The sequence below is a fragment of the Psychroserpens sp. SPM9 genome, from assembly GCF_025153525.1.
GTDB lineage: Bacteria > Bacteroidota > Bacteroidia > Flavobacteriales > Flavobacteriaceae > Psychroserpens.
The window spans coordinates 173,015-288,357 of the sequence record NZ_JANZNR010000006.1 but is presented as its reverse complement, the minus strand read 5'-3'; the positions used below and the strand labels follow the sequence as shown (position 1 = coordinate 288,357).

The 115,343-nt window shown below is 34.7% G+C and carries 111 protein-coding genes and 1 tRNA gene (2 of these 112 running past the window's edge); 47 read left to right on the top strand and 65 right to left on the bottom strand.

Annotation, left to right across the window (positions count from 1 at the left end):
• The 4 genes from N4270_RS13620 to N4270_RS13605 all read right to left on the bottom strand — a co-directional run.
• Nucleotides 1-142, bottom strand: partial view of a sulfite exporter TauE/SafE family protein gene (locus N4270_RS13620; RefSeq protein ID WP_260097888.1) — the beginning only. 665 nt of this gene lie to the left of the window's left edge; 142 of the gene's 807 nt are visible here — the first part of the coding sequence; its start codon is at nt 140-142; its stop codon lies beyond the left edge, outside the window.
• Entirely contained in the window at nt 143-550 is a 408-nt protein-coding gene (locus N4270_RS13615) for a YeeE/YedE family protein (protein ID WP_260097917.1), read from the bottom strand.
• A 4-nt stretch (nt 551-554) separates the two neighbouring features.
• Nucleotides 555-1,115: a YeeE/YedE family protein gene (locus tag N4270_RS13610; RefSeq protein WP_260097887.1), complete on the bottom strand. Its 561-nt coding sequence runs from the start codon at nt 1,113-1,115 to the stop codon at nt 555-557.
• 61 nt (nt 1,116-1,176) lie between these two features.
• Complete coding sequence (locus N4270_RS13605; RefSeq protein WP_260097886.1) at nt 1,177-1,812, bottom strand: Crp/Fnr family transcriptional regulator; 636 nt, start codon at nt 1,810-1,812, stop codon at nt 1,177-1,179.
• An 85-nt stretch (nt 1,813-1,897) separates the two neighbouring features.
• On the opposite strand from N4270_RS13605, the gene N4270_RS13600 reads away from it, so the two are divergent.
• Nucleotides 1,898-1,971: transfer RNA gene (locus tag N4270_RS13600), tRNA-Arg, on the top strand.
• Nucleotides 1,972-2,262: 291 nt separating this feature from the next.
• Here N4270_RS13600 and N4270_RS13595 read toward each other — a convergent pair.
• Nucleotides 2,263-2,415, bottom strand: a complete 153-nt coding sequence (locus N4270_RS13595) for an SsrA-binding protein (RefSeq protein ID WP_260097885.1) — start codon at nt 2,413-2,415, stop codon at nt 2,263-2,265.
• Nucleotides 2,416-3,028: 613 nt separating this feature from the next.
• On the opposite strand from N4270_RS13595, the gene N4270_RS13590 reads away from it, so the two are divergent.
• Nucleotides 3,029-5,044, top strand: coding sequence for an endonuclease (locus tag N4270_RS13590; protein ID WP_260097884.1), 2,016 nt, complete (start codon nt 3,029-3,031; stop codon nt 5,042-5,044).
• A gap of 74 nt (nt 5,045-5,118) precedes the next feature.
• On the opposite strand, the gene N4270_RS13585 is transcribed toward N4270_RS13590, so the two are convergent.
• Entirely contained in the window at nt 5,119-7,308 is a 2,190-nt protein-coding gene (locus N4270_RS13585) for a M56 family metallopeptidase (RefSeq protein ID WP_260097883.1), read from the bottom strand.
• A gap of 2 nt (nt 7,309-7,310) precedes the next feature.
• Entirely contained in the window at nt 7,311-7,670 is a 360-nt protein-coding gene (locus N4270_RS13580) for a BlaI/MecI/CopY family transcriptional regulator (RefSeq protein WP_260097882.1), read from the bottom strand.
• Between the two features lie 172 nt (nt 7,671-7,842).
• On the opposite strand from N4270_RS13580, the gene N4270_RS13575 reads away from it, so the two are divergent.
• On the top strand, nt 7,843-8,790 hold the full coding sequence (locus tag N4270_RS13575; protein WP_260097881.1) for a calcium/sodium antiporter: 948 nt from the start codon (nt 7,843-7,845) through the stop codon (nt 8,788-8,790).
• Nucleotides 8,791-8,846: 56 nt separating this feature from the next.
• On the opposite strand, the gene N4270_RS13570 is transcribed toward N4270_RS13575, so the two are convergent.
• A complete protein-coding gene (locus N4270_RS13570; protein WP_260097880.1) occupies nt 8,847-9,866 on the bottom strand; it encodes a glutamine synthetase beta-grasp domain-containing protein in 1,020 nt (339 codons plus the stop codon).
• A gap of 183 nt (nt 9,867-10,049) precedes the next feature.
• On the opposite strand from N4270_RS13570, the gene N4270_RS13565 reads away from it, so the two are divergent.
• The 9 genes from N4270_RS13565 to N4270_RS13525 all read left to right on the top strand — a co-directional run bounded on the left by N4270_RS13565 (nt 10,050) and on the right by N4270_RS13525 (nt 19,830).
• Nucleotides 10,050-12,236 (top strand): glutamine synthetase III, encoded by a 2,187-nt coding sequence (locus tag N4270_RS13565; RefSeq protein ID WP_260097879.1) that lies wholly within the window; start codon nt 10,050-10,052, stop codon nt 12,234-12,236.
• A 240-nt stretch (nt 12,237-12,476) separates the two neighbouring features.
• On the top strand, nt 12,477-13,166 hold the full coding sequence (locus N4270_RS13560; protein WP_260097878.1) for a hypothetical protein: 690 nt from the start codon (nt 12,477-12,479) through the stop codon (nt 13,164-13,166).
• Nucleotides 13,167-13,390: 224 nt separating this feature from the next.
• Entirely contained in the window at nt 13,391-13,531 is a 141-nt protein-coding gene (locus N4270_RS13555) for a hypothetical protein (RefSeq protein WP_260097877.1), read from the top strand.
• A gap of 247 nt (nt 13,532-13,778) precedes the next feature.
• Nucleotides 13,779-14,459, top strand: a complete 681-nt coding sequence (locus N4270_RS13550; protein ID WP_260097876.1) for a Curli production assembly/transport component CsgG — start codon at nt 13,779-13,781, stop codon at nt 14,457-14,459.
• Nucleotides 14,460-14,495: 36 nt separating this feature from the next.
• Nucleotides 14,496-15,674 carry an AIR synthase related protein gene (locus N4270_RS13545; RefSeq protein WP_260097875.1) on the top strand — a complete coding sequence of 393 codons (1,179 nt, stop codon included), beginning with the start codon at nt 14,496-14,498 and terminating at the stop codon, nt 15,672-15,674.
• 13 nt (nt 15,675-15,687) lie between these two features.
• Entirely contained in the window at nt 15,688-16,632 is a 945-nt protein-coding gene (locus N4270_RS13540; protein WP_260097874.1) for a DUF3078 domain-containing protein, read from the top strand.
• Nucleotides 16,633-17,029: 397 nt separating this feature from the next.
• Nucleotides 17,030-18,106, top strand: coding sequence for a peptide chain release factor 1 (gene prfA / locus N4270_RS13535; protein ID WP_260097873.1), 1,077 nt, complete (start codon nt 17,030-17,032; stop codon nt 18,104-18,106).
• A gap of 86 nt (nt 18,107-18,192) precedes the next feature.
• A complete protein-coding gene (gene pyrF / locus N4270_RS13530; protein WP_260097916.1) occupies nt 18,193-19,008 on the top strand; it encodes an orotidine-5'-phosphate decarboxylase in 816 nt (271 codons plus the stop codon).
• A 33-nt stretch (nt 19,009-19,041) separates the two neighbouring features.
• Nucleotides 19,042-19,830 (top strand): ABC transporter substrate-binding protein, encoded by a 789-nt coding sequence (locus N4270_RS13525; protein WP_260097872.1) that lies wholly within the window; start codon nt 19,042-19,044, stop codon nt 19,828-19,830.
• Here the strand turns inward: N4270_RS13525 and N4270_RS13520 are convergent.
• Together N4270_RS13520 and N4270_RS13515 are read right to left on the bottom strand one after the other, a co-directional pair.
• Complete coding sequence (locus tag N4270_RS13520; RefSeq protein ID WP_260097871.1) at nt 19,799-20,026, bottom strand: Lacal_2735 family protein; 228 nt, start codon at nt 20,024-20,026, stop codon at nt 19,799-19,801. The genes N4270_RS13525 and N4270_RS13520 overlap by 32 nt on opposite strands.
• Before the next feature lie 76 nt (nt 20,027-20,102).
• Nucleotides 20,103-20,303: a Lacal_2735 family protein gene (locus tag N4270_RS13515; RefSeq protein WP_260097870.1), complete on the bottom strand. Its 201-nt coding sequence runs from the start codon at nt 20,301-20,303 to the stop codon at nt 20,103-20,105.
• Between the two features lie 265 nt (nt 20,304-20,568).
• Here N4270_RS13515 and N4270_RS13510 point away from each other — a divergent pair, with 265 nt between their 5' ends.
• Entirely contained in the window at nt 20,569-21,075 is a 507-nt protein-coding gene (locus N4270_RS13510) for a hypothetical protein (RefSeq protein WP_260097869.1), read from the top strand.
• On the opposite strand, the gene N4270_RS13505 is transcribed toward N4270_RS13510, so the two are convergent.
• Nucleotides 21,072-21,782 (bottom strand): DUF4197 domain-containing protein, encoded by a 711-nt coding sequence (locus N4270_RS13505; protein WP_260097868.1) that lies wholly within the window; start codon nt 21,780-21,782, stop codon nt 21,072-21,074. The two genes, N4270_RS13510 and N4270_RS13505, sit on opposite strands and share 4 nt — an antisense overlap.
• 269 nt (nt 21,783-22,051) lie before the next feature.
• Here N4270_RS13505 and N4270_RS13500 point away from each other — a divergent pair, with 269 nt between their 5' ends.
• Nucleotides 22,052-23,164, top strand: coding sequence for a TlpA disulfide reductase family protein (locus N4270_RS13500; RefSeq protein WP_260097867.1), 1,113 nt, complete (start codon nt 22,052-22,054; stop codon nt 23,162-23,164).
• Between the two features lie 42 nt (nt 23,165-23,206).
• On the opposite strand, the gene N4270_RS13495 is transcribed toward N4270_RS13500, so the two are convergent.
• On the bottom strand, nt 23,207-24,307 hold the full coding sequence (locus tag N4270_RS13495) for an OmpA family protein (protein ID WP_260097866.1): 1,101 nt from the start codon (nt 24,305-24,307) through the stop codon (nt 23,207-23,209).
• A 289-nt stretch (nt 24,308-24,596) separates the two neighbouring features.
• The gene (purU, locus tag N4270_RS13490; RefSeq protein WP_260097865.1) at nt 24,597-25,445 is read right to left on the bottom strand and encodes a formyltetrahydrofolate deformylase; all 849 of its coding nucleotides are present in this window, start codon (nt 25,443-25,445) and stop codon (nt 24,597-24,599) included.
• 146 nt (nt 25,446-25,591) lie between these two features.
• Here purU and N4270_RS13485 point away from each other — a divergent pair, with 146 nt between their 5' ends.
• Complete coding sequence (locus N4270_RS13485; protein WP_260097864.1) at nt 25,592-29,008, top strand: methylmalonyl-CoA mutase family protein; 3,417 nt, start codon at nt 25,592-25,594, stop codon at nt 29,006-29,008.
• A 277-nt stretch (nt 29,009-29,285) separates the two neighbouring features.
• Here N4270_RS13485 and N4270_RS13480 read toward each other — a convergent pair whose 3' ends face one another.
• Together N4270_RS13480 and N4270_RS13475 are read right to left on the bottom strand one after the other, a co-directional pair.
• A complete protein-coding gene (locus N4270_RS13480; protein WP_260097863.1) occupies nt 29,286-29,573 on the bottom strand; it encodes a type II toxin-antitoxin system RelE/ParE family toxin in 288 nt (95 codons plus the stop codon).
• Nucleotides 29,566-29,805, bottom strand: coding sequence for a type II toxin-antitoxin system ParD family antitoxin (locus N4270_RS13475; RefSeq protein ID WP_260097860.1), 240 nt, complete (start codon nt 29,803-29,805; stop codon nt 29,566-29,568). Before N4270_RS13475 ends, N4270_RS13480 begins: the two co-directional genes overlap by 8 nt.
• A gap of 379 nt (nt 29,806-30,184) precedes the next feature.
• Here N4270_RS13475 and N4270_RS13470 point away from each other — a divergent pair, with 379 nt between their 5' ends.
• Nucleotides 30,185-30,733, top strand: coding sequence for a sigma-70 family RNA polymerase sigma factor (locus N4270_RS13470; protein WP_260097858.1), 549 nt, complete (start codon nt 30,185-30,187; stop codon nt 30,731-30,733).
• Here the strand turns inward: N4270_RS13470 and N4270_RS13465 are convergent.
• Complete coding sequence (locus tag N4270_RS13465; protein ID WP_204345578.1) at nt 30,730-31,125, bottom strand: hypothetical protein; 396 nt, start codon at nt 31,123-31,125, stop codon at nt 30,730-30,732. The genes N4270_RS13470 and N4270_RS13465 overlap by 4 nt on opposite strands.
• A 116-nt stretch (nt 31,126-31,241) precedes the next feature.
• Between N4270_RS13465 and N4270_RS13460 the strand changes: the two genes are divergently transcribed.
• Nucleotides 31,242-31,688 carry an Lrp/AsnC family transcriptional regulator gene (locus N4270_RS13460; protein ID WP_204345579.1) on the top strand — a complete coding sequence of 149 codons (447 nt, stop codon included), beginning with the start codon at nt 31,242-31,244 and terminating at the stop codon, nt 31,686-31,688.
• 49 nt (nt 31,689-31,737) lie between these two features.
• On the opposite strand, the gene N4270_RS13455 is transcribed toward N4270_RS13460, so the two are convergent.
• From N4270_RS13455 to N4270_RS13425, 7 genes are all read right to left on the bottom strand, one after another.
• The gene (locus N4270_RS13455; RefSeq protein ID WP_260097855.1) at nt 31,738-32,496 is read right to left on the bottom strand and encodes a DJ-1/PfpI family protein; all 759 of its coding nucleotides are present in this window, start codon (nt 32,494-32,496) and stop codon (nt 31,738-31,740) included.
• 5 nt (nt 32,497-32,501) lie between these two features.
• A complete protein-coding gene (locus N4270_RS13450; protein WP_260097854.1) occupies nt 32,502-32,885 on the bottom strand; it encodes a VOC family protein in 384 nt (127 codons plus the stop codon).
• Nucleotides 32,882-34,093: an MFS transporter gene (locus tag N4270_RS13445; protein WP_260097853.1), complete on the bottom strand. Its 1,212-nt coding sequence runs from the start codon at nt 34,091-34,093 to the stop codon at nt 32,882-32,884. The genes N4270_RS13450 and N4270_RS13445 overlap by 4 nt, the downstream gene beginning before the upstream one ends.
• Nucleotides 34,094-34,374: 281 nt before the next feature.
• On the bottom strand, nt 34,375-34,905 hold the full coding sequence (locus N4270_RS13440) for a hypothetical protein (protein ID WP_260097852.1): 531 nt from the start codon (nt 34,903-34,905) through the stop codon (nt 34,375-34,377).
• 64 nt (nt 34,906-34,969) lie between these two features.
• Nucleotides 34,970-36,034: an ACR3 family arsenite efflux transporter gene (gene arsB, locus N4270_RS13435; protein ID WP_260097851.1), complete on the bottom strand. Its 1,065-nt coding sequence runs from the start codon at nt 36,032-36,034 to the stop codon at nt 34,970-34,972.
• 9 nt (nt 36,035-36,043) lie between these two features.
• Nucleotides 36,044-36,376 carry a helix-turn-helix transcriptional regulator gene (locus tag N4270_RS13430; RefSeq protein ID WP_260097850.1) on the bottom strand — a complete coding sequence of 111 codons (333 nt, stop codon included), beginning with the start codon at nt 36,374-36,376 and terminating at the stop codon, nt 36,044-36,046.
• A gap of 132 nt (nt 36,377-36,508) precedes the next feature.
• Nucleotides 36,509-37,072: a helix-turn-helix domain-containing protein gene (locus N4270_RS13425; protein WP_260097849.1), complete on the bottom strand. Its 564-nt coding sequence runs from the start codon at nt 37,070-37,072 to the stop codon at nt 36,509-36,511.
• A 379-nt stretch (nt 37,073-37,451) separates the two neighbouring features.
• Here N4270_RS13425 and N4270_RS13420 point away from each other — a divergent pair, with 379 nt between their 5' ends.
• Nucleotides 37,452-38,054 carry a DUF1684 domain-containing protein gene (locus N4270_RS13420; RefSeq protein WP_260097848.1) on the top strand — a complete coding sequence of 201 codons (603 nt, stop codon included), beginning with the start codon at nt 37,452-37,454 and terminating at the stop codon, nt 38,052-38,054.
• On the opposite strand, the gene crcB is transcribed toward N4270_RS13420, so the two are convergent.
• Together crcB and N4270_RS13410 are read right to left on the bottom strand one after the other, a co-directional pair.
• On the bottom strand, nt 38,051-38,419 hold the full coding sequence (gene crcB / locus N4270_RS13415; protein WP_260097847.1) for a fluoride efflux transporter CrcB: 369 nt from the start codon (nt 38,417-38,419) through the stop codon (nt 38,051-38,053). The two genes, N4270_RS13420 and crcB, sit on opposite strands and share 4 nt — an antisense overlap.
• A gap of 16 nt (nt 38,420-38,435) precedes the next feature.
• Nucleotides 38,436-39,455: an SRPBCC family protein gene (locus tag N4270_RS13410; RefSeq protein ID WP_260097846.1), complete on the bottom strand. Its 1,020-nt coding sequence runs from the start codon at nt 39,453-39,455 to the stop codon at nt 38,436-38,438.
• 103 nt (nt 39,456-39,558) lie between these two features.
• Between N4270_RS13410 and N4270_RS13405 the strand changes: the two genes are divergently transcribed.
• Nucleotides 39,559-41,604 (top strand): dipeptidyl peptidase 3, encoded by a 2,046-nt coding sequence (locus N4270_RS13405; RefSeq protein ID WP_260097845.1) that lies wholly within the window; start codon nt 39,559-39,561, stop codon nt 41,602-41,604.
• A gap of 65 nt (nt 41,605-41,669) precedes the next feature.
• On the opposite strand, the gene N4270_RS13400 is transcribed toward N4270_RS13405, so the two are convergent.
• From N4270_RS13400 to N4270_RS13375, 6 genes are all read right to left on the bottom strand, one after another.
• The gene (locus tag N4270_RS13400; RefSeq protein WP_260097844.1) at nt 41,670-42,464 is read right to left on the bottom strand and encodes a hypothetical protein; all 795 of its coding nucleotides are present in this window, start codon (nt 42,462-42,464) and stop codon (nt 41,670-41,672) included.
• A gap of 74 nt (nt 42,465-42,538) precedes the next feature.
• Nucleotides 42,539-43,321: a prolipoprotein diacylglyceryl transferase gene (locus tag N4270_RS13395; protein WP_260097843.1), complete on the bottom strand. Its 783-nt coding sequence runs from the start codon at nt 43,319-43,321 to the stop codon at nt 42,539-42,541.
• A 224-nt stretch (nt 43,322-43,545) separates the two neighbouring features.
• A complete protein-coding gene (locus N4270_RS13390) occupies nt 43,546-43,953 on the bottom strand; it encodes a response regulator transcription factor (RefSeq protein ID WP_260097841.1) in 408 nt (135 codons plus the stop codon).
• A gap of 215 nt (nt 43,954-44,168) precedes the next feature.
• On the bottom strand, nt 44,169-44,792 hold the full coding sequence (locus N4270_RS13385) for a response regulator transcription factor (protein ID WP_260097840.1): 624 nt from the start codon (nt 44,790-44,792) through the stop codon (nt 44,169-44,171).
• Nucleotides 44,789-46,654 carry a sensor histidine kinase gene (locus tag N4270_RS13380; protein ID WP_260097838.1) on the bottom strand — a complete coding sequence of 622 codons (1,866 nt, stop codon included), beginning with the start codon at nt 46,652-46,654 and terminating at the stop codon, nt 44,789-44,791. Before N4270_RS13380 ends, N4270_RS13385 begins: the two co-directional genes overlap by 4 nt.
• 2 nt (nt 46,655-46,656) lie before the next feature.
• Nucleotides 46,657-47,307 carry a hypothetical protein gene (locus N4270_RS13375; RefSeq protein ID WP_260097836.1) on the bottom strand — a complete coding sequence of 217 codons (651 nt, stop codon included), beginning with the start codon at nt 47,305-47,307 and terminating at the stop codon, nt 46,657-46,659.
• A gap of 363 nt (nt 47,308-47,670) precedes the next feature.
• Between N4270_RS13375 and N4270_RS13365 the strand changes: the two genes are divergently transcribed.
• Nucleotides 47,671-48,057, top strand: a complete 387-nt coding sequence (locus N4270_RS13365) for a nucleoside triphosphate pyrophosphohydrolase family protein (protein WP_260097835.1) — start codon at nt 47,671-47,673, stop codon at nt 48,055-48,057.
• Nucleotides 48,058-48,085: 28 nt separating this feature from the next.
• On the opposite strand, the gene N4270_RS13360 is transcribed toward N4270_RS13365, so the two are convergent.
• Nucleotides 48,086-49,159, bottom strand: a complete 1,074-nt coding sequence (locus N4270_RS13360; protein ID WP_260097834.1) for a branched-chain amino acid aminotransferase — start codon at nt 49,157-49,159, stop codon at nt 48,086-48,088.
• Between the two features lie 116 nt (nt 49,160-49,275).
• Between N4270_RS13360 and N4270_RS13355 the strand changes: the two genes are divergently transcribed.
• The 7 genes from N4270_RS13355 to N4270_RS13325 all read left to right on the top strand — a co-directional run bounded on the left by N4270_RS13355 (nt 49,276) and on the right by N4270_RS13325 (nt 58,790).
• Entirely contained in the window at nt 49,276-49,803 is a 528-nt protein-coding gene (locus N4270_RS13355) for a DUF4920 domain-containing protein (RefSeq protein ID WP_260097832.1), read from the top strand.
• A gap of 1 nt (nt 49,804) precedes the next feature.
• Nucleotides 49,805-50,479: a tRNA (5-methylaminomethyl-2-thiouridine)(34)-methyltransferase MnmD gene (gene mnmD / locus N4270_RS13350; RefSeq protein ID WP_260097825.1), complete on the top strand. Its 675-nt coding sequence runs from the start codon at nt 49,805-49,807 to the stop codon at nt 50,477-50,479.
• 54 nt (nt 50,480-50,533) lie between these two features.
• Nucleotides 50,534-51,442, top strand: a complete 909-nt coding sequence (locus N4270_RS13345; RefSeq protein ID WP_260097824.1) for a TIGR01777 family oxidoreductase — start codon at nt 50,534-50,536, stop codon at nt 51,440-51,442.
• Nucleotides 51,443-51,647: 205 nt separating this feature from the next.
• Complete coding sequence (locus N4270_RS13340) at nt 51,648-55,625, top strand: FG-GAP-like repeat-containing protein (protein ID WP_260097823.1); 3,978 nt, start codon at nt 51,648-51,650, stop codon at nt 55,623-55,625.
• A gap of 5 nt (nt 55,626-55,630) precedes the next feature.
• Nucleotides 55,631-56,230, top strand: coding sequence for a SprT-like domain-containing protein (locus tag N4270_RS13335; protein WP_260097822.1), 600 nt, complete (start codon nt 55,631-55,633; stop codon nt 56,228-56,230).
• Nucleotide 56,231: 1 nt separating this feature from the next.
• Nucleotides 56,232-57,311 (top strand): mannose-1-phosphate guanylyltransferase, encoded by a 1,080-nt coding sequence (locus N4270_RS13330; protein ID WP_260097821.1) that lies wholly within the window; start codon nt 56,232-56,234, stop codon nt 57,309-57,311.
• A 3-nt stretch (nt 57,312-57,314) separates the two neighbouring features.
• Nucleotides 57,315-58,790 (top strand): DUF389 domain-containing protein, encoded by a 1,476-nt coding sequence (locus N4270_RS13325; RefSeq protein ID WP_260097820.1) that lies wholly within the window; start codon nt 57,315-57,317, stop codon nt 58,788-58,790.
• 5 nt (nt 58,791-58,795) lie between these two features.
• Here N4270_RS13325 and N4270_RS13320 read toward each other — a convergent pair whose 3' ends face one another.
• Both N4270_RS13320 and N4270_RS13315 read right to left on the bottom strand, forming a co-directional pair.
• The gene (locus N4270_RS13320) at nt 58,796-59,560 is read right to left on the bottom strand and encodes an ABC transporter ATP-binding protein (protein WP_260097819.1); all 765 of its coding nucleotides are present in this window, start codon (nt 59,558-59,560) and stop codon (nt 58,796-58,798) included.
• Nucleotides 59,560-60,297 carry an ABC transporter permease gene (locus tag N4270_RS13315; RefSeq protein ID WP_260097818.1) on the bottom strand — a complete coding sequence of 246 codons (738 nt, stop codon included), beginning with the start codon at nt 60,295-60,297 and terminating at the stop codon, nt 59,560-59,562. Before N4270_RS13315 ends, N4270_RS13320 begins: the two co-directional genes overlap by 1 nt.
• 108 nt (nt 60,298-60,405) lie before the next feature.
• Here N4270_RS13315 and pafA point away from each other — a divergent pair, with 108 nt between their 5' ends.
• A complete protein-coding gene (pafA, locus tag N4270_RS13310; RefSeq protein ID WP_367399962.1) occupies nt 60,406-62,094 on the top strand; it encodes an alkaline phosphatase PafA in 1,689 nt (562 codons plus the stop codon).
• Between the two features lie 57 nt (nt 62,095-62,151).
• Here the strand turns inward: pafA and N4270_RS13305 are convergent, their stop codons facing one another.
• From N4270_RS13305 to N4270_RS13270, 8 genes are all read right to left on the bottom strand, one after another.
• Nucleotides 62,152-62,364: a hypothetical protein gene (locus tag N4270_RS13305; RefSeq protein WP_260097816.1), complete on the bottom strand. Its 213-nt coding sequence runs from the start codon at nt 62,362-62,364 to the stop codon at nt 62,152-62,154.
• Nucleotides 62,365-62,595: 231 nt separating this feature from the next.
• Nucleotides 62,596-62,817, bottom strand: coding sequence for a hypothetical protein (locus N4270_RS13300; RefSeq protein WP_260097815.1), 222 nt, complete (start codon nt 62,815-62,817; stop codon nt 62,596-62,598).
• Nucleotides 62,818-62,899: 82 nt separating this feature from the next.
• The gene (locus N4270_RS13295) at nt 62,900-64,192 is read right to left on the bottom strand and encodes an HlyD family secretion protein (RefSeq protein ID WP_260097814.1); all 1,293 of its coding nucleotides are present in this window, start codon (nt 64,190-64,192) and stop codon (nt 62,900-62,902) included.
• Nucleotides 64,193-64,283: 91 nt separating this feature from the next.
• Nucleotides 64,284-64,553 (bottom strand): hypothetical protein, encoded by a 270-nt coding sequence (locus tag N4270_RS13290; protein ID WP_260097812.1) that lies wholly within the window; start codon nt 64,551-64,553, stop codon nt 64,284-64,286.
• Nucleotides 64,554-64,636: 83 nt separating this feature from the next.
• Nucleotides 64,637-66,826 carry a peptidase domain-containing ABC transporter gene (locus N4270_RS13285; protein WP_260097811.1) on the bottom strand — a complete coding sequence of 730 codons (2,190 nt, stop codon included), beginning with the start codon at nt 66,824-66,826 and terminating at the stop codon, nt 64,637-64,639.
• Nucleotides 66,827-66,954: 128 nt separating this feature from the next.
• Nucleotides 66,955-68,565 carry a thioredoxin domain-containing protein gene (locus tag N4270_RS13280; protein ID WP_260097810.1) on the bottom strand — a complete coding sequence of 537 codons (1,611 nt, stop codon included), beginning with the start codon at nt 68,563-68,565 and terminating at the stop codon, nt 66,955-66,957.
• Nucleotides 68,566-68,613: 48 nt separating this feature from the next.
• Nucleotides 68,614-71,361, bottom strand: coding sequence for a CHAT domain-containing protein (locus N4270_RS13275; protein ID WP_260097807.1), 2,748 nt, complete (start codon nt 71,359-71,361; stop codon nt 68,614-68,616).
• 68 nt (nt 71,362-71,429) lie between these two features.
• Entirely contained in the window at nt 71,430-72,131 is a 702-nt protein-coding gene (locus N4270_RS13270; RefSeq protein WP_260097806.1) for a hypothetical protein, read from the bottom strand.
• A gap of 88 nt (nt 72,132-72,219) precedes the next feature.
• On the opposite strand from N4270_RS13270, the gene N4270_RS13265 reads away from it, so the two are divergent.
• From N4270_RS13265 to N4270_RS13255, 3 genes are read left to right on the top strand one after another with little or no spacing between them, the layout of a single operon-like run.
• The gene (locus N4270_RS13265; protein WP_260097804.1) at nt 72,220-72,783 is read left to right on the top strand and encodes an RNA polymerase sigma factor; all 564 of its coding nucleotides are present in this window, start codon (nt 72,220-72,222) and stop codon (nt 72,781-72,783) included.
• Nucleotides 72,780-73,583, top strand: coding sequence for a tol-pal system YbgF family protein (locus tag N4270_RS13260; protein ID WP_260097802.1), 804 nt, complete (start codon nt 72,780-72,782; stop codon nt 73,581-73,583). The genes N4270_RS13265 and N4270_RS13260 overlap by 4 nt, the downstream gene beginning before the upstream one ends.
• Nucleotides 73,576-74,385: a DNA/RNA non-specific endonuclease gene (locus N4270_RS13255; RefSeq protein WP_260097800.1), complete on the top strand. Its 810-nt coding sequence runs from the start codon at nt 73,576-73,578 to the stop codon at nt 74,383-74,385. Before N4270_RS13260 ends, N4270_RS13255 begins: the two co-directional genes overlap by 8 nt.
• A 60-nt stretch (nt 74,386-74,445) precedes the next feature.
• Here the strand turns inward: N4270_RS13255 and N4270_RS13250 are convergent, their stop codons facing one another.
• From N4270_RS13250 to gcvP, 4 genes are all read right to left on the bottom strand, one after another.
• Entirely contained in the window at nt 74,446-75,294 is an 849-nt protein-coding gene (locus N4270_RS13250) for a glycosyltransferase family 2 protein (RefSeq protein ID WP_260097798.1), read from the bottom strand.
• 58 nt (nt 75,295-75,352) lie between these two features.
• Complete coding sequence (locus tag N4270_RS13245; RefSeq protein WP_260097797.1) at nt 75,353-75,880, bottom strand: methyltransferase; 528 nt, start codon at nt 75,878-75,880, stop codon at nt 75,353-75,355.
• 2 nt (nt 75,881-75,882) lie between these two features.
• Nucleotides 75,883-76,941, bottom strand: coding sequence for a 3-oxoacyl-ACP synthase III family protein (locus tag N4270_RS13240; RefSeq protein WP_260097795.1), 1,059 nt, complete (start codon nt 76,939-76,941; stop codon nt 75,883-75,885).
• Nucleotides 76,942-77,048: 107 nt separating this feature from the next.
• A complete protein-coding gene (gcvP, locus tag N4270_RS13235) occupies nt 77,049-79,901 on the bottom strand; it encodes an aminomethyl-transferring glycine dehydrogenase (protein WP_260097794.1) in 2,853 nt (950 codons plus the stop codon).
• Between the two features lie 122 nt (nt 79,902-80,023).
• Here gcvP and N4270_RS13230 point away from each other — a divergent pair, with 122 nt between their 5' ends.
• On the top strand, nt 80,024-80,857 hold the full coding sequence (locus tag N4270_RS13230; RefSeq protein WP_260097792.1) for a hypothetical protein: 834 nt from the start codon (nt 80,024-80,026) through the stop codon (nt 80,855-80,857).
• Here the strand turns inward: N4270_RS13230 and N4270_RS13225 are convergent.
• The 12 genes from N4270_RS13225 to N4270_RS13170 all read right to left on the bottom strand — a co-directional run bounded on the left by N4270_RS13225 (nt 80,837) and on the right by N4270_RS13170 (nt 90,329).
• On the bottom strand, nt 80,837-81,091 hold the full coding sequence (locus N4270_RS13225; protein WP_260097791.1) for a glycine dehydrogenase: 255 nt from the start codon (nt 81,089-81,091) through the stop codon (nt 80,837-80,839). The two genes, N4270_RS13230 and N4270_RS13225, sit on opposite strands and share 21 nt — an antisense overlap.
• 3 nt (nt 81,092-81,094) lie before the next feature.
• Nucleotides 81,095-81,646 carry a sigma-70 family RNA polymerase sigma factor gene (locus N4270_RS13220; protein WP_260097789.1) on the bottom strand — a complete coding sequence of 184 codons (552 nt, stop codon included), beginning with the start codon at nt 81,644-81,646 and terminating at the stop codon, nt 81,095-81,097.
• A gap of 58 nt (nt 81,647-81,704) precedes the next feature.
• Nucleotides 81,705-82,403, bottom strand: coding sequence for a YqjF family protein (locus N4270_RS13215; protein ID WP_260097788.1), 699 nt, complete (start codon nt 82,401-82,403; stop codon nt 81,705-81,707).
• A 4-nt stretch (nt 82,404-82,407) separates the two neighbouring features.
• Nucleotides 82,408-83,307 carry a TIGR01777 family oxidoreductase gene (locus tag N4270_RS13210; RefSeq protein WP_260097787.1) on the bottom strand — a complete coding sequence of 300 codons (900 nt, stop codon included), beginning with the start codon at nt 83,305-83,307 and terminating at the stop codon, nt 82,408-82,410.
• Nucleotides 83,308-83,329: 22 nt separating this feature from the next.
• Nucleotides 83,330-84,205, bottom strand: a complete 876-nt coding sequence (locus N4270_RS13205; protein WP_260097786.1) for a methyltransferase domain-containing protein — start codon at nt 84,203-84,205, stop codon at nt 83,330-83,332.
• A 19-nt stretch (nt 84,206-84,224) separates the two neighbouring features.
• Entirely contained in the window at nt 84,225-84,653 is a 429-nt protein-coding gene (locus tag N4270_RS13200; RefSeq protein WP_260097785.1) for a hypothetical protein, read from the bottom strand.
• The gene (locus N4270_RS13195; protein WP_260097784.1) at nt 84,650-84,955 is read right to left on the bottom strand and encodes a hypothetical protein; all 306 of its coding nucleotides are present in this window, start codon (nt 84,953-84,955) and stop codon (nt 84,650-84,652) included. The genes N4270_RS13200 and N4270_RS13195 overlap by 4 nt, the downstream gene beginning before the upstream one ends.
• Before the next feature lie 56 nt (nt 84,956-85,011).
• Nucleotides 85,012-85,515 carry a GbsR/MarR family transcriptional regulator gene (locus tag N4270_RS13190; protein ID WP_260097783.1) on the bottom strand — a complete coding sequence of 168 codons (504 nt, stop codon included), beginning with the start codon at nt 85,513-85,515 and terminating at the stop codon, nt 85,012-85,014.
• A gap of 111 nt (nt 85,516-85,626) precedes the next feature.
• Nucleotides 85,627-87,663 (bottom strand): M3 family metallopeptidase, encoded by a 2,037-nt coding sequence (locus N4270_RS13185; protein WP_260097782.1) that lies wholly within the window; start codon nt 87,661-87,663, stop codon nt 85,627-85,629.
• Nucleotides 87,663-88,499, bottom strand: coding sequence for a hypothetical protein (locus N4270_RS13180; protein ID WP_260097781.1), 837 nt, complete (start codon nt 88,497-88,499; stop codon nt 87,663-87,665). Before N4270_RS13180 ends, N4270_RS13185 begins: the two co-directional genes overlap by 1 nt.
• 193 nt (nt 88,500-88,692) lie before the next feature.
• Entirely contained in the window at nt 88,693-89,172 is a 480-nt protein-coding gene (purE, locus tag N4270_RS13175; protein ID WP_260097780.1) for a 5-(carboxyamino)imidazole ribonucleotide mutase, read from the bottom strand.
• Between the two features lie 2 nt (nt 89,173-89,174).
• The gene (locus N4270_RS13170; RefSeq protein WP_260097779.1) at nt 89,175-90,329 is read right to left on the bottom strand and encodes a 5-(carboxyamino)imidazole ribonucleotide synthase; all 1,155 of its coding nucleotides are present in this window, start codon (nt 90,327-90,329) and stop codon (nt 89,175-89,177) included.
• A gap of 163 nt (nt 90,330-90,492) precedes the next feature.
• Between N4270_RS13170 and N4270_RS13165 the strand changes: the two genes are divergently transcribed.
• The 5 genes from N4270_RS13165 (at nt 90,493) to N4270_RS13145 (ending at nt 94,939) form a co-directional block, all read left to right on the top strand.
• The gene (locus tag N4270_RS13165; RefSeq protein ID WP_260097778.1) at nt 90,493-91,602 is read left to right on the top strand and encodes an adenylate kinase; all 1,110 of its coding nucleotides are present in this window, start codon (nt 90,493-90,495) and stop codon (nt 91,600-91,602) included.
• A 202-nt stretch (nt 91,603-91,804) separates the two neighbouring features.
• Nucleotides 91,805-92,803 carry a GTPase ObgE gene (obgE, locus tag N4270_RS13160; protein ID WP_260097776.1) on the top strand — a complete coding sequence of 333 codons (999 nt, stop codon included), beginning with the start codon at nt 91,805-91,807 and terminating at the stop codon, nt 92,801-92,803.
• Nucleotides 92,804-92,907: 104 nt separating this feature from the next.
• Nucleotides 92,908-93,621: an ion transporter gene (locus tag N4270_RS13155; RefSeq protein WP_260097774.1), complete on the top strand. Its 714-nt coding sequence runs from the start codon at nt 92,908-92,910 to the stop codon at nt 93,619-93,621.
• A gap of 158 nt (nt 93,622-93,779) precedes the next feature.
• Entirely contained in the window at nt 93,780-94,304 is a 525-nt protein-coding gene (locus N4270_RS13150; protein WP_260097772.1) for a DUF4136 domain-containing protein, read from the top strand.
• An 86-nt stretch (nt 94,305-94,390) separates the two neighbouring features.
• On the top strand, nt 94,391-94,939 hold the full coding sequence (locus tag N4270_RS13145; RefSeq protein ID WP_260097771.1) for a DinB family protein: 549 nt from the start codon (nt 94,391-94,393) through the stop codon (nt 94,937-94,939).
• A gap of 139 nt (nt 94,940-95,078) precedes the next feature.
• Here the strand turns inward: N4270_RS13145 and N4270_RS13140 are convergent, their stop codons facing one another.
• Complete coding sequence (locus N4270_RS13140; RefSeq protein ID WP_260097769.1) at nt 95,079-101,189, bottom strand: alpha-2-macroglobulin; 6,111 nt, start codon at nt 101,187-101,189, stop codon at nt 95,079-95,081.
• 191 nt (nt 101,190-101,380) lie between these two features.
• On the opposite strand from N4270_RS13140, the gene N4270_RS13135 reads away from it, so the two are divergent.
• From N4270_RS13135 to N4270_RS13125, 3 genes are all read left to right on the top strand, one after another.
• Nucleotides 101,381-102,334, top strand: coding sequence for a lipopolysaccharide assembly protein LapB (locus tag N4270_RS13135; RefSeq protein ID WP_260097767.1), 954 nt, complete (start codon nt 101,381-101,383; stop codon nt 102,332-102,334).
• 68 nt (nt 102,335-102,402) lie between these two features.
• Nucleotides 102,403-103,755: a UDP-N-acetylmuramate--L-alanine ligase gene (murC, locus tag N4270_RS13130; RefSeq protein ID WP_260097765.1), complete on the top strand. Its 1,353-nt coding sequence runs from the start codon at nt 102,403-102,405 to the stop codon at nt 103,753-103,755.
• A gap of 150 nt (nt 103,756-103,905) precedes the next feature.
• Nucleotides 103,906-104,544 carry a hypothetical protein gene (locus N4270_RS13125; RefSeq protein WP_260097758.1) on the top strand — a complete coding sequence of 213 codons (639 nt, stop codon included), beginning with the start codon at nt 103,906-103,908 and terminating at the stop codon, nt 104,542-104,544.
• Here the strand turns inward: N4270_RS13125 and N4270_RS13120 are convergent.
• The 5 genes from N4270_RS13120 to N4270_RS13100 all read right to left on the bottom strand — a co-directional run bounded on the left by N4270_RS13120 (nt 104,534) and on the right by N4270_RS13100 (nt 107,676).
• Nucleotides 104,534-105,166, bottom strand: a complete 633-nt coding sequence (locus N4270_RS13120; RefSeq protein WP_260097757.1) for a GyrI-like domain-containing protein — start codon at nt 105,164-105,166, stop codon at nt 104,534-104,536. The two genes, N4270_RS13125 and N4270_RS13120, sit on opposite strands and share 11 nt — an antisense overlap.
• A 4-nt stretch (nt 105,167-105,170) precedes the next feature.
• Entirely contained in the window at nt 105,171-105,593 is a 423-nt protein-coding gene (locus tag N4270_RS13115; protein WP_260097755.1) for a hypothetical protein, read from the bottom strand.
• A gap of 71 nt (nt 105,594-105,664) precedes the next feature.
• A complete protein-coding gene (locus N4270_RS13110; RefSeq protein ID WP_260097754.1) occupies nt 105,665-106,552 on the bottom strand; it encodes a dienelactone hydrolase family protein in 888 nt (295 codons plus the stop codon).
• 32 nt (nt 106,553-106,584) lie between these two features.
• On the bottom strand, nt 106,585-107,175 hold the full coding sequence (locus tag N4270_RS13105) for an FMN-binding negative transcriptional regulator (protein ID WP_260097753.1): 591 nt from the start codon (nt 107,173-107,175) through the stop codon (nt 106,585-106,587).
• Between the two features lie 57 nt (nt 107,176-107,232).
• Nucleotides 107,233-107,676 carry a DUF1569 domain-containing protein gene (locus N4270_RS13100; RefSeq protein ID WP_260097752.1) on the bottom strand — a complete coding sequence of 148 codons (444 nt, stop codon included), beginning with the start codon at nt 107,674-107,676 and terminating at the stop codon, nt 107,233-107,235.
• Nucleotides 107,677-107,748: 72 nt separating this feature from the next.
• Here N4270_RS13100 and radC point away from each other — a divergent pair, with 72 nt between their 5' ends.
• From radC to N4270_RS13070, 6 genes are all read left to right on the top strand, one after another.
• Entirely contained in the window at nt 107,749-108,447 is a 699-nt protein-coding gene (gene radC, locus N4270_RS13095; protein ID WP_260097751.1) for a DNA repair protein RadC, read from the top strand.
• Nucleotides 108,448-108,573: 126 nt separating this feature from the next.
• Nucleotides 108,574-109,884: a polysaccharide deacetylase family protein gene (locus N4270_RS13090; protein ID WP_260097750.1), complete on the top strand. Its 1,311-nt coding sequence runs from the start codon at nt 108,574-108,576 to the stop codon at nt 109,882-109,884.
• A complete protein-coding gene (locus tag N4270_RS13085) occupies nt 109,865-110,554 on the top strand; it encodes a YjjG family noncanonical pyrimidine nucleotidase (RefSeq protein ID WP_260097748.1) in 690 nt (229 codons plus the stop codon). The genes N4270_RS13090 and N4270_RS13085 overlap by 20 nt, the downstream gene beginning before the upstream one ends.
• Before the next feature lie 46 nt (nt 110,555-110,600).
• Nucleotides 110,601-111,161 (top strand): hypothetical protein, encoded by a 561-nt coding sequence (locus N4270_RS13080; RefSeq protein WP_260097747.1) that lies wholly within the window; start codon nt 110,601-110,603, stop codon nt 111,159-111,161.
• Nucleotides 111,162-111,235: 74 nt separating this feature from the next.
• Nucleotides 111,236-112,579, top strand: coding sequence for a DUF5723 family protein (locus tag N4270_RS13075; protein ID WP_260097746.1), 1,344 nt, complete (start codon nt 111,236-111,238; stop codon nt 112,577-112,579).
• The gene (locus N4270_RS13070) at nt 112,572-113,390 is read left to right on the top strand and encodes a hypothetical protein (RefSeq protein WP_260097745.1); all 819 of its coding nucleotides are present in this window, start codon (nt 112,572-112,574) and stop codon (nt 113,388-113,390) included. Before N4270_RS13075 ends, N4270_RS13070 begins: the two co-directional genes overlap by 8 nt.
• On the opposite strand, the gene N4270_RS13065 is transcribed toward N4270_RS13070, so the two are convergent.
• A complete protein-coding gene (locus N4270_RS13065; protein ID WP_260097744.1) occupies nt 113,387-114,667 on the bottom strand; it encodes a replication-associated recombination protein A in 1,281 nt (426 codons plus the stop codon). The two genes, N4270_RS13070 and N4270_RS13065, sit on opposite strands and share 4 nt — an antisense overlap.
• A gap of 90 nt (nt 114,668-114,757) precedes the next feature.
• On the opposite strand from N4270_RS13065, the gene N4270_RS13060 reads away from it, so the two are divergent.
• On the top strand, nt 114,758-115,343 hold the 5' portion of the coding sequence (locus tag N4270_RS13060; protein ID WP_260097742.1) for a rhomboid family intramembrane serine protease. It continues 167 nt past the right edge of the window; 586 of the gene's 753 nt are visible here — the first part of the coding sequence; it begins with the start codon at nt 114,758-114,760; the stop codon falls past the right edge of the window.

Below are 115,343 nucleotides of genomic sequence, written 5' to 3'. Positions count from 1 at the left end.
AACCAGTTGCAATAATAGGATTGATACCCAAAATATAAACTAAAATAGGTACTGTTAATATAGAGCCGCCTCCACCAATAAGTCCTAAAATTAAACCAACAAGCAGTGCGCCAATGTATCCTAAGATTTCGATAGTGTTCATTTAATGTGGTAATTTATCTTTTAGAATACCATATACATAGGTTCCTAATAAGGCTGCAGCTATAACGATTAAGACTGAAAACACACCAGTTCCAACTAATATATACATAGGTCCTGGGCAAGCACCAGATAAAGCCCAGCCTAAACCAAAAATAGTACCGCCAATAATATAGCGCTTGAATCCTTTATCTTTTTTTGGGACTGTCATAAGTCCGCCATTGATATTCTTAAAGTTCTTACTTATTAAAAGCAAAATAATTCCGGTTATTACAGCCGTTCCTATGATGCCATACATGTGAAAGGATTCAAATTTGAACATTTCATAAATACGATACCATGATACTGCTTCCGATTTTACGAGGACGATTCCGAAGATCATTCCAACCACTAAAAATTTTAAATACTTTATCATCTTAACCAAAAATTAAAGGGAATAGTAAATGAATCATAATTAAACCACCTAAAAAGAAACCAATCACAGCAATTAGAGATGGTAATTGTAAACTGCTTAAACCAGTAATAGCATGGCCTGAAGTACAGCCTCCAGCATATCGTGTTCCAAAACCGACAAGAAATCCGCCTAGGATTAAGATGGCTAAGCCTTTTAATGTGAAAACATGTTCCCAGCTATATAATTCGGCAGGTAATAAGGTTTGTCCGGCATTTTCAAATCCCAAGGTATTGAGGTTTTGTATAGTTTCGGGATTCAAATCAATATTTGTAGGTACCGATAAATAATGATGCGCTATAAATCCGCCAATAATAGCTCCTAGTACAACAGTGAGGTTCCAACGTTGCGCTTTCCAATCAAAATCAAAAAATTTTACTTTTTTTCCTGCGCCACCAATAGCACAAAGTGTTCTAAGGTTAGAGGACATGCCAAATGTTTTGCCAAAATAGATAAGGAGAAACATAATGATGGCGATAAGCGGACCAGAAACATACCATGGCCAAGGTTGTAAAATGTATTCCATGTGGTAGTAATTTATTGCAAATGTAAACCGACTAAATGAATCTGAATGTGATAATTGTTACTTAAAACTGTAAGACTTCAATTTTATTCCTCATCAGTTTAATTTTATCCTCATTTTCTAATTGCTTTAAAATGCGAGATACCACGACTCTGGAGGTGTTTAAATCTTCTGCAATATTTTGATGCGTTTTACTAATTGTGGTCGAAGCATTTAATTTAACATGATCAATTAAATATTTATAGAGCCGTTCGTCCATTTTCATAAATGCTAAGGTGTCTATAGTGTCGAGCATTTCATCAAAACGAATCTGATAGCTTTGTAGGATGAAATTACGCCAGCTTTCATTACTATTAAACCATTCGACCATTTTATGGTTTGGAATCATTAAAACGGTAGAATCCTTATCGGCAACAGCTCTGATTTTACTTTTTAATTTTGAAATACAACAGGTTAAAGACATTGAGCAGGTATCTCCACTCTCTAGTACATATAATAGTAATTCGCTGTCATCATGATTTAATCTTAAAACTTTAATATTACCTTTTAGCAACAAAGGAACATGCGTAAGTTCTTGTCCGATATCCATAATAATATCGTTAGCTTTAAATGTTTTAAGAACACCATTTTTAGCAATATCATTGATAATAGAATCATCAAATTGAGAATAAAATTGACTGAGCAGTTCTTTGATTATCATGTTTCAAAAATAAACATTTACAATTTTGAATTAAATTGTTTGGTAGTTTTTTAATTAATGTAGTATATTTGCATCCCAATTAAAAGGCCTCGTGGCGCAACTGAATAGCGCACTTGATTACGGCTCAAGAGGTTACAGGTTTGAATCCTGTCGAGGTCACGAATAAATAAAAAAAGCAAGCGAAACATAAAGCTTGCTTTTTTGTTTTGTGTCTTTTTTTATTTTCAAAGCGGAGCTTTAAGGATGCGCAGCAATCCTGAAAGGTGTGATTTGCAGTAAATCCGATCAGTTTATTCTGTGTCTTTTTTTATTTTCAAAGCGGAGCTTTAAGGATGCGTAGCAATCCTGAAATGTGCGATTTGCTCAGAACACTTTAATGTATTGCATCTAGCAATTTTGAGTTTTCTTGTTTGATAAAATAATTGTTTGTTGAATCTTTCAATTCTTATGTTATCCCAAGGCACGTTTTGTTACATATACCCGCCAGCCAATTATAGCTAATTGAAGTTTAGAAGCTTTGCTGAGGTCTAGTTGTTGTTTAGAATAACTAGGTAAGAGGAGTTTATTTAGTTTGGCTAATGCCTTAAAGAAATTTTGTTTCATACACCAAGGGTCTTTAGACTATTACCTTAGTGTAAAATTAAGCATTTTTAACGTTAAATAGCGTTTGCTTAAAAATGAAGTAAAACTTATTCTAGACTAAGTTTTACAATCATGGTTTGGTTTAGCTAATCGAGAAAATGATATCGATTAAAAGTTTTGCAAGTGTCATCATAATGTTTTGGTTTTGGGTTAATATTTAACTCGTTTTGTTGATTGAGTTCTCAATATATAATTTTAGAAATCTTGTTTCCAAATGTTTAATGCAAAATCTATGAAATTGAATATGATATTATAATTAAAAAGATGAAACATGTTTCGATATTTATGTGACTTGCTTCGTTAAAGTTTTAAAGTGTAATTTAAAATGATGTTTTGTGTTTTAATTTGAAATAAATGAAGGGGCTTTTTTGATGTATTTTTTTCAACCAAGGGACTTTTCATCTTAAAATGATAGAATAATGGTTGTTCTGTCTTTTTTCAGATTTTAATTTTTGAAATTTTCATTCGCTACACACATTCAAAAAAACAATGACTTTCTGTTAAAGTTCACGATTTAATAAACTTTTAATTCCGAATAGCTGCATGATATGTTTACATTTGTAAAAAACATAAAATGAAAAGACCGCTATTTTATTTCATGTCCATATGTTTTATGCAATTTACTTTTGGACAAGTTGTAATCAATGAATTAGATTGTGATACGCCAGGAGTAGATAATATGGAATTCCTAGAACTATTAAGTGACACTCCAAATTTTCCTCTTGATGGTTATGTCGTTGTCTTTTTTAACGGCTCAGAATCTGGCATGAATTCCAGTTATTTTACTGTCGATTTAGATGGTTATCAAACCGATGTGAATGGTTTATTACTTATTGGAAGCAATTCCGTGAGTCCGGTACCTCAATTTCTCATTTCTGAAAATGTCATTCAAAATGGCGCCGACGCCGTTGCTATTTATCAGGCCGACGATACCGATTTCCCTGAGGGAACCGTAGCAACCATAGAGAATCTAATTGATGTATTGCTTTATGATACGACTGATGCCGACGATACCGATATGATTGCTATTTTTAGTCAGGATCCGCGTTTTGCAACGATTCAGCAGATAAATGAAGGATCGGGGAATAATACCAATTCCATTCAGCGTTTCGTTGATATAGACGATAACGTAACTTATATGGCTACAACGCCTACGCCGAGACAGCTTAATGATGGTAGTGGCATTGTGCTTAACGGCATAAGCATTGGTGTCGTACAAGCACAATATGATGAAGGCGATAGTTTTGATATTACATTTACTTCGGAAACACCAGTTACAGAAAATCTAGATTTCAATATTTTATTAAACAATTTTGGGTTTGATACTTCCGATTTTACAGGAAATACATCCATCACAATTCCTATAAATCAAACCACAGCTTCTACAACAATATCTCTGGTTGAGGATAGTGATGATGAAGGCGATGAACTTACTAAAATCCGTTTTGAAAGTTTGCCTTCCGAATACCTTGCACTTAATAATAATCTCGAAATACGTATTGTCGATAACGATTTTACAATGGCTAACTTCGGAACGCCCTTAAATCCTACCTTCGGAAACGTTGAAAGTACACAGCCTTCGGGATATTATAATTCGCTTGACGGATTGGCAGATGATGATTTACGTCAGGCTTTGCAAGCCATTATTGCGAATCCTAATGTGGTGAGAGCACAGACTTATTCTGATGTGTTAGATATTCTAGTTGAAGCCGATCAGAATCCTTTAAACAGTAATCAGGTTTGGTTGTTATATACCGAACAAGGTCGTGCAAAATTAGATTTGCAAACAGGATCAGATAATAACGGAAAATGGAATAGAGAGCATACTTATCCAAGATCACGTGGCGGTTTTAATGATATTGAAGCCGATGAAATTGCCGATGGAAGGGATGTGTTCTGGACGACAAAAGCCGACTCTTTACGCCATGGAAATTCTGATGCGCATGCGCTACGTGCTGCTGACGGACCAGAGAATAGCACACGAAATAACAAGCATTACGGAGATCCAGCATCGGGTGGTTATGATGGTTCTATGGCATCTACTGGAGACCCGTTGCGAATGGGAGAAAGTTTTAGAGGTGATGTGGCGCGAAGTGTCTTGTATATGGAAATTAGGTATAATGGCTTAGCGGTTGTAAATGGCTATCCCGAAAATGGTCCAGGAGAATTAGGCGATTTGGAAACCTTACTCGATTGGCACCGAAACGATCCGCCAGATGATTTTGAAATTAACCGAAATAATGTCGTTTATACCTGGCAATTCAACAGAAACCCGTTTATTGATCAACCCGATTTGGTAGAGTATATTTGGGGAACTCATGTTGGTCAGATTTGGGATCAAGAATTAAGTCTTTCCGAATTTGAATCGAATCCTATAGTGATTTATCCTAATCCGACACAACAATCAATCACTATTAAGGGCTTACAAAACGAAGCCGATGTTATTGTGTTTTCTTTAGAAGGAAGAACGGTTAAAACACTTAAGGCTTATCCAGATGCTTATCTCGATTTAAATTTAAGTCAGGGATTATATATGCTTCACATCACTTCGGAAAACAAAACCACAATTAAAAAACTGATTGTTAATTAGCTGAAGTTAACTTTATAAAAAGAAAAGCGTCCTGAGAATTTCTCAGGACGCTTTTTATTAGATTTTGTTGGTTATTAATGACCGATTGCTCTAATGAATAGTTTATCATTTTTAGATTTCCCCATGACGATATCAGGAATGGCCTGCTCTTTTTCTTTCCAGCTGGCGCTAGATTTTCTGCCTTGATTATCGTCTAATGTGATTTTAATACTAGTGATTTCACCCGCTTTATTACGTCTAACTTTGCTGAATTTTGCATCAATGCCTTGCGCTTTTAAGTCGTTTTTTTGCTTGTCTAAAAAAGCATCTGATGCCTCTTTAGTAATTACAAACTCAATGGTGTCAATAGAACCCGAGTCGTCGATAAAATATGCTGAAGATACAGCGGTTTGGATTTTCCAAGGACCATCTTCTTCAACTTCAATGACTCTAGGTTTATTGTGTTTTGAAAATATTGCTCCCGATTTAGAGCGAATAACAATCACGCCATTTTTTCCTTTTTTTCCGTAAGCTTTTACAGCGTTTTCATCTTTTAAAACATCAATGCTCATAATATAGTTAGGATCGAGTGCTCTTATTTGATCTTCGGATGCTTCTTTGCCATTAATGATAAAAAGTGGTTGTTTACCGTCGTTATCTCTAAAACTGAACCTTACATTAGAATCGCTGTCTTCATTAACAAAAAGGTTATTAGAGCCTTTTTTAGTCATAATTACAACGCCATTTTTTCCTTTGTCTCCAAAAGATTCCAAGGCTGTTTTTCCTTTTAACACATTAACCGAGTGAATCTCATCTGAATCAACATCCTCAAACAACGATTTTTTTACCACTTTCCCGTCGATGATGAATAGCGGTTCTTCAGTACTGGTAATAATCACATTTTGATTGCTGTTTTCTGAGGCATTAATACTAATTTTTTCTCCATTTTTATCAGTCCATGTTTTTACACTATGAACTACAGTGGCATTGTGTTCGTCACTTTCGATTTCAACATCCGAATCTTCATCCTTTAAAACATAAACATTGCTTCCGGTAGACTGAACATTTACTTTTTTGCCATCGTTGGTTTCAAAGGTGAATGTGTTTTTTTCGTCAGAAATAGTACCAATACTAAATCTGTCATCGCTGCTTTCAAATTTGAAAGGTTTGATGCCATCATCACTACTAATATTATAATTTGACGAATGATTGGCATTTTTGAAATCGGTTTCTATACTGGTGATTTCGTTTTTACTATTGCGCTTTACATTCTTGTAAGTAAAGGTGATACCCTTACTTTTAAGTTTTTCTTGAAGTACTTTAAGCTCTTCGTCGGTAGTATCTTTTGTGATAACAATTTCAATGTTTTCGGTTTGAGGAACTTCAAGTATAATAGGGTCTATATGTGCTTCGGAAGCACGTTCAACATAAACGTCTTTCGTGTTAAAACTCATCATAAATACTGCTAATAAAGGTAGTACAAAGAGGAGTTTCAACTGATTTAATTTGTTAGATTTTGATTTGTGTAACATAACAATTCGTTTTTTGATTAATGATGTGTAAAAATTATTTGTAAACGCCAGTTGGTGATTCTTGACGCTGGCTTTTAATAATACGGTCTGGTAACTTTTTTCACATGGTGAAACATATTGTGCTTTTTGGTCTGCAATAAATTCTAAATTTTGTTGTAATGCTTTTTTGTACAACCAAACAATTGGATTGAACCAAAATAAAATACAGGCGAGTTGCGCTAGAATGGTATCTATAGAATGAAGTTCTTTGGTGTGGACTTTTTCATGATTTATAACGTGTTCAATTTCTTCATTTTTAAATTGCTTCGGATTGTAAACAATGCGATTAAAGAATGAAAATGGAGCGACATGCTCTGAAGTCTCTAAAATTTTAAAACTTTTAGACTGAACAAGGTTGCTGTTCTTGAAAACCTTCCGAAGTGATAAAAAGTCAATACAGAGTTTTCCGAAGCAGACAAAAATTCCTAAAAAATAAGTCCATAAAATGAGCTGAGAGTAATCAAATGGCTGCGCTTCAATTGTTGTAGATGCTGGCAATGCTATCTCGTTAACGGCAAAAGTATAACCAGAAGGTTCTACAGGTGTGTATTCAATATATATAGGAATCACAACCAATGGTACACTGCAAGCTATAATTAAACCGGAAAGTAAAAACCAGCGATTCGCCTGAAAAAAAGTGTCGCGTTGTAAGAATATCTGATAACAGATATAAAAAATAAGAAGTACTGCCGATGCTTTTAATAGATAGTCCATGATTATTTCTTTTTTTCAATGAGAGCAATAATTTCTTTAAGCTCGTCGACACTAATTTTTTCTTCCTTAGCAAAAAAGGATACTACATTTTTATAAGAGTTATTAAAGTAGTGTTCAATGGCAGTATTCATATAGCGTTTTTTGTAGGCTTCTTTGCTAATAATAGGGAAGTACTGATGTGTTTTTCCAAAGGCATTATAACTCACATAACCTTTTTCTTCTAAATTTCTAATAATGGTAGAAAGTGTGTTGTAATGAGGTTTTTCGTCTTTTATTTCGGCGATTACATCCTTTACAAAAGCTTTTTCGAGCTTCCATAGAATGTGCATGATTTCTTCTTCTTTATTGGTGAGTTTTTGCATGGCAAAGACATTTTAAGGAATTGTATAACCAAATCTATAACTATTTTTATAGTTATACAACTATTTATCTAGTTAATTAACTAAATTTTAAGTTTTGTTAGGGTTTAATTTGGGAGATTTTTGAGTCGTTAACACTACTTAAATTATACTATCTTCGCAAAAAAAATAATAGATGAGTTTAGTTTGGATCATTTTAGGATTGTTATTATTGGTTATAGGAGGTGAGTTTTTGGTACGTTCTTCGGTGGCCTTATCTTTTAAGTTAAACATTTCAAAGATGGTTATTGGGATGACTGTTGTGAGTTTTGCAACATCTGCTCCAGAGTTGTTAGTGAGTTTAAATGCAGCCCTAACAGGTTCGCCAGCTATTGCAATAAATAATGTAATTGGTTCTAATATTGCTAATATTGGATTGGTACTAGGCATTACAGCGTTGGTAAGTTCTATTGCTGTAGATAAATCATTTTATAAGCTCAACTGGCCTATCATGATGCTGTTTTCTATCGCGTTGTACTATTTTCTATATAATGACAACCAATTAATACCTCTGGAAGGAGCAGTTCTGTTTGGGGCATTAATTATCTTTTTAATAGTGCTTATTAAATCGGCTAAAAAAGATAAAGTTGTTGAAGAGGTAGATGAAAGTCTTGCAGTGGTTTCTAATTTTAAAATCTTATTATGGTTACTTATTGGCGCCTTAGCATTGTATTTTGGTTCTGAGTGGTTAGTTGATGGCGCAAAAGAATTAGCAACAGCCTTAGGTGTCAGTGATGCTGTAATTGCGGCAACGGTTATTGCTATTGGGACCAGTGTGCCAGAATTGGCAGCTTCGGTAATTGCTGCTGTGAAAAAAGAAAAAGCGTTGTCACTAGGAAACCTCATTGGTTCGAACATATTTAATATAGGTTCGGTATTAGGTTTAACATCTATTATAAAAACAATACCTGTGACTGATGTTGCAATTTTAAATCGTGATATTTTTTGGATGTTGGCATTTGCAGCTGTGTTAATTCCGTTAATCATTATTCCGAAGCGATTCAATATTTCAAGATATAAGGGATTACTTCTGGTGGTGGCTTATGGTGTATTTATTTTTATGGCTTTTAAGTCTCAAGCATAAAAAAACGCCTTCTAAAAAATAGAAGACGCTCTTTATGAACAAAAATATTTAATTATCTAGCTGATATTTGCAGATTTTACAGTCTTAATAATGCGTCCTGCAATTTTATATGGATCACCATTTGAAGCCGGACGACGATCTTCTAGCCAACCTTTCCAGCCTTTTTCAACTGTAATAATTGGAATACGAATCGAAGCACCTCTATCAGAGATACCATAACTAAAATCGTTAATTGATGCTGTTTCATGTAACCCTGTTAAACGCTGGTCGTTAAACTCACCATATACTTCGATGTGTTCTTTTACAACAGGTCTGAAAGCTTCACATATTTTTTCATAAGTTTCTTTGCTGCCACAAGTTCTTAAAGTCGTATTTGAGAAATTAGCATGCATTCCAGAACCATTCCAGTCCATGTCTTTTCCTAATGGTTTTGGATGGTATTCAATATAGTATCCATATTGCTCAGTCAAACGGTCTAATAAATAACGTGCAACCCAAATTTCATCTCCAGCTTTTTTTGCGCCTTTAGCAAACAATTGGAATTCCCATTGTCCGGAAGCAACTTCTTGATTGATACCTTCAAAATTTAATCCGGCAGCAATACATAAATCGGCATGCTCTTCAACTAAATCTCTACCATGAGTGTTTTTTCCACCAACAGAGCAGTAATACATTCCTTGAGGTGCAGGATAACCACCAATAGGGAACCCTAAAGGTAATTGTGTTTTAGTATCCATGATAAAATACTCTTGCTCAAAACCAAACCAGAAGTCATTGTCTTCATCTTCAATGGTGGCTCTTCCGTTAGATTCGTGAGGCGTTCCGTCTGCATTTAAAACTTCAGTCATAACTAAATAACCATTTTTTCTTGCAGGATCTGGATAAATTGCAACAGGTTTTAATAAGCAGTCAGATGATCCACCTTCTGCCTGTCTTGTTGAACTACCATCGAAAGACCAAATTGGGCAATCTTCTAATTTACCACTAAAGTCATCCTCAACTTTAGTTTTGCTTCTCATGTTTTGCGTTGGTTTGTAACCATCTAACCAAATGTATTCTAACTTTGATTTGCTCATGTTGTGTTTAATTTAAAATTTAAAGCGCAAATATTGTAATTTTTATGCTTTAGTCAAAAAAATGAGGGGTATTTTAAGTTAAATGTTATTAACAATTATTTATACCCTAATTTTTAAGGGGTAAATGTCTTAAATATTTAAAATATCATTAAATTTGCCCCATAAAAATAACAAATTGATATTATGTCGACATTAAGATTTCATGCATTAAAAGAAATATTCAACCATCAACCTATACATATTGAAGAAAACATAAGGCGATCTGAGATTTTTGGCGCTAATGTTTTTAACGAATCTACGATGCGTCAATACTTAACAAAGGAAGCTTTTGAAAGTGTAATGGATGCTGTAAGTAAAGGCTCTAAAATTGATAGAATCGTTGCGGATCATATTTCTACGGGTATGAAAGAGTGGGCTATCTCTAAAGGTGCAACGCATTATACACATTGGTTTCAGCCTTTAACAGGAGCAACTGCTGAAAAGCATGATGCTTTTTTTGAAACCATAGGAAATGGTTTGGCGATTGAAAAATTTGGCGGCGGACAACTCGTTCAGCAAGAGCCAGACGCCTCTAGTTTTCCAAATGGAGGGATTAGAAATACATTTGAAGCTCGTGGTTATACAGCTTGGGATCCAACCTCTCCTGCATTTATTTATGGAACCACTTTATGTATTCCTACAGTTTTTGTGGCTTATACTGGAGAAGCTCTCGATTATAAAACACCATTATTACGTGCACTTCAGGCTGTTGATTCAGCGGCAGTAGCTGTTTGTAAGTATTTTGACAAAAATGTAAAAAAGGTCAATGCGTCTTTAGGTTGGGAACAGGAATACTTTTTGATTGACAATGGCTTAGCTATGTCGCGACCAGATATCGTATTAACTGGTCGTACACTTTTAGGACATTCGCCTGCTAAAGGTCAGCAGTTAGACGACCATTATTTTGGAACCATCCCTAACAGAGCTATGGCGTATATGCGTGATTTGGAAACCGAATGTATGTTATTGGGTATTCCAGTGAAAACAAGACATAATGAAGTGGCGCCTAATCAATTTGAATTGGCTCCAATATTTGAAGAAGCTAATTTGGCTGTGGATCATAATTCCTTATTAATGGATATTATGGATAAAATAGCCGAACGTCATAATTTTAAAGTCCTATTTCATGAAAAGCCCTTTGCTGGAGTGAATGGGTCTGGAAAGCATAATAACTGGAGTTTAAGTACCAATACAGGTGTTAATTTATTAAGCCCTGGAAAAACACCAATGAGCAATCTTCAGTTTTTAACCTTTTTTATTAATACGATAAAAGCGGTTTATGACAATGAGGAATTGTTAAGAGCAGCGATTGCTTCTGCAAGTAATGATCACCGTTTAGGAGCTAACGAGGCGCCTCCAGCTATAATTTCAGTATTTATTGGAGAGCAGTTAACAAAAGTATTAGACGAACTTGAAAATGTTACTAACGGAAAGTTGTCACCTCAGGAGAAAACAGATTTAAAATTGAATGTTGTTGGTAAAATCCCTGATGTACTCCTTGATAATACCGACAGAAACCGTACATCTCCTTTTGCATTTACTGGGAATAAATTTGAATTTAGAGCTGTTGGTTCAACGGCAAATTGTGCCAATCCGATGACTGTTTTAAACACAATAGTAGCCAAGCAGTTGATGGATTTTAGAGAAGAAGTGGAGGCCTTGATTTCTAAAAAGAAAATGAAAAAAGACGATGCTATTTTTAATGTATTACGAGAGTATATTAAAAAGTCAAAGCATATTCTTTTTGAAGGAAATGGCTATGGTGAAGCTTGGGAGAAAGAAGCAAAAAAACGAGGATTAAGCAATAATAAAACGACACCAGAAGCCTTAAGAGCTAAGGTATCTAAATCTGCAATTAAATTATTTGATGATTTAGGTGTGATGAATAAAGTTGAATCTGAAGCGCGTTATGAGATTGAAATGGAAGGCTATGTGCTCAGAATTCAAATTGAAGGCCGTGTTCTTGGTGATATTGCTAGAAACCATGTTGTCCCTACAGCAGTGCGTTATCAAAATATATTAATTGACAATGTAAAGGGGCTTAAAGAAATTTATGGGACCTCATTTAAAAAATTAGCTAAAGAACAGCTTAATCTTATTGAAGATATTTCTAATCATATTGAAGGGATTAATTCCAATGTCACAAAAATGATTGCTGAGCGCAAAAATGCTAATGCTATTGAAAACTTGGAAGAAAAGGCAAGTACCTATTGTCATAAAGTAAAGCCGCTTTTTGATGAAATTAGATACCACTGTGATAAACTAGAATTACTTGTAGATGATGAGCTTTGGCCATTAACCAAATACCGAGAATTGTTATTTACAAAGTAAAACGACACATTTATAAGTGGAAAATAAGCACTTTAACTAGTTTTATAAGCGCGTAATCGAGTTTATAATTCTAAACATTAAATAATTATAGTAATTTGAGCTACAATTGTCAAAGAAATGCAATACCCTCAAGCATTTCTTATCCCAAACAAACAATTGTTTCTTGATTAATAGTCCATTGTATTTATAACCCTAAATTAATGTTTGAATACGTTAGTATTCAGGCGAAACAATGAGATTATGACTAAAACTACTATGATTAAATGTGTATTGTTAACTGCTTTTTTGTGTTGTTCAGTACAATCGTTTGCACAAGTCTTGCTCGAAATTGGAGAGAAGTCTGCTGCAGATTCCTTGTTACTAACAAGCTTGCGTTCAAAAAATGGCATTTCTGTTAGCGCAGGAAGCACTTTACTAAATGGTGATTTTAACACCCCAGATTATGAAAACTTTTTAGAATTGCAACTCAAGCGTTTTGTAACCACTAAAATTGCTATTAGCGGAAATGTCAAAAAGTTTGATATCAAAAATTATGATTTTGAAGATCAGGGATTTTTATCGGGAGATTTAAATGCTGAATGGTATATTCTTTCTAATCATAAATTGACACCTTATGTTTTTGCTGGGCCAGGCATATTGCTATCGAATGATTTTAAAGATCAAAATTATAAAGTACAAGGTGGGGTAGGTTTAGAATACCTGTTAATAGATTGTTTAGCTATTCTTGGGGCGCTAGAAGCAAATTATATTTATGATGAACAAAACGGCTCTATGTTGCTTCAAGAAGCCGATCAACTTTATTATAATGCCAGGATAGGGCTTCTGTTTTATTTTGGTAATCGCAGCTACTCAAAATCGTCTAAGTCAAAGAAGCGATTGTCTAAAAATGAGCCTTCAATTATCAAGTCTAATACCATTGGGTATTATTAACAATTTTTGTTTATATACGTTTGAAAGCCTCACTTGTTGAGGTTTTTTTATTGTTATGTATGTGTTGTAAATGTTAATAACTACGTAGTATTACGTATGAATCGTATAGTGATAATGTATTTCAACGCATAATTATATCAACTAATCGAAAATATAGTTAAAGCTTAATGTACACGCTTGTAATTGGTTAAGTTTGTAGTGCTATTAATCAATTTTTTGTAATAATGAAAAAGTTACTACTAAGTGTGGCAGCACTAATGTTTGCTACCTTGTTGTTTTCTCAGGACGACTCTAACGACGTAAAAGATGACCTTACTCAGGACAACGTTGTTAAAACTGAAGCGAGATTTCAAGCAGAATCGTAAATGGTTTTGATGCTTACAAAAATTAGTTGGCATTGTTGACCATTGCCAAGTAAAAAGACAAATGAATTTTAAAAATTCGTTTGTCTTTTTTTTATATCCAATATGTATTTTTATTTAAAAATATAACTCGTTGATAATTAATTTTTTATATTGGCACCCCTTTAATACTTATCAAGTCGTATTAAACCCCAATCTTTTGAACCTTAATAACTTTGTTATTGGTTAAGTTTAACCAAAACAAGTTTTGATGATAGCACAACAAATTCGTTTCTCTTTAATAACAATCTTTTTTGTTTTAATTGGCAGGCACTCATTTGCACAAGAAACCATAGCAATACCCGAAGAGCCTAACATTGCATTTTATGAATTAAGAGGGACTAACGCATTCGATATAGCCTTAGGAACGTCGGTAATCAATGGCGATCTCGTCGATCCAAAATTTGAGATTTACAGTCATATTGGGTATAAAAGACATTTGTCACCACATCTGGTACTAGACTTCGGATATCATAAATTTAATTTAGCGTATATAGATGTGTATAACGAAGGCTTTATGTCGTTTGATTTAAATGTGGAATTTTTAGTATTACCTCACGCACAATTTTCTCCGTTTATATTTGCAGGAGCAGGTTTTAATGCGTCAAATCATTTTAAAGAAACCGCTTCAAAAATTCAAGGCGGAGCGGGACTAGAATGTGTGGTGTCCAATCAATTTGCTTTAAAACTCTATACCGATTATAATTATGTGTCAAGTGATACTTTAGATGGTTTAGAAGGTGGCGCATCAGATGACACCTATTTCAGAATTGCCTTTGGCGCTAACTTCTATTTTGGAGGTGCTAAAAAGAAAGCTAAAATATTAGAAGACTATTCCACAGAAATTGAATCAAATTCAATAACTGATGATAAAAATAGACCTAAATTGTAATTAACAATTCTTACTTTTGTGGCTCAAAACATTCTCATGAGCCAAGATATAAGCAAACGATATGCACAAAGAGGCGTTTCGGCCTCTAAGGAAGATGTCCACAATGCAATTAAACACATCGATAAAGGATTGTTTCCTAAAGCATTCTGTAAAATTGTTCCAGATTATTTGACCAATGATGATGATTATTGCTTGATCATGCATGCCGATGGTGCTGGAACCAAAAGTTCATTGGCTTATATGTACTGGAAAGAAACTGGTGATCTCTCCGTATGGAAGGGCATTGCACAAGATGCACTTATCATGAATATTGATGATTTACTTTGTGTTGGTGCAACCGATAATATCATGCTGTCTTCTACAATCGGGCGTAATAAAAATTTAATTCCGGGAGCAGTCATTTCAGCAATTATTAACGGCACCGAAGCGCTCATCAAAGATTTAAAGGTCTTTGGAGTTACGATTCATTCTACTGGTGGGGAAACGGCCGATGTTGGGGATTTGGTTAGAACCATAATTGTCGATTCTACCGTAACTGCACGTATGAAGCGTAGTGACATAATCGATAATGCTAATATCAAAGCAGGCGATGTGATTGTTGGTCTTGAAAGTTTTGGTCAAGCTACCTATGAAACAGCCTATAATGGTGGTATGGGAAGTAATGGGTTAACATCAGCACGTCATGATGTATTTCATAAGTATTTAGCTGAAAAATATCCTGAAAGTTTTGATGCGTCTGTTCCAGAAGATTTGGTTTATTCCGGACAAACGAAACTAACCGATGCGGTTGAAAATGCACCAATCGATGCTGGTAAACTAGTGCTATCACCAACGCGAACCTATGCGCCAATTATAAAAGCAATTCTCTCTAAGTTTTCTTCGGAAAAATTACATGGAATGGTACATTGTTCTGGTGGTGCTCAAACTAAAATCCTTCATTTTATAGATAATTTACATATCATAAAAGATAATATGTTTGAAATTCCTCCGTTATTCAAACTTATCCAAGAACAATCAAAAACCGATTGGAAAGAAATGTATCAGGTGTTTAATTGCGGACATAGGATGGAGCTCTACGTGTCACCAGAAATTGCAGACTCAATTATTGAGATATCAAAATCCTTCAATGTCAATGCGCAAATCATAGGACGCGTTGAACCTTCCGAAGAGAAAAAACTCACTATTACTAGTGAATATGGTGTTTTTGAATATTAGATTTTTTATAACTATGAGATTAGCTTTTTTTACAATTGCCCTAGTTTGCTTTCAGTTAACTTATGCCCAGACAGATGCGGTTCAAACCGAAGAATCAGACTATACCTGGTTTCAAACCAATAAAATGGGGATAGATATCAGCGAGGTTACTTTTGTAAACTGGAATGCTGGAGGAAGTAATTCTATTTCAGCTTTATTAAATGTGGTAACAGCATTAAAATATGAGGATAGCTATTTTAAATGGAAAAATTCAGCACTTTTACGTTATGGCATTAATAAACAAGAGGGTCAAAAAATAAGAAAAACAGAAGACCAATTGGAATTGATTTCTACACTTGGTTTTAGACAAGATACGCTGACGAATTGGTATTTTTCTGGACGATTTAATTTTAAAACTCAACTCACAGACGGGTTTAATTATCCAGATAGAACCAATGAGATTTCAAAATTCATGGCGCCAGGTTATTTGTTTTTTGGAGGTGGCGCCGAGTATGGTAAAAACCTTGAAAAGTTTTCTTTATATTTTTCGCCATTAACAGTTAAAGCAACTTTTGTTTTAGATGAAGACTTATCTAATTCAGGATCTTTTGGTGTCGAACCTGCTGTTTTTGATGAAAACGGCGTACTAATTGAACAAGGCGAACGCGTTAGAACAGAAATGGGTATTTTATTAACTAACGCACTGGAAGTCGATATTTATGAAAATATAAGTATGAAAAACCAATTGAGTCTTTATACCGATTATCTGAATAACTTAGGAAATACAGATATCGATTGGGAAATCGTATTTAATTTTACAGTTAATGAATATGTCAAAGCGACCTTAGGCTCGCATGTGAGGTATGATGATGATATTAAAATTTTAGAGCCTACAGAAGTTGAAGGCGAATTTGCTGAGTCTGGTGCACGTGTACAATGGAAACAACTACTGGGAGTAGGTGTGGTGATAGATTTCTAAATAAATCCTTTTATTAATAATAAGAAAGCGCTGGTTAATAAGCTGTCAAACAGAAAGATGACAGCGAAGAATTTAATATTTGAAACACCGCTAATTCTGTAAAACCGTAAACGCTGTCTTACCTTTCGGTCGCTTATCATAAACCACAAAACAAATATTAAAAAGAGCTTTGTTGATAAGGCCAAAATAAGTTCTGGATTAATAATCGTAATCGCCAAAGTGACAATAAACGACCATAATGCCATAGACTTGTAGTAGTTTAGTATAGATCTCACTTGCTTTCGCATGAAGATATAACGTCAAAGAATAGGAGTTTATTTTTTAATCCATAAAGCAATTTTCAAAGGATTTAAATCCATAATTTATCGTATTTTTGAATCACAATTTTAGAAGATAGATGTTAGAGAAATTAGAAATAGTAAAACAGCGTTTTGACGAAGTAAGCGATTTAATTATCCAACCAGATATTATCACAGATCAAAAACGTTATGTTCAACTTAATAAAGAGTACAAAGATTTACGTTTGTTAATGGATAAACGTGAGTTGTATATTGAGCTTACCGATAACTTAAAAGAAGCTGAAGAAATTATTGCCGACGGAAGTGATGCCGAAATGGTTGAAATGGCAAAACTGCAACTTGATGAAGCCAAAGAGGGGATTCCGAAATTAGAAGAAGAAATTCGCTTTTTACTCATTCCGAAAGATCCTGATGATGCTAAGAATGTCGTCGTAGAAGTTAGAGCTGGAACCGGAGGTGATGAAGCGAGTATTTTTGCAGGTGATTTATACCGCATGTACACCAAATACTGTGAGGGTAAAGGCTGGAATGTTAGTGTGGTTGATTTAAATGAAGGAACTGCTGGAGGCTTTAAAGAAATTATTTTTGAAGTAAGTGGTGAAGATGTCTACGGAACCATGAAGTTTGAAGCAGGTGTTCACCGTGTACAACGTGTCCCTCAAACCGAAACACAAGGACGTGTGCATACCAGTGCTGCTACTGTAATGGTGCTTCCTGAAGCAGAAGAATTTGACGTCGAACTGGATATGACCGAAGTGCGAATCGAACGAACAACGTCTACAGGTCCTGGAGGTCAATCGGTAAATACCACGTATTCTGCCATAAAACTGCATCACGAACCTACAGGTATGATCGTAAGTTGCCAGGATCAAAAATCATCACACAAAAACTTAGAAAAAGCTTTAAAGGTATTGCGCTCTCGTTTATATGAAATGGAATTAGCCAAAAAACAGGCGGCCGATTCCGAAAAACGTAAAAGTATGGTGAGTTCTGGTGATCGTAGTGCAAAGATTAGAACTTATAATTATCCGCAAGGTCGTGTGACCGATCATCGAATCGGACTAACACTATATGATTTACAGAATATCATAAATGGCGATATTCAAAAAATTATTGACGAATTAATGCTGGCCGAAAACACAGAGATGTTAAAAGCTAGTGACGAACATATATAAATTTAAAGCCTCTGTTTGGAGGCTTTTTTAATGAGTAAAACACAATGGATCATTCTGTTCTTGAGGCAGAATCTACTAACAACTTAATGACAACACAACAACTTACCGAGCAAATCAAAAAAAAGAAATCCTTTCTATGTATTGGATTGGATGTCGATTTAAATAAAATTCCGAAGCATTTATTAAAAGAAGAAGATCCCATTTTTGCTTTTAATAAAGCAATTATCGATGCGACACATCATTTATGTGTAGCGTACAAACCTAACACGGCATTTTATGAAGCTTACGGCCTTAAAGGTTGGAAAGCTCTTGAAAAAACCATCATGTACCTCAATGTGAAGCATCCGGAAATTTTTACCATTGCCGATGCTAAACGTGGCGATATAGGAAATACAAGTTCGATGTATGCCAAAGCCTTTTTTGAAGATTTAGCTTTCGATAGTGTTACGGTGGCGCCTTATATGGGAAAAGATTCTGTTGAGCCTTTTCTGGCATTTGAAAACAAACATACCATCCTACTGGCATTAACATCTAATGCTGGTGCTTTTGATTTTCAAACGCAAATGGTGAACAAACACGAATTGTACAAACAGGTTTTAGAAACTTCAAAGTCCTGGCACAATTCTGAAAACTTAATGTATGTGGTTGGTGCAACCAAAGCTGAATATCTTGCAGATATAAGACAAATAATTCCAGATAGTTTTTTACTGGTTCCTGGTGTTGGCGCTCAAGGCGGAAATCTCCAAGAGGTCTGTAAATATGGTATGACCAATGCAGTTGGCTTATTGATTAATTCTTCAAGAGGCATTATTTACGCTTCTGAAGACGACTATTTTGCTGAAGCTGCTGCTGAAAAAGCAAGAGATTTACAATCGCAGATGGAAGCGATTTTATCTGAATAAATTGTCATGCTGAACTTGTTTCAGTAACTCATCATGAACTATAAAGACCAGCTCAATAGAACTTTAAAATTTAAAGAAACGCCTAAGCGAATCGTTTCATTAGTGCCGTCTCAAACCGAACTTTTGGTCGATTTAGGTTTAGAGTCTTTTATTGTTGGTATAACTAAATTTTGCGTACATCCAGCTCATTTGAGAGATAAGAAAACGGTTGTTGGAGGAACAAAGCAAGTGCATTACGATAAAATAATAGCCCTAAATCCAGATATCATTCTTTGTAATAAAGAAGAAAACACCAAGGAAATGATTTCAGAATTGGAAACAATTGCACCTGTTCATATTAGTGATATTTTTAATTTGGACGATGCTTTTGAACTTATTCAAATATATGGAGATTTGTTTTCTGTAGAGAAAAATTCAGAAGAACTCATTCAGAATATAGCAAGAGCACAACAAGATTTTAGTAACTATTTGAAAGGACAACCTAAATTAAATGTCGCCTATTTTATTTGGAAAAATCCTTGGATGGTTGCTGCAAAACACACGTTTATTGATGCCTTATTGCAGTTGAATAATTTTGAAAACCACTTTAAAAATTTTGAGCGCTATCCTGAAATCGATATGGAAACGCTTGTCAATGTAGACTTGTTATTGTTGTCTAGTGAGCCGTTTCCTTTTAATGCTTCGCATGTAGAAGGTTTGAAACAAAGGTTTCCTAAAGCTAACGTAATTTTGGTTGATGGCGAATACTTCTCTTGGTATGGCTCGCGGTTAAAAGATGCTTTTGGGTATTTTAAAACGCTGCATCAAAACCTTTTGAGTTAAGTCGCTTTAAGTTTAATATACGTTGTTTTAGTTTTTGAGCTTCATATAGTAAAATATCACTCAAACCCATATCTGTTTGTTCAATATTATAAGCCTCTTCAATAGAGCGTGTGTAACGATCTTCTAAATCTTTTAAATTAGTAGTGGTGTTGATGTTGGGGCTTGTTTTGCCAACTTTACAAAAATGAGTCTTCATATATCATAGGTTTAATAATATATATACGATGAAGAATAAGCCTTAGACGATGAGTAGACGTTAAATAATTGTAAAATTAATTTTGCTGAAGTAACTTGAAATCTCTTATTAAGTATTTCTGTTTGTTGATTTTATGCAACAACTTAATAGCATTAAATTCTGATATATCACTTAAAGCAGAATCTGTTTGCCGAAAGTTATAAGCTTGCTCTACAAGAGTTTTGTAGCGAGCAAGTAGCATGGACTGCTTGTCTAAGATTTTTTTTGTGTTTTTCATCACAAGTTGATTAGCTAATAAATTTATGTAAAATATTGGAATTCAACATCATAAATTTAAAAAATATTCATAAAAAAAATCGATCCTTGAGTAAGACCGATTTTTTCAACTAACTTTTCTAATTCAAAATGAATGAAGGTATGTGTAATTCAACTAACTGGTGCAAAGATAGGGCAGCATCTAATTATTAATGTTAACTTAAGATTAGCGTTATATTAATAATTAAATTTTATATTCAAGAGTCATTATCCAAAATTCAAATATCATGAAAACTGTTCTTTTTATTTTAGTGTTAGTTTGCAATTATAGTATGGCTCAAACCAATAATTGTAATTGTTGTACCGAAAATCATCAAGCGTTTGATTTTTGGATAGGAGACTGGGTGGTTACCAATTCTGATGGTAGTAAAGCAGGTGAAAATTCCATACAAAAAGCTCAGGATAATTGTGTGCTCATTGAACAATGGACAAGCGCTAAAGGAAACTATTCAGGAACAAGTCAGAATTTCTATAATCAAAAAACCAAACAATGGGAACAGCTTTGGATTGATAACCAAGGGGCTTATCTCAAACTTAAAGGGCATAAGAAAGCCAATCAAATGATCATGCGAACCGATGATGAAGTTAATTCGGAAGGAAAGTCCTTTTATCATCGTATTACGTGGACAAACAACGCCGATGGTACAGTGCGTCAACTATGGGAAACAATTACCGAAGGCGAAAACGTTTCCGTGGCATTTGATGGATTGTATAAACGAAAAACCAAGCGTTAATCTTGCATCGCAAATACTTTCTGAAGTAAATCTGTAGTTCTGGAAGATACCTTTGTTCTAATTTCTTTTTCTTCAACAGCAATCATCGTATACACACCTTTAAGTGCTTCACCAGTCACGTAATCGGTTAAATCAGGATTCACATTATTAGTAAAAGGAATCGCATTGTATTTGTTGATGAGGTTAGCCCAAATTTGATCGGCTCCAACTTTTGCAAAGGAATTATTGATGACAGGATGAAATTTTTCATACAAAGCAGTTTGTGTCTTACTAGTTAAATATTGCGTTGCTGCATCGTCATTACCTAATAATATATTTTTTGCATCATTAAATGTGATGTCTTTTACTGCATTTACAAATATAGGAGTTGCTTCGCCTACGGCATCTTCGGCAGCTCTGTTTAAAACTTTTAAACCTTCATCTGCTAAATTATCTAAACCAATATCGCGTAATGCTTTGTCCACTTTTTGTAACTCTTCCGGAAGCAATATTTTTACGAGTTCATTTCCAAAAAAACCATCTTTTTGAGTTAGTTTACTCACTTGTTTGTCGATACCTAAATCCAAAGCCTGGCGTAATCCAGAAGCAATGTCTGCATTACTTAAAACGCCACCACTTCCTTGTGGAATACTATTGACAACATCTTGTAATTCGGCACAAGCAGTAAGGTTAAAAATGATAATAAAAGCTAAAAATTTACGAATCATGATTATGGGTTTTATAATTGAGACAAATATAGATATTTTACTTAGGAAACGGTTTCAATTTTTAGTCTGAATTCTATTATTTTTTCTAATATAAATTGTCAATATTGTAAAATAGAGAAGGTAGGTTTTAGGATTTAATAACAGCCTTTTAGCACTAGTAAAGCGTGTGATTGCTTTGAATTGTAAGTGAGAAAATTCAAATTATTGGTTTAAAATACTATTTTAGCACAATAGTTGTTAATATAAGGGAGCGTTATAAAAACAAACAGATGAATTTAAGTAAGTTTTTCATAGTCTTATGTTGTATAAGCTTTCCGTTTTTTAGTAGTGGTCAAATACGTTTTTCTGAAACGATTCAAACTTCAAAAACCGCAACTAACACAGAAGCGTCACTTTTTTTTATTGATTTTTGGGCCACCTGGTGTGGACCATGTGTTTATGCTTCAGAATATTTAGGTGTACTGCAGAAACAATATCCCGATCGTTTTTATGTGGTGTCACTTTCTGAAGAAAACCCGGAAGTGGTCAAACGCTTTCTAAAAAAGAATCCTACAGATTTGGCCGTAGCTATTGATTATAAAGGAGAGACCTTTAGGGCTAATAATACAAGAACCTTACCTTATGGGCTCTTGCTCAATGCTAACGGAACAGTTTTATGGAAAGGAAGCCCAACCGATTTTAAACAAGCTCATCTCGAGCGCTTTCTGAAGCAAAATACCAAGCAGAAAGATGTGAGTAAAGTATTAAAGATTCAGAAAGTAAAAGAAGAAGTTTTCAAAGCCGATTATATACCATCCAAAACATTTGAAATCAAAGAGCTCAAGCATGAGACTTTTGAAACCTTAGAGAGTGTTTCTAGAGGGGATTATTTAGTATATAAAGGCGATTTAAAAAGCATTATTGCCAAAGAAAAAAGAATATTGAAAAGTCAGATTCAAATCGCTCCAGAACTCAATAAGACCTATGAGGTTTATATCAAAAAGGGGAGTAGTAGCCTATTTATGATTTTGGAAGAATTAAAATTAGACCTTTTTCATTCCGAAATACAAGGCGAGGTATTAATGCTAGACCTTTCTAATATGACGTATTGGGATACTCATCAAATAGATTGGGGAAAAAATACAGCCAACTATTTAGTTGATGATACGCAAATACAAGCTGATAATGTAACTTTTGAAGATGTCATGTATCAATTAGCATCGGTTTTAAATATCCCTATTGTGACAAGTGGAGGAACAGCAGATCAAGAGGTCCACGATTGGCAAATTCATCATCGGTTTTACAATTTAATGCAAACCGATTTAGAAGATACCTATGGCATCGTAGCGCGAAAAGAGCAAGGCAATTATAAGACCTATACCATAAGAAAAAAGACACCTTAAATAAGGTGCCTTTTTTATGATTATCTATTTAGAAATTTAAGTCTAGTTGTTTAAAATTCTAAATTCGGTACGTCTGTTTCTTCTGTGTTGTTCTTCTGAACAATCTGAACCATTAGAACAACGATTTGTTAATCTTGTCTCACCATAACCTTTAGCAGATAAACGGCTTCTAGAAATTCCTTTAGATACTAAGTAGTTAACTACTGAGTTAGCACGTTGTTGTGATAAAGACATATTGTAATCGTCGTTACCTCTAGAATCTGTATGAGCCATGATTTCGATATTTACAGGCTTATCATTTAAGATAGGCAATAAAGTTTCATCAATAGTTCTTTTAGATGCAGGAGTTAAACGTGCACTGGCAGTTTCATAAAAAATTGGAATAACGGTTGGGTTTAATAATTCACACTCAACTTCTTCCCAAGTCGTAATGCCACCTTTTTTATCAAGAATGGTTCTTGTAACGGTTTCTTGACGTGCAGGAATGGTTGTGCTTCTTGTAGATGCAGGAACATCTACTACCTGACGTGTAATCGTTTTATATTCTGCAGGGATATCAATTTTTTCCATACGTGCAGGTGTTTTGATTACTCTTTTCTTGTAAGTTGCACTTCTTTCAGGAACAGGGACGCTAGACGTACTAGCATCTGTAGCTAAAGTTGTAAATGGAACATCTCTCATAGTTGCTGGATATTCAACAAAACAAGCAGCAACACAGTCGTCTTTATTAACTGAAGGACAATCTTCAAGAATCTTGTATTCCCACCCAGAAGTTGCAGGATACGTTTCGAATGTTCTTGAGTCTCTACCAAATGATGCTGGTATAATGTTTAAGTCTGAACGCCCTTCTTTGCTAATATACGATACTTCTACAGTTTCATAAGTTGCAGGCGTATACACGTACTTTTCAGTTGCTTCTTTAACTAAAACAGTTTCTTCTACAGTTTTGTAAGTGGCAGGTACTACTTCTAAAGTTGTATACGCTGGGTAAACTTGCAAAGTTTCTGTAACCTCTTTAAAAGTATCTTTCGTAATACACTTTACATAACATTTTCCTGGTTCAGGATTTGTAGGAAGCCCTTGCGCTTGTACATAACCTACACTGGCAATCAAGCATAGGAATAAAAATAATTTTTGTTTCATAATTAAAATTAGTTAATGGTTATAGATAATTGTTTTAAATCCACACGTTTTGTGTGGCAAATAGTTAGACACCTAAATTTGTGTTACGTCACTTTTTGCTTTTTAGACGTAAAGCAGGTTTTTTCTTAAAATTTTATTATATGTGCAAAATAGTGAAGATAGGGATGTAAATTTAATAAAAAATTAACATAAAATAAAAATAAAGCATAATTTTTTAATATAAAAAATCTTACAAAAATTGTTTTAATTTTTTTGTAAAAGCTTTTAAATATTGTGTTTTTCTGATTTATTAATAAAAAATAACAGTCTTATTATTGTAGACCATCACTTTACGGTTAATGTGATGCTTTATAGCTGTAGCAAGTACAATTTTTTCAAGGTCTCGTCCTTTTGTAATTAAATCCTTTATAGAATAAGTATGAGATACCCTTGCAACATCTTGTTCTATAATCGGACCAGCATCTAATTCTTCAGTGATGTAATGACTTGTGGCTCCAATAATCTTAACACCCCTTTTTAAGGCAGAATGATAGGGTTTTGCACCTACAAATGCAGGTAAAAAAGAATGGTGTATGTTTATAATTTTATTTTGATAACGCTCTATTAAAGTTGGTGAAATAATCTGCATATATCTGGCCAAAACAATAAAGTCTACTTCATATTGTTCTAAGAGTTTTAATTGCGCTGCTTCAGCTTGAACTTTAGTAGTTTTTGATACAGGAATATGATAAAACGGAATATTAAAACTATCAGCAATAGGTTTTAAGTCCATATGATTACTGATAATAAAAGGTATTTTGCAATGTAATTCTCCTGAGCTATAGCGACCAAGGATATCATAAAGACAATGGTCATATTTTGAAACGAAAATAGCCATTTTTGGTTGTTCTTCAGCATCATAAATACGCCATTTCATTTGAAATCTATCTGCCAATTCACGTTTAAAATTTGAAGTGAAATTAGTAATAGATAGCGAATCAAATTCACTCTCAATACGCATAAAAAAGATATTTTGTTCCCTATCAACATGCTGGTCAATATAAACAATGTTTCCACTGTGATCTGCTATAAATTTGGTGACCGATGCAATGATTCCAGATTGATCTTTACAATGAATTTGTAAGGTGATTTTTTTCATTTCAATACTCCAATTTAAGTCAACTAAGTTACTGTAAAATCATTCCTTCCGTTTTGAAAATTTAACTTTTAGATAATTGATTATAAACTCTTGTATTTTTTGAATATTCCGTAAATTTGTGTCTTTAAAACCTCATAATATTACGAATGAAGCAAGTCGCACCTTATAAGCCAAAACATAAAGTTAGAATCGTAACTGCAGCATCACTATTTGATGGGCATGATGCATCGATTAATATCATGCGTCGAATTATTCAAGCCACAGGTGTTGAGGTGATTCATTTAGGCCACGATAGAAGTGTTGAAGAAGTTGTTAATACAGCTATTCAAGAGGATGTCAATGCTATTTGTATGACGTCCTATCAAGGTGGTCATAATGAGTATTTTAAATACATGCACGATCTTTTAAAGGAGAAAGGCGCTGGTCATATCAAAATCTTCGGTGGCGGTGGTGGTGTTATTTTACCTTCGGAAATTAAAGAGCTCATGGACTATGGTATTGACCGAATCTACTCTCCGGATGACGGACGAGAAATGGGACTTCAAGGCATGATTAATGATTTGGTTCAACAATCAGATTTTGCTATTGGAGACGCTTTAAACGGAGAACTCGATACCCTTCCGAAGAAAAACCCGAAAGCCATAGCACGTGTGATTTCTTCTGCTGAAAACTTTCCAGAAGTCGCCAAAGCAACCTTAGATAAAATTCACGTTAAAAATAAAAATTCAAAAACACCGGTTCTCGGAATTACAGGAACTGGTGGCGCAGGAAAATCGAGTTTGGTTGACGAACTGGTGAGACGCTTTTTAATAGATTTCCCTGAAAAAACCATAGGCATCGTTTCTGTAGATCCTTCAAAACGAAAAACAGGTGGCGCACTTTTAGGTGACAGAATTAGAATGAATGCCATTAATTCACCTCGGGTTTATATGCGTAGTTTGGCAACACGTCAATCTAATTTGGCCTTGTCTAAATACGTTAACGAAGCAGTAGAAGTGCTTAAAGCTGCCGAATACGATTTAATTATTTTAGAAACTTCGGGTATTGGTCAAAGTGATACCGAAATTATAGAACATAGCGATGTGTCTTTATATGTGATGACACCAGAATTTGGTGCTGCCACACAACTCGAAAAAATCGATATGCTTGATTTTGCCGATTTAGTTGCCATCAATAAATTTGATAAACGTGGTTCGTTAGATGCCTTACGTGACGTGAAGAAACAATACATGCGCAACAATAATCTTTGGGATATTCCTCAAGATCAATTGCCTGTTTTTGGAACAATCGCCTCTCAATTTAATGACCCAGGAATGAATACACTCTACAAAGCGATTATGGATAAGCTTGTAGAAAAAACAGATACCGATTTACAATCGACCTTTCAAATTTCGGATGAAATGAGTGAAAAGGTGTTTGTAATTCCTCCAGCGAGAACCCGTTATTTATCTGAAATAGCTGAAAACAATCGCGCTTACGATAAAACAGTCAATGATCAAGTGGAAGTAGCACAAAGACTCTACGGCATTTATAAAACCATAGAATCTGTGGCTGAAACTACACCAGAACTAGATAAAGCTGGAATTAATAATGAGATCCTGAAACAAGTTCAGGATGATAACACAGACTTTGCAAGACTTCTTATTGCCGAATTTGATCGCGTAAAATTGAACCTTGATCCTTATAACTGGGAAGTGATTACGGGTTGGGACGACAAAGTTAATAAGTACAAAAATCCGATTTATTCCTTTAAAGTTAGAGACAAGGAAATAAAAATAGAAACGCATACCGAATCCTTATCACACACGCAAATTCCGAAGGTCGCATTACCAAAATATCAGGCTTGGGGAGACATTTTACGATGGACTTTACAAGAAAATGTGCCAGGCGAATTTCCGTATACTTCAGGATTGTATCCGTTTAAACGCACAGGTGAAGATCCAGCGCGTATGTTTGCTGGTGAAGGTGGTCCAGAGCGTACCAACCGTCGTTTTCATTATGTGAGTATGGGACTGCCTGCAAAGCGTTTATCAACGGCTTTTGACAGTGTGACGCTCTACGGAAATGATCCTGATCACAGACCAGATATCTACGGAAAAATTGGTAATGCTGGTGTTTCAATCTGCTGTTTAGACGATGCAAAAAAATTGTATTCTGGTTTTAATTTAGCCGATGTAATGACCTCAGTGAGTATGACGATTAATGGTCCGGCTCCAATGTTATTAGGCTTTTTTATGAATGCAGCCATCGATCAGCAATGCGAAATTTATATCAAAGAAAACGGATTAGAAAAAGAGGTTGAAGCAAAAATAGCTAAACACTATAAAGGTAAAGAACGTCCAACATACAATGGCGAATTACCTGAAGGAAATGATGGTCTAGGTTTGATGTTGCTTGGTGTGACTGGAGATCAAGTATTACCAGCAGATGTTTATAATGATATCAAAACCAAAACCATTGCTCAGGTGAGAGGAACCGTTCAAGCCGATATTTTAAAAGAAGATCAGGCACAAAATACCTGTATTTTTTCTACGGAATTTGCGCTGCGTTTAATGGGTGATGTTCAGGAATATTTTATCGAAAATAACGTACGTAATTTCTATTCGGTGTCCATTTCAGGATACCATATTGCCGAAGCTGGTGCGAATCCAATTTCGCAATTGGCGTTTACTTTGGCTAACGGATTTACCTATGTTGAATATTATCTGTCGCGAGGCATGGACATCAATAAATTTGGTCCAAACCTATCATTCTTTTTCTCCAATGGTATCGATCCAGAATATGCTGTGATTGGTCGTGTTGCACGAAAAATTTGGTCTAAAGCCATGAAGCATAAGTATGGTGCTAATGCCAGAGCGCAAATGTTGAAATATCACATTCAAACGTCTGGACGTAGTTTACATGCTCAGGAAATCGACTTTAATGATATTCGTACAACGCTTCAGGCTTTATATGCAATTTACGATAATTGTAATTCCTTACATACCAATGCATATGATGAAGCGATTACGACGCCTACGGAAGAATCGGTACGTCGTGCCATGGCCATTCAGCTGATAATTAATAAGGAATTAGGATTAGCGAAAAATGAAAACCCAATTCAAGGCTCGTTTATTATTGAAGAATTAACCGACTTGGTAGAAGAAGCAGTGTTGCTGGAATTTGATCGAATTACAGAACGTGGAGGTGTTTTAGGCGCTATGGAAACCATGTATCAACGTAGTAAAATTCAGGAGGAAAGCTTGTACTATGAAACTTTAAAACACAACGGACAATTTCCTATTATTGGAGTCAATACATTCTTGAGTTCTAAAGGGTCTCCAACGGTTATTCCTGCGGAAGTCATTCGAGCGACTGAAGAAGAAAAGCAATTTCAGATTAACACTTTAGAAAACCTTCATAAAGCTAACGATACTAAAACCTTGTTGAAAGACCTTCAGCATAAAGCCATTTCAAATGAAAATATTTTTGAAGCTTTAATGGATGTCTGTAAAGTATGTTCTTTAGGTGAAATTACATCAGCCTTGTTTGAAGTCGGAGGTCAGTATAGACGAAACATGTAAGCAGGAATCCAATTTTGCAAAGCGAAGCGCATGCAAAATTGAGATTATCGCTTATCCCGAACTAGATTCGGGATCTTTTAGCAGTATTAAAAGCAAAGCGAAGCGCATGCAAAATTGAGATTATCGCTTATCCCGAACTGGATTCGGGATCTCTCAGCAGTATTAAAAGCAAAGCGAAGCGCATGCAAAATTGAGATTATCGCTTATCCCGAACTAGATTCGGGATCTCATAGCAGTATTAACGGCAAAGCGAAGCGCATGCAACAGTTTTATTATTTTAAAGAATATGATCTAGATCTTGTCTTCCTATTATTGTCATTATTTCAATAATTTCTCCATTTATTTTGAAAAAAATACTGTCGGACCCACAAACACATCTTCTATATCCCTTTTTTATATAATCGACCGATTCAAAAGAAAATGGCCTTTGAGCAATAATTTTAAAATAATCAAAAAAGGAGTTATAATATTTGTCAGCTTGAGTAATCCCAAACTTATTAACGCCATAATGATGAATTCTTATTAAATCTTCTTTAGCTGTATTGCTTATTCTAAATTCAGCCATTGAGCAAGTCCTTCGATTGTTTTAGAATTTGCGCTTTACTGTCAGAAGTAAATCCGCTATTTTCAGCTCTTTCCAGCTTCGTTCTAATCCAATCAATTTGAACTTGTTGATTTCTTGCTTGTCTAATTAAATCATTGACTAATTCACTCTTACTTGAATATTCTTTATTGTCAACTTGATTTTTCAACCATTCATCATTGGGTTCTGTAAATGATATACTTTGTCTAGCCATAATAATTCTTTTGATGTAAATTTACACCAAATATGAATCTTGTACAAATTTTTATAATTATTGCAGCCAATGTGGTGAAGCAAACGTACATTCTTTAGTGAAAATCATAACTTAAATTCAATGGTCATAAAAAAGTTTCTCAAAAATGCATCTTTTTTAAAACTTTCACGTCTATAGTATGAACCTTAAAAATGAAAAATTATGAATCCTATAGATTGTACTTGTAACTGTGAAGGTTGCAAAGATGGAAATTGTAAAAACTGTACATGTGATAATTGTACTTGTAGCAATTGTAACTGTTAAGTTATATGTAAATATTTAAATCGTAATGTCTGTTTTGGTAACTTTATACTGAAATAGGCATTACTTATTTTGAAGTATGACAACAACTAAAGACATATGGAAACAGTATGCAGAAGCCATTAAATACTTTATTTTTAGTAAGGTTAAAGACGCTTCTGTAGCCGATGATTTACTTCAGGAAACCTTTATTAAAGTACATACGAAGCTAGAAACACTTAAAGACGATGATAAGGTGAAGTCCTGGTTGTTCTCAATCGCTAGATATACGGTTTTAGACTATTTCAGGCAGCGCGATCTTGTATATGAAATGTCAGATGAGGACTTTATTTTTGAAGACCAAAAGTTAGAACATACTAAAGTCGACTGTTTGCGTGGCATCATTAAAAGTTTACCCAAAAAGTATCGTGATCCGTTGTTTTTAAGCGATATAAAAGGACTTAAACAAGCACAAGTTTCTAAGCAATTGCATTTACCATTACCTACTGTAAAATCTCAAATACAACGCGGAAGAAAACTCATTGCTCAAGGTTTCGTTGATTGTTGTGATTTTAAAGTCAATGACGATGGATATTTAGTTGGTGAGTTAAAAGAAAAAGCCGATTGTAAAGTTTGTAACGACCATTAAAGTGTCATCATCCAGCGATGTTGTAATCGCTTAAATTTTCTCAATTCACTTTGTAAAATTGGTAAGTAATCTTTGCCGTTACTATTACAATGCTGTAAACGGTTACAGTTAAGATGTAATCGATGTGTTAAGCGTTCAATAGAAGCTAAATGCTTATGCTTTTTTTCTGAAAAACGCTCAGCCTGTGCTTTTTCTATTTCAGGAGCTAGTGATTCTGATTGTTGAACAATATCTCCAGAAAAATAGATGTCTGTATCTTCACTACCATCAGGACGTAAATACGATAAATCCTGATTGATATAGGTAGAGATGCTTCTTGATAAGACAAGAATATCCATAGCCTTTTGATATATAGGCAGTTCAGATAAGTGAGATGGGATATTATAATTCATTTTTCTTTAGCAAAGTGTAACAAATTTAGTGACAACTAACGACATTGTGCTTTAATATTTAAAGTAAAAGTGTATATTTGGTTTAATTATTAATTTATTTCAAAAAAATACTTTAAATGCATATTGATTCCCTAAACTGGAAAATTTTGAAGTGTTTACAGTTAAATGCAAGACAGTCTAGCGCCGAAATTGGTCGGCAGGTTGGGATTAGTTCGCCTGCGGTTTCTGAACGCATCAAAAAGATGGAAGATGCCGGAATTATTCAAAATTATAATGCCTTAGTGTCGCCTTTTGAAGTCGGTTACCAGCTTAAAGCGTTAATTACCTTGCGTGCTTTTATGGGCATGTTGAAACCTTTTTTAGAAAAGGTGACAACTTATGATGAGGTTGTTAATTGTTATCGAATTACAGGTAATGAAAATTTTGTGATGGAAGTGATTTTAAAAAACCAAAAACATCTTGAATCCTTTATTGACCAATTGATTGTATATGGTGAGACCAAAACACAAATTGTGTTATCTCATGTCGTCAAACACAATGAGGTGAAACCTTTGAAAAAGTAAGGTGTTTTTGTTGCTGTTTCAGAGTATTTCTTATGTATGTAAAATGCTATCAGTTAATGATAAGATGCGGTACTTCCTCCAATTTCCAATCAATTACTAATCCGACAGCCAAGCTTTCAGCAATCGATTTTCCGTAGAGATGTTCACAAAGATAAAGTGCTGCTTCAAAGGATTTTGCGCCTCCCGCTGACGTAATATATTTTCCATCGTGGACAAATAAGACCTCTTTTCTAATATCTAAATCAGGAAAGCGCTCACGCATCGTATCAATATCACTGGGAAATGTTGTTGATACCGAATTATCTAATAAACCTGCTTGAGCCAACACAAAGGCACCATCACAATGTGAGGTTATAAATTGTGCCTCTTTATCGACACGCTTTACAAAGTCTAGCATCACGGTGTCGTCTAAATCAGTATCCAGATGATGCTCAGCACTTGGAACAACCAGAATATCAATTTTTGGCAAATCATCTTTGGTGTAATTGAAATCGGGTAGGATACGCATGCCTTCAAATGTGACAATTGGTGCATCTGTATTTGCAACTGTAAATACATTCATAGGTTTAATACTATCTCTAAAAATCGTATGTTGAAAAATATCAAAAGGCGCGGTTAATTCGGTATTATAAACACCATCCATAATTAAAAAAGCCACATTATAACGGTTCGCTTCTAATTTTGGAAACTGCTTTTCGTCATGCTGAACTTGTTTCAGTATCTCATTATTCTGACGTTCTTTTTTGTCTTCAGACATATTACAGCTAACAAAGCATAGCATACTACATAGTAAAAGGATGTATTTCATTTGTATTAATCTTGAATCCGCCATGGTGGATTTGTTCTGTTGTTTCCTGCTTTATATAAAATAATGGGATTGCCATCTAAATCTTTTAAATGTGCTTCTCGCCATAACCAGTCTTTATCTTCAGGTTCTGAAGTAAATATAATTCCTTTTTGCTGAAGTTGTTCTACTAAATCATCAAGATGCTCATCTTCAAAATAAACTGTTATTCTGTGACCGTCTTTAGGTAATGTATCAACCTTGTGAATAGAAAATGTCGTGGTTCCGTCGGGACATTCGAACCTTACATATCTTGGTAAAGCATCTACAATAAGCTTTAATCCTAAGGTTTTATAAAAAGTCGTTGCTTTTTCAACATCCAACGACGGAATCGTAATTTGATTTAAATTCATTGTATTTCATTATGTCGTTTCATATAATATTTCAAATACACGAGAAGCAGTATACTGATTACTGCTAAAATTGTGATAATCTGCCATGTGGTATCAAAACCTAAATAATTTACGAGTTGCATTCCGGCATTGTGGCCAAAAATATGAGCTACAGAAAATGCCATGACATACATCGCCATATATTCCCCTTGATGACCACGTTTGGCACGTTCGATAGCAAAGGAGTTTGAAAATGGGAATGTAATCATTTCGCCAATGGTCATAAATAGCATCCCAATAACTAAAATGCCAATCCAAGACGTGAATGTTAAAATTATAAAACTAATACCTACGAGCAAGACTCCAAAAAGCATGAGCCCTGTTTTGGTGTAGCGCGTAGTTTCCAGCCATTTTATAAGAGGCATTTCTAATAAAAAGATGACAAAACCGTTTAAGCCCAGAAGAAGCCCAATATCAAACTCGGTAAGCGCATGTACATCTTTATAGTATAATGGCATCGTCGAGAAATACTGTAAAAATATAATTCCGAAGAGCAGCATCACCACAAAAAAGATCCAGAACGATTTGTCTTTATAAGCCGATTTTGGGTTGTCAACTTTAAATTCGTCTAAAGGTTTTGAGACTTTTGGGTTTAATACTTTTATGAGTAAAATGGTAGCTAAAATACAAGTGATACCATCGACCCAGAATAGTCCGCCATAACCAATCGTTGTAATAATTAAGCCACCAACGGCTGGTCCTGCTGAAAACCCTAAATTAATTGCTAATCGGATAAGTGTCACCGAACGTGTTTTGTTTTCAGGTTTACTGTAAGCGCTCATGGCGACAAACATAGCTGGACGAAACGTGTCTGCTACAGCCATAACTAAAAATATGCCGATACATATGGACGCAAAAGTATCTAGAAATTGTAGAGCAATAAATAGTACACCAGTAGACAAAAGGCTTCTAACCATAACTTTATAGTAGCCAATCATATCGGTTAATTTTCCTCCCAGCCAAGTGCCTACTACAGAGCCTAACCCAAATGCAGACATGATCCAGGCAACATCGCTGATTTCAAATTTTAAGTTTTCAGTGAGATAAAGAGACAAAAACGGAATCACCATAGTGCCTGCTCTGTTGATTAGTGTAATTAGTGCAAGCCACCACACCTCTTTAGAGAGGCCTCCAAATGTATCTAGGTAGTTTTTAAATAGCTTTTTCATTTTGGTTGATGTATAAATGTAAAAAGTCCGACGATATCGTCGGACTTTTTATGATTGATTGGTTAAATAATTATATTATCATAGCATATAGGAAGTCCGACTCTTCAAAAAAGAGGTCTGTCTTTTGATATATGTTACGACGCAGTTTTGCATTATTTATCTTTTAGTAGTCATCAAAGCTATAAATTTTTTTTGAATAATCAATATATTAACAAAAAGCTTGTGTGAATAGATTGTTTTGGATGGCTAAACTTTAGATGTATTTAAAGACGATGGGATATTTACTTTATAGAGAAACTTGTTTCAATGATATTAAATCCATTCTGATTTTTTTTAGAATCTTCGGAAGCTTCTTGCTTTATTATAACAAAAGACTGACCGTTTTTGTAAAAGGCATGAATGATACCATTGTGTCTAAGACCTAAAGTACTAAACCTGAAATTTGCAGCACGAGAACTTGTCGTATTAAACTGATTATTCTCGATATTATCATATTTGAAGTTTTTAATAAAACTGTTGTTTTGAAATTCATCAATATTCATGTGAATCATTTCGTCTAAATCAATTTCATAGCCAAAGGAAGTAATGGTAACCAATCCGCTGGCATCAAATCCGTTTTTTTCCAACGCCATGTAAAATACATCTTCATTGATGGTTTCGTTATCGGTGACTTCCCAAGAATCAAGATAATTGAATTCGAAATTATCTCTTTTAAAATGTAGTTCTTTTGTGCTTTCAGCAGAGCTTTTAACAAATTGGTTACAAGCTGTTAATGAACATGCTACTAGGATCAGTAATATGATTTTTTTCATAGTTAAATATATACTGTTAGCATTTAGTATCCAAATTAACAGTGGATTTCCTGAAATTAAATAATTAAGCCTCAGTCTCGTTTTTAACCGTCGTTTTATTGTAGTATTTTTTTCGTAACCAAAAAGAGACACGAACCAATAAAATTAATGCAGGAACTTCTACTAAAGGACCAATAACTCCTGTAAATGCTTGTCCAGAATTTAAACCAAATACCGCAATTGCCACAGCGATTGCCAGTTCAAAATTATTTCCAGCAGCAGTAAATGCCACAGCAGTTGTTTTATCATAAGGGGCACCCATAGCTTTAGAAAAGAAAAACCCAATGATAAACATAAGCGTAAAATATATCAGTAAAGGGACAGCAATTATGAGTACGTCCATAGGGATTTCTATAATGAGTTCACCTTTTAAAGAAAACATAATGACAATGGTAAATAATAAAGCAATTAAGGTCATAGGTGAAATGGCAGGAATGAATGTTTTAGTATACCATTCTTCACCTTTAAGTTTTACTAGTATGAATCGGCTTAAGATGCCCATAACAAACGGAATACCTAAGTAGATGGCCACACTTTCGGCAATGGTGCCTATTGAAATATCTACAATGGCATTTTCAAACCCGAAATAGGGCGGAAGTACCGTTATAAAAATCCAAGCATAGAAACTATAAGCAAATACTTGAAAAATACTGTTAAGCGCGACCAAACCTGCACCATATTCGCTACTGCCTTCAGCCAAGTCATTCCAAACTAAAACCATAGCGATACAACGCGCTAGACCAATTAAAATGAGGCCTACCATATATTCGGGATAGTCTTGTAAAAATATGAGGGCTAAAACAAACATTAAAACGGGACCGATAATCCAGTTTAGAAGTAGTGAAATGGACAATATTTTAGTGTCTTTAAATACTTTTGGTAAGAGTGCATAATTTACTTTTGCAAGTGGCGGATACATCATTAAAATCAAACCTATAGCTATAGGAATGTTGGTCGTGCCGCTACTAAACGAATTTACAATGTCTGGAAATGAAGGAACAAAATATCCAATGCTCACACCTAATGCCATGGCAACAAAGATCCATAGTGTTAGGTTTCTGTCGAGAAAACTTAATTTTTTATTAGCCATAGTATTGGTTTAACAACATTCAACATTATCTGGTAAATCCTGATCTAAAAATTGACGCATTACGGTTTTCATTTTTAGCCAGTTGGTTTTGTTAATACAGTAGTAAACACTAGTGCCTTCAACAGTTCCTTTGATTAATCCTAAATGTTTTAGTTCTTTAAGGTGTTGTGATATGGTGGGTTGTGCGAGTCCTATTTCGTCTACCAAATCTCCACAAAAGCAGGTGTCTAATTTAAATAGTTGTTGTAAAATAGCAACACGTGCAGGATGTCCAATGACTTTTGCAAAAAGTGCAATTTCATTTTGTGCGTCTGTGAATATTTCAGTTTTTGTTAATCCCATAACCCTAAAAATTTATATATTGCAATATTACGATTAATAATTTAATTGTCTGTGTTTTTTGGTGCTATTTTTTATAGTAATTCAATGTCAGATAAAAGCTAAATTTAGAATGAATTTAATTCAGGTTGGTCTTTATTTGACCAGTTTAATGATTGTAGGATATAAATTTTCTGTTCGTCCTTGATTCGTTTTAATAGCAAAAGTTATAGGAAGTATAATATTTAATGCATAGAGTGCGATAAAAATGTAAAATAAAACTGGAAAATAACCATAATGCAAAATTTTAAACAAGCCAAAAATAGTAATGGTCATGAATGTAACAATTGACCATAAGATTTGAAAATTTAAAAGGTTTGCTCCAATTTCTTTCAGCCCAATGATTTTATCTTTTTTATTCATCCACAAGATTAGCGGAACTATTATATTTCCTATAGGAATCGCTAAAAACACCATGACAGAAAGATGAAAAATGGTTAAATAGCCTTTATCGGTTTCTTTTCCGTAATCCAGAATATCTTCAACCTGTATATCGAGAACTTTACAAATTAAACTTAGCGTTTTTCCGCGAGGTTCGCTGTCGTTGTTTTCAATTCGTTGAATGGTTCTTAGGTTAACCTTTGCCGATTCTGCTAATTCTTCCTGAGATAATCCTTTTTTCTTTCTTAGGTCTTTAATTTTTTGTCCGATTTCGTTCATAATTAATTTTTAGTTTATTGTTTTCACAAAACTACTTATGAATTGCGCTTTTTGGTAACGGTTTGTTTACGACATTTGTACGACATTCTTGCCAATCTATTGATTTTATTGACTTTTTTAATGCGTCCAAAGTAATAAAAGAAATTGAGTCCGACGAATAGAAGCAAGTATTCTATGTTGAAAAGACTACTATTTTTTACTGAATGCACTCATTTTTTAAATGATAAACCTCATTGATTTTTTATTTTGAGCCTATTTTTGAAGAATTATGATGCCATCAAAAATAAGATCTATAAGTAAAGAATGAAGCTATAATAACTTTAAATTTTCCGTATCAATTATAAAATCAAATTGTATTTTTGAACAGAAAACTACCACTATGAGATTTTATTTATTTTGTTTGTTATTAGTATCAACACTAAGTTGTGCTCAGGAAAAAACACCTATTGCTGGTGATACTGAATTTCAGAAAGAAATTAATGCCGAATACAAAGATGCCACATCATCACCATTAAAGGCGAAAGACCGAAAAAATTTTAAAGGACTAGATTTTTTTAAATTCGATTCAACCTATGTGGTGACAGCAACACTAAAACGAACTCCGGATTCTGAATGGTTTAAAATGCAAACCACTACAAGTCGTGTGTCAGACGAACGTGTTTATGGTGTGATAACATTTCAAATACACAAAACAACCTATACATTAAATGTTTATCAAGGCAAAAATTTAATGAAAACCGCAGGATTTGAAGATTACTTATTTCTTCCGTTTTTAGACAATACCAATGGTGAAACTAGCTATGGAGGTGGTCGATATATCGATTTGCGTATTCCAGAAGGCGATTCAATTGTGATCGATTTTAACAAGGCTTATAATCCGTATTGTGCCTATAATGAAAAGTATTCCTGTCCTATTGTACCTCGTGAGAATTATTTGGATGTAGAAATCAAAGCGGGCGTCAAAGCCTTTAAAAAAGACTAGGATTTAACGAGATACATTCCGAAGAAAACAGCTAAAAAACCAACAATAAAACTCGCTATGGTATACATGGCAAAGCTCGCGAAATCTCCAGATTTTAGAAATATATGATTTTCGTATGCAAAGGTTGAAAACGTTGTAAATCCGCCACAAAATCCAGTAGCCAGAAGCAAGGTTTGATTAGAATTTAAGCTGTCATGTTTTGCAGCCAAACCTAAAATGATACCAATAAGAAGACTTCCCAAAATATTTGCAGCAAAGGTTCCGTAAGGAATTCCGTTTTCAGAGCTGTTAAGAAACTTTCCGAAAAGATAACGTAAAGCACTTCCAAAGCCACCACCTAAAAATACAAGGAGAAGTTGTTTCATTTACTCGTTTTGATGGTTATTCAACTTCCAGATAGATTTCGGTAATCCAATGGGCTGGGTTAGGACTTGTGTTTTCATCAACCGCATACGACTCTAAAGCGATACCAGTTGTTGGTTGTACCAGTTCTTCAGCTTGGATATAAGCCATTGCCTTTTCCCAGGTTTCTTCAAGGTTTTCATAACCGCCTTTCAATACTACTTTTACAGCTTTAAAAGGGTCTAATTGTCCTGTTAAAACTTCTGGGTCATTAGTAAGTATTCTTGATGTTGTTGGAATGCAATACGAAAACATAACCGTATTGTTATCGGTATCCCACTTATGGTAAATCACAAAAGGTTTTCCAGCCATAGTAATGTTGTTTGCCAGAGCATATCCTCCAATTTTTGGCATCATTTCTTGCATTTTAGATTGTAAATCTTCCATTTTACAAGACGTTGTATTGTATAAGTAAAATCCGCCACTATGTTGAGTTATACCTTCAATAGTTATATTGTAGGCTTTCATATCTGCAACCAGAACGCTATCCAGTTTTTCTAAACCTCTTTCAAAGTGTGGAGCAATTTGTTTTTCCATGCCACCCATAAAGGCTGAAAACGCTTTAACCTGAAACGGAAGATCCTTTCCAGAAATCGTCCATGTGACTTCTGTTTTGCCTTTTTCGATAGGGTTTAGTTGCCATTTAACATCCGATTTAGGAAACTCACCAAACTGCATTTCCTGGACAATAATTTCATTCAATTTGGTGTCTACAGTTTTCATCCTGCCAACGCCATCCTCATCTTCCCAAGAATACGAACCATCAATTCCTCTTGTTTGTTCGGCCAAAGTGATTTTGGTTTCAGGCTTAGCTTCAACCCAAGAAGACCAGGCTTCCCAGTTTTTAAAATCTATAACATTCTCATATACAACACTTGCGGGAGCGTTAATGGTTTTTGTGCGTGTGACTTCAAATGAATTAGGTTGAACAGCTACATAAATTGAGGCACCAATAAATAATATTATGAGCAAAAAAAGAATATACTTAAGTGCTTTCATTGTCGTTTTTTGATGTTAAATTAATTAGGTAATCAAAGATAATCAATTTTAGGAGATGTCTATAAATGATTACATTTGTGGGACAACAATTAAATATTTAACAATGAAATTAAAATTTATACTGGTATTAGCAATAATAACGGGTTTTATGTTCTCTTGTAAAGAGGATCAAAAGGAGGTAGTTGAAGATACTGCAACCGTTCAAGAGCAAAAAGAATTTGACTATAATGTTGAACAATTTGCAGACATCAAAGTGTTACGTTATCAAATTCCGGGATGGGAAAACTTAACGCTTAAAGAACAAAAGTTAGTCTACTATTTGACACAGGCTGGTTTGTCTGGACGCGACATTATGTGGGATCAAAATTACAGACATAACTTGAAAATCAGACAAGCATTAGAGAATGTTTATACCAAATACACAGGCGATAAAACAACTGAAGATTGGAAAGCTTTCGAGACGTATTTAAAACGTGTTTGGTTTTCTAACGGAATTCACCACCATTACTCAAACGATAAGATAAAGCCAGGATTTTCTTCGGCATATCTTAAAGGACTCTTAGCTGAAACGAACTCTGTTTTAGAAGGTGAAGCTTTTGACGTTATTTTTAATGATAAAGATGCTAAAAAAGTTAATCTAACTAAAGATGTTGATAACGTCTTACTTTCCGCAGTAAATTTCTATGGTCCAGACGTTACAACCGCTGATGTGGAAAATTTCTATAAGAAGAAAAAGTCTCCAAACCCTGATAAACCGCTGTCATACGGACTTAATTCACAGTTAGTAAAAGAAAACGGTGTTTTAAAAGAACGTGTTTATAAATCGGGAGGTTTGTATGGTGAAGCTATTGATGAAATCGTAAAATGGTTAGAATTAGCTCAAGGTGTTGCTGAAAATAAAGCTCAAGGGGATGCTCTCGGTTTACTAATTGAATATTACAAAACTGGAGATTTGCAAACTTGGGATGATTATAATGTGGCGTGGACTGCAGCTACCGAAGGAAATATTGACTATATCAATAGTTTTATTGAAGTCTATAACGATCCAGCTGGTTACAGAGGTTCTTACGAAACTATCGTACAGATTAAAGACTTTGATATGTCTGAGAAAATGTCTGTTTTATCTGAAAATGCGCAGTGGTTTGAAGATAACTCTCCGCTAATGGATGCTCATAAAAAAGACAGCGTTGTAGGTGTCACTTATAAAGTTGTAAATGTTGCAGGTGAAGCTGGTGATGCATCGCCAAGCACGCCAATTGGTGTAAACTTACCAAATGCGAACTGGATTCGTGCTGCAGTAGGAAGTAAGTCTGTGTCTCTAGGAAACATAATTCATTCATACAATAATGCTGGAAGCACAGGTCGTTTAAAAGAGTTTGTACATGATGACGAAGAGTTTGAGTTGGAAGAAAAATATGGACAATTGGCCGATAAATTACATACCGCACTTCACGAAGTGATTGGTCATGCTTCAGGTCAATTAAATCCTGGTGTTGGTGAAACTAAAGAAACACTTAAAAAATATGCTTCTACTCTTGAAGAAGGGCGTGCAGATTTGGTTGGATTATACTATTTATACAACCCTAAATTGCAAGAATTGGGTCTTGTAGACGATTGGAAATCTGTTGGTAAAGCAGCTTATGATGGCTATATCAGAAACGGATTGATGACACAATTAATTCGATTAAATTTAGGTGATGATGTTGAAGAAGCGCATATGGTTAACAGACAATGGGTTTCTGCTTGGGCTTTTGAAAAAGGTAAAGCCGATAATGTAATTGAAAAGGTGACTAGAGATGGAAAAACCTATTTCAATATTAATGATTATGAAAAGCTTCATGAGTTATTCGGACAATTACTAAGAGAAACGCAACGTATCAAATCTGAAGGTGATTATAAAGCTGTTGAAGCTCTTGTAGAAGGTTACGGTGTTAAAGTAGATCAAGCTATTCATGCTGAAGTTTTAGAGCGTAACAAGCAATTTACATCTGCACCATATAGCGGTTTTGTGAATCCGGTTCTTGTTGCTGAAAAAGATGAGAATGGTGATATTACTGCTGTTAAAGTAACACAGCCTGAATCGTTTGACGGACAAATGTTAAGTTATAGTAAGCACTATAGTTTTCTTCCGGTAAATGTGAAAATGTAAGCTACAGTCTTATCATAAAAAAAAGCAGCATATCGTTTATTTGATATGCTGCTTTTTATTTGTGGTCACTTCTGTTTTTGGCTCAGTTTTTCCTGATACCAAGCACCAAGTTGTTCGGAGGTTAAAAACTTATAGAATTCCATATTTTTCATGGCTTCCATAGTTTTGGGAGCTAAATTCTTTTTAATCTCAAAAGTTCCTTGGGAATTACTCAAACGATTCGGATTTTCTCTGACTTCGAATGCCGGACTTTTACGACTGTAATTTCCGTTATTGCCAAAATAAAAATTGTTGTCAAAACTGTGCTCAGGGACATTCCGTGGCGCATTGGCATTAAAATCTACTGAATAAAATCCAGGCGTCAATACTTGAAATGTCGTTGCAGTAAAGACTTTATTATTAGCAGGAATTTGAGGTGTAAACATGCCTTCTAAAGGTTGTTCGCCACTATAAAGCGGACCGTCAATGGTTAGTTTTGGTGCTGTAGTTGAAGGCCCAGCAGTGTTCCCTAATTCACAATCTGTTGCCGAAAAAACATTATAGATACTAGTGGCCATATCGATAACGTCACCAACTAAAACACCTTGACTTGGAGGAAATTGATTATTAAAAACTTCACCTGTTCGTCTGTTGTGATACAATTCGTTAAGCCCTTGAATGATTTGTCCAGTATTTTGATCTATAATCGGATTTCCAAATTGATCAAATAAATCTGCGACCACAGGGATAGTAAGATCTGCCAATGCTATGGCATCACAAAGATCGTCTTCGCATGAGAGATTTGTTGTGATGGAGAAAACCGATATGACAACAATACCAACCATACTCAATAGCCGTTTAAATGTGTGTAAATATTTCATAAGAAGTAAGATTTGATTAATACTCAAACTTAGCTATTAAGCCTATCGAAGTAAATACCTATTAGCGGGTATATTTAATCTGTGCTTGGAGAATTTCGTTTTAATTTTAGGAATAAAAAAGACGATAGAAGACACAAAATAAAAGCTATAAACTGCGAATGCGATACAGATCCATCCATGATAGTACCTCGATGGTCACCTCTAAAAAACTCAATAATAAATCGCCCAACAGCGTAGCAAAACAAATAGAGACTAAACACTTCACCATGAAAGTGTTTGGTTTTATACCTTCTATTCAGAAGTAAAAAAACTAAAAGAAGAAAGGCAGCTTCGTACAATTGGGTGGGATGTACTTTATGAGGATAGGATTTAGGAAACATCATACCAAATTCAAAGGCTTGACCATAACAGCATCCAGCCATAAAACAACCTATTCTGCCAAAAGCGTGTAGAATGGTAGTGCTTAAAACAATGATGTCTAAAGATTTTAAAATGGCGATGTTATGAATTTTCAGGTAGAGTATAAGGCTTATTGTGCAAGTGATAAAAGAACCATAAAACACATAACCACCCGAAATAATTTTGGTAATATGTTCGGGATGTTTGATATAATTAAGAGGCGTTTCAAAAAATAAAAATAGTTTACCGCCAATAAAAGCAGCAATTAGAACTATCAATAATAATTGGTAGGAGAAAAAGTAATGCTGACTGGCTTTTTCTTTTTTCCGAAGGATATAAATTGCTAACAAACTGCCTATTAAAATACATATGGGATAGGCATAAATGGTAATTGTGTTAACTTGAAATAAGGCCTTTAAAAACTCGGGAAGTTGAAACTGGAATAACTCTGAGTGCATAACGAATTAGATTTACAAGTCAGCAAAAACATGATGACCATCAAAGTTATGATTCCAATCCGCATGATAACATACCTAATAATGGGTATGTTTAAAATTGTGTTCTGCGATTATTTATTATTATTTACACTGAATTTCAATAACAGCATATTAATCGCTAAAAGAATTATTAAGACTAACATAAGTGTTGTTTTAATTAGTATCGTAAAAATGCCAAAAGGTCATCAAGATTGAGACATTTGATTCTGTAATTGGTATAAAAACGAAAAAGTAAACAGATTGTCTGTTCCGTTAAGTTTTAGTTTTTTTCTAATATTTTTTCTGTGTGTTTCAACAGTCGATTTACGCAATCCAAGTTCTAATGCAATACTAGTGTTTTGTAAGCCTTTACCTATGAGTAAAACTACCTGTTTTTCACGCTTTGTCAGTGTTTTGGTTGCCTGTTGAGGTGTATGACTGAGTGTATTAAAGGACTGAATTATAAAATCAATAAAATAATCATTCTCATAAATGGTTTTAGTAGCCTTTAATACTGAAAACAACTCAGTAGTATTAAGTGTATTATTGGTTGTTTCAAGGTGTTTAATAAGTTGAATTAATTGTTGTTCGGCAGTTTTTGAATGGTCTTTCATTTGAGAAAAGTAAAAGATAAATTAATACGAAAAAATCCCCAATAATGAGGATTTTTAAGTGACTGGATGGTTTAATTCTCCCTATGAATAATAGCATAACCAGCCAAAATTATAGCAAACAATTTGTTATTATAAGGTGTTTTGTGATTTGACTTAATATTGGTATAAACCTAATGAAGTTGAGCAGGCTAAAAAATCCCCAATACTAGGTAATTTTAAAAGCGGTATTTTTTTTCTAAGGCATAGCGCATCAATTCGCCTTTACCTTGAAGCCCTAAAATTCGGGCCATGTTTTTACGGTGTGTGTCTACGGTATGAACACCAATAAACAGTTCGTCTGCGATTTCCCGTGAAGTTTTTCCTAAGGCAATAAGCTCTAAAATCTCAATTTGGCGTTTTGTTAATAAGCCTTTCTTTTTGGTTTTATTTTCCGAAGCTAAAGCATTAGTATTTATATTGGCATCAAAATAAGCAGCTCCTTTTGCAACTGTACGAATAGCATGTAAAACCTCAGAAAGCGCAGAATTTTTTAAAATATAGCCTGTAGCTCCTGCATCTAACATTTGTTGTATGGCATCAGTTTGGTCAAACATTGAGAAGGCTAAGATGTTGATATGCGGATAAGCTTTCTTGATATGTTTGGTTGCTTCAATGCCATCAAGTTTTGGCATTCTTATATCAGTTAAAACTACTGTTGGCCGTTTTAATTTTACAATTTTTAAAAGGGCTTCACCATCATTTGCTGTGCCTACAATAGTGATATCTTCCTCATATTCTAAAAGTAATTTGATGCCATCAATTAGTGATTGATGGTCTTCGGCTATAGCTAATCGTATCATAATGGGATATCTATAATTACGGTTGTTCCTTTTAGTTCTTCAGATTCAATGGTCATTTTGCCATTTAAATGTTCTATACGTTTGTCAATACTACTTATACCCATGCCTTTATTGGTTTTGGTTATCTGACTTGGGTTAAACCCTTTTCCGTTATCTTCTACCATTATATTTAGGGAGTCGTCATGGTTGGTTATATGGATGCTCACTTCGGTGGCATTGGCATGTTTAATCACATTGGTTATGAGTTCTTGCACAATTCTAAAAATGGTTAACTCCAAACTATTTTCAAGTCTGTTTTCCAATCCGTGATCAATAACCTCAATAGTCATAGTATTTGCTACAGAAATTTTATCAGCCATTTCATTGATAGCTTTTAAGAGCCCTTGTTTGGCTATAACACCTGAGTTTTTGGCATGGGCAACCGTTCTTACTTTTTGGTAAGCTTCATCGATAAGCGTATTGGTTTTTGTGTATAGTTCTGGTGTATGCTTTTCTTTTAAAGCATTAAAATGGAGCTTTATAGTAGCCATGAGTCCGCCTAAATCATCATGCAAATCATTAGCGATGCGTTGACGTTCTTTTTCCTGACCTTCTATCATAGCGTCTATTGCAGTGAGCTCTTGTTCTTTGAGTACTGTGGCTAGTTTTTGGGTTTCGAGTTCTTTTTCGCGTTCGGCGAGTTTTTGCTTGCGTTTGGTGTTTTTGAAAAGAAGAAATGCGATGATGGTGCCAAAGAGAAAAATACTACTCGCCGTGTAGATGAGGTTTTTTTTATCGGTTTTTAATTTCTTGTTTTCTTGTTCTTTTTCTTTTGTTTTATACGATGTTTCAATATCGGCAATAGATATTTTGTGTTTGATAAGGTCTAAACTATCTTCAATAGATTTTTCTATGGATTGCATTTCGTAAGCGGTCTCGTAAGCATTTATATTGAGATAGGCATTTTTTAAAAATCTGTAAATACTGAGTTGTTCTCTAAGGTTTTGATTGGGAATCTCTAGTTTTTTAATGCTGTCTAGTTTTGTTAAAGATGCTTCGTATTCGCCTTTTTTCTGTAACAGTAAAGAGTTATTAATTTCAATACCAATGGATTTGATTTTTGAAAATGCTGTAGTATAGGTATTGTATTTTTCTTTTGCCAGTTTAAAATAAAGCAACGTGCTGTCAATATTTTTTGCAAACAGCATATAATACACACCTGTTAATTGATAAGCTTCTCCAACTGCGATACGACTATTTGTTTCTTTAGATGTTTTTATTAAATCGTAAAAAGCATCTATTTTAATAACTGTGGTATCGCGTGTTTCCTTTTGCATTTGATGACCAAGTTGAAAAAAATCCACCGAAAATGTTTCGTAGGTATCATAAGCATGGGCTTTGTATCGTGATAAGGAATTTCCTAGTTCAGCTGTGCTTTGCTGAGTTTTAAATTCATAAGCGCATTTACGTCGTATAGCTTCACATAATAGATATTCATTTTCGATTTGTTTGGATAAATTGAGTGCATGTTCATACTGGACAATAGCTTTTGAATCGGCAAATCGCTCACTATTTAAAATGTAATCTCCTTTGTTAATGTGGTAAAGAATTTTTTTAAAGGCGCTACTATCTTTTAAGGCTTCGAATTTTTGAAACGTAGCAGTTTCTATTTTTTTGAATTTTATATTCTGAAGTTGACACGTGACATATAAAGTCAAGAAAGAATCCGTCAAGGATTCTTTCTTGTGCTCCAGATGTTCAATTTGATGTGTCTTTAACGGAATGATAAAGTCGTTGATAAACTGAAGTTCAGAATCACTTTGTGCAGATACAAGATTTGCACTTAATACGATGATAAGAATTACAAACGACTGTCTTGACATATTTAAAATACAAGTCTTAAACTACAAATCGCTCCGTCACAACATATGTTCATGTCTTCAATAAAGCGATGTAATGCCTTATCGTTTTCTGCATTAATAGCATTAAGAGAATTGAGAAGTATTTTTGGGTCAATTTTGACCTCCATTTTATCGCCTCTACTTACTTTTTTTAAATCGGAAGCAATCCTTGCAACAGATAATCTGGGTTGGGTCGTATTGACATCTATATTGGCAGAAATTTTATATTTATAATTGTCTTCAGTAAAGTTTGTAATCTCAGCATCAGATTTAAAATGATAGTACGTCTCAGGATTTTTGTTGATAGATCTAACACCTAATTCAAACTTATTAATTACATACTTATCAGTTTCTTGTGGGTCTGGGTTAGCGTTCACTTTGCAAACCACAACAAAAGGTGTATACCTTAAATCTGAACTAAGATGGATCACTTGAAAATCTTTATAAGATAAATCCAGATTGAAATACAGTTTTGTGCCATCGGTTAAATCATATTTAGGGATAGTATCTAATACAGATAAATCAATACAGTCACTATCAGTAACAACTGGTGTCGATTCCTTTTTATCGTCACATGATGATATACTAAACAAGAGTAATAAGGCAATACTTGCGTTTAAAATTTTAGTTTTCATAATAAAGGGTTTTTGGTTAATTAATAGCTCAAAGATGCCACGTAGGACGACATCAAAACATACCCATTACTAGGTATATTAAGCATTAAGTTACAAAAAAAAGGAGATTTAAGTAGCGATTTGCCACTTTGGGCTTAAAACAATTAAGCAAATGCAAATTTAATAAGAGCTATTGCCGCAATAAAAACTATAAAGGCAATCAAAATCCAAACACTTCCTTTATAATACTTTTTATGTAGCTTGAGGTCTTTGCGATATGCAAAAAAAATGATGACAGCAAACACTAACGCGAATAAAATTCCAAAAATCAATTGACCATTACTGAACATATAGCTATTTTTATGCAAAATTAATACAATTAAAATGAAGAATAAAATAGAAGCTGTTAAAGCATTTCATACCGCATTTAAAATTGGTCATAGAGAAACGCCAAAAGCCGATTTAGGCATAGAAAAAAATATGCTGCGCTATAAATTGATGCGTGAAGAGAATGAAGAATATTTGGAAGCAGCTAACGCTAATGATTTGGTAGAAGTTGCCGATGCGTTAGGGGATATGCTCTACATTTTGTGCGGCACTATTATTGAACATGGATTGCAACATAAAATAGAAGAGGTATTCGATGAAATTCAACGTAGCAATATGAGTAAACTTGGTGAAGATGGTGAACCTATCTATAGAGAAGATGGCAAAGTTTTAAAAGGTCCAAATTATTTTAAACCTCATATTAAAGCCATTTTAGAGTCATAAAAAAAAGAGCCATTTGGCTCTTTTTATTTTATTTAACTTGGTATCTCCAGTTGTGCTTGTCTTCAGCTAAATTATGCTGAATGTTTAGCATTTTTTTCTTCAAAACACTAGAATACGAATGGGCTCCAATTTCTGGAAGCTCATAATAGGTGTCTTTATATTCAAAACCTTCTATCGGACTAATAACTGCAGCGGTTCCAGCTCCAAAAATCTCTTTTAAACTTCCGTTTTTAGAAGCTTCAACAATTTCATTTACTTTGATTGGTCTCACCTCACAAGTGATATCATTATCTTTAGCTAACTGAATTAAGCTCTTACGAGTCACACCATCCAAAATACGATCACTGGTTGGAGCCGTAATTAAGGTGTCGTTTATTCTAAAAAACACATTCATTGTTCCAGCTTCTTCTAAAAGTGTATGCGTATCTGCATCGGTCCAAATCACTTGCTGATAGCCTTTCTGCTGTGCTAAATTAGTTGGGTAAAACTGAGCGGCATAATTTCCGGCAGCTTTAGCATATCCAACACCACCATTGGCCGAGCGGCTAAATTCTTCAGCAATTAAAACCTTAACAGTGCCCTTGTAATAGGCTTTTGCTGGTGCACAAATAATCATAAAACGATAATCGTTAGAAGGTGCAGCAGCAATGGCAGAATCTATGGCAATAGCAAATGGTCTTACATATAATGAGTTTCCTACACCAGGTTGTACCCAAGCATTATCAAGTTGTAATAAAGTTGTTAATCCTTCAAAAAAATAATCTTTTGGGAATTCAGGCATCGCTAAGCGTGCGCAGGATTTATTAATACGGTTGAAATTTTCTTCAGGTCTAAATAAAAATACATCACCATGATCATCTTTGTAGGCTTTCATTCCTTCAAATACAGCTTGACCATAATGAAATACACGAGCAGAAGGTTCCATAGACATTGCCTGATAAGGCACGATCTTTGGCTGTTGCCAGCTTCCATCTACATAATCACAAATAAACATGTGGTCTGTAAAGATTCTTCCAAAAGGCAAATTGTTAAAGTCAACATCATTAATTTTTGAGGTTGCAGCTTTTTCAATGTGTAAATTACTAGTATAAATATTTGACATTATTTGGTGTGATTTAGTTTTGCAAATTTAGTCATTTTTCATGGGTTATAAAAGATAATGTTTTACAAAAAATACGTAACTTTACAACTTAAATTACAAAAAAAATCAAGATTAAAATGAAACATATATTTTCAATTCTACTGGTCGCTATAATACTAGTATCGTGTAAAGAAGAAACTAAAAATACAGATTCTCTAAATGATTCTGATGCCATTGCGCAAGTCGAAACTCAAGATGTCAATTATAAATCTTTCGGTAAAGAAATTACAGCTAAAGATGCCTTACCTGCAAAGCGTATGGCTGTACATTATGCTAGTATGACTGTTGGAGATTCTATAGATGCCAAAATGATTGCAAAAGTAGATGAGGTATGTCAGGCTAAAGGGTGTTGGATGAAACTTGATTTGCCAGATGGTGAACAAGTTATGGTGAAGTTTAAAGATTATGGTTTTTTTATGCCAAAAGATATTTCAGGAAAAGAAGTCATCATCAACGGAAAAGCCTTTGTTAATGAAGTTCCTGTAGATGAACAACGTCACTATGCTGAAGATGGTGGTGCAACTCCAGAGGAAATTGCAAAAATTACCGAGCCTAAAAAAACTTATTCATTTTTAGCCGATGGTGTTCTGCTAAAAGCAAAATAAATTGCAACGTCATATCATCACCACTGCAGATGGCTCAAAAACCATTCAAATTGAAGATTGGAACGAGCAATACCATTCTGTTCATGGTGCCATACAAGAAGCAAATCATGTGTATATTAAGCATGGTTTGCTTTTTTATTCTGAATTAAGTCCGCATTCTAAAAGCCCGATTTCAATCTTAGAAATTGGATTCGGAACAGGTTTAAATGCTTTGTTAACTTTAACAAAGGCTGAATCCTTAAAACGCTTAATTCATTACGTAGGTGTGGAGGCTTTTCCTATTACTTCGGAAGAAATAACACAACTCAATTATCCGTCGCAATTACAAACAGATACTGAAACATTTGAAAGACTTCACAGCGTTGACTGGGAGAAACCGGTTCAAATCTCGAAACTGTTTACACTCACCAAACAACAGAAATTTTTCAGAGAAATTTCCGAAGAAAACACTTATGATGTTATCTATTTTGATGCTTTTGGCGCTCGTGTTCAACCCGAACTCTGGACAGAAGATATTTTTAAAATCATGTACAAAGCTTTAAAACCTAATGGTGTGCTCACCACCTATGCGGCAATAGGAAGTGTGCGTCGCACCCTGAAGTCTTTAGGTTTTGAAGTAGAACGCCTTCAAGGACCTCCAGGAAAGCGTCACATGCTCAGAGCTGTTAAACGTTAAACCCTTACTAAAAGCAATAGGCTTGGTCATGGATTTCAGTAACTTTGTAATGCTATGCAAAAGATATTAATTACAGGTGCGACAGGTTTAATTGGGCAAGAGATTGTGAAGGTTTGTCATGATCAAAATCTTACAGTTCATTACCTATCCACATCCAAAAAAAAACTCAGTACAAGCCCTAATTATAAAGGATTTTATTGGAATCCTAATAATGACAAAATTGATAGCAATTGCTTTGAAGGTGTCGATACCATTATCAACTTGGTTGGTGCTACGATTTCTAAACGGTGGACAGATGATTACAAACAAACCATTGTTGAAAGTCGGACGCAAACCGCAAAGCTTCTCAAGGAAACCATAGCAGCACATAAGTTTCCTGTACAACAAATTGTTTCGGCGAGTGCCATTGGCGTGTATCCAGATTCTTTAACCAATTATTATGAAGAAGACGAAACCGAGACTTCTAGTTCGTTTTTGGGTGATGTGGTTCAACAATGGGAAGCGGCTGTCGATGCGTTTTCTCAACTTGGTATAAAAGTCGCTAAAATCAGAATCGGTTTAGTGCTTTCTGAAAAAGGTGGCGCTTTACCTGAAATAGCAAAACCTATTCGCTTTGGTGCTGGAGCAGCTTTTGGAACTGGTGAACAATGGCAGTCATGGATTCACATTCAGGATTTAGCCCAATTGTTTGTGTTTGCTGTAACTCAAAAACTTGAAGGTGTTTATAATGCTGTGGCTCCAAACCCTGTAACCAATAATGAACTCACTAAAGCTGTAGCTAAAGTACTTCACAGGCCTTTAATTTTACCAAACATTCCAAAATTGGCTATGAAACTAGTATTAGGTGAGATGCATATTTTACTTTTTGAAAGCCAAAGAGTGAGTGCTTCAAAAATTGAAGAAGAAGGCTTTAATTTTGAATATCATCACCTTGAGCCTGCACTTTTAGAACTCTTCAGCTAAGTTTGTGATGTTCTCTTTACACAGATGTTGGGAGGCTTTTCCGTTAATTTTATTCGGATTAAAGTAACTTAAGTTGTTTTATAGATATAATTAGTAGCGAATACTATAGAATTTTTATTAATTCTTATATTTATAAAAAATTGAATACGTGAAAAGAACAGTACCCTTTCACCAACTTTTATACACTTTCATTATAATTGTTTCATTGGGATCAACAAGACTATCTGCTCAAATTTTTGAGCAAGTTCAAGTCATTTCAGGATTAGGAGATTTAAAGCATAATAACGGAGTAGCGGTAGCCGATTATGATAACGACCTTGATTTAGACATATTTGTCGTAGCACTAAACCAGGATGTTGATGGTGAAGAAGCAACACATAGTAAGCTCTATAGAAATAATAATGATGGATCATTTACCGATGTCACCGATCAAGTCGGACTCGCTAATTTATTACCTTTTGATGAGGATTTAGATGCGTTCTTCGGACTTAAAGGTTTTAAGCATGGCGTGTCCTGGGGCGACTATAATAATGATGGCTATCCTGATATTCTCTTTACAAATTCTGAAAGAATCCAATTATTTATCAATCAGGAAGGTGTGTTTACTGAAGTGACTGAAGGTGCCGGACTTACACAAAGCAGTGAATGTCGCCATACGGGAGCAACTTGGTTTGATTATAATAACGACGGTTTTTTAGACTTGTATATCAACGATTGGGATTTTTGCGGAACCAATTCACTTTATCGCAATAATGGCAACGGGACTTTTACCAATGTTACCGTAAGTACTAATATGCTCACCACTGATACGTTGGCAAGTTATACAGCACTTCCTATTGATATCAATGAGGATGGCTGGATGGATTTATATGTCACCAACGATTTTAACGACCCTAATAGTTTGTTTATCAATCAAAACGGTACCTCATTTGTTGAAGATGCCGAAACCTATGGCTTAGATAATATGTTTGATGACATGGGGATGGCCTATGCCGATTTTAATCTCGATGGTGCCTTCGATATATTTATTACTGCTATTGATGAAAATGCACTGCTCCAAAATAATGGTGCTAATACGTTTAGTTTTGCTGGTGCTGCTAATAATTTGACCGGAACCGGCTGGGCTTGGGGAACACGTTTTGCAGATTTTGACCTAGATGGTGACGAAGATTTAATTATTGCTAACGGATTTGAATTTGAAGAGCGCTCTACAGAACAAAATGTGTATTATAAAAACTTAATAGCTGAAGGAGGAACAGGTTTTGAAGATGTTTCCGGAAATGTAAATTTTAATGCGCTAACCGTTAGTGTGGAAGCTGTAGATTTTGATTATGACAATGATGGGGATTTAGATATTTATGTAACAAATGCTAATGAGCAATCAATTTTGTATGAAAATAAACTTCTCAATTTTGATGAAGAAAGTGCATTACTCTGGCTAAAAATTATGTTGCAAGGAACGGTTTCTAATCGTGATGCCATCGGAACAACCTTAACCTTAACCACAACATCTGGAACTTTTAAAAGATACTATACAGGTGTTGGGTTTTTATCTCAAAGCTTGCAAGCGGTTCATTTTGGTTTGCCACAAAACACGCAACTTCAGGAATTAGAAATTAAATGGCCATCAGGTCTTATTGAAACATTTCAAACGATAGGTGTCAACAGAACGTTTCTTGCGATTGAAGGCGAATCGTTTACAGATTTAGATATCCTTCCGAGTCAAAAAATATACGGTTGTACCGATCCGTTTTCCTGTACTTATAACCCCAATGCCACGCTAGATGACGGCACCTGTTCTTATTTAACAGCTCATCAAATTTCGGGCAATACCACTTCTGGTTTTTTTAGAGTAGAAACGTATACCTATCCTATTACTGAGGGCTCTACGGCCAACTGGAGTGTGTCAGGAGGTGAAATTATTGAAGGTCAAGGGACAGATACTATAAGCATAAAATGGGGATTGAATGAAACAGGAACCTTAAGTTTAAGAGAAAATGATGGCACTTGTTTTAGTGAAGAACAACAGCTGGAAGTGTCTTTAAATGCTAACAATATCCCCGAAGATGTATCTATCGCACGACTATGGAATGAAGTTTTGTTGCATGCCATTCGAAATGATTTCGCCAGACCAACAGTTCACGCCAGAAATTTGTTTCATTCTAGTATTGCCATGTATGATATTTGGGCGATTTATGACGACGAAGCCAGACCTTATCTTATCGGAAATACAGTCAATAATTTTACGACAGAGTTACTCGAGTTTATTCCTTTGGAAAATGATGAAGATTCCAGAAAAAAAGCGATTAGTTATGCCATGTATCGGTTATTGAGTTACCGATTCCAAAATTCGCCAAATGCTGAAGAGTCACAACGATTATTCGATTTAATTATGGAGCAATTGGGCTATGAAACCGAATTTGCTGTCACTACCTTATATCAATTTGGAAACGCCGCCGCATTAGGGAATTATGTAGCTCAAGTGTTAATTAGCTACGGAAATGGCGATGGCTCCAGAGAATTAGAAGCGTTTGAGAATGCTTACTATACGCCAGTTAATGAACCTTTGGCACCAAATATACCAACCGAAACATTGATGTTCGATCCTAATCGATGGCAACCACTAAGTTTAAATACGTTTATTGATCAAAGCGGAAATTTGATTCCGGGTTCAACCGTCGCTTTTTTAAGTCCGGAATGGGGAAATGTACATGCCTTTGCAATGACTGATGATGATCGACATACATTTCAACGTGATGGCAATACCTATCAAGTTTATAATGACCCGAATGATCCGCCTTATTTAAATTTAAATACTCATGATGCCTCTAGTGATGCCTATAAATTAGGATTTTCAATGGTGTCTATTTGGGGCTCGCATCTAGATCCAAATGATGGTGTACTTTGGGACATTTCTCCAGGCGCTATTGGTAATACTGATATTTCAACATTTCCAACCAATTACAACGATTATCCAAGTTTCTATAATGTGATTGAAGGTGGTGATATTGGTACAGGTCATGCTATGAATCCAGTTACCGGACAAGCTTATGAATCACAATTCGTCCCGCGAGGCGATTATACCAGAGTTTTAGCTGAGTTTTGGGCAGATGGTCCCGATTCTGAAACACCACCAGGGCATTGGTTTACTATTTTAAATTATGTCAATGAACATCCAGATTTAGAGAAAAGATTTGAAGGTGAAGGTGACCTGTTAGACGATTTACAATGGGATGTGAAATCGTATTTTATCTTAGGTGGTGCGATGCATGATTCGGCAATATCGGCATGGAGTATCAAGGGTTGGTATGATTATGTGCGACCAGTATCTGCCATTCGGAACATGGCACTTTTAGGACAAAGTACCGACGACACTTTAGATAATTATCATGTTGCTGGTATTCCATTATTGGATGGTTTAATAGAGGTTGTCGGTTTAAGCGACCCTTTGAGAGGTGATTCAGGAGAGCATGTGGGTAAAATAAAACTATTTACTTGGAAAGGTCCCGATTATATTGATGATGAAACTACCGATATCGCTGGTGTTGGGTGGATACTTGCTGAAAATTGGTGGCCTTATCAACGTCCAACTTTTGTGACACCACCTTTTGCAGGTTATGTGTCTGGGCATTCCACTTTTTCACGTGCAGCTTCCGAAGTTTTGACAAAAATTACGGGCAGTCCGTTTTTTCCTGGAGGAATGGGTGAATTTGTTGCAAAGCAAAATGACTTTTTAGTCTTCGAGCAAGGTCCTTCAGTAGATGTAAAATTACAATGGGCAACTTATAGAGATGCATCCGATCAAACAAGTTTATCACGAATTTGGGGAGGCATTCATCCACCAGCTGATGATATTCCAGGGCGATTAATTGGTGAGAAAGTGGGGCATGATGCCTTTGATTTTGCAGTACCTTATTTCAGCGGAAACGTTAGTGTTCCTGAACAAACGGAACAAATCATTTATCCGAATCCTGTTACCAATAGTGAAGTCTATATTACCAATACATCTGCTGATGATGTGATTTCAATATTTGACATTAGAGGCCGACAAGTAAATATTCTTAGTCGTGAATTTAATGCCTTCGGAAGTATTACTAAATTGCAAATTCCTGAAGGAACTTCGGCAGGTTTGTACTTTTTAAATATTAATAACGAGTCAAAAATGCTGGTTATTAAAGATTAAATTTTATGCAACAAACACTTCAGACGTATATTCCGCAGCAGGCCATTCCGAAAATTAGTGCGCTTTTAGATCATGATAATTTGAGTATTAAAATCAAAAAAGAACGTAAAACACGACATGGAGATTATAAGCGTTTACCTAATGGAAAACATCAAATTACTGTAAATTCAAATTTAAATATCTATCGTTTTTTAATCACACTTATTCATGAAATAGCACATTTTGAAGCTTATAAAAACTTTGGGAACACTATTAAACCTCATGGTAAAGAATGGAAGCACACATTTCAGTATTTAATGCTGCCCTTTTTAAATCCGGAAGTGTTCCCTCCAAATCTGTTGCCACTGCTAGCCAAACATTTTAAAAATCCGAAAGCATCTAGTGATACAGATATTCCATTGGCTTATGCCTTAAAGCAATTTGATGAACCAAACGGTAAAACCTATATATTTGAATTACCTTTGCATAGTACATTTAAATTGTACAATGGTCGGGTGTTTAAGAAAGGAGCAAAACGACGCACCCGATATGAATGTGTTGAGTTGAGTACAAGAAGATTATACCTGTTCAATCCCAATGCAGAGGTAGAATTATTAAAAGATTAAAATGAATAAAAATTATTATGCCATACTCATGGCAGGAGGTGTAGGATCGAGGTTTTGGCCTGTAAGTACTGTAGATTTTCCTAAGCAGTTTCACGATATGTTAGGAACCGGAGACACCTTGATTCAAAAAACTTTTCATAGACTTTCGAAGGTAATTCCGAAGGAAAATATATTTATTCTTACCAATGAACGTTATAATGATTTGGTATTTGAACAGTTGCCAGAAGTTACCAAACGTCAAGTTGTTTTAGAGCCAGCAATGCGTAATACAGCACCTTGTATTTTATATGCAGCCTTAAAGATTAAGAAAGAAAATGAAAATGCCATGATGATTGTTGCACCAAGCGATCATTGGATTGAAGATGAAGTTGCCTTTACAAATAACGTTAAAGAAGCTTTTAATTTTTGTGCTCAGAATGATGCATTGATGACTTTAGGTATTGCGCCAACATTTCCAAATACAGGATACGGTTATATTGAATTTGATACATCGGCTCAAAATAATATTAAGAGTGTTAATCAGTTTAGAGAGAAGCCCGATTATGAAACGGCAAAACAGTTTCTTGCTCAAGGAAATTTTTTATGGAATGCTGGTATTTTTATGTGGAGTGTAAAAAGTGTTTTAAAGGCTTTTGAAAATAATCAACCTGAATTGTACCGTTTATTTGATTCAGGATATGAGGTTTATAATACCGACTTTGAAGATGATTTTATTAGAGATAATTATAGAAAGGCTGAAAATATTTCTGTGGATTATGCCGTTATGGAACACTCAAAAAATGTGTATGTGATTCCAGCTACTTTTGATTGGAATGATTTAGGAACCTGGGGAAGTCTATACGATAAACTGGACAAAGATGCCAGTGGAAATGCAGTTGTAAATGCCGAAACTCTCACTGAAGATGCTTCAGGAAATATGATTAGAACCAAGGCTAAAAAAGTGGTAGTAATTGATGGTCTTGAAGATTATATTATTGTTGATAAGGACGAAGTTTTGCTTATCTTTCCGAAGGCAAAAGAACAAGATATTAAAAAAGTACTTCAAGATGTCAAGGACAAATTTGGAGAACAATACGGATAGTATATGAGTGACGAAAATAAATTTAATTTCTCTGAAGAGGAAGCTCAGGTAAATAAAGAAAAAGCGGTAGAAGAATCGAAAGAAGCGGTAAAAAAAGACGCTTCAGGTCTTTGGCAAAGTATCAAACGATTTTTAAATGAATTATTAGATTTTCGTGACGATACCGATCGTGATGCTACGATTGAAGCTATCAAAAATGACATACCATTTAAAGGAGCAACAGCCTGGATTTTAGTATGCTCGATTATGGTGGCTTCTGTAGGTTTAAATGCAGATTCGACAGCCGTTGTTATTGGTGCCATGTTAATCTCGCCATTAATGGGACCTATCTTGGGAATTGGATTTTCAATTGCAGTCAATGATATCGATACGCTCAAAAAATCACTCATAAATTTAGCAACCATGATTGTGCTGAGTTTAATGACAGCGTATTTATTTTTTAAATTTTTTCCTACGGCAGACTTGATGACGAACGAGTTATTTGGTCGTACCAAACCCGATCTTAGAGATGTATTAATCGCGTTTTTTGGTGGTGCTGCACTTATCATTGCACGAACTAAAAAAGGAACTATTGCTTCGGTGATATTTGGTGTGGCTATTGCAACGGCGTTGATGCCACCATTATGTACTGCAGGTTACGGTTTAGCTCATGACTGGGAGATTTTTGTTGGTGCGATGTACTTGTTTACAATCAATACCATTTTTATAGCCTTAGCTACATTTTTGGTGTTAAAAGTATTGCGCTTTCCAATGCTCAAATATGCCAATTCAAAAAAGCGTAAACGAACAGCACAGTTTGCATCTTTGGTTGCCATTTTAGTGATGGCTCCTGCAATTTGGACTTTTTATAACTTTATCATTCAAAAAGGGTTTGAAGGGGATTATAACAGTTTTATAGCTGAAGAAATTGATTCTAATAATGAGTTGTGGCTACAAAAAGGAACGCCAAATTGGAATGACAAACACATTACACTTTATTTTAATGGCGAAGTTTCTGATCAAATCGTCGCCAATTTGGAAAATAAAATAAAAACCTATGATAAAATCAAAGATTTTGAGCTGGAGATAAAAGGGAATAGGAATCGGAGTTTTGATAAAATTTCTGATGCTTATGACAGAGCTATTAGAGACCTGGATCAAAAAGATTTAATCATATCTGGACTTCAAGAACAAATTGAAGATCTTAAAGCTAATATTACAAACTTAAATAAGCAGATAGAATCAAAAAATGCGCAAGGGACTGTTTCTTTTACCAACTTATCTCGTGATGCAAAAGTGCGTTTTGACGATTTAGAATACTTTGGTTATTCTAAAATGTTAGAGTCTAAAGATTTTATAAATATTGATACAGTAACTGTGGCTAATGTAAGATGGAAAGTTGAGCTCAACGATAGTATTGTTTTATCCAGAGAGCGAGATTTAAGAGAGTGGTTGCAAAAAACGCTTCAGGTAGATACAATTGTTATTCAGAGGAACTAAAAGTATTAGTTTTCTTCCAGATACATTTTGCGTACTTTTTTAAATAATTCTGAAGAATACACAAAATCGGTTACGACTTCATTATCGGTTTTAAAAATCGTGTTTTTAGAGCCTTCCCATGCTTTGAGTCCGTCTTTTAAAAACACAATTTTTTCACCAATTTCCATGACGGAATTCATATCGTGCGAATTGATGACTGTTGTGATGTTGTATTCATCGGTGATTTCTTGAATAAGATTATCAATCACAATGGCTGTTTTGGGATCCAATCCTGAATTTGGTTCATCACAAAACAAATACTTCGGATTATTAACAATTGCTCTGGCAATGGCAACACGTTTCTGCATACCACCAGATGCTTCACTTGGCATTTTATGATGCGCACCTTCAAGATTTACTCGTTTCAGAACAAAATCAGCACGATCTTCCATTTCACTTTTACTTTGTTTGGTAAACATGCGTAACGGGAACATGACATTTTCCTGAATTGTCATTGAGTCAAAAAGCGCACTACCTTGAAATACCATACCCATTTCGGCTCTGAGATTTCGCTTTTGGTCATCGGTCAACTCGGAATAGATATTACCATCATAAGCAATTGTCCCTTCTTCAGGAGAAAATAACCCTAAAAGGCATTTTAAAAACACAGTTTTACCTGAGCCACTTTGTCCAATAACTAAACTCGTTTTTCCTTTTTCAAATGTGGTCGACACACCTTTCAAGATATGAGCGTCTTTAAATGATTTGTGGATGTTATTAACTTGTATCATTAGCTTAGCAGGAGTTGTGTTAAAATATAATTGAGAAGAATAATTACCACACTCGTCCAAACAAAAGATGTTGTACTCGCTTTTCCAACTTCTAAGGCGCCACCTTTCATATAATAGCCATAAAAGGAGGGGATAGTAGCCAATACAAATGCAAAGACAAACGTTTTTATAAAGGCATAAATTATGTGAAACGGAATGAAATCGGTTTGTACACCTAATACAAAATCTTCATAAGTTCCAAAGCCACCATATACAGCAGCAATCAATCCGCCTAAAATACCTAAAAACATAGCAATAGATATTACAAAAGGATATAACATCAAGGCGATAAATTTTGGAAACACTAAATAATTGAGGGAATTGATTCCCATTACTTCTAATGCATCGATTTGTTCGGTAACACGCATGGTTCCAATGCTTGATGTGATAAATGAACCCACTTTACCAGCCATAATTATGGAAATAAATGTAGGCGCAAACTCTAAAATAACCGATTGACGTGTTGCGAATCCTACGAGATATTTCGGAATTAATGGGTTACTAATATTTAATGCTGTTTGAATGGTAACTACACCACCAACAAAGAATGAAATAAAGGCAACAATGCCCAAAGAGCCAATAATTAAATCATCAATGTCTTTAAAAATTAATGTCCGCATAACCGACCATTTCGTTGGTTTGCGAAACATTTCGGCAATCATTATAAAATAAGCACCAATATTATGAAGGTATTGCATAGTAAAATTTGTTATGGTAAAAGTAAAAAATTAAGACGAGTTCTTAACCTTAACTTTAAAAGATGATGAATTAAAATCTGTATTTTTGAAGTTCTAAATTTTAATTCGATGATAAAACAGAGTCTCTTCCTAATTTTTACATTCGCTTTTATGATGTCTTGTCAATCTCAAAAAAAGGTTGCAGTATCTGAAACAGAAGATTTTACATCTAAAGGTCAAACAAATAGTTATGATCAAGATGCACCTAAACTGGTCGTTGGAATTGTAGTCGATCAAATGCGATACGATTACCTCACACGGTTTTATGCGAAATATGGAGATGGCGGATTTAAACGCATGATTAACGAAGGCTTTAATTGTAAAAACAATCATTTCAATTATGTGCCTACTTATACTGGTCCGGGACACGCTTCTGTGTACACAGGAACCACACCAAAATACCATGGGATTATTGGCAACAATTGGTATGATAAAGAGATACAAACGATGGTGTATTGTGCTCAGGATGATAATGTATTATCTGTTGGAACGACTGATGATGCCGGAAAAATGTCTCCAAACCGTATGAAGACCACTACATTTAGTGACGAAAACAGATTGTTTACACAAATGCAAGGTAAAACAATAGGGATTTCTTTAAAAGACAGAGGTGCAATTCTACCTGCAGGACACACAGCAAATGCGGCGTATTGGTTTCACGGAAGAGATGAAGGTGTTTGGATTTCCAGTACATTTTATATGAATGAATTACCAACATGGGTGTCAAATTTTAATACATCTAAAGCAGCAGAATCATATTTCAAAACTTGGGATACCTATTATGATATTTCGACCTATACTGAAAGTGGACCAGATGAGAATGCTTTTGAAGGCGGATTCAAAGGAAAAGAAAAAGCGACATTTCCTTATGATTTAGCCGCATTAAAAGATGAGAACAGAGGATTTGATATACTCAAGGCAACACCTTATGGTAATAGTTTAACCGTAGATTTTGCAATGGAAGCTATAAAAGGAGAAGCTTTAGGACAAGATGCTATTACTGATGTTTTAGCTGTAAGTTTTTCGGCAACCGATTATGTTGGACATAATTTTGGAGTAAGTTCTAAAGAAATTGAAGACACTTATATAAGATTAGATAAAGATTTAGAGCGTTTTTTTCAGTTTTTAGATACTCAGGTAGGTACAGGAAATTATACGGTATTTCTTACAGCCGATCATGGAGCCGTTGAAGTACCTGCATTTTTACAAAGTATGAAAATCCCTTCAGGATATTTAAATAATACAGAGACAAGAACACGTTTTACCGATTATTTAAATGCAAAATTTAAGTCTTCAGATTTGATTGAAAATATTAGCAATGATCAAATTTTCTTAAATAGAACTTATATTGACAGTATAGGTTTAAATATCAATATGGTTCAAGAATCTATTGTAAATGAATTGATTACTTATACGCATGTTGAAAAAGTATTTTCAGCACATACGATGACCACTTCCAATTTTACAAATGGGATAGAATCTTTATTGCAAAATGGATACAACCAAAAGCGATCCGGAGATATTATTTTGGTAGCAGATCCTGCTTATATTTCTTACGGAAAAACAGGGTCGACGCATGGGAGCGGCTTAAATTATGATACACATGTGCCCTTGTTATTCTTCGGAAAGGGTATTACTCACGGTGAGACTTATCAAAAAACAGTAATCCCTGATATTGCGCCAACGATTTCTGCTTTGTTAGGGATTAGTTTTCCTAATGCTGCCACAGGACAACCATTGGGCTATGTGATGGATTAAATAAAGCTGCCTCTTAAAAAAGACAGCTTTATAAAATGGAATTATGATATAGGGTGTTTAATTAAGCCCACCTGTACAAACGGTTTCCTCTACCCAACAGCCTGAATCACTTGCTCCACCGAATGGGCAAGGAGTTATATGTACTAAATTTGTGTAACAGCATTGGTCACCTGGGACATCGTCACAAGCGTGTCTTATTGGAGTTCCACCTAAAATAGATTTTTGCTCAGCTCTGTTTAAAGCTGTTCCGAGATTTAATAAATTTTTCATAATTAAACTATTTAAAAATTAAATTAGCCTTGGTCATTTTTAGACACCCAAGGATTATGTCTATTCCTCGCGAGAGATTTTTTTAGAAATATTTTCTTCTTATCATATAAGGATAGAATTAATAGTTTTGTATCCATAAATTTTTATAAATCAGTTTTAAAAAAAAATAGCATCTTAAATAGGTCGCCATTTACCAATGACGACCTATAATTGCTAGTTGTTAATTAAAAATTAACAAACCATAACCCAATGACCGCATCCAGCACTCATAACACCACACGAGTCAGGGTCAAACGGATCACATGGAGTTCCATTAGTGCATACATCACGATGTTCATAAGAGCAACCACCATCATCCCCTTCATGTTTTAAACGATTTGGAGGGTTTCCGCCAAATACAACTTTCTGTTCAGCTTTGTTTAAAGCTGTTCCGAGATTTAATAAATTTTTCATAATTAAAATATTTAAAAAATTAAATTAACCTTGGTCATTTATAGACATCCAAGGGTTATGTCTATTCCTCGCGAGAGATTTTTTAATTGTTAAATACATTTTTTAATTGGTAAAAGAAGCGTTCAATCAATCTTAAGTCTTCAGTAATTATTTCTGCCTGTCCACGCATTTCATGTCTAAATGAAATTTCTTTGTTATAAGAAGTAATGAGTTTAGAAGGAAGTCTAACGGTTATTAAATAAAACCCATCTTCATCAGTAAGAAGCGAAATGGATTCTATTTTACCTTTGAGTGTTCCAAATTCATTGTCAGGATAATTTTCAAGTTTAATGTTGACGGTTTGTCCTGTTTTAATTTTACCAGAGTTTTGAGCTGGCGTCCTCAATTTGGCGATATAGGATGAGTTTTGCTCAGGAATAATAGTAAATACTAAATCACCTTGATTTACAGTTTGATTTTTTGTCCACAGTTTTGCATAAGCTACTTGTCCGTCAATATCTGAAGTTATTAAATAAGTCATTTCCCAATCTTTGAGTGCTCTTTTCAGCTGATTAAAGGATTGAATTACTGTTTTTAGAAGGCTGATTTCTTCTTTTGTTTTTTTAATTGATGTGCTTACTTTATTAGTTTTAGCATTTCCTATGGCCTCGTGAATTTGAGAAATAGAAGCATCCATATTGGCGTAATTCCGTTCGGCTTGGAGGTAGGTGAGTTCTTTCGATTCAAGCGTTTGTTTGGCAATGACCCCTTTGTTAAATAATTGTTGTTGTCGTTCTAAGTCTTTCTTTTGATAGGCAAGTTCAGAGGCATTTATACGTTTTTGAGCTTCCAAAGTTTTTAATCTGGAATACAATTGGGATGTAGACATCTGATTAGCTCGAAATTCATTAGAAAAAGGTTGTAATTCTTTGTTTAATTGGTATTGGATATAGCTGTTTTCAAAAAGGGCATATTCAGAATCTATAGTACCAAGAAATAGAACAGGAAGTTCATCAATAGGGAAAGAAAAATTATTGTTATTAAGTTTTATCGTATCTACTATTGATTTGAGCAATTGTACATGTTCGAAATTTGCTGTGTTCTCAAGTACGGCAATGCTTGTGTTCTTTTTTAGATTTTTATTATCGCTAACAAATATCGAATCTAACTTACCAGTTATTTGAGCATATTTTTTTTGTGGTGGAAGCTTGGTTGTAATTTGAGCTTCAGCGCTTATAATATCAGGATACTTTATAAAATAGGATAGCATTAAAAACATCAAAATAAATATTAATATTAGAAGGTTGCCATAGCGAATCATCCAGTTTGGAACAGCTTCTAAGAGCTCTTGAATGTGCTCGCTTCTGAGTTCTATATGTTTATCATTTGTCTCCATTGCGATTGTTGTTCTATTAAAATTATTTCTTTTTCTAAAGAATAGATAATCAAGAGATTGCTGATAACAACCTCTTGATTATTACTTTTGATTAGGCAACGCAACCACCATTTATGCAAGACCCTTGCACGAATACTGAGCCATTTTGATTTGGTCCTCCTGTAGGATCAAAAGGTCCTTGATTATGATCTGGATTTTGCATATTAGCACATTGAGAATCTGCAAAGCATGCACAACCAGGACTCACATAACCTTCGGTATCATCACAATTAGGATCGTAATGGGTTAGTTTATGTCCTCCAAAAATTTCTTTTTGTTCAAATTTGTTTAATGTTTTTCCTAGATTTAATAAATTTTTCATAATTAAATTATTTAATAATTGTTAAAAACCTTGGTCATTTAAAGACACCCAAGGGTTGTGTCTATTCCTCGCGAGAGAATATTTTAATTGCCCAGTTCTAATTGGTTTTTAACTAGGTTATAGTAATTGCCTTTATTTTTTATCAATTGTTGATGGTTTCCTACTTCTACAATTTTTCCTTGTTCTAGCACTACAATTTGATGAGCGTTTTTTACGGTACTTAAACGATGGGCTATGACCACAGCTGTTTTGTCTTTAAAAAATGCATTTAGTTTTTCCATAATCACTTTTTCGTTGTTAGCATCTAATGCTGAGGTGGCTTCATCAAAGAATAGAAATTTAGGATTCTTATAAACAGATCTCGCTATAAGTAAGCGTTGTTTTTGCCCTGTACTAAGCCCTATACCTTCACCACCAATTTTTGTATTGTAGCTTAAGGGTAATTGCTCTATATAATCTGAAATATTAGCCACATCAATAGCATGTTTTAAGCGGTCAATATCGATGTAATCTTCTCCTACAGCAATATTATTGGCGATGGTGTCATTAAAAATATAGCCCTCTTGCATGACGACTCCACAATTAGCTCTCCATGCACGTTGAGAGATGTTATTGAGGTTAAAGTTCCCAATATGGATATCGCCTTGATCTATCTCATAAAAACGCAACAGCAGTTTCATTAAAGTGGTTTTGCCACTTCCACTTGTGCCAACTATTGCAGTTGTTTTGTTTGCTGGTATAATAAGTGACAAGTTTTTTATTACGGGATCTAAACCACCAACATAACGAAATGAGACATTATTGAGTTTTAAATCGGCTTGATCTGGAATTCTTGTGATTTTGTGATCTTCAGGTTTTTCTTCATCTTCCATATTATGAATTTCACCCAAACGTTCAATCGAAATCTTTGCATCTTGAACTTCTCTCATAAAGTTGATAAGTTGCATAATTGGCCCATTGAGTTGCCCTACCATGTAACTAATCGCCATCATCATCCCTAAAGTAATATCACCCTCAACAACTAAGGTTGCTGATAAAATAGTAATGAACATATTTTTCAGTTCATTTATCAAACTGGAACCAACACTTTGAGTTTGTTCTAAGGCTAAACTTTTTGATGCGATTTTGAATAATTTTGCCTGAACATACTCCCAGTTCCAGCGCATGCGACGTTCAGCATTATGCAGTTTAATTTCCTGCATACCGTTGACAAGCTCAATAACTTTACTTTGTTCTTCACTTACCTGAGAAAAGCGTTTATAATCCAGCTCTTTACGTTTTTTGAAAAAGAATAGCACCCAGATGATATATAAAATGCTACCCAATAAGAAGACGCCAAATATTTGTAGGCTATAATAGGCGAGAACAAAACTGAAAATAATAAGGTTGAAAAATGAAAACAATATGGTTAACGATGAGGTTGTTAGGATGCGTTCAATACGTTTGTGATCATTAATACGTTGCAATAAATCTCCGGTCATTCGTACATCGAAATAAGCGATGGGAAGTTTCATTAATTTGATAAAGAAATCAGATATTAATGAGATATTAATTCGTGTGCTTAGATGTAATAAAATCCAACTTCTAATGATTTCGAGAGAAGCTTTACCAACAAAAAGGGCTAATTGAGCAAATAGGATTAAGTAAATGAAATTAAGGTCTTGATTTTGAATCCCAATATCTACAATGCTTTGTGTAAGGAATGGTAACACGAGCTGTAGGAGACTTCCAGCAAGTAAACCAATAATCAACTGAATTATAAACTTCTTGTATTTAAATAAATATTTAAAAATAAAACTGAAACCAAACTTCTCGTCATCATCAAATTCTGATTGATAAAAGTTTGGAGTGGGTTCTATCATTAAGGCGATGCCTTCTTCAGTATGTTCATTTGCATTAGCTCCAATCCAATGTTTTATGAATTCTTGCTTAGTGTAAGTTATATGTCCGTGAGCAGGATCAGAAATGTAAATAGTATCATTTTTGATTTTATAGAGCACAACATAGTGATCATTATTCCAATGTAGAATACAAGGAAGCGGTGCTTCCCTTAGTTTTTTAAAAGCCAATTTAATACCCAAAGAGCGAAATCCTATCGACTCTGCGGCATCACTCAAACCCATTAAACTACTGCCTTGACGAGTGGTTTCGCTTAATTGTCTAAGCTCTTGAGTATTTATGGTTTTGCCGTAATACTTAGCAATAATTTTAATACATGTTGGACCACAATCTTTGGCTTCTGTTTGTTTATATGTTGGAAATTTCCGTTTCAATTAAGTCCTTTTTTGTTGTAATTATTTAAAATTATATTTGCATCGAACATTTGGCTCAGCTTTAGTTGTGTCTATTCTTCGCGAGAGAATAATGTTCAATACAAGGCCCTTTTTTAAGGGCTTTGTTATTATATTTTTAGCATTGAATGCTGCTCTGTGTTTTCTAATTGTTCTTGTAAGTCCTCAATAAAATAGATAAGGTCATCGCGATCAAAGGCTTTAGGATAAGACTGACCATTTATTAATAATTCTGGTGTGAAGTTGATAGCATGCTTCATACACCAAGAGTATTCTTCTTGTAAAATGGAGATATAGGTTTGAGGTTCGGTACATTGGTGCCATTTTGTTAACCATGCTTCGGTTGAGAAATCTCCATAAATGTCGTGCATAGCTTTCAAGCACGTTAGTTCACCATCATTATTGTAAATTTCTAAAAGGCGAGATGTAATTTTAGTGGTAATAGCTTCAGGGTCTTTGGGATTAATATTAAACCTTACGGTTAATTTAGCAGATTGTGGATAGCGATGTATAATCTGTTCAAGGAGTGTGTGTACCTGTTTACAATGGCCACATAATGGGTTGGTTATAATAGTAATGTTTAAATTACTTTTTGGATTACCAAATACAATTTCTGAAAGATCATTTATGTGAGTGTCAATCACTTTAGATTTGAGTAATTGATCAGAGAATATTTCAAAATTTCTTTTAAATTTAAAGTAAGAAACTTTTGTTTGTTGAAGTGATTTGTTGTCTTTGCGGGTTTGTGATTCTAGTAACCAAAAGGCAGTAATACTTGTAAATGAAAGGCTTGTTATAAGTATACTCGTTAGCTCATAATTTGGTGTGAAGTGAGTTAACGAAAGCCCAGCTTGTATCCAGATTATGCCGACTATTGCAAGACATAAATAGCACCATTTTTTTATAACTGCAACTTGGTAATACAATGAGAATAGTGTTATCGGTAAAGCAAGTAAACCGATTAGTTTCGGAATAAAAATCGTGTTGTTGTTAAGGCTTAGTAAGAATGTTGATAGCGCTAAAGCTGTAAAATAAATAAGACTCAAATCGCTTAGTTTTACATCTTTTATTATTGTTGCTCCTTTAGAGGATAAGACAGCATTACAATTCTTTTTTTCGGTAACAGTAGCACAAAAAGCATCACCAAGTACAGACACTTCTCCTCGCTCTTGTTTAATAATGTTGGTGGTTACATAAAGTCCTATTAGAGACAGTAGGAAAAATAATGTACTTATAAGGTTGGGATTCGTTTTTAAAAACAAAAAGCCAATTAATAGTATAGAAAGAACAAAGGCGCTTTTTACTACAATTGATTTTACATGAGATGTAGGTGTATTTAGTTGAGTATCTTCTTTGTCAACAGCTAATACAATACCTGTAAACTGATTTAAGAATTCTGATTGAGAAAGAACTTTTTTGTCTTTTGAGTTCAAAATCAATTTCAAACGATCTTTTAGCTTCGTGACAATAGCGAATTGTTTTTGGGAGTCAATGTCTATTTGAGCTAAAAAGGTATTAGGTAATTGTTGAACTACTTCATTTGTTTTTGGAACATCAATCGCTAAATTTTCAATATTAAAATGGTCTAATACTCCTGTAATAGCATGAAGACTTGGGTAGGTGGGGTGACTTTGTATTTGAAATGCTAATTCATCAAAATCGACATTTATTTTATTTTTTTTTAATAATTGCTGAACTAAGTAACTTAATGCGTCTTTCACAGTTTCGAGATTTAATGTTTCTCTACTGTTCCTTCGCAATAAGTTTTGTTACCCTAAAAGTTTAATTTTTTTTATTCGCAGTATTATGGTTGTGATTATTAATACCATAGCTATAAAAATAAAGTAGTAATATGTTGGCCAGCTATTGTTAAATTCAATGAGTCCGGTATCGCCAATAAGAATAAATGACGACCAATAATATGGGGAAGATTGGCTTAATGAATTAGACTCTAAGTACGTTAATTTGGCGTTATGTAGTGCCAATGATTTGTTTTGTCCTTCTTCTAGATTTGAATAAAACGAACGTAATAATTCTACAGATGCTTTATCGTTAACCTCCCAAAGTGTTGGTAATACGCTGTGCGCTCCTGTATTGAAAAAACTTCTCGATAAACTCATAACACCTTCTCCTTTATTTAACTCTCCAAGTGAAGTATTACAAGCACTTAATACGACTAAGTTTGCAGTGTTATTAAAGCTATAAAGTTCTTTTAAATCTACTTTGGAATTGTGAAAGGCAATCCACGGACTTATACTATCATTAGCATCGGCATGAGAGGCAATATGTATAATTTTAGTGTTTTTACTATCTTTAAAAAAACGTTCTTTGCTGGCTTTTTTTCTTAAGAATATTTTTGAACGAAATAAGTCATGTATTAAATTAAGTTCTTCTTCAGTATTAGGTAAATCTACCAAATCTTGCGAAAATTCAATAGGAGCAAACCCCACCAGATTATGAATATTCGCTCTTTTAATTTTATTGTTTTCATTCAGAAACGATAGCGAATAGGCATAACTTATTTCATGTTTATAGATGAGATAGCTTTTTGCTGTGACTGAAGTTTGGAGCGATTCAAAAGGAATGTTCTGCAAATATGAATCGGCCAAAATGGTTAATTTTTTTCCTTTGATTAATGTTTGAATATGCTCCGGAAATAATGTTTTATAAATAGTATTTGAAACTACATTATAATCTTCAATTGCAGCTTTGTCTAAAAATGGATGTTCTATAAGGTTTCTATAAAGCTGCGTAGACTTCTTAAGGTTTTCGATATCTTTTATTTCAAATAATTCTGTGGCATCTTTGGTAAGGACTATGCCGTAACCTTCTTCATTGTTCAAGATATATTCAATATAGGCATTGCCATCTTCTAATAATGTAGATTTGAAAGTATTTAAATCTATAACTTCAGCAGGTTTGTGAGTTTTAAAATAGAGACGGTAATTAGGATTTAGAGCGTTAATGAATTCATTATAATCATCTTTTGCTAATAATAGTAAATTTTGAATGGAATCCGTTTTTTTAGAGGCCAAAAGGGTTTCAAGTTTGGTGATTTTATGTTTAAAGATTGAGTCTTGTTTGCTAATTTCTTTTGGAATGCTCGAGTTCTTCCGAGATATTTTAAGCGAAACATCCTCTAGTAACAATAACGCTTTATTTTTTTCAATAAAATAAAATGCTTTTTCAGGATTATTAGCTAAAAAACTGGCCTTAGTGGCACTTGTGTAAATTTCGGCTGCAGTCTTTCTCCAAAATAACTTCGATTTAAATTCTTTGCTATCCAATCTAGCTTTTTCAACAAGAAAATCGGCTAACTCAAAAGTCTTTAATGCTTGATCAATATAATTTTTATTATCTGAAGTGTTTTCTGCAATTTCAATCCAAACCATCGCCTTATCAATGAGCGCTGATATCAACTGAAATTGTACACTAGAATCGCTCAAGTCTGATTTTGATGGTAGATTATTAACATTTGATGTGTCTAAATCAACAAGTTTTGCTATAGCAGTTTGTGCATGTTCTAACGCTTTATCATAATCTTTGAAAAATAAATAGTGAATACTTAAGTTTCTATGTATGACAGATTTCATTACACTATTAGGCTTGTAACTTAATGCGCTTTCAAAATAATCAACTGCTTCTTTTTTATTTTCTTTAAGATATAAAACGCCCATATCATTTAAAGTATTCGTAAGTAGTTTAGTGCTCTCTAATTTTTCAGCAATAGAAAGCGCTTTCTCTAAATAAATTTTTCCATTAACAAAATCATGACCGGTGAGTCTATCTATATAAATATTTCCTAGTTGATTATAGATGGAATGCATGATGTCTTCTCGAATATCATTTTTATCATCATTATCAGTATTTACGCGATGCGCAAATTCTAGTGTCGATAATAATAAATCTTCACCATGTTTTAGACTTTTACTAGTGTTAATAAGCTTGCATGATTGAGCTATACCAACATCATTTCTAGCAATGAATGTATTGTTTTTTAGGCGTTTTGCGATGGCTTTACTGAGCTCAAAATATTCTTTTGAAGTGTGGTATTGATTATAGGAAAAGAAATAAATTTCGGCTAACAAAAAGGCGCCTGATATTGCATACTTATCAGGTTCATCATAAATCAATAAACGTTTAAGTGTCGAAGTGGCATCTTCAATAGCGTTATCTTGCCTTTCATAAAACCCTAAACTGTATAAATTTTTTCGGTAAATAGCATTATTATCATAATTAACAGAATCCATTTGGTGGATATTTTGTTTATTAAGAATTATAGCTTTTTGTAAGTTTCTATGTTTTTTGTACCACTTTAAAATTTCATAGCGATCAATGAATAACTGATCTAATTTATCATTTTTTTTATGTGAAAGGAGTAATGAATCAAATTTGTGGTTTTTTTCATGTATAGATAAATCGCTTTCTAAGATGTCTTTAAAGATAGGAGAGGGCTCTTGAGAAAAAACGGTAAGACTAATAAAAAATACAATAAATGGAATGATGTTTTTGTTCATGCTACGTAAAAATCTTAATGAGAATATAAGCGTAAAAAAAAGGGTAGTTATAATACTACCCTTTTCTATTAGTCAATGATTTCAGATTCAAAACAGCCTTCAACCAAACTTATCAGTCCAAAAGGTGAAATATAAAAACGCTCTATTACCATTTCTGGTTCTAAATCAGGATCAGTTTCTACAGGGTCGTTTGGGTTGTCTGTATCGTTTGGATCGGGATTATTAGGATCTTTTTTGTCTTTATCAACATTACCAAGTGTTGCGCTATTAGTATTACTTGTATTGCCACCTCCAGTATGAATGTCGTTTTCTATTAATGTGCCTCCTTGTGTAATCATGTAATCATTATATTCCTCAACATTAATAATCCACAATTCAATATTACCACAATCATCGCTTGCAGCAGTTTCTATAGAATAAATAGTAAAATGAGTTAACATTTCATTTCTAAAATGCAAATTAAACGAACCCGTATAAGGGTTAGGATACCCAGACTCTATAAAATCCATATCAATATACATACCAACGACGTGCGTTCCGTTAGGAATTGGATACAGTTCAGTTAAGTTAGGGTTGTAAGTTGGGGCTGGATTACCCATACGTTGTTGGTTATACTCATTTTTATCTGATTTTGAGTCTTTTTGCACTTCTAAATCAATCGCTTTTTCAAATATTTCATTTTCGTAATCTTCATTAAGATTGTCAACAGAGCAGCTCATTGATAGCATCAAAGCTAAAACGGTAAATAATTTAAATGTTTGTGTTTTCATAATATTAATAGTTTTTAGCCATCTGTTCATAAATATATATATTTGTTACCCATAAAAAAAGAAAATTTTTAAGTTACTCGAAAACTATATGGAAGACTCAAATTATTTCCTAAACGGACTTATTAATAATGACGAGCGTATTGTTAGAGAAATTTATAAAAGTTCTTATCGTCAAGTCTTAAGTTTTATTTCTAATAATAAAGGACAGCGAACAGATGCTGATGATATTTTTCAAAAAGCTTTAATGCAAATCATGGTTCGCGCAAAAACTAGACCTTTTTCTATTAAGTCATCGTTTCAAGCCTTTTTATTTGTATCCTGTAAAAATTTATGGCGAAGAGAATTAAATAAAAAGAAAAAAGAGGTAACAAATGATTATGTTTTTGAACATGTAACTGAAGAACGCGATTTAGCTTTAAGCATACTTGAGCAAGAACGATGGGAGTTTTTTCAAAATAAGCTTAAGTTAATATCAGATAATTGTAAACAAATTCTGGAGTGTTTTTTTAATAAAATTCCTAATAAGGATATTGCTGAAAAACTAGGGTATAATTCTGAAAATGTAGTAAGACAAAGAGTTTTTAAATGCAAAAACAAACTTATAGAATTAATAAAATCTGACAATAAATATAGCCATTTGAAAAGTATATGAATCTAACCGAAGGTCAAATAAAACAAGTTGAAGACTATCTCAATGGTTCTCTTGATGAAGAGGAAACTTTAGCTTTTGAGAATGATTTGAAAACTAATATTGAACTTAGAGACTATCTGGAAATTAGTAGCCAGATGAATGATAGCTTCGATGAAAGTAATTGGTTGTTTGCTAAAAATAAAGAATCAGAAGATCTTAATGCAATAGAAGATTATATAAAAAGTGATGAGGCACAACAAACAAAACGACTCATCGAGAATATAAGTAAGTCTCAAGGGCAAGTAAAAGTATTAAATGCTAGATATTATTACTATGTTATAGCTGCTTGTTTGATGTTGTTTTTAGGAATTTCATTTGTCTTTAATTTTGGCACATCGCAGGAAGAATTGTACAGCGAATATTCAGATTATTCTAACTTGCCCTCATTTGTAAGTAGAAGTAATAATACTGAGATACAACTGGCTAATGCCGAGACACTATTTAAAAATAAACATTACGAGGAAGCTTTGAATATATTTCAAACAAGTTTGAATGCCTCTAATGAAAAAGGTTCTATCTATATTTATATAGGATTGTCTCAAACGGAATTAAGTCAATATAAAAGTGCTGAAGAAACTTTCAATTTACTTATTAGTAGTGATTTAATTGATGCTGAAAAAGGCCATTGGTATAAAGCCTTATTGTATCTCAAACAAGAAAAAACTGAGGAGACTAAACAGGTTTTAAATACTATTATTTCTAATTCTTATGACAATCATGAAAAAGCAAAAGCCTTGTTAAACGACTTACCAAATGACTAAAAAAACAATCTCTTCTCTTATTGCCATTGTTATTATTCTTGGTGTTTTTGGCTATGAATATTTTTTAAAAGAAGAAGAATCTGCTCAAACCATTCAGAAAGGTCAAGTTGTTAAAACCAATACTAATGAATATTTTTTGCCAACAAGCACCACAGGCCAAATAGTGCACCATGAGGGGTATTCACTATCTTATAGCGAACCTCACGAACAAGCCGAATGGGTGGCTTACGAACTCAAAAAAACACATTTGTCTAACACCAATTTTAAACGTCCATATTTTGAAATTGATAAAGCGGTTAAAACCAAAGCTGCACATTGGAGAAATTATAAAAATTCGGGTTATGATCGCGGACATTTATGTCCGGCAGGTGATAGGAAGTACAGTCAAGAAGCCCATGACGAAACATTCTTGACCAGTAATATTAGTCCGCAAGAACACAATTTTAATTCCGGAATCTGGAATACTCTCGAACAGAAAGTCCGTTACTGGGCCAGTAAGTATGATGGTGTTTATGTTGTTACAGGTGGTGTTTTAAACGGACAAATGAAAACTATTGGCGATGAGAAAGTAAGCGTGCCTAATCAGTTTTATAAAGTTTTAATCGATGCTAATTCTGGAAAAACAAAAGTGATTGCTTTTTTAATGCCACATCAGGATTCTAATAAACCCCTTTACGAATTTGTAGTGTCGGTTGATGAGGTGGAAGCACTCACCGGAATTGACTTCTTTCCCGAATTGGAAGATGCTATAGAAAATCAATTAGAGGCATCGAGTAGTTATAAAGACTGGAGTTTCAATTAATAAGAATCGTCATCTTGAACTTGTTTCAGGATCTCATTATCTAAAAGTATTAGGTAGTAATTATTTCAATTTCCCCAGCATGCCTTTCCAACGTAATTGTCGGATAAAACGTCCTTGGTCTTCGGTGACTAATTGTTCTAAATTATGTCGTTGTCCTCTGAAATAACCCGACATATAATCCTTAAAAAGCGTAAAACTTCTTTTTTTATAAGCGAGTTTTAGTGCCGAAATCAAAGTGATTGTAAATCCGTAGCGCAATTTATACATAGCTTCACCTTGCAAGTATTTTGAAGCTTTATTATAGCTTATACCAGTAGGTTTTAAATGCTTAACATGCAGCGATTCATCTGTTAATAATTCCCAATCATAATACTTAGCCAGAAGCTCGTCAACCGTATCCCAGCCCATTGAAGATTTTAGTTTGCCAATGTCTAAAAAACAGGATTTACGATAGGCTTTAAGTGCACCACGAATATGATCTTTCCGCGTTAGATTTTCTAAGACCCAATTATTGTTTTTCTCGATATAGCAGAATCCGGCAGCCATTCCTAAGCGTTCATTTTTATTAAAATGAGAGGCTAACTGTTCTAAATAATGCTTCGGAAAGATTAAATCGGCATCATATTTACAAATCACATCATAAGCATCGTCAAGAGTCTCATAACCTTTATAAAAGGCATTAATGATTTTTGAACCAGGCAAATGTTCATCTGAAGATACTGTATGAACGACCGCAATATTGGAATGTTTCGCTACAAAATCATCAACGATAGCCTTAGTATCGTCTGTAGAATGATCATTGACAACCACAATTTTTTTGGCAGGCAAGGTTTGATTAACCAGCGACCTTAAAGTTTTGGCTATAACCTTAGCTTCGTTATGTGCAGGAATGATGATGTAGAAATTCAAAGGTCTAAATTTAAAGTCCAAAGTTAAACTTTAATAATTCAAAATGGAAGTGTATGTACTATTCTGAAATTCGTTCAGCATAAACGATATAATAGCGAGGCGTAAACCATCTTAAAAGTGGTCTGATGCCTATTTTTTTCGTCGGATTTGTCCATTTTTCAGAAGCAATTATTTTCCAGCCTGATTTCTCAAGGAGCCAGTCAAATTGCCAATCTTCAAATTCGTGATAGTGTCTGTCACGCATATCTGTTTGACTTCTGTAGGCCGAAGCAAACCATAATTTAAGCGGAATACTAGCTACCAGTTTATCTGCTTTTATAGATTTTAATACGGTAAAAGGCGAGAGGAGATGTTCAAAAATCTCGAAAGCGGTCACTACATTTGCTGAAGAATTTTCAATTTCGGAAGTATCTAAATCCAAATCAATTCCAGAGGTATTCTCGACTGCATATCCATTTTTTTTAAGAATTTCTGATAAAGGGTTTTCAACTCCTAAATCCAAAATAGATTCTGAAGACTGTATGTGTTTTTTTAAAAACTCAACCGTATGTTTAAAGCGTTTATTAGGAAACGTGTTTTCGTACATCACTAATACTGATAAACAATCGCATTAATATTCATACCTGCACCAACACTAGCAAACATAATCACATCCCCTTTATTAATTTCCTGATTGTCAAGTTCTCCTTTCAAAATCATATCAAAAAGCGTAGGAACGGTCGCGACACTCGAATTACCCAGTAAGTTTATTGTCATAGGCATCACACCTTCAGGCATTTCCATATCGTGAAGTTTGTAAAAACGCTTAACAATCGCTTCATCCATTTTTTCATTAGCTTGATGAATCAATATTTTTTTGACATCAGTAATTGGATGTCCACTTTTTTCTAAACAAGCTTTAAGGGCTAGTGGTACATTGGTTAATGCAAATTCATAAATTTTACGGCCATACATTTTTATGTATCTGCGCTGATCTGTTATTTCAGGATGATTAGTTTCACCGAAGTAAATAAAATGTGCTTCGTCTAAGGCAAAAGTAGCGGAGTCGTGTGTTATAATGCCACCTTCTTCAGTTGATTCTTCGACGATAACAGCGCCTGCACCATCACTATAAATCATAGAGTCACGGTCATGCTTATCTACAACACGTGATAAGGTTTCAGAGCCTACAACCAAACATCGTTTTGCAAGTCCGGAAGCAATAAATGCCTTAGCTTGAATCACGCCTTCAATCCAACCCGGACATCCGAAGAGTAAATCGTAGCCAACACATTTTGGATTTTTAATTTTTAATAAATGCTTAACTCGTGAGGCTATACTAGGAACCGTATCGCTCTGCTCGGTATTGTGTTTTACGTCTCCATAATTATGGGCAACGATAATATAATCTAAAGTTTCTTTATCAATATTGGCATCAGCAATCGCTTTTTCCGAAGCATAAAAAGCAATATCAGAATTTAGCAATTCGGGTTTTATATAACGTCTTTCCTGAATTCCTGTTATAGCTTTAAATTTATCAACAATAACTTCATTCGTGCTATTTATGGTTGAGCCATCTGCATTTAAAAATTCGTGATTATAGAAATTCTCGTTCTTTTCAATACAGCTAGGAATAAAACTTCCAGTACCTGTGATCTTTATACTCATATATGATTTCTTTTTTCGGTAAACAATCGAACATGGCAATATACTAACATTAAATGTAAATGTTAGTTTCCTAGAATCAATTTATACGATGTTCAAAGCCATTAAAATTAGGCTTCCTCCATATAAGCTTCTATTGGAGCGCAAGTACAGACAAGGTTTCGGTCACCATAGGCATCGTCAACACGACGAACACTTGGCCAAAATTTATTATCTCTAACATAGTCTAAAGGAAATGCTGCCTGCTGACGTGTATATGGCAATAACCATTCATCACTAGTCACCATATCTAAAGTGTGAGGCGCATTTTTTAGGACATTGTTTTCATCGTCTTTACTTAGTGCATCAATTTCATGTTTAATTGAAATCATAGCATCACAGAAGCGATCCATTTCTTGTTTACTTTCACTTTCCGTAGGTTCAATCATCATTGTTCCGGCAACTGGAAAGGATACTGTTGGTGCGTGAAAACCGTAATCCATTAAACGCTTTGCAATATCAACAACTTCAATACCATGGGCTTTAAAAGGTCGGCAATCGACAATCATTTCGTGAGCAGCTCGTCCGCGTTCTCCAGAATAAAGCGTGTCAAAAGCACCTTCGAGGCGTTTTTTAATGTAGTTGGCATTAAGAATGGCCATTTCTGTAGATTTTTTCAATCCTGAAGCACCAAGCATCTTGATATAACCATAAGAAATAAGGCAGGCAAGAGACGAGCCAAATGGAGCTGCCGAAATGGCTGTAATTGCTTGATCTCCTCCGGTTTTTACTAAAGGATTTCCAGGTAAAAATGGTACTAATTGTTTGGCAACACAAATTGGTCCAACACCAGGTCCACCACCACCATGAGGAATTGCGAATGTTTTATGGAGATTTAAATGACATACATCTGCACCAATATTACCAGGATTGGTTAAACCTACTTGCGCATTCATATTCGCACCATCCATGTATACTTGTCCGCCATTATCATGAATAATTTTCGTAATTTCTTTAATTGCCGATTCGTACACACCGTGAGTAGATGGGTAAGTAACCATTAAGGCCGATAAATTCTCTTTGTGTAATTCAGCTTTTTCGCGTAAATCGTCAACATCAATATTACCTTCATCAGTAGATTTTGTGACTACGACTTTCATCCCAGCCATAACAGCACTTGCAGGATTTGTTCCATGAGCAGACGACGGTATAATACAAATATTTCGATGGTGATCTCCACGAGATTCGTGATAGGCTTTAATAACCATTAAACCAGCAAACTCTCCTTGAGCACCAGAATTTGGTTGCAATGAGGTCCCTGCAAAACCAGTAATTTCAGTTAATTGATCTTCTAAAGCTTTTAATACAGCATGATAGCCTTTAGCTTGTTCTGCGGGTACAAAAGGGTGAATTTTTCCCCATTTAAACCAGCTTAACGGTAACATTTCGGCAGCAGCATTTAATTTCATCGTACACGATCCTAAAGAAATCATCGAATGATTTAATGCCAAATCCTTACGTTCTAAGGTTTTGATGTAACGCATTAATTCAGTTTCAGAGTGATGCGAATTAAAAACAGGTTCTTGTAAGAAAGAGGTTTGGCGCACTGAGCTGTTATCGATATGATTACCTTCAGAAATATTAGAAATTGTGATAGGGTCTTTCCCGATACTTTTGGCGAAAATGGAAACTATTTTATTTAAATCTGCAATGGTTGCTGTTTCATTTAAAGACATAACAATTTCATCGTCACTCGGATAGTAAAAATTCATTTTGTTTTTCAAGGCAATCTTCTGAATCGCTTTGGCATCACCTTTAACATGTAAGGTATCAAAGAAAGAGGTGTTGGTTTGTTCAAAACCTAAATCTTGTAGTGTTTTAGCAAGCGTTGCCGCTTTATGATGAATGTTATTAGCAATAAACTCTAAACCATTCGGACCATGATATACCGCATACATTCCAGCCATAACCGCTAATAATACTTGTGCAGTACAAATGTTGGAAGTCGCTTTATCGCGTTTTATATGTTGTTCACGTGTTTGAAGCGCCATACGTAATGCTCGGTTTCCGTTGGCGTCTTTGGTAACACCAATGATACGTCCGGGAATGTCACGCTTATAGGCTTCTTTTGTAGCAAAATAAGCTGCATGAGGGCCGCCATAACCCATTGGGATTCCAAAACGCTGTGTGGTTCCAACGACAACGTCAGCTCCAAATTTACCAGGTGCTTCCAGTTTAACAAGACTCATGATATCGGCAGCAACGGCAACTTTAATTCGGGATGCATTTGCGTTTTCAATAAAAGATTCAATATTGGTAACCTGACCGTGTTTTCCTGGATATTGTAAAAGTGCTCCAAAGAAATCTTCAGAAAAATCAAAGGTATCTTCAGCACCAATTACGAGTTCAATACCTATAGGATTTGCTCTGGTTTGTAATAAAGAAATAGTTTGCGGAAGGCAGTTTTCTGAAACAAAAAACTTGTTGATTCCTGCTTTTTTCTGATCGCGTTCACGAACCGAAAATAATAAGCTCATTGCTTCGGCAGCAGCAGTACTCTCGTCAAGCAGTGAAGCGTTTGCTATTTCCATACCTGTAAGGTCTGTAACCATGGTTTGGAAGTTTAATAATGCTTCCAGACGACCTTGCGCTATTTCGGCTTGATAAGGTGTATACGCTGTATACCAACCTGGATTTTCCAGAATATTTCTCTGAATTACAGCAGGCATAATGGTTGGATGATAGCCTAAACCAATGTAGGTTTTAAAAACTTTATTCTTTTTAGATAAATCATAAATATGCAACAAGTATTCTTGTTCGCTCATCGGTTCGTCAAGATCCAAATCGGAAGCCAATAAAATACCATCAGGAATGGTTTCATTGATTAATTGCTCCATAGAATTAACACCAATGGTGTCTAACATTTGCTTTTGGTCTGCGTCTCTCGGACCAATATGACGAAGTGAAAAATCTGCTGTATTCATTAAAAAGTTGTGTTGAATTTTATTGCTGCAAAATTAAGGAAATATTGACCTTAAATTGTTAACGCAAATGAAACTTTTCAACCATTTGAATCGGTTATTAACAGTTTGTCTATTTTTGTAATATGCGTGCTCTAAAAAACATAGTTGACTTTTATATCAATAGCAGTATTCACGTAGCTTTAGCAGTTTTTGCTTTGTCTTGGGTGACTTTGTTAGAATTTGATTTAAAGTATGATGAAAGTATCTTGTTTTTTATTTTTTTCTCTACAATTACGGGATATAATTTTGTGAAGTATTTTGGACTGGCTAAATTTCATCATCGCAGTTTAGCTATTTGGTTGAAAGCGATACAGGTCTTTTCATTTATTTGCTTCTTGGCGCTGTGTTATTACGCATTCAAATTAGAAACCAAAACCATGATATATATTGGTGCTTTTAGTTTGATTACGTTTTTATATGCCATTCCGATGGTGCCCAAAACGATATTTATTGACAAAAAGAAAAACCTCAGGAGTATTAGCGGACTCAAAGTTTATGTTATTGCCTTTGTTTGGAGTGGTGTGACGGTATTTTTGCCCTTACTGAATGGTGATTATACCATTTCAAATGATGTTATTTTGTCAGCGATTCAGCGCTTTATTTTTGTTATCGTGTTGATGTTGCCTTTTGAAGTACGGGACTTGAGTTATGATAGTATTAGGCTGTCTACCATTCCGCAGAAAATAGGTGTCTTACGGACTAAAATTTTAGGTGTTGTATTATTAGTGATGTTTTTGTGTTTGGATCTTTTTAAAGAAGAAACTACCGGTGTGTTTTTTTGGGTTCAGATGGTAATTATTGTAATTACACTAGTATTGTTGCTGTTTTCGAGAGAGCATCAGACGAAGTATTACAGTGCGTTTTGGGTAGAGAGCATCCCAATTTTATGGATGGCATTATTGCTGGTGTTTCGCTAATTCTTTTTCAAAAGCAGCTTGTAAACTTTCTTTTGAAGTTGCATCTAACGGAATTGGTTTTTTAGTTACCAGTTTAGTTAATTTTGCATTGTTTTTGGTGTATTTTCTACAAGCTCTACAATACAATAAATGTATGTTTAGTTTAATTTTTTCCCATAATGTAGCCTCCTTGTATTGTGTTTTGTCACATACATGGTTTGCTTCTTTGCAAGGAATAAAAAATTTGTTACTCATAATTTAAAACCAATTTTTTTCAAGGCATGCCGCCATAGCTGTTCTCGCTCTATGGATGATAACCCATAGGTTAGACGCAGTTATATTTAATTCATTACAAATCGCTTCAGTATCGTAATTTAAAATAGTTTTCATTTCGAATACTTGTGCTTGTTTTTGAGGTAATTTTTCTAAACAATTATCGATTGCTAGACCTAATTCGGTGTTTTCTATAGAGTCTTCAGCAGTCTTATCAAAAGGGTCTGCAACACGTTCTTCTAGCCAATCACCTTCATTTTCATCACTACTGTAACTCATCCTAACTTCGGCTTTACCTTTGTTAGAATTGATTTTACGGTAATAATCTATAATTTTTCGTTTTAAAATTGAAATGAGCCACGTGCGTTCGCTCGCTTCACCTTTAAAATTCTTCATAGAATTTAAACCAGCAACAAAAGTATCTTGGACAATGTCTTTAGCAATCTCTCTATCATTTACACGTGTGATGGTATAATTGAAGAGATAATCGGAATACAAGGTTATCCACTGATTAGGATCGATGGTGTGTTTTGGCATTTCTTTTTCTGAAAATTTATTTCAAAAATAACGTAAAAAAATGATTTTATCTAAAGTTTTAGCGTGCTATGGTTTTTTTGTTTTTGACACTAACTTTTGAACCTTCAGCAAGAATAACCGAAGTGGGTTCGACACGATTTAGAACATCAAAAGTTGAACCATAGTTTGCGGAAAAATCAACATCAATTTTAAAGTCTTTTACTTTTAATTGACGCCAAGTTGGATGTTCAACCTCATATTCAAATGTTGTATGGTGATGCTTGGTGTAACCAAAATAATGTTCTGTAATGAATTGTGCTTCAGAATCTTCTGTGATATCTGAAGCCACTTTATCGGTAGATACGGAAATCGATTGCCATTTTTGATTGAGTTTCCACTGGTATTCAAATTCTTTATGTGTTTCATGCTCGATCCAGCGATGACGCATGCGGTGTGTTTCATAATGTTCGTGATATAAAGTATTAGCAACCCAAGTAATTAATGGTTTTGGGACTATCTCTTTAATAAACACAACGCCTCTCTTGTCGTTGTGCTTGACATAAAACCTAAGGTTAACTTCTTCAAAATGGATATGACCAGGTAATTTAAGTCCTAAAACTTTAGTATTCATAAACATAAAACCTACGAGACTTACGTTACATTTACCGTTAAAAAAATCAAGCTCAGTTCCTTTAGGAACAAATGGTTTTAATAAGTTAGGATCGATCTCATAATTGATGAGCATCAGGTTTTTCCAGTAAGCATTTAAGAAGGTCATAGCGCTAATGTATTAAATTAGTTAAGGCGAGTTCTATATTAGTGTATTTAAATTTGAATCCGTTATCCAACAAACGTTTCGGAATCACATTTCTGCTTTTTAAAACCAATTCGGATTCTGTGCCTATTAATTTTGCACCAAGTTTAATAAGCCATTCTGGATGTGAAATGCCAAAGGGAATATTCATTACTTTTCTGAAGCTTTTCATAAGCGTTTTGTTATTGGTAGGATTAGGCACCGATAGATTAAAGTTGCCATCAAGGGCTTCATGGTCTATTAAAAATGCGATCGCTCTTGCAAAATCAAGTTCATGAATCCAGCTAACTTTTTGCAACCCTGAAGCTTGTTTGCCGCCTAAACCCAATTTAACTAAGTTTTTTAACGGTTGTACAGCGCCTCCATTTTTACCCATGACTATAGACGTTCTCAGAGCAATTTTTCTGGTATTTGGGTTGCTAATAGAGTAGAAGGCTTTTTCCCAGGACTTAGCTATATTCATAGAGAAATCATCACCAATTTCTCCAGTTGCTTCAGTCATTTCTATGTCTGTTGAATGTCTGTAAATGGTAGCTGTAGAGGAGTTAAACCAAAGGTTTGGTGGATTTTCACATAAATTAATCGCTAATCCTAAAACTTCAGTAGCATCTATTCTGGATTCGTAAATAAGTTTTTTATTGGCATCAGTATATCTGCAATCTACAGATTTTCCGGTAAGATTGATAAGGACATCAGTTTGCTCTAAAATTTGCGTCCATTTCCCTAAATCTTTAGCATTCCAATAGATGTCATTATCACGTTTTGGTGTACGTGTTAACATGTATATACTATGTCCTTTATCTACAAAATACTTTTCTAAGACTTGACCCAGAAATCCGCTACCACCAGCTATAGTTATTGTTTTCATAAGTTTTGAAGTCTAAATCGTGTTAGTTTTTAGTAGCTGTGATGATATAATAACCAAAGCTTTTCATGTGTAAACCCGAAAACAGAGCATAAAATGATCCTTTTAGATTATGTAGGCTTTCCCGTTTAATGGATTTAAATCGCAGCAATTTTTTTAAAATAAAACCTATAATTGCAAAGGGAACATGAAGTACAGATGGTGCTACTTTAAAAGAGGCGTCCTCAATTTTAATAGTAGTAAAGCCTAAGTTTTTGAGATTTTGTTTATAATCATTAATGTTTGCTAATTGTTCTAAGCTCCAATGATTACATAAATTTTGATAAGCATGCTTAGCACCTTTACATAATTGAGTTTTGTCTTTTTTTAAGAATGCATCAGCAATAACTAGACGTCCTCCAGGTTTTAAAATGCGATGTGCTTCTTTTAATGAAAGTGAACTGTGACCCGAATGACAGAAACTTTCAATGGCAACTGCAGAATCGAAAGCGTTGGTTTGAAAGGACGTATCGTTATAATTTTCTTTAATAATGATGCCATTTTTCCCTTGCAGTAGTTTGTTTCCTTGTTTTAGCTGAAAATCGGACAAGGTCACACCATAAGCAATCACATTAGTATACTGCTTTAATGCATAACGCATAGTTGCTCCCATACCACAACCTAAGTCGATAAGTCTGTTTTTGGAACTACTGATGCCTAAGCGTTTAATTACCTGAGCATTCATTTGATTGAGCATGGTATCCCTTTTAAACGGATTGGTTTTAAACGGAATGAAATATCCAAAATGCATATTGTAATCGTGGCTCCAAAATTTATAATCTTCGGTAGCTTCGTTATAAAAATCGATCATTTCGATGCGATTATCTTCTGATAGCTGTTGTTCTAGGGTTATTGTTTTCATAATATTGAGTGTAAAAAGATTATAAATTCAGATTAAAAATTAAGAGCCATGAATAAACCAGAGCAAAGAGCACAAATAGGATATTCATACCTATTCCTCCTATTTTAAAAAGTTGTTTTTTTGGAATGTCGTACATAGGGTAATAGGCAATTTGCGTTGCAACTTTTCCTATCCAATATGCAGCGATGAGACCTGTAAGCGCTATCGCTAAACTACTTTGGTTTTTTAATTCGTTAGGAATCAGAATAGCGATCAGACCGAAAGCGAAATTTAAACCTTGAATGTAACGGCCATAAGTTTTGGCTATTTCTTGATTTAAAGGCTTTAATTTTTTAACATCATTATACCAATCGAAAACTTGGTGACGAATATAAGGGTAGATGAGAGCTGTGAAAATTTGTCCGCAGCCTCCTAAGATAATAAGCCAGTTCGGAATTTGAATGTTCATGATTTTAAAGTGTTTAAAGTGTTAATAGGTTTGTTCCAATGAATGAGATAGCTTAAGTAGAATATCAAGAGAATAGGAATTATAAATAACCAAGTGTCAAGCTCACGATTCCAAAGTAAAAAGAACAAGCCAACTACCGCAAAGTAGATATAGATTAAAATGTTTTTAGGAAAGACAATTAAAAATATAAGAGCAGCTATAAGTTGTAAAAAGCCTGTGATTGCAATACCATAAGGTCCAAGAATTAAAAATAGTAATGCTATAACATTAATGAAGCGTGAGATATTTAATAAAATTTTCATGATTTGTATAGTTATTAAACTTTCAGAAAAAATTGAAAGTATGATTTAAAATTTTTTCATTTAATAAGTTTGAGTAATGACTTGGTAACCCAGTTTTGTTTTTGATTCACTATTTTATTAATCATATCATCTGCGGTTTCAGTTAAATCGTGTAAGGCTTTGGTTTGTTTGATGAGTTCTTTTGTTTTTTCTGTGCCGTCATCTTTAATAGAAGAAACTTCCTTTAAAACTTTGATGACAGGCTGAATTTCTCTACGGCTACGCTCTTTTGCAATGATTCTTGCTAATTCCTGTACATCTTTTTCGGTTGTAAAATATTCTTTACGTTCCCCAGGAATGATCTCTTTAGTAACAATGCCCCAATCCATTAACTGTCGTAAGTTCATACTCGTATTACCACGCGAAATTTTTAAGTCTTCCATGATATCTTCCATAGATAAAGGCTTGGTAGAAATAAAGAGTAAGGCCTGAATTTGAGCCATTGCTTTATTAATACCCCAAAGCGAACCTAAGCTTCCCCAGGTACTTACAAATTTTATTTTGGCTTCGTTGTAATTCATGCTGATTAATGTGTTTGATATGGCAAATATATAAAATATTTTAAACTTTCAATAATTATTGAAAGTTTATTTTTAAAAATTAACCGAAGCTGTTACACTTCGGTTTAATTGTTAAGCTTTTTCAATGAGTCCAGCACGTTTCAATAAAGCATCAGGTTGTGGTTCTTTTCCTCTAAATCGTTTGTACAAGGTCATTGGATCTTCAATACCGCCTTGAGATAGCACATGATTTTTAAATTTAGTCGCCACGTCTTTATCAAAAACACCTTGTTCTAAAAAGTATTCAAAGGCATCAGCGTCTAAAACTTCAGCCCATTTATAACTGTAATATCCCGAACTGTATCCACCTTGAAAAATGTGAGAAAATGAAGTACTCATACAATTTTCTGCGACGTCAGGATACAGTTTTGTGTTTTCAAAAGCTTGTAACTCTTGTGCTTTTACATTGGTAATCGCTGTTGGATCTTGTCCATGCCAGGACATATCTAATAATCCGAAACTAATCTGTCGCAAAGTTTGCATTCCTTCATGAAAAGTTGCTGAGGCTTTTATTTTTTCGATAAGTTCCATAAGAATCACTTCTCCGGTTTCATAATGTGTAGCGAATAATTCTAAAGCTTCTTTTTCATAGCACCAGTTTTCTAATACTTGAGATGGTAATTCTACAAAATCCCAGTATACACTTGTTCCTGATAAACTCGGATAAGTCGTATTGGCAAGCATCCCATGTAAAGCATGGCCAAATTCGTGAAATAAAGTGGTTACCTCATTAAAGGTGAGCAGCGATGGTTTTGTTTTTGTTGGTTTTGTAAAGTTGCAAACGATAGAAATATGAGGTCTGTCATTTACGTTATTCTTAATGTACTGTGGTTTGTAAACCGTCATCCAGGCCCCATTTCGTTTGCCTGCTCTAGGAAAGAAATCTGCATAGAAAATAGCCACTAATTCTCCTTTAAGATCTGTAACCTTATACGTTAGTACATCGTCATGGTACTTGTCGATGTTGTCAATAGCTTCAAATTTGAGATCGTATAAACGTTCAGCTATAGTAAATACGCCATCAATTACGTTTTCTAATTTAAAATACGGTTTGAGTTGTTCGTCATCTAAACTAAAAAGCTTCTGTTTTAATTTTTCAGAGTAATAAGCACCATCCCATTTTTCAAGATGATCAATCCCATCTAAATCTTTAGCAAAACGTTCTAAATTCTGAAACTCACGTTCTGCAGCGGGTTTTGCTTTGTCTAAAAGTTCATTCAGGAAATTTTCAACGGTTTCGGGTGTTTTGGCCATACGTTCCTCTAATACAAAATGTGCATGGGTTTTATAACCTAGTAAGTTAGCACGTTCATGACGTAATTTGGCAATTTGAAGCACGTTGTCTTGATTGTCTAGTGCGTCATCTTTAAAAGCTTTTGCACCTGCCGCAATGGCTAATTGTTTTCTGAGTTTACGATTGTCTGCATAGGTCATAAACGGAATATAACTCGGATAATCTAAGGTAATCAACCAACCCGCTTTACCTTTAGATTCGGCTAATTGTTGTGCTGCTTCTTTAGCGCCTTCAGGTAAGCCAGAAAGCTCTGCCTCATTGGTAAGATGCAATTCAAACTTATTAGTTTCAGCTAATACATTTTCACCAAATTTGAGTTTCAGTTGACTCAATTGTTTATCGATCGCTCGAAGTCGCGTTTTCTTAGCTTCGGAAAGATTAGCTCCATTTCGGGAAAAGCCTTTATATTTTTTATCGAGTAAGGTTTTTTGTTCAACTGTTATATCTAAATCTGCTTTTTGGTCGTAAACCGTTTTGACACGTTTAAATAAGTCTTCATTTAAAGTGATGTCGTTGCTAAATTCTGAAAGGAGTGGCGATACTTCTTGTGCAATCTTCTGAATGGTTTCGTTGGTTTCGGCACTATTCAGATTAAAAAAGATACTAGATAAACGGTCTAATTCTTCACCAGAAAAATCTAAAGCTTCAATGGTGTTTTCAAAGGTTGGCACTTCAGTATTTGATGTAATCGCATCTATTTCTGCTCGTGCTTTTTCAATGGCTTTTTTAAATGCAGGTAAATAATCTTCATTTTTAATTTTAGAAAAAGGCGCTGTATGATAAGGTGTGTCGAATTTAGAATTAAGTATGTTCATTATTTTTTAAACGTATTGTAGGTGATTAATGTGGTATTTAAATCGTCAACCAAGCGTAAGGTATGATTTGATAGTTGATAAGTCCAATCAAAGGGTTCGTTCTTAATTTTGTAGGTTGTTATGGTATCGGTTTTTGAAATTTCAATCAATTTTTGAAGCCGATGTCTATGTCTGATATACAAATTACCATCAGACATGTTTACAAATTCAAAAGGTCCGCCATCTTCAAAGTTTTTGGCAGGTTGACGATTCCATTGTCCAATAATTTTCTTTTCTTTCAGTGAACTTAAGGCGAACTGTTCTTCGTAAATTTTGGCAAGTTCGATACTCACTTTTGGATAAACTTTATCCTCCAGCTTTTTTAATAAACGTGGAAATTCTGAATCTTTACCAGACAGAGAATAATCATAAAAACTCATCGACATGCCTTCGAGCTGATACGCTGGAAAACCACCACCAAATTGATCGATAGAGCCACCAACATTTTTGCATTTTAGAATGATTGGCCAAAACGCAAGGTTAGAATCTCCAATGTAGTTGTGTGTAAAGTTTAATATAGGAACTAAGTTGTGCAACTTATACACTTCGTCACCATGAATTTCAAACATTAAAGCTGTTCGCATCATATTGGTCAATGAAATAGAATCACCAGCCATGGCGCCTTTTGTTTCCTTAAGGTAGACGGTTTGATCTAAATGATGTAGCTTTTTCCAGTATTGTTCTTTGTCTGATTCGGTTTTTAATGCTGAAATTTCAGCAGTATAGGTCTTTAAATGCGGATTAGAAGTACAGTTAAACACTAGAAAAAGTAAGAAGATACCAGAGATGTTTTTCATTGAAATGAATGTATTATGTAGGATTTTTATGATTAAATGTTTCTATTTCATTAACTAAACATTAAGACCATGATGTGAGATTAATGCTTACTTTTGCGGTATTATTAAAGCTTATATTTTTAAGATTTAGTAAGAATTGATTAATAGCTCTAAAACCTCGTGTAAAAGCGAGGTTTTTTTTGTGGTTGTTTGCCTACAAATTTTTTGAAGATTCAATCACTTTAGCTTTTAAACTTTCTTTATAATCGATTATTGTATTTAGCACATCGCTATTTGAGGCTCCAATGATTTGAGCAGCTAAGATTCCGGCGTTTTTTGCACCATTAAGCGCTACTGTTGCTACAGGAACTCCACCAGGCATTTGCAATATTGATAACACAGAATCCCAACCATCAATAGAGTTGCTGCTTTTTACCGGGACACCAATAACAGGTAACGGTGATAATGAGGCGACCATGCCTGGTAAATGTGCAGCGCCACCAGCTCCGGCAATAATGACATTAATTCCTTTTAAATGTGCATTTTTACTGAACTCAAATAATTTTTCAGGAGTTCTATGAGCAGAAACAATATCAACTTCGACTTCAATTTTAAATTCGTTTAAGATGTCTATGGCATCTTGCATGACAGGAAGATCGCTTTTGCTTCCCATGATTACGGCTACTTTACTCATAGTTATTGGCTTATCACTTTAATAGTTTTCTTTACAGTTTCGGCAGTTTTTCTTGCTTCGTTAATATCTTCGTTAACAATAGTAACATGTCCCATTTTTCGGAAAGGTCGGGTTTGTTTTTTTCCGTAGATATGTGGTGTTACACCTTCTAGTTGCATAATGTCTTCTATATGTTCATAATGAACATCACCTGTATGGCCTTCGGCTCCTACCAGATTTACCATAATGCCACCCACTTTGCTTTCAGTTTTACCTAAAGGAAGGTTTAAAATCGCTCTAATATGTTGTTCAAATTGCGATGTATAGCTTGCTTCAATGGTTTGATGCCCAGAATTGTGTGGTCTCGGTGCCACTTCATTGACCAGAATCTCATCATTTTTTGTTTGAAACATTTCCACGGCTAATAAACCTACATGTTTAAATGCTTGGGATACATTCATGGCAACTGCTCTTGCTTTTTTTGCGACGGCATCTTCAATTCTGGCAGGGCAAATCACATATTCTACTTGATTGGCTTCTGGATGAAACTCCATTTCTACAACGGGATATGTTTTGACATCTCCAGCTTTATTTCTGGCAACAATAACGGCTAGTTCGTTTTTAAAAGGAACTAAATCTTCTGCAATACATTCGCCTTTGGGCAGATTCTCTAAATCGGATAACTGACGAATTATTTTAACGCCATTCCCATCATATCCAAATTGTGCGGCTTTCCAAACGAAAGGAAATTCGAGTCCGCCATTATCAATAGCATCTTCAATTTCAGAACGGTAAGCAAATCGGGTAAACTCTGAAGTTGGGATATTATGATCTCGATAAAACAATTTCTGTGTGGCCTTATTTTGAATGGTTCGTAAGGTTTTCGACGAAGGATATACACGAACCCCTTCTTTTTCCAGTTGCTCTAAAGCATCGACATTTACATTTTCAATTTCAAAGGTAAGGAGGTCAACTTGCTTTCCGAAGTTATAAACCGCATCAAAGTCCATTAAGTCTCCCAAGACAAAGTGATTACAAGCAATTTTACAAGGCGCTTCGTTGCTGGCATCCATAACATGAGTGGTGATATCAAATTGTCTTGTGGTGTAGAGCATCATTTTGCCTAATTGGCCACCACCAAGAATACCGAGTTTAAAATTAGAAGAAAAATAGTTCATCAACTTAGGTTGTTTCTGTGAAAATAGAAACCTTTTTTAGATTTAATGTTGCTTTTGTGACACAAAAATACACTAAATCCATAACAAAATTCTAAAATCATAAATTGAAAATCGTCAATCGAAAATCAAATCATTATCTTTGCCTTTTTAAAATCAAAATCAATTGATTAAACTACACGATTTATACTTTAAATCTTTTATTTCTGAACAGGAAGTTGATACTGCTGTTCAGCGAATGGTAGATGAGATTGCAAACGACTTACAAGACGAAGTGCCTGTGTTTGTTGGGATCTTAAATGGGTCGTTTATGTTTGTGAGCGATTTTGTAAAAAAATATCCTAAACCTTGCGAGGTGACTTTTATAAAATTAGCATCGTATGAAGGTTTAAAGTCTTCCGAAGATATTCAACGTCTCATCGGTTTAACTCAAGACTTATCAGGCAGAAAAGTCGTTATTCTGGAAGATATTATCGATTCTGGGAATACTTTGGAGGCCATTCATCGCATTTTTGAAAATGAAATGGTTGATGAGTTAAAAATCGCGACGCTCTTTTACAAGCCAGAAGCTTATAAAAAAGATTATAAGTTACATTATATCGGATTAGAAATTCCTAATAAATTTATTGTTGGCTACGGATTAGATTACAACGGATTAGGACGTGACTTGCCAGCTATATATCAATTAAAAACAACACAACACATGACTAACTTAGTGCTATTTGGACCTCCAGGAGCAGGAAAAGGAACACAAGCCAATTTTTTAAAAGAAAAATACAATCTGATTCATATTTCAACCGGAGATGTGTTTCGATTTAATATAAAAAATGAAACTGCTCTAGGGATGCTCGCAAAGTCTTTTATGGACAAAGGCGAATTAGTTCCAGATCAGGTAACCATCGACATGCTTAACGCTGAGGTTGAAAAAAATGCCGATGCTAAAGGTTTTATTTTTGATGGATTTCCAAGAACGAATGCACAAGCCGAAGCTCTAGATCAGTTAATGGAGGATAAAGATTCGCAAATTAATGCGATGATTGCGCTCGAAGTTGATGATGAAGTTTTAGTAGAACGCCTTTTAGAACGTGGAAAAACCAGCGGAAGAAAAGATGATGCCGACGAATCAATCATTAGAAATCGCATCACAGAATACTACAAAAAAACAGCAATTTTAAAAGACTATTATGCTGCTCAAGATAAATATTATGGTGTTGATGGCGTTGGAAGCATTAACGAAATCACTGAGCGACTTAATAATGTGATAGATAAGCTTTAATTGAAATGTTTGCCTGCTTCTACAGGCACTTTTTAATAAAAGGCAATAGGTATTTTAAATTATGATGCTTCACGGCTAGCGCTTTCTTATGGACATACCAGCATTTTTTGTCAATGAATTAGAAATGCTACAACGTGAAAAATCTTAATTGATAAAGTAGTGTATCAGCTAAGCGCCACAACAAATCAAATAACAAAACAAAATGACTGAAGGGAATTTCGTAGATTACGTTAAAATGCATGTGTCTTCTGGAAAGGGCGGACAAGGTTCGGCGCATTTACACCGTGAGAAATTTATTGAAAAAGGAGGCCCAGATGGAGGTGATGGTGGTCGTGGTGGTCATATTATTATCCGCGGAAACTCTAATCTATGGACGTTATTACATTTAAAGTTTAAACGTCATGCACGTGCAGGTCATGGTAGCCACGGAAGTAAAAGTAGAAGCACAGGAGCCGATGGCGAAGATGTGTATTTAGAAGTGCCTTTAGGAACTGTGATAAAAGATACCGAAACCGATCAAGTTTTATTTGAAATTACGCAAGATGGTGAAGAGCAAATCGTAGCTCAAGGTGGTCGAGGAGGCTTAGGTAACTGGCATTTTAAAAATTCACGTAATCAAACGCCACGCTACGCACAACCTGGCGAAGACCTCGAAGAGAAACATATTACTATTGAGCTTAAAATCTTAGCCGATGTGGGCTTAGTTGGTTTTCCAAATGCTGGAAAATCAACGTTATTATCGGTCATCACAGCTGCAAAACCTAAGATTGCCGACTATGAATTTACCACACTAAAACCCAATTTAGGAATCGTCGAATATCGCGATTTTCAAACTTTTGTTATGGCCGATATTCCTGGAATTATCGAAGGAGCAGCCGAAGGAAAAGGTCTTGGGCATTACTTTTTAAGACATATTGAACGGAACTCAATTTTACTGTTTTTAATTCCTGCAGATGCCGATGATATTCGTAAACAATACGACATATTACTCGACGAACTCAAACGTTACAACCCTGAAATGTTGGACAAAGAACGCATGATTGCGATATCTAAAAGCGATATGCTAGATGACGAATTAAAAGCCGAACTTAAATTAGAATTAGATAAAATACTTCCTATAGAATACATGTTTATTTCTTCGGTCGCACAGCAAGGCATTACCCAGTTAAAAGACAAACTCTGGAAACTATTAAACGAGTAAGTTTTACAATTCTCATCTAAAATAATTTATAGAAGTTTGATTTTTAGAGTGTTGGTTTTTTAAAGACTAAGATGTAAATTTGAAATTCACAGCCAGCCAACATAATGAAACAATACATCAAAAGCATTGTCGAAATCAACAATAATAAGAAGAGTCGCTACTTTTCAATTTTTATCCAGGTTTTAATTTTAATTTCTATCATCACGTTTTCGATAGAAACAATTCCTGATTTAAAACCACAAACCCGAACCATACTTCAATCTGTTGAAGTCTTTTGTGTGATTGTTTTTACTATAGAATACCTGCTGCGTATTTATGTAGCAAATCACAAACTGAAATTTATTTTTAGTTTTTTCGGAATCATAGATTTCCTTGCCATTCTTCCGTTTTATTTGTCGTTTGGAGTCGACTTAAGGTCTTTAAGAGCCTTAAGATTTTTAAGGTTATTTAGAATCCTTAAACTGGTACGCTATAATAAGGCTATCAACCATTTTACCAATGCCATCGCTTCAGCTAAAGAACAAATTTTCTTGTTTATTTTTATCACACTTATCTTAATTTATTTTGCAGCCATCGGGATTTATTACTTTGAAAATGAAGCGCAACCAGAACATTTTTCATCTATTTTTGATAGCTTGTGGTGGGCCATAATTACCTTAACAACTGTAGGTTATGGTGACGTATATCCCATCACAGTTGGAGGCAAAGTTTTTACCTTTTTTATTTTGATGATTGGTTTGGGTATTGTGGCCATTCCTACAGGAATTATTTCATCTGCCTTGACAACCTCTATTGATAAAAAAGAATCCGATGATTAATTGGGGCGTTACCATTCTTCGCTTAGGCTACAAATGGTCGCGCTTTACGTTGCAATCTTTTTTGCAAAAAGGATTTTCTCTACAATCGCTAACGCAACTGCTAACGTTAAATTTATATGTTTAGAATGATTTTTCATTATCTTTAAAATAAAAAAGCAATGAAATACTTATGCCTATTACTTACCCTAGTTGTAGTAACGTCTTGTGCTTCCATTCGTGTTAATTATGATTACGAAAAAACGACCGACTTTACGGCTTATAAAACCTATAATTACTACGCTAATCTCAATACAGGAATGAGTGAGCTCGACGATAAACGCTTACTTGAAGCCATCGATCAAGCCATGCAACGAAGAGGTTATACTTTAGCCGAAAACCCAGATTTTTTTATCGATATAAAAAGCCTAGAATTTCAGCAACAACGCAACAATAATGTGGGTGTTGGAGTAGGAGGCACTGGTAGAAATGTGGGTGGTGGCATTTCAATTGGATTGCCCATTGGACAAAGTCAGCTTGGACGCGAAATAGTCTTTGAATTTGTTGATGAGAATAAAAACGGCCTCTTTTGGCAAGCAGTTTCTGAATCAAATTATAAACCTAAGGCCTCTCCCGAAAAAAAAGAAGCACAGTTTGTTGCTATCGTAGAAAAAGTACTTGAAGGCTTTCCGCCAGAATCAAATTAGAGCTTTAGTTTGCGTTAAGGTCTTGTTAACCCTAGTATTGGTGTGCAGACGTTGTTTTATTTTTAAAAGAATTTAAATCAACAACTATGAAAATCACATCACTATTACTCGTACTGTTCTTGGCCTGTAGCTCGGTTTTTGCTCAGCAATCTGTGATCGAAGTTCCTAAAGGCTATTCTGATGATATCGGACAAATGATATCGATGTTAGATAATTTAAAAGCACGTGTCGAACGAAATGTTAGAAATCTGGACCAAAACGGCACAGATTTTCTTTTAGATGACCATGCTAATAGTCCGGGAGCAATTATTTATCACTTAGCAGCAACCGAAGCCTATTACCAGGTTTATACGATTGAAAATCGCGGATTTAATGCCGAAGAACGTAGAAAATGGGATACGGCTTTGAATCTTGGAGACAAAGCCCGACAAGAGTTTAAAGGAAAACCAATTTCGTATTATTTGGAGATTTATGATGAAGTAAGGGCTAAAACAAAAGCCTTATTAAAAACAAAAGATGATGCATGGTTTAAAGAAAAAATAGGAACAATGAATATACATTGGGCTTGGTTTCATGTCATGGAACATCAAGCTAACCATATGGGACAATTGGCGCTTATTGTAAAACGTATCTAAAAAAAAAGAGGCTTTATTTAAGCCTCTTTTTTTTACTCTGAAAACGAATTGCTTTGGGAGTGTAATAATTCAAATTATGGGTTAGACCTTGTATACAAGTCAGTTGTAATAGATACTTCCATTTTTTAATAAAAGCCTATTAGTTTTCAACCGAAACCTTAACGCCTTCGCTATGACTACTAAATTCAGGCGCATACATACTTTGTATAGTAGTAATGCCATTACTCATATGGCCTGCATTATTCACTCTTAAATCGTATTCGAAAACATAAATGCCTTTTGGTAAATAATCAAAAAAGAAATTTGTCGAGGCATCTTTTGTGCTTTCATAATAACCTAAGCCATCTTGCCATTTGTACTGTGATAAGACGTTAATAGGTTCGAGTCCAGCGGCTCTCATATCTTTCATATGAACAAATTCCATAGCACGATCGCTTCGTAACTCGATGCGCACTCTAACTAAATCACCAACTTTTAGATTGGTATCTGAGGTGATTTCGGTCATTTCTTCTCCTTTAGCGGTATAAACTTTTTTGAACAACTTCTTTTTTAATGAAAGTGGTGTTTCAGCAGAAGTGATTTTATCTAAATCTTCAAAATACTGCCAGTATAAAGCGCCCCAAGCAATACCATCACCTTTCTTGGTAAGCTTAACGGTTGCCATTTCTGGTTTGATTTCAGCTGAAGACCAAGAGGTTTTATAATAGCCAGTTCCAGCTTCAACTTTAACGTCTTCTAATGTTGAAGGGTCAATGTTTTTTCCGCCTAAAACTACAGCAACCATCTCTGTAACGCTCAACCAATCACTGCCTTGTAAAAGTAAGGCGTATACAGCATCTGTTGTGGCTTTAGTTGTAGACCAACGATTGGTTTGTTTGTTTTTTAATAACCATATTTTTAAGTTGTCAATATCTTCTAGATTTTTAGCTTCACTTTGAATGACGTCACCAGCTTCAGTAAACACTTCAATCATCAAAGCATGGGTTTCAATTGGTGCTTGATACCAATACCAGGAATTCGTGTTTTCTTTCCAGTACATACCTAATTCTTCCGAAGTGATACTCGTCTCGCGTAAGGACTTTAAAATCTTTGCTGAAGTGGTTTTGTCATCCATTCTATCAACCACTAAAGTCATCAGTCCTTTAGCATAAAGTGAACGACTTAGCCAGTATTTCTGGATTTGCGTATGGTAATACTTGGTGATTTCTTCAACTTCTTTTGAGGCTTTTATCTGCGGAAAAAAGCTACGCATATACAGATAATGTAATTGGGTATAACTTAAATGGTCTTTGGATAAATCGGCATCAGGATTGTATTTTTTGATGTTGTTGTACTCTTCAATAAACTCGGCGTCTAAGTAAGCAATTGCTTTTTTAATCATAGATTCTTCGCTGTCACTTTCAATGACATTGAGTTTATCAAGATGTCCAAATCCCGTAATAATGTGTTGTGTGATATAACGATTTGGTCGTCCGCCATTAAACCAAGGCCAGGCGCCATTGGCCATTTGACCATTTTTAAGTTTGCGCTTTGCCGATTGCAACTCGTTATTCATTTTGTTTAGATCGAATAATAAGGCGATTCGTTTTTTCTGTTCAGTTTCACTTTGCGCATCACGTAGCCAAGGTGTTTCCTGAATTAAAATCGATTTTAATTCTTGATTTTTTTCCAAATTACTTAGTAAAGCATCTGTGGTTTTCCATTGATTGAATACCTCTTGAATTCTCGGATTGCTAGTTGCAATATGACTTGCTAAAGCATTTGCATAATAACGGCTAAAAGTTTGCTCGTTGCAGTCGTATGGATATTCCATCAAGTAAGGCAGCGCTTGAACAGCATACCAGGCCGGATTAGAAGTCATTTCTAAAGTCAGCTGATGATGTTTTAAGGTAGACGACGACACATTTTTTAGCTTATCAAGGGTAAAAGTCTTTGATTCATTGCTTCTTATCCACATAGGCAAGGTTTCGGTAACCAACATGCGGTTGCTTAACACAGGTAAGGCATTTTGTTCACCATCACTAAAATCCCCAGCTTTTGCCAGTATTTTATATTGAACAGCATTGACATCAAACGGAATGGTTAAAGTCCAGGAGGCTTGTGTGTTTCCTTTTGGATCTACTGAAAATAATGCTGTTTCTCCAGTAGGTAAAATACCAAGATGCTCAGTGATATCGTCTCCAGAAATGGCATCGGTTAAGATTAATTTTGCCTGACCCGAGAGTTTCTTTTCGGTAAGATTGGCAATTTTTGTGCTTATTGTTATTTGGTCTCCTTCTCTTAAAAAACGTGGCGCATTAGGAATAACCATTAACTCTTTTTGAGTCACTGTTTCTAAAGTTGTTGTAGCACTTTCTAAAGTTTTGGTATGTGCTAATAACTGAAGTTTCCATTTGGTTAAGGCTTCAGGTGTTGTAAAATTAAAACTCACATAGCCTTCACTATCAGTTTGTAGCTGTGGAAAGAAAAAGGCGGTTTCTTGAAGGTTTTTACGGATTTTCACAGCACCGAAATCTTCATTTTCTTTGTTCTCTTGTTGTGAGGGAGTATCACCATCTCTGAAGTTTTCGTCTAAATCTGAACCTAATTGATCATATCCAAATGATATTTCGGATTCATTAGCTACACCAGGAGCAGTTGAAAGCTTTTTTTCAACTGAATCATTTTCTACTAAGAATGCTTCAGATCTAGTGGATCGATTGAACATGTAATTCTTATATCTTCCTCCATACCCAAAATTCAATCCGAAGAAATTCAATTGGTCATAGCCTTGAACAGCGTAAGGAGTACGGCCATAGGTTAAGTTTCGTATCGTGAGATTCTGAGTTTTAAAACTTTGTCCGGAATTCAAGCGGTAATTAGAATAATATATAGGTAATTGAATAGGATGGAAATTCCACGAATGTGATTTAAATTGATCTAAGGACGCATCATACATGCTGGCGAGTAACTCGGCTGCAACTTGTTCGCCTTTGGGACCTTTGATTTTAAAACGCCAGGTTTCATCGGTTCCAGGTTGCAATTTGTCTCTAAACGTCATGGTTTCAATTTCCAAATCGGTTTTAGGATAAGGAACAGAAATAGCCAGGCGGCCGCTGCTAAAACTATTTTGAAAAGCATAAGTATAATGTACAACGAAACCTCCTAAATCAGATTCAGTAACAGGGATTTGTATCGTTTTTTTAGAGTTGCTCAGATTTATAATCTGCTTGCTTACGATGTTGTGATCTTTTTCAATAGCGAGCGTAACAAACAGATCTTTAGCGGAAGTGCCTAAGGTGACCTGAGCTGTTTCATTGGTTTTATATTCCAACGCACTGGTTGTGATACTAAATAGTGTGTTGTCGGCAAGTGTTGTATCAGCATCACTATATAAATGAGTCTGCGCTTCGTCTTTTACAGTTTGACCAAAACGATCTTTAGTTTCGAGTAAGATGCGGTAGCTTCCAGAGGCCCAACGTTTTAGTTTTCCTAAATCAAGTGTTTTGGATTGTTCGGTATCAAATGTTTCAGAAAATACCAATTCTCCTTGATCCCAGTTTCTACTATCGTGTTCATTATCATAAGCCTCATGTGGAAATAGGGATTTAAATTCCGTCTTAGAAAATTCTTGATAATCTGGAGCATTCCATGGACGTGGTCTTAACACTTCGTTTGGCGCTATTAATTTATAGATTTTGATGGTACCTTTTGCTGGTACAAATTCTCCATTAAGGTTTCGGGTGTCAATGGAAATTTGATGGTTTTTTGCCGTTTTGTCGATGCGGTTGGCAACACCAATAGAAGCCGTTAATGCGTGGTAGCCCACATTTACAATAGTGGTTGCGCTTCGTGTTTCACCATTAATATCGGTAATATCTGCGGTGACTTCGTAACTAAAGGTTGGCAGTGTAGATTTATCGACACTTTCATCGGGAATGGCTTTAAAATTAATCTCAAAATGACCTGAAGCATCCGTAAGAGTTTCACCATGTGTTATCTCTTGTGGTTCACTGTTAAAGTACGGCCTGCGCCAATAGTACCATCCTGGATATTGCACTTTTCGGTGTACGCGATACACGACTTTAGCATCGGTAATGGCGCTTCCGGCATAAGCAATAGCCTCACCTTTTACGGTGAGTGTATCATGGACTTTATAGGTTTTAGTGACGGGATTAAATTCGGCTTCAAATTTCGGACGCTTATATTCTTCTACGGAAACGCCATGATATATGTTTAAGTTATTGCTTCCAGTGATTCGTAGGTAATGATTTCCGGTAAGTCCGCTATCAGGTAAGATAAATTCTCCTGAAACAGAACCATAATCGTTCGTTTTTAATTCCAGTTTAGCGACCTCTTCGTTATTGGTATTATATAGTTTTGCTTCTACAGTTTCATTGGTGACGATTTCAGTTTTATGAGCCTTCTTTTTCAGAATAATACCTTTAAAGTAAAGCGTTTGCCCTGGTCTGTAAATACTTCGGTCTGAAAATAAGAATCCGCTATAACGGGTTTTAGTATCCGAATCAGAATTGTAATTGTAATAGCGATTAACGTTTATATTTTCAAAATAGGCTGTTTCATTATTGGCTGTAATTTCAAGTTTTACCTGTGTGCGATTGTATTTCACTCTTGAGATAGTGAATTCGCCATAAGCATCTGTTTTATAAGTTTCAGATTTGTAATCCCCTTGATAATTTTTGATATACGAGAACTTTACCTGAGCATTAGTAATTGGTTGTCCGGTAAGTCTGTTGATAATTTGGTAAGTTATATGCTCGTTGTTTTCTTTTTGAATGTAGGCAATATTGGTGACCTGAAACTCCTTAAAAACGTAAGTATTACTTTCGTTATTTACACTTCCATAAATCACATAGCGACCATTATCTAATTTTGGAAGTGCAATTTCTGTGCTGTGTTTTTGATAGTCGCCTTCATTTTTGAGTGTCGAAGTCCAGTGATGAATAGCTTTAAGGTTTTCAAGCATTTTGAGTTCTTCGGATCTGTTCTCTCTGTAAGCCCGAAGTGTACTTATTTGATAGTTATTGACCTTCGCTATTTTAAAATTGATTTCAGCAACATTTTTATAGCTAATAAGTAGCAATCCGTTTGTTTGTATTGAGTTATTACTTTCAACGACAATTTGTAATGTTTGTGCAAGAATTTGCTCTTTTAAAATGCGACATTTTTCGGCAGCTTTATGCTTAGGATAATCGGCAATGACAGCATCGCAAATGGCAAGCGCCTCTTTTGATTTCCATCGGTTAGTTTCATTCGTTTTTGGCTGATAACCTTGTCCTTGGTTTTGATAGATTTGAGCAATTTCAAAATCGTAAAGCCCAGACACCGCTTCTTTAGCGGCTTTGTATTGCATGCTTTCGGCTTTTAAAGCTTTTACAAGGAGTTCTTCTTTATTATCGAAAATGGCATTTTGATTTACAAATTTTAAACGTTCAATGTCGACGTCAACGAGGGCTTCAGGTGAGGTGTCTTTTAAATGAAATTTTATCAGATCCTGATACAATTTTAAAGCTTGTAATTGTAAAGATGTTGAATCTTTAGAAGTCAGACGCATAGTTGCAAAATTGGCGGCCGAGTTTAATAGTTTTGGCGTGTCAATTTCAAATTTATAAGCAGGTTTGGTTATCGTATTCTCATCGGTTTTATAAAACTGAAGCGCATTATGAGCCAATAAATCAAAAAGTGTAGGTCTGTAGATTTTAGAATTAGTTTGCTCAATCAATAGCGCATCATAGGTGTCTAAACTCGTTTGCTGAAGAAGGAGTCCGTTTTCTAATGAAGCTTGATAATGCGTTTGAATTGTTTCGAATAAGGTTTCTAAATCCCAAGTTCTAAAATCGGTTTTATCAACTTTTTCAGCAGTTTTGGTTCGATTATAAAATTTCCATCTGTTTTGGTTAAAATACTGCCAATATAAAGTCGCCAATATATTTTGAAGCACATTTTTAGTAGGTGTTTCACTTTTAGAAATGGCAGCTTTAAATTCGTTTAAAATGCTTAATTGTGCATCTTCCTCTAGGGTTAAAGCGTATTTGCTTCGGTAGAGTAGGGTTTTGATTTCTTGAGGTGTATTGTTGCTGGCTTTCGCTTTCTTTTCAATAGATTTAACAATCTCTAATGCCGATTTTGGTAAACCTTCACTTTCAAAATCACTGACTTTTTTCCAAAGTTCAGAAAAATCTTCAGGAGTTTGAGCAGTTGTAAAATTGGCAAAAAGTATAATCATTAATACGCTTATAATTGGCTTCATAATTTCAATTTTCGGATAATTTAAATCTTAAAATCAATCGAAAAAACAACAAATGAGTCATTGTGTCGTTTGGTTGAGTGAAGTTAATAATTTTAATAGTAAAGTACCTATCTTTGTTTCTTTAAAATCAAAAACAATACCATAGTGTATGGTTAAAAAACTAAAGGCACCTATTTTGCGTAACTATTAGTATGAGGTATTTAATTTTCCTTTTTTTTCTACCTGTTTTGACCTTTGGTCAGTCAACAATCGATACGGCTAAATCTCTCATTGCAAAACAGCAATTTAAAAAGGCCGAAACGCTCTTGTCAAGCTATGTTCAAAGCCATCAAAATGATTTGACTGGAATAGAACTTTTTGGCGATGCCTATGGTCATCAAAAAAAATGGGATGAAGCTATAGATCAGTATAAGAAATTAGTGGAACGCAAGCCAAACAATGCTAATTACCATTACAAATATGGAGGCGCTTTAGGGATGAAAGCACTAAGCGTTAGTAAACTGAAAGCTTTAGGAATTATTGGTGATGTTAAAGAGGCGTTTTTAAAAGCTGCAGAACTCGACCCAAAACACATTGATACACGCTGGGCGCTCGTTGAATTGTATATGCAATTACCAGGAATTGTTGGAGGTAGTAAGCGCAAATCCCTCAAGTATGCCAATGAATTGGAAGCCTTGTCAAAAGTTGATGGCTATTTGGCTAAAGGCTATATTTACGAATATGATGATGAACCAGAATTAGCCGAAAAGTATTATAAACTGGCGATTAATGTTGGCGGCTCATTAACCTGTTTTGATAAGTTAACCAATTTGTACGAAAAAGAAAATCAGCCTGAAAAAGCTATTGGAAATTTAGAAGCCTCAGGCGAAAAACACCAGCGAAATGCCATGCACTACCAAATAGGAAAAGTATGTGCAGAGTATAATATTCAGTTAGAAAAGGGTGAAAAATGCTTGTTGGTCTATATCGAAAACTATTCAGCAAAAGATGGTGTGCCAAAGGCTTGGGCCTATTACAGATTGGCTCAGATTTATAAAAATAAAAGCCAAAAGGAAAGTGCTTTAAAATGGATTAATAAAGCAATTGCCGACTTGCCAAAAATTGAGGTCTTTACAGAAGAGAAAGCACAGATAGAGCAACTCTAGAATCTTTGGAGTTTGTGACTTTTGGAATGCCAAAAAACAGCTATATTTGAATTTACAAAATTCAACCAATGAATGTACATTTTATTGCTATTGGTGGAAGTGCTATGCATAACCTCGCTCTAGCTTTACACAATAAAGGCTATAAGGTCACGGGAAGTGACGATACTATTTTTGAACCTTCAAAATCCCGATTAGATGCGAAAGGATTACTCCCGGAAACCTTTGGATGGTTTCCCGAAAAAATTACTTCAAATTTAGATGCCATCGTTCTGGGGATGCATGCTAAAGCCGATAACCCAGAGTTGTTAAAGGCTCAAGACTTAGGACTTAAAATTTATAGTTATCCCGAATTTTTATACGAGCAATCCAAACATAAAACACGAGTGGTTATTGGAGGAAGTCATGGTAAAACGACCATTACTTCAATGGTTTTACATGTGATGCATTATCACGATCGCGATGTCGATTATATGGTTGGTGCGCAATTGGAAGGTTTTGATGTGATGGTAAAACTTACAGAAGACAATGATTTTATAGTACTCGAAGGTGATGAATATTTAAGTTCACCTATAGATAGACGACCAAAATTTCATTTATACAAACCTAATATCGCCTTGTTGAGTGGTATTGCCTGGGACCATATTAATGTGTTTCCTACTTATGAGAACTATGTTGAGCAATTTTCCATTTTTGTAGATAGTATTGTTCAAGGTGGTAGTATTAATTACAACGAAGAAGATCCAGAAGTTAAAAAGGTGGTAGAAGCTAGTGACAATCCGATTCGAAAATTAGCCTATCAAACTCCTGAATATCGGGTTGAGAACGGACAAACATTACTGGCAACGCCAGAAGGTGATTTGCCTATTGAAGTCTTCGGAAAGCACAACCTTAATAATCTCGCTGGAGCCAAATGGATTTGTCAGCATATGGGAATTGATGAAGATGATTTTTATGAAGCAATTTCCACCTTTAAAGGCGCCAGTAAGCGTTTAGAAAAAATTGCTGAAAGTGCTACAAGTGTCGCCTATAAAGATTTTGCACATTCCCCGAGTAAAGTGGAAGCTACGACTAAAGCTGTAAAAGAGCAGTATACTGATAGAACCTTAGTTGCCTGTTTAGAATTGCACACTTATAGTAGTTTAAATGCCGAATTTTTAAAGGAGTATAAAGGTGCTCTAAATGCTGCTGATGTTGCTGTAGTCTTTTATTCGCCTCATGCCGTAGCCATTAAAAAACTCGATGAAGTTACGCACGAGCAAATCGCTAATGCCTTTGAACGTGATGATTTGATAATTTATACCCATCCTGAAGATTTTAAATCGTACCTCTTTTCAAAAGACTTTAATAACAAGGCTTTGTTGTTGATGAGTTCTGGGAATTATGGCGGACTCGATTTTGAGGACGTGAAAGAGTTGATTTAGTAGGTTAGTTGTTGCGGTTCTTACTGCGGATTTTTTTATAAGTAAAACAATAAACTTGATTATGTAACGTTATTCTTACAATCAACCAACCCATTTTATCGTATAGCACATAGTTACGTTTATTAATCAATTAACTTTAAACCAATTATTATGAAACGTATTTTGCTTTATTTATGTGCGCTTACATTCACTTTTTCTTGTTCAAACGATAGTACAACACCAGAAACTCCTGAAGCTAATTTTTATGCTTTAACGGTTGGGAACTCTTGGGTGTATAAAAATTACAGATATAATAGCAATACACAACTCTACGAAGATACAGGAGTGATTGATTCTGTTAGTATTATATCTACGGAAGAGCTATTTGGAGACACCTACTTTAAATTTAGACGATTAACGACCGGAAATGAAGAAGGTATCACGTTTTGCAACCCTAATGGTGAGCATTTTGAATATTTAAGAGAGGATAATGGAAACCTCGTTAGAAGTGATGGAACTGTCAAATTTACCAATAATGATTTTTCGCTTCGGGTGTTGAGTGAGAATGCCTGGGGAGATATTGTAGAACAATTAGTTGAAGGTGAAAGTACGATGAATGTTGAGGCTGGAAGTTTTATCTGTATCAACTCCGAACGTTATGCCTTATTATCACCAGATAATGATCCGTCTCCTGGATTAGACCGTTTTTATTATGCGGATGGGTTTGGGTTAATTTATGATACGTCTTCGTATGTAAGCAATGAAATACCAGCAATTATTAGACGTTTGGATACCTATACTATTCAGTAGTAACCTGGAATCTTAATACTGTTTTTAATTTTTCGGGAGCTACTTTTCTAAAATCGGAAATATAGATTTCGCGATGTATTTTAGAAAGTCTGGAAAGCTTATGATCTTCAGCAAAGGCTTCCATAGTTTTAAAGCTGGCAGGTTCGTCATCATAACTGCCTATATGCATCATTTGAACACATTTTCCTTCAGAAATTATTTCCAACTGGAGATGGTCTAAAAGCGGATTTGGCTTTTTCTTTTTCGTAAGCTCAAGCATTTCGTTAAAAAAGTTTGACTCTACAAAATCAGGTTGTCTAATCATTAACGTAAAAACGAGGTCGTCTTTATTGATTTGACCGTTGAAGTTCTTTTTAGCAGCTTCATTAATATCCCAAACACCTTCTAAAGGATAGACCGTATAATCGGTATATCCTTTAGGTGGCATTGGTAATTTTTTGAGATTCATTTTAATAGCGTAAGAAATGCTATAAAGCGCTTCGACATGGGTTTTAAAATGCTCAGTATTAGGATTGCCCTCACCATGGATAGTGATAAACTTATAGGCAGGAATATCTATAACTTCAGGTTTTGCCTTAGGAAGATAGAGATTCTTTTCCAGCTTACGCCATTCGTGTTTCATGCTATTAGTTGATTGTTAAATCAATTTGTTTCACTCCGGAATTGTCTTCAGTAATGTCAAATGTTTCAGTGGCAGCAACACTATTATTTATATATATTGTTAAAACTGCACTGTAATCTGTCCAGCTAGAGCCTTCTTCAGAAACACTATAACTTCCATTTTCAAGGTAAGTTAATCTAAGATAGGTTCCAGCTTCTATTTCCGTTTGAGAATAGGTTAAACTAAAAGGTAAGTTTTCAACATTTTCGGTGTCTGTTTCATTGTCAATCGTCGTTGTAATTACCGCTTCAGAATTTCTAGTTGTAACAACTTCAAATCGAATATTAGCAGTAATTGGTCCATCATCACCTCCCGAATCACTATCATCTGGAATACATGATATGATCAAACAAGAGAAAAATAAGATAGCAAATAAGGATTTTTTCATTTTAAAAAGGATGTTTTTTGTTTCTATAATTTGGTTTCCAAATATCATGTAAAATTAAAAATATAAGCTCATTAAGCTAAGTGTTTTTTAAAAAATTCTAAAGTTCTTTTCCAGGATAATTCGGCAGCTTTTTTATCATATCTTGGCGTTGTATTATTGTGGAAACCATGATTTACTCCAGGATAAATATAGGCTTGATACTCTATCTTATTGGCTTTAAGTATGGCTTCAAAAGCAGGCCAGCCTTCATTGACACGAGTATCTAACTCTCCATATTGTAATAGTAGTGGCGCTTTAATTTTCTTGGCATCTTCATCAGCGGGTTGCCTGCCGTAATAAGGCACAGCAGCTCCCAAATCTGGTAATCGCACAGCCATCATATTAGAAATCCATCCGCCAAAACAAAAGCCTACAACACCTACTTTACCATTACAATCTTTATGCGACTTTAAATACTTGTAGGCAGCAATAAAATCTTCAAGCATTTCTGCTCGGTCACGTTTCTTTTGCAAGGTTCTTCCGTCGTCGTCATTTCCAGGATAGCCACCTAAAGGCGATAAGGCATCGGGAGCCAAACTAATAAATTTGGCTTTTGCTGTACGCCGACCTACATCTTCAATATAAGGGTTTAATCCTCTGTTTTCATGAACAACAACAACGCCAGGTAATTTGGTTTTTAAGTCTTTTGGTTTGGATAATAGTCCTTTTATTGTACCGCCACCTTTTGGGGATTCGTAGTTGATATATTCTGAATCTAAGCTTGGGTCATTTGGTTTTACAAGTAAACTGTCTACATAATTAGGCGACATAAAACTTAAAAGTGATGCCACAGTAACACCGCCAACCGCATATAAAGAAAGTTTTTCAACAAACTGTCTGCGGTTAAGTTTATTATGCGCGTAATCATCGTATAAATCGAAAACGTCTTGGCTTATATCTTCTTTTTTTAAATCTTTCATGGCTTGTTTTTTATAGTATTAAGGTACAAAATTTAGAAGACTTTGTCTAAAAAGTGTTGGATGCTTTTTTGATGTGCTTGAATCAATTCTGCTCTGGCATTTTGAATATCACTTGGCTTTTTGTCTTGAGATAATTTGAATTTTCCTTCCCAATCGGTGATTGTAATTTTAAACATTTTAATATAATCAAGATTACGATCTAATCTGGGGTTGTCTGGCTCTAAAGTGTATTTTGGGTTTGGAGCTTCTAAAAATTCGGTCATCGTAATTAACGATTGCTTCAATGCCGATTTACTTTCAATAGCTTCAACAGTTCCTTTGATATGAACTTTAATATAGTTCCATGTTGGGAGTTGGGTGCTGTTGTATATACTTGGTGAAATGTAGCAATCGGGTCCTGAAAACAGAACGGTTACATCTGCATGCTTGTTTAGTAGTTGGGCTTGCGGATTGTAAATATCGATATGTCCAATGAGTTTTCCGTCTTCATAAATCAACGGTAAATGAGAAATTAAAGGCTGATTATTTTCCACAGAAATAACTGTAGCTAAGGGATAAGTCTTAATAACCTCAATCATGTGATTTTGGTCATTATCCTGATGATGTTTTGGTGGGTAATTCAATGGTTTTAGTTTGTTTCTAATTAATCAAAAGTCATTTCAAGTGTATATGATTTAAACCTAAACTCCAAATTGCCTTAAGTGATGGTCTAAGTGCTTGTATTGCATTTGTCCCCATTGTTGTGCGGTAAAGTATCCAAATCCAGGATGAGGTTTCCATTCGGTTTTATCGCGATGTAAATACGCTTCTTCAATGAGAGCTTTGAGCGTGGCAATCTCAGTATTAAAATTTTTATCATTTTTTGGTTTTAAAAACTTAGCCGTTGGTAATCCTTTTCGCCAAGTAGAATCGTTGTACAGTGATTTTTTAAAAAACACTTTTGCCAGCCAGTTTGGTTTGAGTCCGTAATCATTTTTTTCTAACATGATGTTTAGCGGACCTTGACAATGCCAAGCCATTTGCCCAATACTCATTTTTCCCCAACGCGCTTTGTTATGTTCATTGAGTTGATCTATGCGGTTTAAAATTTCCTGATGTGCTTCGGAAGAAAATAAAGATTTCATAATAATATAGTATTTTTTCTATATTTTGAATTAAATTTAATGCCCTTTAAAATTACAATATTAAAATATATAATGGCTGAAAAATCAGATTCAATATCTATCAAAAATTGGTCTCATAAGGATCAACCAAGAGAAAAACTCCGCGATAAAGGAAAATCAACGTTGAGCGATGCTGAATTGATAGCCATAATTTTAGGATCTGGCAATAGAGACGAGAGTGCAGTTGCTTTAAGTCAGCGTATTTTAGCAAGTGTCAATCATAATCTTAATGAACTCGGTAAACTTACTTTAAAGCAGTTGATGGCCTTTAAAGGTATAGGAGAAGCTAAAGCCATTTCAATTCTTGCCATGATGGAGTTGGGGAGAAGACGTCGTGGAGAAGAAGCCCTAAAAAAGCAAAAAATCAGTTCTAGTGTGTCAGTATTTGAATTAATGCAACCTGTCATTGGCGAGTTGCCTCATGAAGAATTCTGGATCATCTATCTCAATAATTCAAATAAAGTAATTCAAAAACACCAATTGAGTAAAGGCGGTATTACAGGTACTTTGGTTGATGTGCGTTTAGTGCTCAAAAATGCCCTAGAAGTGGGAGCAGTAGCTCTTATCTTAGTTCATAATCATCCATCGGGAACATTAAAACCAAGTGAAGCCGATAAAAATCTAACTCAAAAATTAAAAACAGCAGCAGCGAGTTTAGATATTAAAGTGTTAGACCACCTCATTATCACAGAAAAAGCATATTTTAGTTTCGCAGATGAACAATGTCTATAAGTATTACATTTAATAGAGCACTTTCTAAAGGCAACTAGAAAATTAACATAAGATGGATTAGGCAATTTATGCTGCATTCTTTTTTAATGATTAATTTTACCAAACATCAAATACCCAAAATCAATATTGCTATTAGTCTATACACATAAAATCACACCTAGAGTTCGTTATGCGTTTAAGCATTTATGTACCAGAATACTTGGTGTGCCTGTGAGTTTTACAACCACTATTGAGGAGTTTATTGCGCATGATAGTTTGAAAATGTCGTACACACGACAACCCTTAAGTAATGAGGTATTTATTAAAAATCATGAGCTATTGTTTGAGCAAGGTGTATCTGATGTAGATATCAACGTTCATGATTGGGAAGATACCAAATGCTTTTTTACTACAGGAGACAAGAGCGCTCTACCTTTCGATATTTTTGCTGCATCTTTTTATTTGTTAAGTCGCTATGAAGAATACCTGCCTCATGTTAAAGATAATTTCGGTCGTTTTACTGCTAAAGAAAGTTTAGCATTCAAGCATCAGTTTCTCGATCAACCTGTGATAGATATTTGGGCATATAAACTTAAATCTGTTTTAGAGCAAAAGTTTGAAGGCTTTACTTTTCCGAAGCGGCATTATACAGTGCAGCCTGTGATTGATGTGCCAACCGCTTATTATTTTAAGCAAAAAGGTTTAATGCGAACCGTTGGTGGCGCTTGTAACGATTTATTGCGACTTAAATTTAAACGATTTTATAACCGTTTTCTTGTTTTGTTTGGTTTTAAACGTGACCCTTATGATACGTTCAAATGGATAATTAATAAGCAAAAGCGATACCCTTTTAAGTTTATTGTTTTTTTCTTAATTGGAGACTATTCAACCTATGACAAGAATATAAATGTCAACAAAAAGCAGTTTGTATCATTAATTAAATCGGTTGCCGATTATTGTAAAGTCGGATTAAAAGCCTCCTATTTTTCTTTAGATGATATTGATATTCTAAAAAAGGAAAAGAAAAAGATGGAGTTTATTACCAATTATGAACTCGAAGCCACCCGAAATTCGTTTTCAAAAATCAATTTGCCAACGTCGTATCGCAACCTTACCGAACTTGAAATTAAAAACGATTTCACCATGGGATACCTCAATTATATGGGGTTTAGAGCGGGTACATGCACACCTTTTTTATTTTACGATTTAGATTATGAAACGCAAACGCCATTACTTATTAATTCGTTTCATTGTATAGATCATGCCCTATTAAAACACCAGTCCCAACTCGATAAAAAACAAAAACTACAAGGTTTAATTAATGCTGTAAAACGTGTTAATGGCACTTTTACACCGGTGTTTCATAATTACACCTTTGGAAGTGATGAAAAATGGAAAGGCTTTAAAAAAATATTCACTCAAATATTAGAATCTGCAGATGAAATTAAAAGGGATTAATCACATATTTTTTGATTTAGATCATACGCTCTGGGATTTTGATAAAAACTCGGCATTAACCTTTGAGAAAATTTTTGAAATACATCAGCTTCAGGTAAAGTCGAAAGATTTTTTGAGCGTTTATGAACCTATAAACCTCAATTATTGGAAACTGTATAGAGAAGAAAAAATTGATAAAGCATTGTTGCGTTATAAACGTTTAAAAGATACGTTTGATGCTATTGAATTCAAGGTTTCAGATGAAATAATCAATCAACTGTCTGAAGGCTATATTACACATCTCACGACATTTAATCACCTTTTTGAAGGCACTTTTGAACTCTTAGATCATTTGAGTCAAAACTACCAATTGCATATCATTACCAACGGTTTTGAAGAAGCGCAACAGCGCAAAATGGACAATGCACAGATTTCAAAATACTTCAAAACAATTACCAATTCTGAAACTGCTGGCGTAAAAAAACCAAATCCTATAATTTTCAATCATGCTTTACATTTAGCTAAGGCGCAACCTCAAGAAAGTATTATGATTGGGGATAATTACGAAGCTGATATTTTAGGAGCAATAGCAGTTGGTTTAGATGTCATTTTGTTTAATTATCACGACTATAATGTGGATGATTCTATCAAAAACGTCAAGCAATTACTAGAGATAAAAAAGTATTTATAATATACGTTTTACGACATAAAAATCGTTTAATCATAAATTGAACGTTATGAAAAGATTCAAAAAAGTAGTGTTTGGATTAATATGCTTGATGCTTATTTTTCTTAATTCCTGTGTGAGTGATGTCGATTTTGATCAAACCGAAAACATCCTGCCAACACCAGTTTTTGAATCCAGTTTAATGTATTCCAATTTGGAAGCGCCTAATTTTATAGACGAAGCCACACAACAAGAAGTCATCATACTTACCGATACCACACGTTTAGAGTATATCAATTCTGATTTTTTTGTAGACCAACTTATAAAAACCAATTTAAACTTTCAGTTTGCAAATAGCTTAGATCGACATTTTAGCATTGATTTTGAGTTTGTTAATGATGCTGACGAGCTACGTTATCTTGCAGAAATTGAAGTGCCACCAGGACAGCCCAATGCTCCCAGTGTTGTGGTGTCCAATTTTTTAATTGAAGAGCCTGAACTTTCGGTCTTTGAAGAAGCGACCAAGCTTATTTTTAAAATCACCTTACCGCCATCAACCAATCCCATTGATACTAATACTTTAGGACGCTTAGAACTGGATTCTAAAGTGACTTTTTATTTCGAATTGTAAATCTAATGCGCTGTAAAACACTTTGCATACTGCTCTTTATAACAAGTTTGGTCGACAGCCAGAACAAAGAGCTTATGTATGATTTTAATGTGATTCCGCAGACGCTTAATCAAAATCCTGGAGCTTTGGTGACCTTCGATAAACATTTCGGAATCCCTTTATTATCACAGTTTCATGTCAATTTTGGCAGTTCTGGAGTATCGGCTTATGATATTTTTAGAGACGATGGCGTGGACATAAATATCAAAATTGGAAATGCGATAAACGCCATGTCGCATCGGGATTATTTTACTTTAAATCAGCAATTAGACATCATAAATGGCGGTTGGCGAAAAGATGAAACTACTTACTTTTCCTATGGTATGTATGAAGAAGTCGATATGATTTCTTATTTCCCAAAAGATGTGGCAGTATTACTTTGGGAAGGGAATGCCAATCATATTGGACGCTCTTTTTCTTTAAATGATGTGAGTTTTAAAGCCGAATTATTATCAGTTTTTCACTTCGGAATTAATAAACAAATCAATAAAAAATTCACTTTGGGAGCAAGAGCTAAGATCTATTCAAGCATTGCGAATGTAAACAGTGTAAATAATTCAGGAACCTTTACGACCCGCGAAAGTACCACAGGTGATAATGTTTACGAACATGTGTTTCAGGCTTTAGACGGAAGGGTGCAAACCTCAGGAATCGCCCCGTTGATTGGTGATGAAAATTCCGATTTTAGTAAGGATATTAAAACCCTTAGAAAACGGATTTTATTTGGTGGAAATTTAGGGCTGGGAATTGATGTCGGTTTTACCTATCAACTCAAAGAACAACATATTATTACTGGAAGTTTACTGGATTTTGGTGCTATTTTTCATTCCAAAGATGTGGAGACCTATCATCTCAATGGTAGCTATACAACTGAAGGTTTAGAACTCATTTTTCCACCGCTTTTAAATGCTGAAGGCACCACGCCTTATTGGCAAAATTTAGAAGATGAGTTCGACGAAAATATCAAAATAGATACTTTAAAAAACAATTACGTAACATGGCGCTCATCAAAAGTAAATTTGTCGTATCGCTATAATTTCGGAAAGGGAAACGGACAAGATTGTGATTGTTATGCAGGTCAAAAACCCTATCAAAATGCCTTAGGATTACAGTTGTTTTCGGTTTTCAGACCCAGACGACCACAGTTTGCGGCAACAGCATTTTATTACAGGCGCTTGTTTGATTTTTTAAAATTAAAGGCCACGTATACAGTAGATGCATTTTCGCTTCGCAATTTTGGTTTGGGCGCATCCCTACACATAGGACGGTTTAATATGTACCTTATGGGGAATAATTTGTTTGAATTACAAAATATTTCTAAAGCACAAAGTGTATCTTTACAATTCGGAATAAACTTAATATTTGATTCAAATGACTAGAATACTTTTATTTATTGCATTTACAATCGTATGCCAATGGCAGAGCTTTGCACAGGAAAAAATAAATAACTACAAATACATTATTGTGCCTAATCAGTTTGATTTTCAAAAATCTGAAGATCAGTACCAGTTAAATTCTTTAACAAAGTTTTTATTCAATAAATACGGTTATACAACGCTTTCTGAAAATGAAGAATATCCTAAGGATTTAGGTTTGAATCATTGTTTGGCACTCAAAGCAGTTCCGAGCGAGGTTAAAGGCGGATTCTTAGTGACTAAGATTAAAATCGATTTAATAGATTGTAAAAACCGAGTGATTGCTACTTCCGAAGTTGGTAGATCTAAACTAAAAGATCGTAAAAAAGCCTATCATGAAGCCTTTAGAGCGGCCTTTGAGACTTACCAGTTTTATGATTATAAATACAATGGCGATACCTCTACAAGCCAAGTTGCATCTAATGTAGAGATGCCTACAACAGTATCTAAAACCGAAGTCAAGGCCACTGTCAATTCAGAAGAAAAGCCAGATATAGTTGAAGAATCGGTTAATGTTAATGCAAAAGATCAACCTGTGTCTATGCCCAATGGTGCAGATGCTAAAGATATACTTTATGCACAACCAATAAAAGGAGGGTTTCAGGTTGTTGACACCGAACCTAAAAAAGTGATGATTTTACTGTATTCTGGAGCTCCAGATACTTTTATAGTACAAGGTAAAGATGCTGTGGTATACAAAAAAGGAGATATTTGGGTGTATGCTGAAAACAATGGTGAAAATCTTCAGGTTGAAGACATTAATTTAAAATTCTAATACCCATATTTGTCTTTCCATCGCGATTTTAAAAAGTCTCGTTGTGCATTTTCTCGGGCATTATTCCCGGGATTATACAAGGTTGTATTTTTTATTTCCTCGGGTAAAAATTCATGAGGGACAAAGTTATTTTCATACTTATGGGCATATTGATAATTATCACCATAGCCGAGTTCTTTCATTAATTTTGTAGGCGCATTTCTAATAGATAACGGAACCGATAAATCACCAGTTTCTTTTACCAGTTGCTGTGCTTTACCAATAGCTTCATAGGCAGCGTTACTTTTTGGAGATGTTGCTAGATACGTAGTACACTGGCTTAAAATAATTCGGGATTCTGGGTATCCAATAATAGATACTGCTTGAAAGGTATTATTGGCGATAACTAGAGCAGTCGGATTAGCATTACCAATATCTTCGCTTGCTAAAATTAGTAAACGACGTGCAATAAACTTGACATCTTCTCCGCCTTCAATCATTCGAGCTAACCAATATACTGCGGCATTGGGGTCACTACCTCGAATCGATTTTATAAATGCTGAAATTATATCATAATGTTGTTCGCCAGTTTTGTCATAACGAACCGTGTTGTTCTGTACTTTATCAGAAACTACAGCATTCGTGATTTCGATAGTTTCATCACTGTCAAATGAGGTGATGATGAGCTCAAAAATATTCAGTAGTTTTCTTGCGTCGCCACCAGATAGCCTTAAAAGTGCATCGGTTTCTTTTAGTTTAATTTGGCGTTTCGAAATCAGTTCATCTTCAGTAATTGCTCTTTGTAATAAGGCTTCTAAGTCGGTTTTTTCAAAAGAATTCAATACGTAAACCTGACACCGCGATAAGAGTGCAGGAATCACTTCAAAGCTCGGGTTTTCGGTTGTGGCACCAATAAGAGTCACCCAGCCTTTTTCTACAGCTTGCAGTAATGAATCTTGTTGAGACTTACTAAAACGATGAATCTCATCAATAAAAAGAATGGGGTTTTTAGTCGTGAATAAACCACCGCTTTGTTTCGCTTTGTCAATAACATCTCTAATGTCTTTAACACCAGAATTAATAGCACTCAAGGTGTAAAACGGACGCTTAGATTCATTAGCGACAATATTGGCTAATGTTGTTTTTCCTGTTCCTGGAGGTCCCCAAAAAATCATGGAGGCTATAACACCTTGTTGCAATTGCTGGGTTAAAACGCCAGTTTTTCCAACTAAATGTGACTGACTTAAATAATCGTCAAGAGTTTGCGGACGTAATCGTTCTGCTAAAGGTTCGTTCATAAGTGTAAAATTACAAAAAACGAATGTGACAATATTTCATAGTTTTCATAAATGGAGAGTATTTTGCTATTTAAATTTTAAATTTAGACTATGAGTCAAAACCAGCAACATTTTAAATACTCTACAGGCGTAATTGCATACCCTTTGTTTTTTGTGCTTTCCCTTTGGATTGTTTTTTGGATGCAGGTTCGCTTTTTTCCGTCTATTAAACGACTTGGTGTCTATCCGCAAAAATTAGAAGGCCTTTTAGGAATCATTACGAGTCCGTTTATCCACGCCGATATAGAACATTTATACCATAATAGTATTCCGTTGTTTGTCTTATCTGTGGCTTTATTTTATTTCTACAGAAAAATCTCATGGAAAGTGTTGTGCTACGGCATATTGCTTTCGGGCTTGTTTACATGGCTCATTGGTAGGCCAGCAAATCATATTGGAGCCAGCGGATTGGTATATGTCTTAGTGAGTTTTATTTTCTTTAAAGGCATTTTTGCTAAGCATTACCGATTAGTTGCCTTATCCTTAATTGTTGTATTTCTCTACGGAAGTATGCTTTGGTACGCATTTCCTGTTAAAGACGGAATGTCTTGGGAAGGTCATGCTGGCGGACTCATTTCTGGGTTGATTTTTGCGCTTATTTTTAGAAAAGCTATAGCAAAACCAGAACGTTACGTAT

What these genes read in the sequence shown, in the direction of transcription:
- N4270_RS13560 (WP_260097878.1), top strand. Translation starts at nt 12,477, where the DNA reads ATGACTAAAACTACTATGATTAAATGTGTATTGTTAACTGCTTTTTTG.
- N4270_RS13360 (WP_260097834.1), bottom strand. Translation starts at nt 49,159, where the DNA reads ATGTCAAATATTTATACTAGTAATTTACACATTGAAAAAGCTGCAACC.
- N4270_RS13410 (WP_260097846.1), bottom strand. Translation starts at nt 39,455, where the DNA reads ATGAAAGCACTTAAGTATATTCTTTTTTTGCTCATAATATTATTTATT.
- purE (WP_260097780.1), bottom strand. Translation starts at nt 89,172, where the DNA reads ATGAGTAAAGTAGCCGTAATCATGGGAAGCAAAAGCGATCTTCCTGTC.
- N4270_RS13385 (WP_260097840.1), bottom strand. Translation starts at nt 44,792, where the DNA reads ATGATACGATTAGCTATAGCCGAAGACCATCAATCACTAATTGATGGC.
- N4270_RS13425 (WP_260097849.1), bottom strand. Translation starts at nt 37,072, where the DNA reads ATGAACGAAATCGGACAAAAAATTAAAGACCTAAGAAAGAAAAAAGGA.
- N4270_RS13200 (WP_260097785.1), bottom strand. Translation starts at nt 84,653, where the DNA reads ATGAACATTCAAATTCCGAACTGGCTTATTATCTTAGGAGGCTGCGGA.
- N4270_RS13395 (WP_260097843.1), bottom strand. Translation starts at nt 43,321, where the DNA reads ATGCACTCAGAGTTATTCCAGTTTCAACTTCCCGAGTTTTTAAAGGCC.
- N4270_RS13505 (WP_260097868.1), bottom strand. Translation starts at nt 21,782, where the DNA reads ATGATTCGTAAATTTTTAGCTTTTATTATCATTTTTAACCTTACTGCT.
- N4270_RS13355 (WP_260097832.1), top strand. Translation starts at nt 49,276, where the DNA reads ATGAAACATATATTTTCAATTCTACTGGTCGCTATAATACTAGTATCG.
- N4270_RS13185 (WP_260097782.1), bottom strand. Translation starts at nt 87,663, where the DNA reads ATGAACATACTTAATTCTAAATTCGACACACCTTATCATACAGCGCCT.
- pafA (WP_367399962.1), top strand. Translation starts at nt 60,406, where the DNA reads ATGATAAAACAGAGTCTCTTCCTAATTTTTACATTCGCTTTTATGATG.
- N4270_RS13390 (WP_260097841.1), bottom strand. Translation starts at nt 43,953, where the DNA reads ATGAAAGACCATTCAAAAACTGCCGAACAACAATTAATTCAACTTATT.
- N4270_RS13290 (WP_260097812.1), bottom strand. Translation starts at nt 64,553, where the DNA reads ATGAAAAATTTATTAAATCTAGGAAAAACATTAAACAAATTTGAACAA.
- N4270_RS13265 (WP_260097804.1), top strand. Translation starts at nt 72,220, where the DNA reads ATGGAAGACTCAAATTATTTCCTAAACGGACTTATTAATAATGACGAG.
- N4270_RS13590 (WP_260097884.1), top strand. Translation starts at nt 3,029, where the DNA reads ATGAAAAGACCGCTATTTTATTTCATGTCCATATGTTTTATGCAATTT.
- N4270_RS13465 (WP_204345578.1), bottom strand. Translation starts at nt 31,125, where the DNA reads ATGAATTATAATATCCCATCTCACTTATCTGAACTGCCTATATATCAA.
- N4270_RS13315 (WP_260097818.1), bottom strand. Translation starts at nt 60,297, where the DNA reads ATGCAATACCTTCATAATATTGGTGCTTATTTTATAATGATTGCCGAA.
- arsB (WP_260097851.1), bottom strand. Translation starts at nt 36,034, where the DNA reads ATGGCTAATAAAAAATTAAGTTTTCTCGACAGAAACCTAACACTATGG.
- radC (WP_260097751.1), top strand. Translation starts at nt 107,749, where the DNA reads ATGGCTGAAAAATCAGATTCAATATCTATCAAAAATTGGTCTCATAAG.
- N4270_RS13545 (WP_260097875.1), top strand. Translation starts at nt 14,496, where the DNA reads ATGAGCCAAGATATAAGCAAACGATATGCACAAAGAGGCGTTTCGGCC.
- N4270_RS13190 (WP_260097783.1), bottom strand. Translation starts at nt 85,515, where the DNA reads ATGAATTACAACGAAGCCAAAATAAAATTTGTAAGTACCTGGGGAAGC.
- N4270_RS13085 (WP_260097748.1), top strand. Translation starts at nt 109,865, where the DNA reads ATGAAATTAAAAGGGATTAATCACATATTTTTTGATTTAGATCATACG.
- N4270_RS13550 (WP_260097876.1), top strand. Translation starts at nt 13,779, where the DNA reads ATGATAGCACAACAAATTCGTTTCTCTTTAATAACAATCTTTTTTGTT.
- N4270_RS13075 (WP_260097746.1), top strand. Translation starts at nt 111,236, where the DNA reads ATGTATGATTTTAATGTGATTCCGCAGACGCTTAATCAAAATCCTGGA.
- N4270_RS13240 (WP_260097795.1), bottom strand. Translation starts at nt 76,941, where the DNA reads ATGAGTATAAAGATCACAGGTACTGGAAGTTTTATTCCTAGCTGTATT.
- N4270_RS13345 (WP_260097824.1), top strand. Translation starts at nt 50,534, where the DNA reads ATGCAAAAGATATTAATTACAGGTGCGACAGGTTTAATTGGGCAAGAG.
- N4270_RS13580 (WP_260097882.1), bottom strand. Translation starts at nt 7,670, where the DNA reads ATGCAAAAACTCACCAATAAAGAAGAAGAAATCATGCACATTCTATGG.
- N4270_RS13510 (WP_260097869.1), top strand. Translation starts at nt 20,569, where the DNA reads ATGAAAACTGTTCTTTTTATTTTAGTGTTAGTTTGCAATTATAGTATG.
- N4270_RS13125 (WP_260097758.1), top strand. Translation starts at nt 103,906, where the DNA reads ATGAAACGTATTTTGCTTTATTTATGTGCGCTTACATTCACTTTTTCT.
- N4270_RS13245 (WP_260097797.1), bottom strand. Translation starts at nt 75,880, where the DNA reads ATGTACGAAAACACGTTTCCTAATAAACGCTTTAAACATACGGTTGAG.
- N4270_RS13485 (WP_260097864.1), top strand. Translation starts at nt 25,592, where the DNA reads ATGAAGCAAGTCGCACCTTATAAGCCAAAACATAAAGTTAGAATCGTA.
- N4270_RS13450 (WP_260097854.1), bottom strand. Translation starts at nt 32,885, where the DNA reads ATGAATTTAAATCAAATTACGATTCCGTCGTTGGATGTTGAAAAAGCA.
- N4270_RS13115 (WP_260097755.1), bottom strand. Translation starts at nt 105,593, where the DNA reads ATGAAAAAATCCTTATTTGCTATCTTATTTTTCTCTTGTTTGATCATA.
- N4270_RS13100 (WP_260097752.1), bottom strand. Translation starts at nt 107,676, where the DNA reads ATGAAATCTTTATTTTCTTCCGAAGCACATCAGGAAATTTTAAACCGC.
- N4270_RS13230 (WP_260097792.1), top strand. Translation starts at nt 80,024, where the DNA reads ATGCGTGCTCTAAAAAACATAGTTGACTTTTATATCAATAGCAGTATT.
- N4270_RS13365 (WP_260097835.1), top strand. Translation starts at nt 47,671, where the DNA reads ATGAAGAATAAAATAGAAGCTGTTAAAGCATTTCATACCGCATTTAAA.
- N4270_RS13605 (WP_260097886.1), bottom strand. Translation starts at nt 1,812, where the DNA reads ATGATAATCAAAGAACTGCTCAGTCAATTTTATTCTCAATTTGATGAT.
- N4270_RS13540 (WP_260097874.1), top strand. Translation starts at nt 15,688, where the DNA reads ATGAGATTAGCTTTTTTTACAATTGCCCTAGTTTGCTTTCAGTTAACT.
- N4270_RS13255 (WP_260097800.1), top strand. Translation starts at nt 73,576, where the DNA reads ATGACTAAAAAAACAATCTCTTCTCTTATTGCCATTGTTATTATTCTT.
- N4270_RS13210 (WP_260097787.1), bottom strand. Translation starts at nt 83,307, where the DNA reads ATGAAAACAATAACTATAGCTGGTGGTAGCGGATTTCTGGGTCAAGTC.
- N4270_RS13495 (WP_260097866.1), bottom strand. Translation starts at nt 24,307, where the DNA reads ATGAAACAAAAATTATTTTTATTCCTATGCTTGATTGCCAGTGTAGGT.
- N4270_RS13155 (WP_260097774.1), top strand. Translation starts at nt 92,908, where the DNA reads ATGAAACAATACATCAAAAGCATTGTCGAAATCAACAATAATAAGAAG.
- N4270_RS13445 (WP_260097853.1), bottom strand. Translation starts at nt 34,093, where the DNA reads ATGAAAAAGCTATTTAAAAACTACCTAGATACATTTGGAGGCCTCTCT.
- prfA (WP_260097873.1), top strand. Translation starts at nt 17,030, where the DNA reads ATGTTAGAGAAATTAGAAATAGTAAAACAGCGTTTTGACGAAGTAAGC.
- N4270_RS13400 (WP_260097844.1), bottom strand. Translation starts at nt 42,464, where the DNA reads ATGAAATATTTACACACATTTAAACGGCTATTGAGTATGGTTGGTATT.
- N4270_RS13220 (WP_260097789.1), bottom strand. Translation starts at nt 81,646, where the DNA reads ATGCCAAAACACACCATCGATCCTAATCAGTGGATAACCTTGTATTCC.
- N4270_RS13300 (WP_260097815.1), bottom strand. Translation starts at nt 62,817, where the DNA reads ATGAAAAATTTATTAAATCTCGGAACAGCTTTAAACAAAGCTGAACAG.
- N4270_RS13150 (WP_260097772.1), top strand. Translation starts at nt 93,780, where the DNA reads ATGAAATACTTATGCCTATTACTTACCCTAGTTGTAGTAACGTCTTGT.
- N4270_RS13475 (WP_260097860.1), bottom strand. Translation starts at nt 29,805, where the DNA reads ATGGCTAGACAAAGTATATCATTTACAGAACCCAATGATGAATGGTTG.
- N4270_RS13320 (WP_260097819.1), bottom strand. Translation starts at nt 59,560, where the DNA reads ATGATACAAGTTAATAACATCCACAAATCATTTAAAGACGCTCATATC.
- N4270_RS13515 (WP_260097870.1), bottom strand. Translation starts at nt 20,303, where the DNA reads ATGAAAAACACAAAAAAAATCTTAGACAAGCAGTCCATGCTACTTGCT.
- N4270_RS13110 (WP_260097754.1), bottom strand. Translation starts at nt 106,552, where the DNA reads ATGAAAGATTTAAAAAAAGAAGATATAAGCCAAGACGTTTTCGATTTA.
- N4270_RS13570 (WP_260097880.1), bottom strand. Translation starts at nt 9,866, where the DNA reads ATGAGCAAATCAAAGTTAGAATACATTTGGTTAGATGGTTACAAACCA.
- N4270_RS13480 (WP_260097863.1), bottom strand. Translation starts at nt 29,573, where the DNA reads ATGGCTGAATTTAGAATAAGCAATACAGCTAAAGAAGATTTAATAAGA.
- N4270_RS13430 (WP_260097850.1), bottom strand. Translation starts at nt 36,376, where the DNA reads ATGGGATTAACAAAAACTGAAATATTCACAGACGCACAAAATGAAATT.
- N4270_RS13500 (WP_260097867.1), top strand. Translation starts at nt 22,052, where the DNA reads ATGAATTTAAGTAAGTTTTTCATAGTCTTATGTTGTATAAGCTTTCCG.
- N4270_RS13380 (WP_260097838.1), bottom strand. Translation starts at nt 46,654, where the DNA reads ATGTCAAGACAGTCGTTTGTAATTCTTATCATCGTATTAAGTGCAAAT.
- N4270_RS13205 (WP_260097786.1), bottom strand. Translation starts at nt 84,205, where the DNA reads ATGAAAACAATAACCCTAGAACAACAGCTATCAGAAGATAATCGCATC.
- N4270_RS13260 (WP_260097802.1), top strand. Translation starts at nt 72,780, where the DNA reads ATGAATCTAACCGAAGGTCAAATAAAACAAGTTGAAGACTATCTCAAT.
- N4270_RS13595 (WP_260097885.1), bottom strand. Translation starts at nt 2,415, where the DNA reads ATGAAACAAAATTTCTTTAAGGCATTAGCCAAACTAAATAAACTCCTC.
- N4270_RS13420 (WP_260097848.1), top strand. Translation starts at nt 37,452, where the DNA reads ATGAGATTTTATTTATTTTGTTTGTTATTAGTATCAACACTAAGTTGT.
- pyrF (WP_260097916.1), top strand. Translation starts at nt 18,193, where the DNA reads ATGACAACACAACAACTTACCGAGCAAATCAAAAAAAAGAAATCCTTT.
- N4270_RS13215 (WP_260097788.1), bottom strand. Translation starts at nt 82,403, where the DNA reads ATGACCTTCTTAAATGCTTACTGGAAAAACCTGATGCTCATCAATTAT.
- N4270_RS13070 (WP_260097745.1), top strand. Translation starts at nt 112,572, where the DNA reads ATGACTAGAATACTTTTATTTATTGCATTTACAATCGTATGCCAATGG.
- N4270_RS13460 (WP_204345579.1), top strand. Translation starts at nt 31,242, where the DNA reads ATGCATATTGATTCCCTAAACTGGAAAATTTTGAAGTGTTTACAGTTA.
- N4270_RS13065 (WP_260097744.1), bottom strand. Translation starts at nt 114,667, where the DNA reads ATGAACGAACCTTTAGCAGAACGATTACGTCCGCAAACTCTTGACGAT.
- N4270_RS13180 (WP_260097781.1), bottom strand. Translation starts at nt 88,499, where the DNA reads ATGAAAAACATCTCTGGTATCTTCTTACTTTTTCTAGTGTTTAACTGT.
- N4270_RS13440 (WP_260097852.1), bottom strand. Translation starts at nt 34,905, where the DNA reads ATGAAAAAAATCATATTACTGATCCTAGTAGCATGTTCATTAACAGCT.
- N4270_RS13270 (WP_260097806.1), bottom strand. Translation starts at nt 72,131, where the DNA reads ATGAAAACACAAACATTTAAATTATTTACCGTTTTAGCTTTGATGCTA.
- N4270_RS13585 (WP_260097883.1), bottom strand. Translation starts at nt 7,308, where the DNA reads ATGGACTATCTATTAAAAGCATCGGCAGTACTTCTTATTTTTTATATC.
- murC (WP_260097765.1), top strand. Translation starts at nt 102,403, where the DNA reads ATGAATGTACATTTTATTGCTATTGGTGGAAGTGCTATGCATAACCTC.
- N4270_RS13405 (WP_260097845.1), top strand. Translation starts at nt 39,559, where the DNA reads ATGAAATTAAAATTTATACTGGTATTAGCAATAATAACGGGTTTTATG.
- N4270_RS13135 (WP_260097767.1), top strand. Translation starts at nt 101,381, where the DNA reads ATGAGGTATTTAATTTTCCTTTTTTTTCTACCTGTTTTGACCTTTGGT.
- N4270_RS13565 (WP_260097879.1), top strand. Translation starts at nt 10,050, where the DNA reads ATGTCGACATTAAGATTTCATGCATTAAAAGAAATATTCAACCATCAA.
- purU (WP_260097865.1), bottom strand. Translation starts at nt 25,445, where the DNA reads ATGAAAAAAATCACCTTACAAATTCATTGTAAAGATCAATCTGGAATC.
- N4270_RS13525 (WP_260097872.1), top strand. Translation starts at nt 19,042, where the DNA reads ATGAACTATAAAGACCAGCTCAATAGAACTTTAAAATTTAAAGAAACG.
- N4270_RS13295 (WP_260097814.1), bottom strand. Translation starts at nt 64,192, where the DNA reads ATGGAGACAAATGATAAACATATAGAACTCAGAAGCGAGCACATTCAA.
- N4270_RS13080 (WP_260097747.1), top strand. Translation starts at nt 110,601, where the DNA reads ATGAAAAGATTCAAAAAAGTAGTGTTTGGATTAATATGCTTGATGCTT.
- N4270_RS13330 (WP_260097821.1), top strand. Translation starts at nt 56,232, where the DNA reads ATGAATAAAAATTATTATGCCATACTCATGGCAGGAGGTGTAGGATCG.
- N4270_RS13195 (WP_260097784.1), bottom strand. Translation starts at nt 84,955, where the DNA reads ATGAAAATTTTATTAAATATCTCACGCTTCATTAATGTTATAGCATTA.
- N4270_RS13305 (WP_260097816.1), bottom strand. Translation starts at nt 62,364, where the DNA reads ATGAAAAATTTATTAAATCTCGGAACAGCTTTAAACAGAGCTGAGCAA.
- N4270_RS13555 (WP_260097877.1), top strand. Translation starts at nt 13,391, where the DNA reads ATGAAAAAGTTACTACTAAGTGTGGCAGCACTAATGTTTGCTACCTTG.
- N4270_RS13335 (WP_260097822.1), top strand. Translation starts at nt 55,631, where the DNA reads ATGCAACAAACACTTCAGACGTATATTCCGCAGCAGGCCATTCCGAAA.
- N4270_RS13470 (WP_260097858.1), top strand. Translation starts at nt 30,185, where the DNA reads ATGACAACAACTAAAGACATATGGAAACAGTATGCAGAAGCCATTAAA.
- N4270_RS13120 (WP_260097757.1), bottom strand. Translation starts at nt 105,166, where the DNA reads ATGAAACACGAATGGCGTAAGCTGGAAAAGAATCTCTATCTTCCTAAG.
- crcB (WP_260097847.1), bottom strand. Translation starts at nt 38,419, where the DNA reads ATGAAACAACTTCTCCTTGTATTTTTAGGTGGTGGCTTTGGAAGTGCT.
- N4270_RS13455 (WP_260097855.1), bottom strand. Translation starts at nt 32,496, where the DNA reads ATGAAATACATCCTTTTACTATGTAGTATGCTATGCTTTGTTAGCTGT.
- N4270_RS13575 (WP_260097881.1), top strand. Translation starts at nt 7,843, where the DNA reads ATGAGTTTAGTTTGGATCATTTTAGGATTGTTATTATTGGTTATAGGA.
- N4270_RS13275 (WP_260097807.1), bottom strand. Translation starts at nt 71,361, where the DNA reads ATGAACAAAAACATCATTCCATTTATTGTATTTTTTATTAGTCTTACC.
- N4270_RS13140 (WP_260097769.1), bottom strand. Translation starts at nt 101,189, where the DNA reads ATGAAGCCAATTATAAGCGTATTAATGATTATACTTTTTGCCAATTTT.
- N4270_RS13375 (WP_260097836.1), bottom strand. Translation starts at nt 47,307, where the DNA reads ATGAAAACTAAAATTTTAAACGCAAGTATTGCCTTATTACTCTTGTTT.
- obgE (WP_260097776.1), top strand. Translation starts at nt 91,805, where the DNA reads ATGACTGAAGGGAATTTCGTAGATTACGTTAAAATGCATGTGTCTTCT.
- N4270_RS13145 (WP_260097771.1), top strand. Translation starts at nt 94,391, where the DNA reads ATGAAAATCACATCACTATTACTCGTACTGTTCTTGGCCTGTAGCTCG.
- N4270_RS13225 (WP_260097791.1), bottom strand. Translation starts at nt 81,091, where the DNA reads ATGAGTAACAAATTTTTTATTCCTTGCAAAGAAGCAAACCATGTATGT.
- N4270_RS13170 (WP_260097779.1), bottom strand. Translation starts at nt 90,329, where the DNA reads ATGAACTATTTTTCTTCTAATTTTAAACTCGGTATTCTTGGTGGTGGC.
- N4270_RS13610 (WP_260097887.1), bottom strand. Translation starts at nt 1,115, where the DNA reads ATGGAATACATTTTACAACCTTGGCCATGGTATGTTTCTGGTCCGCTT.
- N4270_RS13520 (WP_260097871.1), bottom strand. Translation starts at nt 20,026, where the DNA reads ATGAAGACTCATTTTTGTAAAGTTGGCAAAACAAGCCCCAACATCAAC.
- gcvP (WP_260097794.1), bottom strand. Translation starts at nt 79,901, where the DNA reads ATGAATACAGCAGATTTTTCACTTCGTCATATTGGTCCGAGAGACGCA.
- N4270_RS13325 (WP_260097820.1), top strand. Translation starts at nt 57,315, where the DNA reads ATGAGTGACGAAAATAAATTTAATTTCTCTGAAGAGGAAGCTCAGGTA.